We start from the raw sequence: 114,376 nt of genomic DNA, 5'->3' as shown, positions 1-114,376 counted from the left end.
GCAATCCTGTCCACCTCTTCCGGCCTCCTGACTGACAAGCAGGCCGGCAAGAAGGGCGTGGGCGGCGAAGTCCTCGCGTACGTCTGGTAACGGGAAAGGAAGAGAATAATGTCACGTATTGGACGTCTCCCCATCACCGTTCCTGCCGGCGTTGAAGTTAAGGTTGATGGCTCTGTCATCAACGTCAAGGGCACCAAGGGCGAGCTGAGCCACACTGTAGCCAGCCCGATCGAGGTCACCCTGGACGAAAGCACCTTGACTGTCACCCGCCCGAACGACGAGCGCGCTTCGCGTTCCCTCCACGGCCTGACCCGCACCCTGATCGCCAACATGATCGAGGGCGTCACCAAGGGCTACGAAAAGAAGCTTGAAATCGTGGGTACTGGTTACCGCGTTCAGGCCAAGGGTACTGACCTTGAGTTCGCTCTCGGCTTCAGCCACCCGGTCAATGTCTCCGCTCCCGAAGGCATTACCTTCACGGTGGAGGGGCCGACCAAGCTCTCCGTCGCTGGTATCTCCAAGCAGCAGGTCGGCGAGGTTGCTGCCAACATTCGCAAGCTGCGCAAGCCCGACCCCTACAAGGGCAAGGGTGTCCGTTACGCAGGCGAAGTTATCCGCCGCAAGGTCGGAAAGGCTGGTAAGTAAACCATGGCCATCGCAATTAACAAGAAGCGCACGAACAAGAGCAAGTCTGCTGCACGCAGCCGTCGCCAGCTTCGTATCCGCAAGCGCATCAGCGGCACGGCTGTCCGTCCTCGTCTGGTCGTCAACCGCTCCGCACGCCACATCTTCGTCCAGGTTGTCGATGACTCCAAGGGTGTAACCGTGGCTTACGCTTCCACCCTGGAAGCTGACCTTCGTGCACTCGACGGCGACAAGACTGCCAAGGCCAAGCGCGTCGGCGAGCTCGTTGCCGAGCGTGCCAAGGCTGCCGGCATCGAAGCAGTCGTCTTCGACCGCGGTGGTAACAAGTACCACGGCCGCATCGCCGCCGTCGCTGACGGTGCTCGCGAAGGTGGGCTGGCACTGTGACCGTTGAGAATAACGAAAAGGACATTCAGGTGACTGAAGCTGCAGCTGCTGAGGCAACTGAGACCGCTGCTGCCACCGACGACCGCCGCGGCGGCCGTCGTGGCGAGCGTGGTGACCGTGGCCAGGGCCGCGGCGACCGTGGTGGCCGTGGTGGCCGCGACGGCGGTCGCGAGGCCGAGAAGAGCCAGTTCGTAGAGCGCGTTGTGACCATCAACCGTGTTGCCAAGGTCGTCAAGGGTGGTCGTCGCTTCAGCTTCACCGCCCTCGTCGTCGTTGGCGACGGCAACGGCCTGGTTGGCGTCGGCTACGGCAAGGCCAAGGAAGTTCCCGCAGCTATCGCAAAGGGCGTTGAAGAAGCCAAGAAGTCCTTCTTCCGCGTTCCCCGCGTTGGCAGCACCATCCCGCACCGCGTGCAGGGTGAGGCCGCAGCAGGCGTTGTCATGCTGCGTCCGGCTTCGCCGGGTACCGGTGTTATCGCCGGTGGTCCGGTCCGCGCGGTACTGGAATGCGTCGGTATCCACGACGTTCTCTCCAAGTCGCTCGGTTCTTCGAACGCCATCAACATCGTTCACGCGACTGTTGACGCTCTGAAGCGTCTGGAAGAGCCCGCTTCCGTGGCAGCCCGTCGTGGCTTGCCGCTGGACGAGGTCGCTCCGGCTGCTCTGGTGCGCGCACTCCAGAACCAGAAGGCAGGTGTTTAGTCATGGCTAAGAACGTGACTCCCTCCGACGCTCAGTTGGAGATCACCCAGATCAAGGGCGTCATCGGCGCCAAGCAGAACCAGCGCGAAACCCTGCGGTCCCTCGGCCTCAAGCGCATCGGACACACCGTTGTCCGTACCGCTGACGCCGTGACCGTTGGAATGCTCAACACGGTTCCGCACCTCGTGAATGTAGAGGAGGCGAAGTAATGGCTGAGAACAAGACTGCCGATAAGGCACAGAACGAGGCTGCTGACAAGCAGAACGCTCTGAAGGTCCACCACCTGCGTCCCGCCCCGGGTGCCAAGACTGCCAAGACCCGTGTTGGTCGTGGTGAAGGCTCCAAGGGTAAGACCGCCGGTCGCGGTACCAAGGGTACTAAGGCCCGCTACCAGGTCAAGGCTGGCTTTGCCGGCGGCCAACTGCCGCTGCACATGCGCTTGCCGAAGCTCCGCGGCTTCAAGAACCCGTTCCGGGTTGAGTTCCAGGTTGTCAACCTGGACAAGCTCAATGAGCTGTTCCCGGAAGGTGGAGTTGTCACCGTCGAGTCCTTGGTCGAGAAGGGCGCCGTTCGCAAGAACCAGCCCGTCAAGGTGCTGGGCACCGGCGACATCACCGTCAAGGTTGACGTCACGGCCCACGCTTTCTCTTCCAGCGCCGCTGAAAAGATCGCAGCAGCAGGCGGAACCACCACTGCCCTCTAAGGGGCTTTGGGGCGCAGCCCGCTGTAAATAGACTCCCGGTGCGGGGGCTTCGGCCTCTCGCACCGGGAGTTTTTTCATGTGGCGCAGACCCTCGATTGTTCGCATGGCGCATGAAGCCGTTAGACTCGGGTGTTGGGTTTCAATGACCCCTTCGACACCCTTGGACTTTTTAACTCAGGAGGACGCTTGCTAAGCGCATTCAGCCGGGCATTTCGAACGCCTGATCTGCGACGCAAGTTGTTGTTCACGCTGGGAATCATCACAATCTTCCGCTTGGGCGCTTTTATCCCCTCGCCTGGTGTGAGCTACCAAAATGTTCAGCAATGTTTGTCAAGCAATCAGGACCAGGGCGGCCTCTACCAGCTCGTGAACCTGTTCAGCGGTGGTGCACTGCTGCAGGTATCGATCTTTGCCTTGGGGATCATGCCGTACATCACGGCCAGCATCATCGTGCAGTTGCTCCGCGTGGTCATTCCGCGGTTCCAGCAGCTGTATGAGGAAGGCGCCTCGGGCCAGTCGAAGCTGACGCAGTACACGCGCTATCTGACCATCGCGCTGGGTCTTTTGAACGCCACCACCCTGGTGTCCCTGGCACGCTCCGGGCAGCTGCTGCCCAACTGCCAGCTGCCGATCATCCCCGACACCAGCATCATCGCCACGATTCTTGTGATCATTACGCTGACGGCCGGTACGGGCCTCATCATGTGGATGGGTGAACTCGTCACCGAGAAGGGCGTGGGCAACGGCATGTCCCTGCTCATCTTCACTTCCATTGCGGCCGGCTTTCCGACCTCCTTGGGTGCCATCTGGAACTCCAAGGGCCCTGGCACCTTCTTCATGGTGTTGATCATCGGTTTGGTGACCGTTGCACTTGTCGTGTTCGTTGAACAGTCCCAGCGGCGCATTCCGGTCCAGTACGCCAAGCGTATGATCGGCCGTCGCACCGTGGGCGGCACCAGCACATACATTCCCATCAAGGTGAACATGGCCGGCGTCGTGCCCGTTATCTTTGCTTCCTCGATGCTCTACTTGCCCGGGCTGATTGCACAGTTCAACCAGCCGAAGGCTGGAGAGTCCCTGGCCCCATGGGTTGAATGGATCAACAACAACCTCACCAAGGGTGACCACCCCATCTACATGGCGTTGTACTTCGTCATGATCGTGTTCTTCACCTACTTCTATGTCGCGATCACCTTCAATCCTGAAGAGGTCTCCGACAACATGAAGAAGTACGGTGGGTTCATTCCGGGCATCCGGGCGGGTAAACCGACCGCGGACTACCTGCAGTACGTGCTTTCCAGGATCACCCTCCCCGGAGCCTTCTACTTGGGCTTCGTGGCGTTGATTCCGTTGGTTGCACTTGTCCTGATCAGCGCAAACCAGAACTTCCCGTTCGGTGGCACGTCAATTCTGATCATGGTGGGTGTGGGCCTGGAGACCGTCAAGCAGATTGATGCGCAGCTACAACAACGTCACTACGAAGGGCTTTTGCGATGACGAGAATGCTGATCATTGGACCTCCGGGTTCGGGCAAGGGAACCCAAGCTGAGCGGATTTCCGAGCGCTTGGGCGTAGTCGCCATTTCCACGGGCGACATCTTCCGTGCAAACGTCAAAGGCGAAACCCCGCTGGGTATCGAAGCCAAGAAGTACATGGACGCCGGTGATTTCGTTCCGGACAGCGTGACCAACAAGATGGTGCGTGATCGACTGAACGAAAACGACGTCGAAAACGGCTTCCTGCTTGATGGATACCCGCGCACCACCGCCCAGGTGGACTACTTGGACCAAATCCTCGCCGACACGGAAGAGAAGCTCGACGTCGTGCTTCAGCTGACGGCCGACGACGAGGAGCTTGTCTCGCGCCTGCTGGGCCGTGCCAAGGAGACCGGACGCTCGGACGACAACGAAGCTGTCATCCGCCATCGCCTGGACCTCTACCACCAGCAGACGGAAGCAGTGGTGGCCAGGTACGCCGATCGCGGCATCCTGACCAAGGTCGATGGTATTGGCGGCATCGATGAGGTCACTGACCGCGTCTTGTTGGCCATAGAGACAACCAAGGCCGTCTAGTCGCCGCATGATTGTCGAAGAGGGTGTGTCCCGCGCCGGAGTGAAAATGCTCCCGGCCCGGGACGCGCCCTTTTCTTTTCACCGTGCGCGATCACCGAGAATCCGTACCGTCCTGGATCACTGATGGCTCCGGTTTCGGGCAGCGCCGCTGATGCGGGAAAATAGGAGTAGGCAGGGTGATTTGGTCCTGCATCCCATCACAAGCACCCCACCCCAAGAGGAGACCATGGCGTTCGGCCAGCCCCGCATTGAATACAAGACCAATGAGCAAATGCGCAAGATGCAAGAGGCCGGATTGGTCCTCAGCAGAGCGCTCGACGCAACCGTTGCAGCTGCGAAACCGGGCGTCACCACGCGGCAGCTCGATGCCGTCTTTGCGGCTGTCCTGAACGACGCCGGAGCTAAGTCGAATTTCCTCGGTTACCACGGCTTCCCGGCCACCATCTGCACCTCCGTCAATGAGGAAGTGGTCCATGGCATCCCTGGCGACCGCGTGCTTCAGGACGGGGACATCATTTCGATTGATGGCGGAGCGATCGTCGATGGTTGGCACTCCGACTCCGCGCGCACCGTGATAGTCGGCACGGCCGATCCAGAGGACCAGCGGCTATCCGATGTAACCCAGGCCGCGATGTGGCGGGGGATCGCTGCTTTGGCCTTGGGGAAGTTTGTGGGAGATATCGGCAACGCGGTGGACGACTACGTCTCCTCGGTGCCGGGAAAGCCCCTGGGCATCCTGGAAGACTATGTGGGCCACGGCATCGGTTCGGAGATGCACATGGCCCCTGACGTGTTGAACTATCGCACCACCCACCGGGGTCCGAAGATCAGGCCCGGATTGTGCCTTGCCATCGAACCCATGCTGGTTCGTGGCAGCATCGAAACAGCCACCCTCGACGACGACTGGACCGTGGTGACCACCGACGGCAAGCGTTCGTGCCAGTGGGAGCACTCGGTTGCCGTCCACGAAAAGGGTATCTGGGTGCTTTCCGCGCCCGACGGCGGCGCAGAGCAGCTGATGCCGCTCGGCGTCGTACCCGTTCCGATTCCCTGACGACACGCAAAGGCCCCAGCGATACAGAAAATCCCTGGCGACGCCCGTATCCGTATCCGGGTGTCGCCAGAGATTTTGCGTGTCCGAGCGCGATCTCTAGCTCTTGAGCTTCGGCTTCACGTCCTTGGTGTAGATGCCCTCGAGGGTTGTCTTGAGGTCGGTCATGGTGGCCTTCACGTCGCCCTGCTGGGTGAGGATCTTCGCGGCAGCCTTAGCCATCTCCTGATCGGCACCGGGCAGGAAGACCCTGGCGTTGTCCTGCACCTTGGTGACTGCGAGCTGGTCCATCGCGGTCTTTATCTGAGGAGTCTTTGCGAGGACTGCCGTCATGTCCGCCGAAACGCGGGTGGGCATGTAGCCGGTCGCGGCTGAGAAGGCCGCCGTGTTTTCAGGTTCGGTCATGAACTTCAGGAAGGTGGCAGCCGCGAGCTGGACCTCCTTGCTCACACCGCTGGGAATCCCGAGGCCGGCGCCGCCAGTGGGGCAGACGTTGGTCCCGGCCTTGGGACCGCCCGGCAGGAAGCCGACTCCGACGTTGAACTTGGCGGACTTCAGCACACCCAGAAGGTCCCCAGTGGAGGAGATCGTGGTTGAGGTAATGCCTGCGGCGAAATCGTCGGCCGCATTCTTGGAGGAGACGCCGGCCCACTTGTCCTTGTAGATAGAGTCTTGCGCCCACTGCAGGGCAGTGACGGACTCAGCCGAATCGCAGTTGAAGGTCCATCCGTTGGACCAGCTGCCGCCCCAGCCCCACAGGTTGTTCTGCAGCGTCCATCCTGCGTAGCCGGCCAGCGCGGGGTAGATGTAGGCGTACTTGGCGCCCGTGCTTGCCTGGAGTTTGGGAGCCCAGTCAGCGAATTCCTGCCAGGTCTTGGGTGCCCGGTCCGGAAGGCCGGCAGCGTTGAAGTGGTCCTTGTTGTAGTAGAAGAGGGGGGTGGAACGGCCGTAGGGAAGCGCCCACTGCTTGTCGGCGTACTGGTAGTCCGCTACGAGGGACTTCTGGAAGTCATCGATTTTGACGTCAAGCTGCTTGATGAGGCCGTCCAACGGAATGATGTTGCCGTTGGTGTAGTAGCGGAACCACCAGACGTCGGAGAGCACCACAAGGCCGGGAAGGGCGGACTTCGCGGCTTGCGAGGTCTGGAACTTTTGGGCGATTTCCTCGTAGTTGGCGCCTGCCGTCACAAGGTTCACCTTGATGTCCGGGAACTTCGCTTGAAACTTGTCGATGATGGATTGCTCGACGGTTTGGGACTGCCCGGGGTGGCTGGTCCAGAAATCGAACGAGCCGGCCGGTTTGACGCCCGTGAAGTCGATATCCGAAGGGCTGCTGCTTACTGCGCTGCCGGTGGTAGACGGACCGCCGCATGCTGCCAGGGCGGCGGCTCCGACTCCGAGTCCGGCGAGCCCCAGGAAGTTTCTACGGTCAAGGTTCATTGCCATGGTTGGTCCTCTCAAGGATGCAAAGGTGGTGATGGTTGTTTGGACGGCGCGGCCAAGCACGGGTTGGGGCAAGGCCATGGGGGGAGGGTGCGGGTTTGGTGTCGCGTGGTTAGCCGGTGACACTGCCTTGGGTGAGTCCGGCAACGATGTAGCGCTGCAGTGCGGCGAAGACCAGGAGGATGGGGATGATTACCAAGACTGCCCCGGCCATCAGGATCCCCCAGCCGGCACCATTTCCTTCAGAGTTCTGAAGGAGGGTCAGTCCGACCGGGAGAGTCATGGTGTCCGGCCGATCCGTGATGATCAGGGGCCAAATGTAGTCGTTCCATTCGCTGACCACGGTGACGAGGGCTACGGTGGCGATCGAGGGGAGGGATACGGGAGCCACCACTTGCCACAGCCTGCGCCAGTGGCCTGCGCCGTCGATTTCCGCGGCTTCGAGGATGGATGCCGGAAGGGTCTTGAAATGCTGGCGGAGGAGGAAGGTTCCGAAGGCCGTGCCGAGGCCCGGGAGAATGATTCCCCACAGGGTGTTCTTCCCGCCGATTCCCGCAATCAGGATGTAGTTCGGGAGGATCGACACCTGTGGCGGCACCATCAGGGCCACGAGGATCACGACGAAGATGACGTTCTTGAACGGGAAACGGACAAATACCAAGGCGTACGCCGTGAGGATCGCCAGGATCACTTTTACCGTGGAACCCACCGTGGTGACGATCAAGCTGTTCAGGAAAAACCGGGCGAACGGTACGGTGGTCATGGCCGTCTGGTAGTTCTCCAAGTTCAGGCCCTGCGGAAGGATTTTGAGATCCGTGGTGACGATCTCGCCAGGCTGTTTGAAGGAGCTCAGCACCATCCACAAGAGCGGCAGCACCACCACGAGGGTGGCGACGATCAGAGGGATGTAGCCTCCGGCCACCGTCTGGACGAGGTTCGCGCGGGAGAACGGCCGGTCGCGCCGCGCCGGGCGCTCCGGACCGCCGTCGGGCGCTGCCTGGGTTCCGGCGACCGTTGCAGGGCTGGGATTGACGGGGGAGAGGGTGCTCATGAGTAGTGCACCTTCCGTTCGACGAACCGCAGCTGGAGCACGGTAATGATGAGCAGGATGGCGAAGAGCACCACAGAGATAGCGGCCGAGTATCCGGCGCGGTTGTAGGCTCCGAAGGCCTGCAGGTAGGCCTCGTAGATCAGGGTGCTGGTTCCGTTGCCCAGCGGCGTCATGATCCGGATCAGGTCGAAGGCTTGGAGTGAACTGATCATGGTGGTGATCAGCAGGAAGAACGTGGTGGGCGAAAGCAGCGGGACCGAGATGCTTATGAAGCGGCGGACGCCGTTGGCGCCATCCAGGGACGCCGCCTCCATGACGTCTTTCGGGAGCGACTGAAGTCCTGCGAGGTAGACGACCGCGCAATATCCCAGGTTCTTCCAGACATAGACGATGATGACCATCACCAAGGCAAGCTGAGGATCGTTGATCCATTGCGGGCTTTGCTGGCCGATGCCCCGGAGAAGCCAAGACAGGACGCCGTACCCGGGGTCGAAGATGAACAGCCACACAAGGCCCACGCCCACACCGCTGAGGACATAGGGGGCGAAGACTGCCGAACGCGCAAAAGTGGTGCCACGGACCTTGGAGTTCAAAGCCAGGGCGACCAGGAGCCCCAGCACCATGGAACCACCAACGGTGACCACCGTGAAGAGGGCCGTTGTTCCTAGCACTTGGGGAGCGTCGGAGCTGGTGAAGAAGTTGATGTAGTTGTCGAAGCCAACGACCGTGGCAGACGCGGAGCCCAAGGTCCAGTCAAGGGTCGAGTAGTACATGTTGTTGATCAGCGGCAGGTACGTGAATAGCGCTATCAGCGCCAGATTCGGCAGGGCCAATGCCAGGAACACGAAAAAGTCGCGTCGGGTCCGGCCGGACCAACGTACCCGGCGCTGAGCAGCCGGGACAGTCTGCGCGGGGCGCGCGGGCCTGCCAATCAGTTGTCTTGTCATGGGGAGTCTCTAACGGTTTGCAGATATTGGGGCGCGCCGGATTCGGACTGTCGGGTCGAGGGGCGGCTAGCTTTAGCCCACCACACGGAAACACCTGTCAAGTCAGAAAACGGGCGATCGCCGGGATTGTTGGATAAGCCTTCTGCGCTCGTTTACTCGATGTTTCGTGGGGGGTGGGGACTTGTTTACATTCGAGGCAGAACTACCGTTTGTGCCGAAGGAGCAGAATAGGCACATGACTTCCAAGATCACTGACGTGCCAGAAATCCGGGTGGGACATGTCCAGCGAATCGGCGACGGCTGGCTGAGCGGGGTGACGGTGGTCCTTCCGCCCCCGGGGACCGTGGGCTCGGTGGATGTCCGGGGCGGCGGCCCGGGAACGCACGAGACGGACGCGCTTGACCCCACCACCTTGGTACCCACGGTCGATGCAGTAGTGCTCACCGGGGGGAGTGCTTTCGGCCTGATCACGGCCCATGGTGCCCAACGGTGGTGCGAAGAGCAAGGACGTGGGTTCGCCGTGCCTGGGGGAGTGGTCCCGATCGTTCCGGCTGCCGCGATCTTTGACTTGGGTCGCGGAGGCGACATCACCGCCCGCCCCGACGAAGCGATGGGCTACGAAGCGGCCGCTGCGGCTGCGGCAGCGAACGAGCATGCCGACGTCGGGCGCGGAAGCATCGGTGCCGGTACTGGTGCCGTGATTGGCCGCGGTGCGTTCAAGGCGGGAGTGGGAACTTCATCCATCACCCTTGACGGCGGAGTGGTGGTCGGCGCGCTCGCTGTGGTGAACGCGCTCGGGATGCCTTTCGGCGTATCGCTCCGGCAGGCGGAGCCCGGCAGCACCCGTCAGGTGGCGCCCCCGGCGTTGAACACAACCCTTGTGGTCGTCGCTACGAATGCGGTGCTCGACCCCGCAGAATGCAAGCGGACCGCCAGTGCGGCACATGCAGGCCTGGCCCGGGCCTTGAGCCCTTCCCATACCCTCGCCGACGGCGACACCGTGTTCGCGCTGGCGACATGCGCCGTCGGGCTTGACCGCAGTTCGGAACAAGCGAGGCAGGTTTCGCTCATTACCCTGCAAAGCGCAGCGGCAGACGCCGTCCGCCTGGCTGTTCTTGACGGCGTCGCGTCCGCCGATTCGATTACGACGGCGGCAGGTACCTTCCCGGCCTACGGTCCCGTTTAGCGCGATCCAGGGGGTTCCGTGCCCCGAGGGAGGGTGGCACCGCGCCGTCGTCTGCGCTAGCATAGGCGGATTTAACATTCGCGCCGCATTGGAGTAGAGTTGTCTGTTGGTTGTCTGCGCAGCCACGCCCATTTAACAGGTCGCGAGTCCTGCTGGGTGGAGTGGCAGGAGCGGGATGGCTAAACAAACAAAAAACGTCCGCAGATTTTCCGGTGCTTAACCGGAGGGCTGCGGCAAACAACAGTTAGCGGAGGATATGGCCAAGAAGGACGGGGTCATTGAGATCGAGGGCGTTGTGACTGAGGCGCTGCCCAATGCGATGTTTCGCGTTGAGCTCACCAACAAGCACATCGTTCTTGCACACATCTCGGGGAAGATGCGACAGCACTACATCAGGATTCTCCCTGAGGACCGCGTAGTGGTGGAGCTGAGCCCTTACGACCTCACACGTGGTCGCATCGTCTACCGCTACAAGTAATTGCTGGGCGGCAGCCTGGGGAAACCCGGGCAGTGCCGCGACAGCTGACCAACTGCAACACGCAAAGGAACGCCATGAAGGTCAAGCCGAGCGTTAAGCAGATCTGCGACAAGTGCAAAGTGATCCGCCGTAATGGCCGGGTCATGGTGATCTGCGAGAACCCGCGCCACAAGCAGCGCCAGGGCTAATTCCCGCAAGGGAAATAGCGCCCGCGAGGGCAACCTGGGTTGCTAACCCACGCAAGTAAATAAAGGCAGCACAAGCTGAATTGGGACGTACAGAGCCCGGACAGCTAACCCCCGGTCGGAGGCTGGGGCCGCACTGAAAGTGCGGGTGTACTGCCTACGACCTCCGGTTTATTCAAGGAGTACTGCCACTATGGCTCGTCTCGCTGGCGTAGACATTCCCCGCGAAAAGCGGTTGGAAATTGCGCTTACTTACATCTACGGCGTGGGCAAGACCCGTGCACACGAAACCCTCGCTGCCACCGGCATCAGCGCTGACGTTCGCGTCAAGGACCTGACTGACGCCGAGCTGGTTCAGCTGCGTGACTACATTGAAGGCAACTACAAGGTTGAGGGTGACCTTCGCCGCGAAGTAGCAGCAGATATCCGCCGCAAGGTTGAAATCGGCAGCTACGAAGGCCTGCGTCACCGCAAGGGCCTGCCCGTACGCGGTCAGCGTACGAAGACCAACGCCCGTACCCGCAAGGGTCCGAAGCGTACCGTCGCCGGCAAGAAGAAGGCCGGCCGCTAGTCCCCACTTGCCCCCTAAAAGCGCTTCGCGCTTCCAGGGAACCCCGCAAGTGTGGGCCCAATAGCACGGTCACCCGAATAACTTTCTGTAGGAGAAATAATGCCCCCGAAGACTCGTGGCGCGGTTCGCAAGCCGCGTAAGAAGGACAAGAAGAACATCGCGCTTGGCCAGGCGCACATCAAGAGCACTTTTAACAACACCATCGTCTCCATCACGGACCCGAACGGTGCTGTCATCTCCTGGGCTTCTGCCGGTGAGGTTGGATTCAAGGGCTCCCGTAAGTCCACCCCGTTCGCTGCCCAGATGGCTGCCGAGGCAGCTGCAAAGCGCGCCCAGGAGCACGGGCTGCGCAAGGTTGACGTTTTCGTCAAGGGACCGGGATCCGGACGCGAGACCGCAATCCGTTCGCTGCAGGCCGCTGGCCTCGAGGTCGGCTCCATCCAGGACGTCACCCCCAGCGCCCACAACGGTTGCCGCCCGCCGAAGCGCCGCCGCGTCTAATTGGCTTCTTGGCTTTGCCGGCCGGGTCCGTTGCGGAACAGTCTGACTGTTCCGCAACGCCCGGCCGGCAAAGCCGGAACCAAGCCGATTTCCACCACCTGTGTTGCGTCATATAGCGGATGCTCGCCGAAAGGAAACCTAAGTGCTTATTGCACAGCGCCCCACTCTGTCTGAAGAAGTAGTCTCCGAGAACCGCTCGCGTTTCATCATTGAACCGCTGGAACCGGGCTTCGGTTACACCCTCGGAAACTCCCTCCGCCGTACCCTGCTCTCCTCCATCCCCGGTGCCGCTGTAACCAGCATCCGGATCGATGGCGTGCTGCACGAGTTCACCACGGTTCCGGGTGTCAAGGAAGATGTCACTGAGATCATCCTGAACATCAAGAACCTCTCCGTGTCCTCCGAGCACGATGAGCCGGTTGTTGCATACCTGCGTAAGCAGGGCCCCGGAGTCGTCACGGCCGCGGACATTGCCCCGCCGGCCGGCGTCGAATTCCACAACCCGGATCTGCACATTGCCACGCTGAACTCGAAGGGCAAGTTCGAGCTCGAACTGACCATCGAACGCGGCCGCGGCTACGTTTCGGCAGCTCAGAACAAGTCCGGCGACTCCGAGATCGGCCGTATTCCGGTCGACTCGATCTACTCGCCGGTCTTGAAGGTTACCTTCCGCGTGGAAGCTACCCGTGTTGAGCAGCGCACTGACTTCGACAAGCTCATTGTCGACGTCGAGACCAAGCAGGCTATCGCCCCGCGCGACGCCGTTGCCTCGGCAGGCACCACGCTGGTGGAGCTGTTCGGTCTTGCCCGTGAGCTGAACACCGCAGCTGAAGGTATCGAGATTGGCCCGTCGCCGACGGACGCTGCCCTGGCAGCTGACATGGCACTGCCGATCGAGGATCTGGACCTCACAGTCCGTTCCTACAACTGCCTCAAGCGTGAGGGCATCCACACCGTGGGTGAACTCGTTGCCCGCTCCGAGGCTGACCTGATGGACATCCGTAACTTCGGTGCGAAGTCCATCGATGAGGTCAAGGCAAAGCTGGTTGAACTGGGACTGTCCCTCAAGGACTCGCCTCCCGGTTTCGACCTCGCAGCCCGTGCCGCAGCCATCGAAGAGGACGACGCCGCGTTCAGCGACGACGAGCTCTAACAAGCAGATCTTGGCCTTCGAGTCCACGTTCGGACCCTGACGGCCTTCATTACAGGAGAAATTACTATGCCTACCCCCACTAAGGGTCCGCGCCTCGGAGGCGGTCCGGCTCACGAGCGCCTGATGCTCGCGAACCTGGCAGCAGCGCTGTTCGAGCACAAGCGCATCACCACCACGGTCACCAAGGCCAAGCGCCTGAAGCCGTACGCAGAGCGTCTCGTGACGTTCGCCAAGCGCGGCGACCTGTCCTCCCGCCGTCGTGTGCTCGGCCTGATCAGCAACAAGGGCGTTGTCCATGAGCTGTTCACCGACATCGCCGGCGCCGTTGCCAACCGCGATGGTGGCTACACCCGCATCACCAAGATCGGCAACCGCAAGGGCGACAACGCTCCCATGGCTGTCATCGAACTGGTTCTTGAGCCGGTTTCCCCGAAGCAGGCTGTAGTTGCCGAGGCGACTGCCGCTGCCAAGAGGGACGCTGAAAAGGCTGCTCCGGCTGCCGAAGAAGCCGCTCCGGTTGCCGAGGAAGAGGTCGTTGAGGCTGAAGCCCCGGAGACTGAAGCCGTCGAGACTGAGGCTCCTGAAGCTGAAGCTGCTGAAACCGAAGAGGCTCCGGCCGCTGAGGAAACGAAATAATTCACTGAATTCTTCGCAGTAGACTTAAGTCTATGAACGAACGAAAACCCGCTGCCCCCGTTTTGGGGGGCGGCGGGTTTTTGCGTGTCCGGATGGATCTTTCGTACGACGGCGGCCCTTTCAACGGGTGGGCCGTGCAACCTGGTCTCCGCACCGTGCAGGGTTCATTGGAAGAGGCCCTCGCATTGATTGTGAGGCGCCTGGTGCGGGTCACCGTGGCCGGCCGTACCGACGCCGGCGTCCATGCACGCGGACAAGTGGTGCACATTGACTTGACCGGTGCCGAATGGGACGCACTGCCGCGGGGCCACGAGATTGACCCCGCCGCCGCGCTGCTGAGGAGACTACGGGGCGCCTTGAGCCGGGTCCTGCATGATGAGACGGGCGCCATTGAAGTGCACGACGTCGGGCTGGCGCCTGATGGTTTTGACGCTCGCTTCTCAGCGTTGTGGCGCCGTTACAGTTACCGGATTGCCGACGGCCCGGAACGCTGGGACCCGGTGCTGCGCAGGCTGACTCTGTGGCATAAGGCTGTGCTGGACGAAGGTGCGATGAATTCGGGCGCCGCGGCGCTGCTGGGCCTGCAGGACTTCCGTGCGTACTGCAAACCCCGTGAGGGAGCCACCACCATCCGCGAACTTCAGCGGCTTGAGTTCGTCCGTGGTCGGGACGGAGTGCTGGTTGCCAACGTGCAGGCCGACGCCTTTTGCCACAACATGGTGCGGGCCTTGGTCGGCTCGGCATTGCGTGTGGGGGAGAGCCTGGAAGAGCCGGAGTGGCTGCACCAGCGCTTGCTCGCAGGGGTCAGGGACGCCAAATCGGTGTTGGCCGCGCCGCACCCCTTGGTCCTTGAGGAAGTGGCCTACCCCTCCGACGACGAACTGTTTGCCCGGGCTGAGCTGACACGGGCACGGCGGGAGTAGATTTCAGGGCGTCCAGACCGCGCAAAGTGGCCCCCCTCGATTCTGGGTGTCGAGAAGGGGCCGGTCTTTGGGGCTGACGCCCCTTTCAAGGCGCAGGTGTCACTAATTGCCTAAAACGCTCCCGCGAAGCTGTTCATCACGTTGATGACAGCTGGTCCGATGATCACGATGAAGAGCACCGGCAAAATGCAAAACATGAGCGGGAACAAGACTTTGATCGGCAACTTCATTGCCTTCTCTTCGGCCCTTTGGCGCCGTTTGACCCGCATTTGCTTGGCCTGCAATCGGAGTACGTTTGCAATGGCGATCCCGTAGACGTCAGCTTGGACCACCGCCCTTACAAAGCTCTTGAGGTCAGGGACGTCCGCCCGCTCGGCCATAGCGAGATAGGCGTCCTTTCGGCTTCGCCCTGCCTGCATGTCTTGAAGTGTACGGATCAGCTCGGCGGCGAGCGGACCTTTGCCGTTCTGCCCAGCACGAGCCATTGCCGTCTCAAAGCCGAGTCCGGCCTCGACCGAAATCAGCATCTGGTCAAGAGTGTTTGGCAGTTCCAGTTCGATTGCCTTCTGCCTTTCGGCCCCGCGGCCGTGGACAAGAATATCCGGGACGAAATAGGCCAAGATGGTTAGAAATGCCGCAAGTAATACTGTGGTGCTGGTTGGCGTTCTAATTACTAGAACGATCCCCAGAATCCCGATTGTCAGCGCCAGGGCTGGTTTCGCAATCAGCAACCGTTCCAGAGGCCACCCGCTTGGCCGACCTGCTTTTGCGAGCAGTTTGTCCAGCCAGCCGGCGTAGCCTTTTGGCGCAAGCCGAAGCCCCAAGGGCACAGCCCGCTTCACTTGGGGTCCTGTGCCAACTGACGTTCCGTCGGCTGAGACGTCGAGACCTCGGTCGCGTCCCAGATTCATCTGGACGGCTGCGAGGCCACTTCGATCAATGGATACGAACGACCACACGATGTATGAGCAGGGCAGCACGATCATCGCAACGATCAACCACGCCATAGTAGTCATGATGTCCTCCTAGAACTTGATCTTTACAACACGGCTGAGCCAGAACCCGCCGACTGTTAGTAGAACGACAGCGGCGGCTAGCATCAGCCAGCCCAATCCGTGGGTGTAAAGCGTTCCAATGTAGGCGGAGCTGGCAACACTCAGGTAGAGAAACATGCCGATGGGAAGAGCCATCAGAATGTAGGCAGATAGCCGGCCTTCCGCACTGAGCGAGCGAACCTGTCCTTTGATTTGAGATCTTTCCCGAATGGTTTCGCCTACGTGGTCCAGGACGTCGGCGAGATCTCCACCAACTTCGCGGTGAATTTCGATGGCCTGGGCGGTCCAGTCGAAGTCCTCACTGCGGAGTCTACGGGCGGCGTCCAGCATTGAGTCCTTCAAATCGCGTCCCAGGCGGTTCTCATTGACGAGCCGCGCGAATTCTTCAGAGGTCGGAGATTCGGCTTCCTTGGCTACAGCGTCAACTGAACGTAGCAGGCTGTGCCCGGCTCGAAGTCCTCCGGCTAGCATTACCAAGGTGTCGCCGAGTTGGTCCTCGAACTTTCCGCGGCGCCGGCTGGCCAGCAATTTCAGGGCGGCCATTGCGCCCAGGGGCGTTACGAGGACGAACACGATGCCGAGCAATGGCCCGGACAGGATAAACCCGACAACTCCGACGGTCACGGCGATGCAAGCCACCAGCAGAATAAAATCCGCTTGGCGCATCTTAAGGCCCGCTTGTTCCAGTGAGGCGCGGCTGCCGAAGCTCGCGTTCCTGCTGACGTTCCGGTCAAGGAAGGTTGTTGCCTGATCAGTAACGCGAGTGAGCATTGAGGGTTGCTCCATAACGCCCGGCCTACGCCGGGAGATGGCAATTTGCTTGCCGGGTCCGACGGCCACGAACAGCAGCACGGCAAGTGCAGCGACGCACAGTCCAACACCGATTGCGAGAAATATCGGGTCAGTGACGGTCACCGGTATGCACCCCCAATTGGCACGCTGCCAAAGACAGCAGGGGAAAGCGCGATGCCCAAATCGGCGAAATGATCGACGAACCGTGGCCGCACCCCGGTGGGGACAGGGCGTCCCAGGAACTTGCCGTTGGCATCGACGCCAGCACTGTAGTCAAAGGCAAAGGCGTCTTGGAGAGTTACGATGTCGCCTTCCATCCCCTGGACCTCGGTAACGTGAGTGATGCGGCGGGTACCATCCCTGAGCCGGGAGATGTGGACGATCAGGTTTACGGCTGAGGCGATCTGTTCGCGAATGGCACGGAGTGGCAGATCCATCCCGGCCATGAGAACCAGTGTTTCCAGACGTGAGATTGCATCCCGGGGTGAGTTAGCGTGAACCGTGGAAATGGAGCCGTCGTGGCCGGTATTCATGGCCTGCAGCATGTCCAGGGATTCGCCGCCGCGGACTTCACCGATAACGATCCTGTCCGGGCGCATTCGCAAGGAGTTCCGGACGAGCTCCCGGATGCTGATTTCACCCTTACCCTCTATGTTGCGGGGCCGGCTCTCCAGCCGGACAACATGGTCCTGCTGCAGTTGAAGTTCAATGGCATCCTCGATGGTGATGATGCGTTCTTCAGGTGGGAGAAAAGAGGACAGGACATTGAGTAGCGTGGTCTTGCCTGTGCCTGTGCCGCCGGAAACGATGATGTTCAAGCGGCCCTTCACACACGCGTGGAGAAGTTCGGCGATCTCCGGAGACATGGTTCCGAAGGAAATCAAGTTCTCCACAGTGAGCGGGACGTGGCCGAACTTTCGAATGGTGAGTGACGAACCGCCGACGGCCAGAGGCGGAATGATCGCATTCACGCGGGAGCCATCCGATAGCCGAGCATCAACCAGAGGCGACGATTCATCGATCCGTCTGCCCACCTTTGTGACGATGCGCTCAATGATGCGCCTGAGGTGCTCCTCATCGCTGAATTTTGCGCCGGTCAGATATAGCTTTCCGGCCCGTTCCACATAGACCTTGTCAGGTCCGTTGACCATGATTTCGGTGACGGCTTCCTCATCGAGGTACCTTTGCAGTGGGCCTAGCCCCAAGACGTCGTCGATAATTTCCTGAACAAGCCGCTGCCGCTCTAGAACGGTCAGCGGAATCTCGTCCTCGTCGATGATGGCGCGAAGTTCGTCTTTGACATACTGATGTAGTTCCGACTCGTCCACGGAGGAATCAGTGATTCGGCTTCCCATTCGCTCGTAGAGGGCGATGCCGGCGCGTTCCTTTATTGCACTGAGGGCTTCATTGTTTTCGGACGCGTGCCGGTCAGCCGGTGGAGTGGTCGCGTTAGGTGTAGACCCGGACGCACCAGACGCGCTAGGTGCCCACCGGGCTGAGGTTGATTCTGCGGTTGGCGAGGTGATCTGGTCGAGGCCGCGAGCAGCCTCCAGCCGTTTGGCGAGGCTCATTGGACTACAACCCTTCTGTGAAGTTTCTTATGAGGTCTGTCTTCCCAATTCGGCTTGAATCGATCTACCAGCTCCGCGAGTCCTTTGGTAGCAGGATCCTTGGTTCCGTCCTGCAAAAGCGGGACGCCTTTATCTGTGGAGAACGGGACAGCTCGAGAGCGCCGAAGAACCACGTCCACGGGGGAGCCGATGGTCGCCTCCACGTCCTGGAGCGTAAGGCCACTTCGGCGATCGGCGAAATTCAGGACGATGTGGCTGCGCTCGGGAAGAAGGCCCACCTCGTTGAGAATGGTTAACCCGGTCCGAAGTCCGCGAATACTGGGAATGTCCATGCCGCAGACCCACACGACGTCGGTGGCGACTTCCAGCGTGGCGAGCACATGTTCACCCAAACCTGGCGCAGTGTCCACCACAACGAACTGAAACTCATCGGAGAGCTGCTTGATCAGATGCCCCACTTGATCACCGGAAATCCTATCGGCGTCAACAGGGTTGAGCGGAGCACAGAGCGCATAGATGCCTGCGGGATGAACCGACAGGTAGGACTTGAGAACCATGCTGTCCTGAGTCGCGGCTCCGGTTACGGCATCCGCAAGCGTTCGCTCGGGTTCCAGCATGAGCCCGGAGGCAACGTCTCCAAACTGCAGGTCCAAGTCCAGTACGACGACGCCCATGGGCGCCACTTTCCCTAGCCCCACAGCTAGGTTTGTGGTGACCGTCGTCTTGCCGACTCCCCCTTTCGGAGACATGACCGCGATGACGCGTCCGCCGGTAGCTTGGCCCTCGACTGAATTTCCAAGCCCTCGGCGCCGTCCGGCTGCAGCAAGGCTGGCGCGTTCGAACAGCGAACGGATTTCATCAACGTCCGCGTTTGGCGACAGCAGATCCCGCACGCCCGCACGCATGGCCGGCAGGGCTACCTCGGATCTGCTTTCCGTCACGAGAACCACGCTGATTTCCGGGAATTGAAGATCAAAGAGACTGGCGAGCCGGATCGAATCTTCCAGCGGAAGCCCAGGGCCGAAGAGGATAACCTCGGCAAGTTCTCCCGTCAGCACCCGCAGAATGTCGTCCGGGCCCGGAGGCAGATAGTCAGCGGTGATCACGTGGAGGGTGCCGCGGAGCCCCGTAGCAGCATGCCGCGCCCTGCGTTCAAAGTCCGAATCGGACGTGATCACTACAAACCGGCTCATCGGTACAGCTCCGTCTTCTTGATGACCACAGGTGCGCTCTCTGTGGCAGATGCCGGTTCCTTGGTGAGCCACAGCTTTCCGAACTCAGCCGCGAAAGCTAGTTTGGCTGAATCCACATCACTGCGCGCAAAGGTCACTAACAGCTGCCCTGTCGGCAGTTCGGTGTTGGCCTGCTCCTGCGAACTTGAGCTTGAGCTTGAGTTCGATGCCTTGGCCTGGGAACGCTGCACGCTCGTGACCAGAACCTTATGGAAGACCTCCTGGGAAGTTGCTCCGCTCGCGGTATCATTGCCGGCTCCAGCAGCGAAGAGGACGACGATCCCTACCGTGTCTCCGGCCGCGATTCGTCCGCCAACCACGCGTTGTGCCTCCAGCTGTACGGAGATTTCCTGCATGCCGGGAGGAACTGGAACCGAGCCGGGCGCAGCTAAGCTATTGGGGTCAACCAGTCGGGCTCCGAGAAGAGCTTCACCGGGCATCAAATCGGTGGCAGCCACCTTCCCTTGGATCCCGTCCAGGCTCTTGAGTGCTCCGTTGGGGACCGAAGCCGTAGGCAGCGACGTAAGTTTTACCGAGGACCTGATGGTATCCAGCGTCGCGCCAGACGGGATTTGAGTCTGTACAACCAAGACGTCAACAGGTTGAAGATCTTTTTGGGCCCGGGCTTCAGACCCCTGCACGAATGAGACCAGTAGCAGTGTGCCGACGATTGCGAGCACTAGTGCAACGATGCCTCCCAGTAGGCGAGTTTTCACTTTCTTCCCCTTAGCTTGTACCTATTTGCTGAGACCGATGTTTTCGGTTCCGAGGTCCGTTCCACCGCCGCTGCCAGCCGAGTCGATGGTCTGATATTTGACGAATTGGCCGATGACGCAGCGATCTTGTCCGCCGGCGCATGCCAGCGAGCTCGTCATATTGGGGTCCGATGTTTTGTTCCGGAATTCGTAGGGGCTGCCGTTTCCGAATTTCCAGCCCCAGATCTTAAAAGTTGCGTAACCGATGATGTGGAACGTGCCATTTTTGCCCTGGTTGGTGGCATCGTCGAAGACTGGAAAAGTTACCTTGACATCTCCGCCGCTAAGAATGGTGTCTTCCCAGCCTTGAAGAACGTCCTGGCAAAGAAATGGAGGATTGTTCCCAGGATCCGATCCAATGTTGTTACTTCCAAGCTGAGTGCTGGCATAACATGGGGAACTTTGGGCAAGCCAACCCCAACCACCGGGTATTTGCGTTCCTGATGGGCCGGTGCAGGTTCCCCCGGGTTTGTAGGAGATCTTTTGAACTTCAGCGCTTTGACTTGCGGAAGACAGGTTGTAACAGCTGTCCGAAATTGCCAACGGGAATGCGCCGCCGCTGCTCAACGGCCCCCATTTTGCTTGGGCAGAGGCCCGGATATCGGCTGTTTGAATCCCCAAGGCGCGTGCGAAGACGAGTGAGAAGTGATTGCTGGCCGACGGATCCTGGGCCTGGACGGTCACATCGACAGTGCTGCCGGTGACAGTTGCTACGATTGCTTGTCCGTGGCTGTCCAGGGTATTGCCATTGGCAAACTGTGCGGCATATGCCGTCTGGTCAGCAGAGCAGGTCCCCGCCGGTTGATTTGAACAATATTGGGCAATCGCAATAGCTGCGGCATCAGCTCCATTCTGAAGTTGCGCGTGTTCGGAATACATTGAACCGACGTCCACGGCAAATGCTGCCATGCCAAGCAGAAACACCATGAGAAACGCCGTTATGGGAGCAACCACCCCACGCTCCGACTGATCAGTCCTTATCCGCCGCATCGCATAACACCTGTCCCTTTCACGGTCAGACTTGCGGGCATACCGGGAATAAGGGCCGGGAAACCGGTCATCCAGGCGGTCGTGTAGCTCACAGTCGCCACCGCGTTGTTGCCCGAAGCGCATGTGCCAGTGCCCGAATAGCTGATGGCGATGTTCGACGCGAGCAAGGTCACAGATGGTGCCGCAGCAATCCCGGCACTCTGTGCGCTCGAAACGCTATATCCCGACTCAGAACAGTGGATGGCAGCGTAGCGTGAGGCTTCACGTCCCGCTTCGCTGAGGGACACCTGAATGTTGAATGCCCTGCCGAACTCGGCAATTCCCAACACCAGTACAAGAAATATGGGAAGAATAAGGGCGAACTCGACGGCTACGGCACCCGATTCCTTCAAAGAACGTCGATTGATCCCGGTCTCGCGCCGAATGTTCATCACAGGCCAGCCACGACTTGCTGAAATCCGGGTACGAGTTGCAGTCCAAGGATGCCGACGATGGCCACTATGGCGGTGGCGATGAACACGACAAGAATGCTGTATTCGACGGCGCTCGCCCCGGTTTCGGAGTCAACTGCGGCCCCGAGGAATTTTCCCAGGCGCGATGAGAAAGCGCGAACGTGAGACTTGAGACCTTTCACAACCGCTCCTTGACGAGAGTGATTATCGAAACGAAAAGTGTCCAGGGGCGGAGACGGTTCCAGTGCAGCAGACGCTCGAACTGTTCCACTCCGCCCCTGGACGTTTTTCACGGAAGATAGCCTGAAATTGTGGTGAAGGCTGTGTTGACTTGCCCGCCGAGCGTTGCAACTATCCCGACGATCACCGCGGCGATCAGCGCCACGAGCAAGCCGTACTCGACCGCAGTAGCTCCCTTCTCGGATTCGAGGCGGGTCTTGGCCGCTGCGAGAAAGGAGATCGCCTTCAGTTTCACGGCAGCTTGTTTGAGATCGTCGTGAACGCGGTGTTGATTTGCCCGCCGAGGGTTGCAACGATCCCGACGATTACGGCAGCAATCAGTGCGACCAGCAAACCGTATTCAACGGCAGTTGCGCCCTTTTCGGAGGAGAACCGGTCTTTTACGCCGGCGATGAATGCGAGGGTGTGAATCATGAGAGTTGACATTGGAAAACCTTCCCAGATAAGTGAATTTGTCTACGAATTCCCGCCGCTCGCATATCCCGTTTAGCGGATCGGATTTCGATAGGACAAGAATTGCTCCCGGGAGGGTTAACAAACAATGAGTAGTGGTACTCGACTTTTTGGGTGGTAGCAGCAGGGACTACTCGCAGATGGGGACCGGGTACTCGGTTTTTCTTGCTAAGTACTACTTAAACCGCGAGGCAGTAGTGGCTCGTGGGCATGAAGTGGTGCCTTGCGAAGATGCTTCACAACTTCATCCGACGAGAAGTACCACTCCAATGGCCGCAGCGAACATGGCCGGTCCATGAGCGACCTCAGATGGCTTGATTCCGCGCTTCAGGAGCAACAACAACACCGTCATCACCCCGCCCACCACGAATCCCAGCAGTCCCCCATAGAACACGTGGCTCCAGCCCAAGTAGCCCAAGTACATTCCGAGTGGTGCCGCGAGCTTTACATCGCCCATTCCGAGGGCGCCCGGAGAAACTAATCCAAGAATTAAGTACCCAAGGAACAAAATGGCTCCGCCGACGGCCGCGCGAAGCAGCGCCGGCCAGTCGTGAACCAGCGCAGCCGACACAGTTAACAGGGCAAAGCCAGTAGAAAGCAGTGCCAGCACCAAGGGGTTGGGCAACAAATGGTGCGCTACGTCCAAGCGCGACAGCTGAACTGCCAACACTCCCAGGAGCAAGTAGGCCGGAAGCGTTGGGGAGGAACCAAACCGGAGCGCCAGGAGGATAAACAGCGCCGCGGTGGCCACCGCCGTCGTGATCCTGACAAGGCGAGAGGGGAGTCCGCCAAGCCGCGGCAGGAATCGAGCTATTAGAAGCTCTGCTAGAGGGCTCGTGAGCAGCCCTAGGAGCCCGAGGACGGCCACGAGCAAGGGCTGGGCGGCAGTTGCTGTCATGGCATCTCCTAGGAGCTCAGGAAGGGTCTCAGTCGTTCACGCTGGTTTCCAGCCTATTTTGACCCTGAAGCTCCTTGCCGCTATTGTTGATAGTCGTTGTGCGTGTCCTTTCTCGATGACACATGCCCGCTTGGGGATCCAGTTGCAGGATCGTTAACTCGACAGGCATATCGGGACTTCGGGATGACTGGTACATAGAGCCCTCACCTCTGCTCCGGTAACGCATACCTAGTAGGCACACGCTCCAAGCGTGCCGCCTAAAACATGAACGCCAGAACAAGAACGAGGCAAAACCGTGCGTACGTACACCCCGAAGCCCGGCGATATCAACCGCCAGTGGCACGTCATCGATGCCACCGACGTTGTCCTTGGTCGTCTTGCCAGCCAGACCGCAACACTGCTGCGCGGAAAGCACAAGCCGACCTTTGCGTCCCACATGGACATGGGCGACTTCGTCATCATCATCAACGCTGAAAAGGTCGCCCTGACCGGCGCCAAGCTGGAGCAGAAGCGCGCATACCGCCACTCCGGCTACCCGGGCGGCCTGACCTCCGTCAACTACGCGGAGCTGTTGGAATCCAACCCGGTCCGCGCCGTGGAGAAGGCCATCAAGGGCATGCTCCCGAAGAACTCCCTCGCTGCACAGCAGCTGGGCAAGCTCAAGGTCTACCGTGGCGCTGAGCACCCCCACGCTGCACAGCAGCCCAAGACTTTCGAAATCACCCAGGTCGCCCAGTAGTCCTGGCCACCAAGCAACTTTTAAAACAAGGAGAATCGTGGCTCAGAACGAAGAACTGACCACCGAGGCCGTTGTGGCCGAGGAAAACCTGACCAGCTACACCTCGGAGAGCGGTCCTGCGGAAGCAGAAGCGCCGAAGAAGGAGCGCCCGGCACTGACCGTTTCGGGTGCCGCAGTTGGTCGTCGCAAAGAAGCTGTTGCACGTGTTCGCATCGTGCCCGGCACCGGCAAGTGGGTCATCAACGGCCGCGAGCTGGCTAACTACTTCCCGAACAAGCTGCACCAGCAGGATGTCAACGAGCCCTTCAAGATCCTTGATCTTGACGGCGCCTACGACGTCTTCGCACGCATCCACGGTGGTGGCATTTCCGGTCAGGCCGGCGCACTGCGTCTGGGCATCGCCCGTTCACTGAACGAGATCGACACCGAGAACAACCGCGCCACGCTGAAGAAGGCCGGCTTCCTGCGCCGTGACGCCCGCGTCATCGAGCGTAAGAAGGCTGGTCTCAAGAAGGCACGCAAGGCTCAGCAGTACTCCAAGCGCTAAACGCGCTTTCCCGGACTGTGGCCGCTGGCGCGACCGCAGTCCGGGGCCCTCGGCGTTTCTTAGCGCTCGGATCCACAAGCGCTAAATCCGCTTGCATGATAGCCCGGTCCGCCATTCGGCGGGGCGGGCTATCGTCGTTTAAGCGAGCGAAGCTAAGGCCGAAGAGAGTAGTACTGCACTCCATCGATGCTTTCAGCCCTGAAATGGCTACGCACCCAGTCGATTATTCGCGCGGCTTCCCCACGACCTTCCAAAGTCATCGGTGGCAGGTTCTGGATGACCATAGATCCGATGCGGCCATCGCCAACGAGCTCTTGGAACTGTTCAAGCGTTGGCGATGGGTCGGTTCCATCGAAGCCCCCCACTGGTATCACGGCCCTCCCGCTTGCAAGCTGGTAGTTCGCCGCCGATTCAGAACCAACCATGGCTGCGGACCAAGTGACATTTGTGGGGGCTTGCCGTAACCGGTCGACGACGCCGGGACCAGGGGTGTCGCCAAAGGAGAGAATCCAAAGCTCCGGTGGCATGTTTCCGGGCAGTTGTCGCCGGTCGGGGCTGTCAGTGCGTGTATTCAGGATGCTGGGGCCCGCCATCACGGAGGCCCCGACATGCGGGCTGAGGACGGTACTTATTGACCAAAGGAGCGGGCCCGCTAATAGTGCAGGCAGCAGCACCGCAGTCGAGATCCGTTGGACACGGCGGCCCGGGGCAGGGATGAGCAGGACCGCGATGGATACCGACCCCAGGATAAGGAGGGTCTGCGGAAACCAAGGGAAGTCGCTGATTGAACGGGCCGCGATGACATAAGCAAATATGACGCAACCCAGCAGAGCCACGCCGAGGCCGAGACGCGGTTTCCATTGTGTTTTGAGCCGCAGGAGATGAACCAACCCAAAGGCGGCCAGACAACTCAGCGGCGGAACAGCCACGAGCGAGTAATAGGGGTGGACGATGCCAGACATGAAAGCAAGGACTGTGGCCGAGGTAACAAACCAGATGGCACATAGGACCAGAAGAGCACGCTTCTGTATTCCAGCGGCGCGTTTCCACAAGAGCCATGAAACGATGCAGAGTCCGGCCAGGGCCAGTGGAAGGTACCAACCGAACTGGCCCGAAAACTGCGGTTGTAGAAACCGTTGGAAACCAGAGGCGAGATCGTCGGAAGTTTCGGGACTCATAGTTCGAACTGCGGCTTCCCCGGTCAGGCGATCCAGGCCGTTGTATCCTACGGTCAGCTCCACGACGCTATTTGTTCGGGAACCTCCAATGAAGGGCCGCGAGGACGGGTTTGCCAGCTGAACAAGAACGAACCACAAACCGCCTGTGAGGGCCGCCACGAGGAAAGCCGTACATAAATGCACCAGCCTCCTGATGATGGGGAGGCGCGAAAAGGCGAGGTAACTTACTCCCAGGGCCGGCAGAATGAGCAGGATCTGGAGTTGTTTGGCTAGGAACCCGGCCCCAACACAAGCACCGGCGGCTAGAAGCCAACGCAGCTTCCCCCGGTCGACTGCCTCAAGGGCAGCGTAGGCGGCCCCGATCATGAGCAGAGTCAGAAGCGCATCGGGATTGTTATATCGGAACATCACAGTCGCCACAGGGGTCACCGCGAAGAAAAGCCCTGCAAGCAGGCCAGTTGCTGGGTCGGTTCGTTTCGCTACCATCCGATACAGCAAATAGACGCTAAGTACTCCCATCAGAGCTTGCGGAAGGAGGATGCTCCAGGAGCTGAGTCCGAAAATCCGCACCGAAAGGGACATAATCCACAGTGACAGTGGTGGCTTGTCAACGGTTATTGCATTGCCCGGATCCGAAGAACCGTAGAAGAATGCCGTCCAATCTTCTGAACCGGCCATAACGGCAGCCGAGTAGTACGAGTTTGCCCAACCGTTTCGGTCGAGTCCCCACATGTAGAGGACCGACGTCAAAGCAAGAAGACTCAATAGAGCCGGCCGCTGCCATGTAGGACTCAGGAGATTCCCACGAATCCACTTCCGAATGACCTGAGATCGGCCTTCGATGACTGCGTTCAGGGCTGATTGCCCGGCAAATCGGCTGGTTTTGTTACTCAAGTTGCCAGCTGCTTGATGGTCGCCGCGCCGCGCCGTTCCTCCGAGCGACGAACCCGGAAAACCCAGATCCGGAGCAGGACGAAGCGAACAAGAGTGGCGAAGGTGTTCGCGCAAGTCAGGACGATCAGCTCGGTACGGGGTGCCGCATCCGGGTGGATGGCATGCAGCAGGAGCAGGGAGGACGAAGTGATGCCCCAAGCGAGCAAGAAGACTACAAGGCCTTGAAACTGTTGTGTGAACAGCCGCTCGGGTCCGTGGATCCTGAAGGTAAAGCGACGGTTGGCCGCGGTGTTGGCGATGGCCGTGACCAACAGTGCCAGGAAGTTCCCCTGCTGAGCGCCGAAAGGGGCCTGGAATAGCAGATATAGCAAAGCAAACGCGAGAGTGGAGAACGCGCCGACGATTCCGAAACGCACCACTTGGCCGAAGAAACTGGGACGCGTTGGCACGGCAATAGGTCCTCGCCCCAGTTCCGCGTATATCGCTTGCAAAGGGATATTTCCCTTCATCATGGAACCGGCGACGCGCACGAGGCCCCTGATGTCGTCGACGGCGGTTTGGCGGATGTCCACCTTGCTGTCAGGATCGTCGATCCAGTCGACTGGAATCTCGTGGATACGAAGCCCGGCCCGCTCCGCCAAGATCAGCAGCTCGGTGTCGAAGAACCAGCAGTTGTCCTCCACATAAGGAAGCAGCCGATGCGCGACTTCCGCCCTGACGGCCTTAAAGCCGCACTGGGCATCGGAAAACCGTACCTGCATGGTTCGTTTGAGAAGCAGGTTATAGCTCCGGGAAATGAATTCCCGTTTGGGACCCCTGACTACCCTGGAAGTCCGGCCAAGCCGCGTGCCGATGCTGACATCCGAGTGTCCGGAAAGCAGGGGAGCGATAAGCGGCGGCAACGCCGCCAAATCGGTCGAGAGATCTACGTCGACATATGCCAGAACTTCGGCTTTTGATGACGTCCAGGCGTCGCGGAGCGCGAAGCCTCGTCCTTTTGTCTCGAGGCGCCGATAACTGACATTTGGAATCTCAGCAGCAAGTTTTCGCGAAATGGCGCCGGTCGCGTCCGTGCTCGCATTATCGGCAATCGTGATTTTCCAGCTATACAACAATTCCCGGGAAAGATATTCGGCAAGCCGGCGAATGCTTCTTTCGAGTATGGCGGACTCGTTGAAAACGGGGACGATTATTTCGAGCGCCAAGCCCCCAGAGCTAGGTGTCATGCGGTAATCGTAGATACTTGTTAAGAGGCATTACTAGAGTGGAGTAAAAAACGCAAGTCAAGTAGTACCACTCTTGCGGTCTCGCGGCTGAAGGGTTACAAGCCGGCCCCGGCACTCGTTGCCTCGGCCCCTACAGCCGTCGTCTAGACTGGGACGCGATGGCTAGATTATTTGGAACAGATGGCGTGCGTGGTCTCGCCAATGGATTGCTCACTGCGGAGCTTGCTCTCCAGTTGGCCCAAGCGGCTGCGGTGGTCCTTGGCCACGAGCGCGCGGCCAACGGAACGCGGCCACGCGCCGTCGTCGCCCGGGATCCGCGCGCCAGCGGCGAGTTTATCGCTGCCGCGGTGGAAGCCGGGCTCTCGAGCTCCGGCATCGATGTGTACGACGCCGGTGTGCTGCCCACGCCCGCGGCGGCCTACCTCATCGCGGACCTCGATGCCGATTTCGGGGTCATGATCTCGGCCTCGCACAATCCTGCACCGGACAACGGCATCAAGTTTTTTGCCCGCGGCGGCCAGAAGCTCCCGGACGAGGTGGAGGACGCGATTGAGGCCCAGCTCGGCAAGGAACCGTCCCGTCCCGTAGGCGGCGACGTCGGCCGCATCCAACGCTTCTCGGACGCCGAGGACCGCTACATCGTGCATCTGCTCGGTACCCTCCCGCACCGGCTCGACGGCCTCAAGGTTGTGCTGGACTGCGCCCACGGTGCCGCCAGCGGCTGTTCCCCGCAGGTCTTCGCCAGTGCCGGCGCCGAAGTCGTGGTGATTGGTGCGGAGCCTGACGGCCTTAACATCAACGACGGCGTCGGTTCCACCCACCTTGGCCCGCTGAAGGCAGCAGTGGTCAAGCACAGTGCTGACTTCGGCATAGCCCACGACGGTGACGCCGACCGCTGCCTCGCTGTGGACCACGAAGGCAACGAAGTTGACGGCGACCAGATCATGGCGATCCTGGCCCTCGCGCTGAAGGAGTCCGGAAAGCTGAAGGACGACGTCCTGGTCGCTACCGTGATGAGCAACCTCGGGCTCAAGATCGCCTTGCGGAATGCTGGAATCACCATCCGCGAGACCGCAGTCGGGGACCGCTACGTCCTGGAGGAAATGCGTGACGGCGGGTATAGCCTCGGCGGAGAGCAATCGGGCCACGTCATCTTCTCCGACTACGCCACCACTGGCGACGGCGTGCTGACTGGTTTGCAGATCGCCGCCCAGGTGGCTGGCACCGGCAAGTCGCTCAAGGACCTCGCGCGCGTCATGACCAAGCTGCCGCAGCTCATGATCAACGTCAAAGGCGTGGACAAGTCACGGGCAGCATCAGATGAAGGCGTCTCTGCCGCGGTGGCCGCGGCCGAACTCGAACTGGGCGAGACCGGCCGCGTGCTCCTTCGGCCTTCGGGCACGGAAGCCCTGGTGCGGGTGATGGTCGAGGCAGCGGACATGGATACCGCAACCCGCATTTGTACTGAACTCGCCGGCGTCGTCGAAGACCGCCTCACGATTCCGCGGGAGCTGGCCCTCTAGGCCTGAGCCCAGCAAAGAAGTGAAACAAATGTGGCCCGCCTCCCGAGGGAGACGGGCCACATTTGTTGGAGCTACCTTTGGGCCAGGTTGTCGCGGATCTCGGTGAGTAGAGTGACCGCGGGGTCCGCGGCAGGCTCTTCCTCAGCGATACCCAACTTGGCGTTGCGACGCTCGATGAGATGGTTCATGGGAGCTACCACTACGAAATAGATGGCAGCGGCTACCAGGACGAAATTGACGATTGCAGTCAGCAAAACACCGAATTGCAGATCATTTCCGTTGATGGTCACTTTGGCGAAACTGTCAAAGTTGGGGGAGCCAACCAAGGCAGCGATCAGCGGCATGAGGACGTTCTTGACGAGTGCATCAACAACCGCACCGAAGGCGGCACCCATGACGACGGCTACGGCAAGGTCTACGACATTGCCCTTCAGAATGAAATTCTTGAATCCACTCAGCATGGCACCAAACTAGCGCATGCTGATGAATTCCGGGTGAGTTGCGGTTCACCTTTGTTGGAGTGTCGGCAACTTTCCGGGACAATCAGCCGTTAAGAGTAGCTTGGCGCTGCCTCGAGGCCAAAATATTCCTCCAGAGTGGCGATGCCCCGATTGGCCATGTCCGTTGCGGCCTCAACCCCAATAAAGCGCAAGTGCCAAGACTCGTAGTAATAGCCAGTGACTTCTTGGTGCATCCACGGGTACCTGACAACAAATCCGTACTTGTACGCGTTGCCCTTGGTCCAAACAGCGGCCGGCTGCTCTGCGAAGCAGGGCTCGAAGCTACACGCCCCGCCACCGTCGCCGATATCGAACGCCCAGCCGGTCTGGTGTTCCGAGAAACCGGGTCGTGCGGAGACAGTATCCGCCGAAGCTTGGCCGCGCGTGTTCACGTACCCGCTGTATATGGTGGCTTGGGTCTGGAATGAACGGTAGCCCGACGCCAGCGTCATGATCACTCCGGCCGAGGCGGCCGCGGCGAAGAGCCTTTCGGCGGCGCCGGCAGTCGTGCTGTTGAGCAGGGAAGCTTCTCCGCTGACCGCTGGTTGGACGTTCGGCTGAACCAAGTCGGCAGGGACGAACTGCAGGGGTGTCAGCGGCCGGTGCTTGTTGACAATGACCCATTGGCTCGTGGGGTCGCTCAGGGAATGCTTTTGGGACAAAGCCCCCGACGGCGGTGGGCTCGACGGCGGCGCTTCGCTCGCCGTTGGTGCCGGAACCGGTGTTGTGGTCGCCGCCGTCGGACTCGGCGTTGCCGCGGGGGGAGTGGGTGACGCGGTCCGGGTATCCGGGGTGCAGGCAGCCAAAGCAGTTATTCCCACGCCTGCCGCCAGCAGCGAAGTGAACGATCTTCGGCTGGTGCGGCAGTTGTAGCACATGCGTGCTAGACCTTGCGGAGCAGCATGCGGCGGATGGAATGATCCGCATCCTTGGTGAGGACAAGTTGCGCCCGCCCGCGCGTGGGCAGCACGTTTTCCTCAAGGTTGGGCTCGTTGATGCGTTTCCAAATGCCGCGTGCAGTGGCTTCTGCCTCGGCATCGGAGAGCGTCGCGTAACGGTGAAAGTAGGATTCGGGCTGGGCGAAAGCCGTACTCCGAAGCTTGCGGAACCGGTCCACGTACCAATCTTCGATGTACGAAGTTTTGGCGTCGACGTAGATCGAGAAATCAAAGAAATCGCTCAGCGCCAAGCCCTGCCGGCCGTCCTGCCGAGGACGGGCGGGCGCCAATACGTTGAGACCCTCGACGATAAGGACGTCGGGCCGGCGGACCACCACTTCCTTGTCCGGGACGATGTCGTACGTGACGTGCGAGTACCAGGGGGCGCGGACCTCTTCGGCGCCACCCTTGATCGTGCTGACGAAACGTAACAGTGCCCGCCGGTCGTAGGACTCCGGGAAGCCCTTGCGTTCAAGCAGATGCCGACGCTTCAGCTCAGCGAGGGGATAGAGGAATCCGTCCGTCGTGATGAGTTCCACGTTCGGAGTGCCCGGCCAGCGTCGGAGCATTTCGCGCAGCACGCGGGCAATCGTGGACTTGCCCACGGCCACCGAGCCTGCGACACCGATCACGAAGGGCGTGCGCTGGGTTTGCTCACCCAGGAATGTGGTGGTGGCCGCATGAAGCTGCTGTGACGCTTGGACGTAGAGATGCAGCAAACGGGAGAGTGGAAGGTAGACCTCGCGGATTTCCTTCATGTCCAGGGGATCGCCGAGGCCGCGAAGCCGGACGATGTCCTCTTCGTTAAGCGGCTGCTCCATTTGTGCAGCCAGCCTGGACCACGTCTGTCTGTCCAGCTCCACGAACGGAGAGGAGCCGTCGCCGTTCGCTTCATTGCGTTGCAAAGTCACCCTAGAGATTCTGCCCTTCCGTGGGCGGATCCGGAAATACGGCGTGAACGCCGGGAAGAATCTATGTGAGCATGCTCTCCGTAAAAGCGTACGATCCGCCGAATTCCGGACGACGGCGGGACATTGGGGCTGGATATCCTACCTCCGTTTCGCAGGGCACCCGCTACTCTTGTAGGCATGTGTGGAATCGTTGGTTACGTTGGCAATTCATCCCGCCGGGCAGACGCCGGGCACTCGGCTCTCGACGTCGTGCTTGAAGGGCTTCGTCGTCTTGAATACCGGGGCTATGACTCGGCCGGAGTCGCCGTGGTGGCTGATGGAACCATCACCAGCCGGAAGAAGTCGGGCAAGCTCAGCAATCTGCTGAACGAGCTCGAAGAAAATCCGCTCCCGGAGTCCCTGACCGGCATCGGCCACACCCGTTGGGCTACCCACGGCGGGCCGACGGATCAGAACGCCCACCCGCATCTGGCCGATGGCGGACGGCTCGCGATGATCCACAACGGAATCATTGAAAACTTCGCCGAGCTCAAGCAGGAGCTTGTCGCCAAGGGCGTCACTTTCGTGTCGGAGACGGACACAGAGGTTGCAGCAGCACTTCTGGGGGATATCTTCCGCAACCAGCTCAATGGGGACTCGTCCAACGGCAAGCTCACCAAAGCGATGCAGCTTGCCTGCCAGCGGCTCGAAGGCGCATTCACGCTCCTCGCCGTGCACGCTGAGCGTCCCGACGTCGTCGTGGCCGCCCGCCGCAACTCTCCCCTCGTGGTGGGACTCGGCGAGGGGGAGAACTTCCTTGGTTCGGACGTTTCCGGCTTCATCGACCACACGCGCCGCGCCGTCGAGCTTGGCCAGGACCAGATCGTTACCATCACGGCCGACTCCGTGGAGATCACGGACTTCTTCGGCGCTCCCGCCGAAGGCAAGGAATACCACGTTGACTGGGATCCGGCCTCCGCGGAAAAGGGTGGCTTCAGCTCCTTCATGGAGAAGGAAATCCATGACCAGCCCGACGCCGTCACCCAGACCCTGCTCGGCCGCTCGGACATCAACGGCCAACTGACCCTCAGTGAGCTCCGGATCGACCCCGAGTTGCTGAAGCAGGTCAACAAGATCATCGTGCTTGCTTGCGGCACGGCAGCCTACGCCGGAATGGTGGCCAAGTACGCCATCGAGAACTGGTGCCGTATCCCCACCGAGGTGGAACTCGCGCACGAGTTCCGTTACCGGGACCCGATCGTTGACGCCAACACCTTGGTGGTGTCCATCAGCCAGTCCGGCGAAACCATGGACACTTTGATGGCCGTACGCTACGCCCGTGAGCAGGGTGCCAAGACGATCTCCATCTGCAACACCAACGGCTCCACCATCCCGCGCGAATCCGACGCCGTGCTGTATACACATGCCGGTCCCGAGATCGCGGTCGCTTCGACCAAGGCATTCCTCGCCCAGATCACCGCTGCCTACCTGCTTGGCCTCTATTTGGCCCAGTTGCGCGGGAACATCTTCTCCGGTCAGATCAAGGATGTCCTTGCGGACCTTGGAAAGATCCCTGCCCACATCCAGAAGATCCTCGACAATGCCGGCCCCCTCCGCGAACTCGCCCGCAGCATGAAGGACGAGAAATCCGTACTGTTCCTTGGCCGCCACGTCGGCTTCCCGGTGGCCCTTGAAGGCGCGTTGAAGCTCAAGGAAATCGCTTACATCCACGCCGAAGGGTTCGCTGCAGGCGAGCTCAAGCACGGACCGATCGCCCTGATCGAGGAAGGACAACCTGTCTTCGTGGTGGTCCCGTCGCCCCGTGGCCGCGACTCCCTTCACGCGAAGGTTGTGAGCAACATCCAGGAAATCCGCGCCCGAGGTGCGCGCACCCTGGTGATCGCCGAAGAGGGCGATGAAGCCGTGCGGGCCTACGCCGAGTACGTCTTCTACGTACCGCAGACCCCTACGCTCCTGATGCCGCTGCTCACCACGGTCCCCCTGCAGATTTTTGCGGCGGAGCTGGCCAAGGCCAAGGGGTACGACGTGGACCAGCCGCGCAACCTCGCCAAGAGCGTCACCGTAGAATAGCCGCATGATTGTTGGCATAGGCGTAGACGTCGTAGACATTGAGCGCTTCGGGCGCCAGCTCGAGCGGACCCCGGGCCTCCGTGACCGCTTGTTCGTTCCCGCGGAACGCGAGCTCAACACGCGGTCCTTGGCTGCGCGCTTCGCCGCCAAGGAAGCTGTGGCCAAGGTATTGGGAGCTCCCGCGGGCATGAACTGGCAGGACTGCTGGATCGGCTTGGACCAGTACGGCCCCACGATCAAGGTCAAGGGCACCGTCCTCGCGGTGGCCGACTCCAAGGGCGTGAAACGCTGGCATGTTTCGATGAGCCACGACGGCGGAATCGCCACTGCCATGGTCATCGCCGAAGCTTAGCTGCGTCAGCAACCATGATCAGCGCCTTCACCGGAACACAGATCAGGGCAGCGGAACAACCGCTTCTCGATGCCGGAGAAGGCGCTGTTCTCATGCAGCGAGCGGCCCACGGACTGGCGAACGCCGTCGTAAATGAGCTCCGCTCGGAGGGCCGCCGCCTTTACGGATCGAGCGTTACCGTGCTGGCGGGCAAAGGCAACAACGGCGGGGACGGTCTTTTCGCCGCGGCAATCCTCGCACGCCGCGGAATGCGCACGACGGCGGTGCTCACCGCCGGTTCTGCCCATCCTGGCGCCCTGGGGGCCTTTGGCGCGGCCGGTGGACGTATCCACGTTTTGGACGAGAATAATGCCGAAGAGCTCGCCGTTCTCATCGCCGGAGACGACGTGGTCATCGATGCCATCCTTGGCACCGGCGCCCGCGGCGGCCTTGGCGGTCCGGCTGCTGAATTGATTGTGGCCTTGCAGGAGTTAAGGCCGAACGTAGTTGTAGCCTGCGATGTCCCTAGCGGAGTGGACGCAGACACCGGCGAGGTCCACTGGCCCGTGCTGACGGCGCGGCTCACCGTGGCATTCGGGGCAGTCAAAGCGGGCCTCATGGCCGATCCTGGCGAGGGCTGTGCCGGCCGTGTCCTCCCGGTGCCCATCGGCATGGAGGATTCGCTTCCACCACCTGCCCTTCGCCGCTTCTCTGTCCGCGACGTGGCTGCTGTGCTGCCGAACCCCGGACGCCGGGCCCACAAATACACCAGGGGAGTCCTGGGCATTGTGGCCGGTTCCGAGCGATACACAGGGGCAGCGGCTCTTTCGGTCGAGGCGGCCTCCGTCGCCGGTGCGGGAATGGTGCGGTACCTCGGCCCGGAGACTGTTGCACGCCAGGTCCTGGAGCGGACCCCTGAAGCGATCTGGGAGCCGGGCGAGCCCGGCCGGGTCCAAGCCTGGCTGCTTGGGCCTGGATTGAACGGGACCGAGCAACTACAACGTGCCCGGGACGTACTTGCCGCAGCGTCCGACGCCGGCCAGCCCGCCGTCGTCGACGCCGGCGCCCTGGAGCTCCTGCCCGAACGCTGCCCGCCGCACTGGATCCTGACCCCGCACGCGGGGGAACTCGCTGCCCTTCTTGGCCGGGGCGAAGTGCGCGTGACGCGTGAGGATGTGGAATCACGGACCTTGCATTTCGTGAGGCTCGCTGCCGAACACACCGGTGCCGTGGTCCTCCTCAAAGGTGCGACAACGTTGATTGCTTCCCCTTCCGGAGCGGTCTTCAGCCAGTCGGAGGGGTGCCCGTGGATGTCCACTGCAGGCAGTGGAGATGTGCTCGGCGGGATACTTGGCGCCTTGGCGGCAACATATGCGGAGTCCGGCATGGACGACGACGGACGTTTCGCAGCTCAGGGGATCGGGCCCGAGGAACGTTGGGCAGCAGTGGCGGCCGTCGGTGCGAGCATCCATGGAATGGCTGGCAGTGCCGCCTCGGCGGGTGGGCCACTGGCCGCTTCCGACATCGTCCGGGCGGTCCCTGGCGTCTACCGAGCTCTCATGGAACATCGCACCAGATAATCGCCGATGTGCTTTAAATGTCCCATAGTGTGGCTAGGCTTGCAGGAAGTTATCCGGCACGTGAAGGAGGACACATGGACGTTTGGCCAGGATCCGCGTATCCGTTGGGTGCTACTTTCGATGGCACGGGGACGAATTTCGCGTTGTTCAGCGAAAAAGCGGAGAAGGTGGAGTTGTGTCTCTTTGACGAGGACGGGGGCGAGGTCAGCTATACCGTCAGCGAGGTGGATGGTTATGTGTGGCATTGCTATCTTCCGCATGTTCAGCCGGGGCAGAAGTACGGGTACCGGGTGCATGGTGTGTATGACCCGTCTGCGGGTCAGCGTTTCAATCCGAACAAGCTGCTGCTGGATCCTTATGCCAAGGCGGTGCACCGGCAGATCGATTGGGATCCGGCTCTTTTTTCGTACAACATGGGGGATCCGGATTCCCGGAATGATAAGGATTCCGCGCCCCACATGATGATGGGTGTGGTGATCAATCCGTTTTTTGATTGGGCGGGGGATCAGCAGCTTCGGATCCCGTATCACCGTTCCGTGATCTATGAGGCGCACGTGAAGGGCCTGACCCAGCTCCACCCGGAGGTTCCCGAGGAGCAGCGCGGTACGTATGCCGGTGTTGCGCATCCGGCGGTGGTTGCGCATTTGAAGAAGCTGGGGGTGACGGCCATCGAGCTGATGCCGGTCCATCAGTTCACGAACGACGGCATTCTGCAGGACAGGGGGTTGAATAATTACTGGGGGTATAACACGATCGGGTTCTTCGCTCCGCATAACGGTTATAGCTCCAAGGGTGATACGGGCCAGCAGGTTCAGGACTTCAAGGCGATGGTCAGGGCTTTGCATACGGCGGGTATCGAGGTCATTCTCGATGTGGTGTATAACCACACGGCCGAGGGTAATCATCTGGGGCCTACCTTGTCGTTCAAGGGGATCGATAATTCCGCGTATTACCGGCTGGTGGAGGGTGATCTCAAGCATTACATGGACTACACGGGGACGGGCAACTCGTTGAATGTGCGCAGCCCGCATTCCCTGCAGTTGCTCATGGATTCCCTGCGTTATTGGGTCACCGAAATGCATGTCGATGGTTTCCGTTTTGATCTTGCCTCCACGTTGGCGCGGGAGTTTTATGATGTGGACAAGCTCTCGACGTTCTTTGAATTGATCCAGCAGGATCCGGTGGTCTCGCAGGTGAAGTTGATCGCGGAGCCGTGGGACGTGGGTCCGGGCGGCTACCAGGTGGGAAACTTCCCGCCGCAGTGGACGGAGTGGAACGGCCAGTACCGGGACACGGTCCGCGATTTCTGGCGTGGCGAGCCGTCCACGCTGGGTGAGTTCGCCTCGCGGTTGACCGGTTCGGCGGACCTTTACGAGCATTCCGGGCGGCGTCCGGTGGCTTCGATCAATTTCGTCACGGCCCATGACGGGTTCACCCTGGCTGATCTTGTTTCGTATAACGAGAAGCACAACGAGGCCAACGGTGAGGGTAACAATGACGGGGAGTCTCATAACCGTTCGTGGAATTGCGGGGTGGAGGGGCCCACGGAGGATCCCAAGGTCCTGGGTCTGCGGGCCCGTCAGCAGCGGAACTTCATCGCGTCCATGCTGCTTTCCCAGGGTGTTCCGATGCTGTTGCATGGTGATGAGCTGGGCCGGTCGCAGCGGGGGAATAACAATGGTTATTGCCAGGACTCGGAGTTGACCTGGATCAATTGGGAGAGCGTGGATCAGCCGTTGGTGGAGTTCACGGCGGCGGTCAGTGCGTTGCGGGCCAAGCACCCCACGTTCCGGCGGAGCCGGTTCTTTGATGGCCGTCCGGTGCTTCGGGGGGAAGGCGAGAGGCTTCCGGATATCGTGTGGCTGGACGTGGACGGGACCACGATGACGCCCTCGGACTGGGACAGCGGTTTTGGTCGTTCCGTGGGGGTGTTCCTCAACGGTGACGGGATCCGTGGCCGGGATAACCAGGGGCGCCGGATCAAGGACGTCAATTTCCTGCTGTACTTCAACGCCCACGACGATGAAGTCGGTTTCAAGGTTCCCTCGGACGAATACGCGCCCGCGTGGGACATCATCATCGATACCGCTGGCGGCGGAGCGGACACCGAACCCGTACTGGCCGAAACCGTCCTCGGTGTCGGGGCCAAATCGCTCGTGGTCTTGCGGGCACACAGCGTGCCGGACACGGACCCGGACCACTCCGTCGCAGCGTCCCTGGCCGCCTTGTCGCAGACAACCACGCCCGAAACGGCTTCCTTGACGGCACCAGCCACGCCGGCACCGACTGAGCCTGCCTCCGGAAGCAAGACTGCCGCCGATGCCAAGCCCCCTGCCGCGCCGAAGAAGCCCAGAAAGCCACGCGTCTCCAAGAACGGGAAATCATGAGGACGCCGGCCTCCACGTACCGGCTCCAGATCCGTTCCTCGTTCACGCTCCAGGACGCGGCAGCTCTCACGGACTATCTACGCGACCTCGGGGTCGACTGGGTGTACTTGTCGCCCATCCTGACGGCGGAGGAAGGCTCGGACCACGGTTACGACGTGACCGACCCCTCCGCCGTTGATGCTTCGCGTGGCGGGGCGGAAGGGCTCGCCGCAGTCTCCAAGGCGGCACGGGAAGCCGGACTCGGGGTCCTGGTGGACATTGTTCCCAACCACATGGGCGTTGCGTCGCCTCCGCAAAACGCCTGGTGGTGGTCGCTCCTCAAAGAAGGCAAGGCTTCCCGTTACGCGGAAGCATTCGACGTCGATTGGGACTTCGGCGGCGGAAAGCTACGGCTCCCGGTTCTCGGCAGCGACGACGACCTCGACAAACTGGAAGTGGTCGACGGCGAAATGCGCTACTTCGGCCACCGGTTCCCGCTGGCCGACGGCAGCTACGCTCCCGGTGACACCGCCCGGGACATCCATGCACGTCAGCATTACGAACTGATCGGCTGGCGGCGGGCCGACGACGAACTGAATTACCGCCGATTCTTCGCGGTCAACACTTTGGCCGGGATCCGCGTGGAAATCCCCTGGGTTTTCGAGGAATCCCACGCCGAGGTCTCCCGCTGGTTCCGCGACGGACTCGTGGACGGGCTGAGGATCGACCACCCTGACGGGCTCGCGGACCCGGCCGGATACTTGGCCCGCCTGAAGGAGACCACAGCCGGGTCCTATGTGCTCATAGAGAAGATCCTGGAGCCGGGGGAGGAACTTCCGGAGAATTTCGATTGCGAAGGGACCACCGGCTATGACGCACTCGCCGACGTCGACCGCCTTTTCGTTGATCCCGACGCCGAGGCACCGCTGGACGCCCTGGACGCAAGGCTCCGGGGCACCCGGTCACCGGCTGATTACCAGGCCATGATCCACGGGACCAAGCGGCGCATCACCGACGGCATCCTGCACTCGGAAATTCTGCGGCTTGCGCGGCTCGTCCCGGAGTCGCCGGAGCTTCCCCGCCGTGAAGTGGCCGATGCGCTGGCCGAGGTCATTGCCTCCTTCCCCGTCTACCGAAGCTACCTACCGTTCGGCAAAGACATCGTGGTGGAGGCCGTTGAGCGTTCCGCCCAGGCCAGGCCGGAGCTCGGAAGAGTCCTCGATGCGCTGCTTCCGCTGCTGCTCGACGCTACCGGTGAACTGGGCTGCCGGTTCCAACAAACCTCAGGCATGGTAATGGCAAAAGGCGTGGAAGACACCGCGTTCTTCCGCTACACGCGTCTTGGAACGCTGACCGAGGTTGGAGCGGACCCCACGGAATTCGCCCTGTCCCCGGCTGGATTCCATGACCGGATGGTGCGCCGCCAGGAACGGCTCCCGCGGTCCATGACCACGCTGACCACGCACGACACGAAGCGCAGCGAAGACACCCGGGCCAGGATCTCCGCTATCTCAGAGGCAATCCCCGAGTGGGAAGCATTCGTGGACAGGATGCAAGAACTTGCTCCGATTCCCGACGGACCCCTCGCAGCCCTCGTGTGGCAATCCGTGACGGGCGCCTGGCCAGCCAGTCGCGAACGCCTTCACGGCTACGTCGTCAAGGCGGCACGCGAGGCCGGCAATTCCACCAGCTGGACGGAGCCGGACGAAGGATTCGAAGCGAGCCTCACCTCTGCCGTCGACGCAGTCTTCGATGTTCCGGAGGCCTCGGCCGCGCTGGAAGGGTTCGTGGCCCTTTTGGAACCGTACGGGACGTCCAACTCGTTGTCGGCCAAGATTGTCCAGCTGACCATGCCGGGCGTACCGGACGTCTACCAAGGGACTGAGTTGTGGGACCGTTCGCTCACCGATCCGGACAACCGCCGCCCGGTCGATTTCGAACGGCGCAGGGCGGCGCTTGCAGCCCTTGACGCCGGTGCCCCAACTGAGGTGCGGGACGAACTGGCTAAGCTGCTGCTGACTTCCCGGGCGCTGCGCCTGCGTCGCGACCGGCCTGAGCTTTTCGGTGGTTACAGTCCTGTCAATGCCGACGGGCCCGCGGCCGAACATCTGATCGCCTTCGACCGTGGTGCGGCCGGCTCCGGCGCCATCACTCTAGCCACCAGGCTCCCGCGGAAGCTTGAGCTCAGTGGCGGATGGCAGGACACCTCCATCAAGCTGAAACACGCGGTCCATGACACGCTCACGGGCAACAGCTACCCAGCAGGCGAGACGCAGCTCGCACGCCTTCTGTCGAGGTTCCCGGTGGCCCTGCTCATACCGGTCAGCTAGCCAAGCCACTAACAACTGCGGACAAGCGATGTCCGAACAAGACGACGAGGGGGAACCATGCCTGAGACGAGCAGCACGGGGAAAAGATTCGACGTGTGGGCCCCGTTTGCAGAGTCCGTCACTCTGCTCGCAGCGGGCCAGCACCACGAAATGAGATCGCTCGACGACGGCGTCACTGGCTGGTGGACGGCGGGCGTAGCCAGGGAGGGCGGGACTGACTACGGTTATCTGGTTGACGGAAAGGGGCCCTTTCCCGATCCGAGATCGCAGAGACAGCCAAACAGCGTCCATGGCTTGTCCCGTACGTTCGACGCCTCGTCCTACGCCTGGAACGACGCGGAATGGGCCGGGCGCGGGCTTGGCGGCGCCGTCATCTACGAGCTTCACCTGGGAACATTCACACCGGCGGGCACCTTGGACGCGGCAGCCGAAAAGCTCGATTACCTGGCTGAGCTGGGAATCGACTTCGTGGAACTCCTGCCCGTCAACGCCTTCAACGGCCACCACAACTGGGGCTACGACGGCGTCCTGTGGTTCGCCGTCCACGAAGCCTACGGGGGACCGGAGGCTTATCAGCGGTTTGTTGATGCCGCGCATGGTGCCGGACTTGGCGTCATCCAGGACGTGGTCTACAACCATCTTGGGCCCAGCGGGAACTACCTGCCCAAGTTCGGCCCTTACCTGAAGTCCGGTGAAGGCAACACCTGGGGCGATTCAGTGAATCTGGACGGCCCCGGCTCGGACGAAGTCCGCCAATACATTCTGGACAATGCCGCCATGTGGTTGAACGATTTCCACGTGGACGGGCTGCGCCTGGACGCCGTGCACGCCCTCCGTGACGAAAGGGCCGTCCATATCCTGGAGGACCTTGCCGGGCTTGCGGACGGCATCGAAGCCGAAACCGGCATCCCCAAGACCTTGATAGCTGAATCAGACCTCAACAACCCGCGCCTGATCTACCGCAGGGACACCAACGGTTACGGCCTGGAGGGGCAGTGGAGCGACGACTTCCACCACGCCGTCCATGTGAACCTCACAGGTGAGACCGCCGGCTATTACGCCGATTTTGATTCTTTGGCCGCCTTGGCCAAAGTCCTCGAACACGGATATTTCCACGATGGCAGCTACTCGAGCTTCCGCGGCAGGCATCATGGCCGGCCCATCCGCGCAGGTCTGGCGCATCCTGCGGCGCTCGTGGTGTGCAGTCAGAACCACGATCAAATCGGTAACCGTGCCGCGGGTGACCGCCTCAGCGCAAGCTTGTCCTACGGCAGGCTCGCACTGGCCGCCGTGTTGACCATGACCTCTCCGTTCACCCCGATGTTGTTCATGGGCGAAGAGTTCGGCGCTTCCACCCCCTGGCAGTTCTTCACCTCGCATCCCGAAGAATGGCTCGCTGAAGCTACCGCAAACGGCCGCCTCAAGGAATTCGAACGGATGGGCTGGGACCCGGCCTTGGTGCCCAACCCCCAGGACCCGGAGACCTTCACGCGTTCGAAGCTCAAGTGGGAGGAAGTCCACGACGGCGATCACGCCCGGCTGTTGGAGCTTTACCGGGCCTTGGCGAACCTCAGGCGCTCGACGCCGGAGATCGCCGGCGGCGGATTCACCGACACCCACGTTGCCTTCAGCGAAGAGGACCACTGGCTGGTTCTCAGCCGGGGCGCCGTGAGGGTCGCATGCAACTTCGGGGACCGGGCCGTGACGAAGGCGATCGACGGTGAACTCTTGCTCGCCACGGACCTTTCGGCCGCCGTCGGGGACGGAACGCTGACGATCCCGGCGGAGAGCGCCGCCGTCGTACGCCTTCCCGCACGGGAGCTGGTGGCAGGATAGTGCATATGACTTATTCGGCTGCGGAAAACCGCTATGAAACCATGCCCTACCGCCGCGTCGGACGCAGCGGTCTCAAACTTCCCGCCATTTCGTTGGGACTGTGGCACAACTTCGGTGACGACAAACGATTCGAGGAGCAGCGTGCCATCCTGCGCCGTGCCTTCGACCTTGGGGTGAATCACTTCGACCTCGCCAACAACTATGGTCCGCCGGACGGTTCTGCGGAAACGAACTTTGGACGCCACCTGAAGGACGACTTCAAGCCATACCGCGATGAACTCGTCATTTCCACCAAGGCCGGTTACTACATGTGGCCCGGCCCCTACGGGGAATGGGGCTCCCGTAAGTACCTCCTCTCCAGCCTGGACCAGTCTCTGCAACGCATGGGCCTGGACTACGTGGACATCTTCTACAGCCACAGGCCGGATCCTGAAACACCCCTTGAAGAAACCATGGGGGCACTGGACTATGCCGTCCGTTCCGGCAAGGCGCTGTACGCCGGTATCTCCTCCTACACTCCGGAACAGACCCTCGAAGCCGCCCGGATCCTCAAGGAGATGGGCACGCCGCTGCTCATCCACCAGCCCAGCTATTCCATGCTCAACCGCTGGACCGAGAATGGCTCGCCGAACCTCTACGAAACTCTTGACCAGGTGGGTGCCGGATCCATCGCTTTCTCCCCGCTGGCGCAGGGGATGCTGAGCAACCGGTACTTGAACGGCATCCCGGCAGATTCGCGAGCGGCCAAGGAACGGTTCCTGTCCGAATCGGCGCTCAGCGAGGAAAAGCTGGACCGGGTACGGGGATTGAACGCGATCGCCGAAGGACGCGGGCAGACCCTCGCGCAGATGGCTATCGCCTGGATCCTGCGCGAACAGCCCAAGGGCTCATCCGTGACCTCGGCCTTGGTGGGTGCGTCAAGTGTCGCGCAGCTGGAGGACACGCTGTCCGCCATCGACAACCTCGAATTCTCGTCAGAGGAACTGACCGCCATTGACGAGTTCGCCGTCGAATCCGACATCAATCTGTGGGCGCAGAAGTAGATTCGGAAACTTAACACAAGTGCGGGGTCGGCTGGGAACAAAGACGGCCCCGTTCGTGTTGGTTACAATGCAAAGAGCGCCGAATGGCGCTGTGCCTTTAAGTCGCCGTCATACACTCATGTACTGACGCGCCAGGCACCTGAGGTTAGTTCTCAAAGGAGTTCCGTGTCTTCACATCCGATTCGTGTCGCCATTGTCGGTGTAGGTAACTGCGCCGCTTCGCTGGTCCAAGGTGTCCACTACTATCGCGATGCCGACCCCCAGGCCACGATCCCAGGTCTGATGCACGTCGAGTTCGGCAAGTACCACGTCAACGACGTCCAGTTCGTCGCTGCTTTCGATGTCGATAGCAAGAAGGTCGGCCTGGACCTCGCAGACGCCATTGGCGCGAGTGAAAACAACACCATCAAGATCGCCGATGTCCCCGAGCTCGGGGTAAAAGTCCAGCGTGGCCACACCTTGGACGGCCTGGGCAAGTACTACCGCGAGACCATTGTCGAGGCCCCGGAGGAGACTGTGGACATCGTGGCCGCGCTGCGCGAGGCCAAGGCCGACGTCATGGTCTGCTACTTGCCGGTTGGCTCCGAGGAAGCCGCGCACTTCTACGCGCAGTGCGCCATCGACGCCGGTGTGGCTTTCGTCAACGCGTTGCCGGTCTTCATTGCCGGCACCAAGGAATGGGCCGACAAGTTCACGGCAGCCGGCGTGCCGATCGTCGGTGACGACATCAAGAGCCAGATCGGCGCCACCATCACGCACCGCGTCATGGCCAAGCTCTTCGAAGACCGTGGCGTCACATTGGACCGCACGTACCAGCTGAACGTCGGCGGCAACATGGACTTCAAGAACATGCTGGAGCGCGACCGCCTGGAGTCCAAGAAGATCTCCAAGACCCGGGCCGTGACCTCCAACGTCGAAGCCAAGCTCCACGCAGACGACGTCCACATCGGCCCGTCCGATTATGTTGCCTGGCTCGATGACCGCAAGTGGGCGTTCGTCCGTCTTGAAGGCCGTAACTTCGGCGATGCCCCGGTTTCGCTTGAGTACAAGCTCGAGGTCTGGGACTCCCCGAACTCCGCAGGTGTCATCATCGATGCCATCCGCGCCGCCAAAATCGGCCTGGACCGTGGCATCGGCGGCCCGCTGCTTTCCGCGTCCAGCTACTTCATGAAGTCTCCGCCGGAGCAGTTCAACGACGATCTCGCCCGCGAAAAGGTCGAAGCCTTCATCCGCGGAGACGTCGAACGCTAACCATCGTCCCGGACGCTCACTCACTTATGCGGCGTTTTTGACGGACGCTCACTCACTTATATGTGAGTGAGCGTCCGTCGTTTAAGCGCTGCCGTTGCAGCGGCACGTCGAGCCGACGCTCGCTCATTTTTTGTGGGTTTTCGACGGACGCTCGCTCACTACACCGCGTCTGCGAAGCCGGATGCGACGGCGGGATCCACCCACGCTGATCGCAGTGCCTTCTTGATTTTCCTGGTTGCCAGATCGAAACAATCTGCTAAATCGTCTTTGCGGAACACAAGAACAGTCCATCCAGCTGCTTCGAACGCTTTGTCCCGGCGTCGATCGCTCAGTGACTGGGCGTCCGCAAGGTGATGGCCGCCGTCGTACTGGATGGCGAGGCGCCGTTGGCGGAATCCCAGATCCGCCGACGGCGAGAGCGGGTCGCAGTCCCGCAACCTGAGTTGAAGTTCGGGTTCGGGGATTCCCGCGTCCAGCATGGCCAGGCGAAGCAGGGACTCTGGCGCGGAGTCCGCCCCAACCCGCATCAGATCCAGCGCCTCGCGGGCGCGCACGACGCCTTGCAAATTCGGATGCCGCCCCACCAAGGCACGCAGGCCTTCAAGGGTCGCGAACGGAGTGTCCCGCCCTTCGAAGGCCTGCCGCGGAACCCGGATCAGCTCGTCGCCCATACAGACGAGGTAGTTCAAAGGAAGCAGCTTAGCCATGTCCAGCCACGTGCGCGATCGGGTGCTGATCCGTATTCCATCAACGGATTCGACCTCGTCCTCGGCTGCGATCACGGTATGCCCGACCACGCCTTTACGGCGGACTCCGGGCAATGAGCGCGGCTTGCTGAGGTGCAGCTCGCTCGAGTCTGACAGCCAGGGCGGAAGACACGAGCAGCGAAGGCGTGCTGCTGTCACATGGGAAATCCAGGCGCCCGGCGTCGCCGCAGACAAGGCACGCGCCGCCGACTCGAGATCGAAGTCCCAGTCTGCCGGACGGTAGAGCCCGCGGCTGACGCGTTCGACGTCGGCGCGAAGCAAGAGTGCACGCGGGACCCCTTGTGCTTGGGCTTGCTCGAGCGTAAACGGTCCTGATAGCAAGTCAGCGGGAAGGTCGAACTGTTTTTGCATACCCGCATTGTTACCCGAATCGGCTGGTTCCTGCAGGAGTTATCCACAGGCCAGGTGCGGCTCGCTCGAGAAGGCCCTCTCATGGGCCATATGTGAGCGAGCGTTCCTAGGATGGGGGCGATACGTGAGCGAGGGTCAGAAGAGGCCCACCGGATTGCCGTGCTCATCGACGTCCATGCGCATCGCGGCCGGCTCCTTGGGCAACCCTGGCATGGTCATGACGGCACCTGTCAACGCGACGATGAATCCCGCACCGGTTTTGGGAATGAGCTCGCGCACATGCACCGTGAAGCCCTTGGGGGCTCCCAGCTGGGAGGCATCGTCGGTGAAGGAATATTGCGTCTTGGCCATGCAAACAGGCATCCCGCCCCAGCCGTTTTTCCGGATGTCCGCGAGGCGCCTGAGGGCGGGGACCGAGAACTCGACGCCGTCGGCACCATAAATTTCCTGCACAATCGTGCGGATCTTGTCTTCGACAGAGAGACTTAGGGGATACAAGTGCCGGAAGTCCGACGGCGCCGCTGCCGCCACCACCGCCGCGACCTTCGCCGCGAGTTCGTCGCCGCCGTCGCCCCCTCCGCCCCGGCCCCAGACGTCGGCCACCGCGGCCTGTACTCCCTCCTGGGCGCACCAGGCAAGGAGCCATTCGAGCTCCTCGGGCGTGTCAGTGGCGAACTTGTTGATCGCAACGACCGGAGTGACCCCGAATTTCTCAATATTGTGCACATGCCGCCTCAGGTTCTCGACGCCGGCGGCGAGAGCCTCCACGTTTGGGTCCTTGAGGAGCTCCTTCGGGACGCCGCCCTGCATCTTTAGCGCCCTGATAGTTGCCACCACTACGACGGCGGAGGGCGCCACGTCAGCGATGCGCGACTTGATGTCCATGTACTTTTCGGCACCAAGATCAGCGCCGAACCCGGCTTCCGTGACCACAATGTCTGCGAGCTGCTGGGCCGTTCGGGTGGCGATAAGCGAGTTGCAGCCGTGCGCGATATTGGCGAAGGGGCCGCCGTGCACCAAGGCGGGGGTTCCTGCGATTGTCTGCACGAGGTTCGGTTTGATGGCGTCCTTCAGCAGCATGGTCAGGGCACCTTGAACCCCGAGATCGGCCACAGTGACCGGCACTCGCTCGTAGCTGTATCCGAAAGTGATGCGGCCAAGGCGCTCGCGGAGGTCGTCCAAGTCCGCGGCAAGGCAGAAGACGGCCATGATCTCGGATGCCACGGTGATATCGAAACCGTCCTGCCGCGGAACGCCTTGAGCAGGGCCGCCCAAGCCGATGATGATCTCCCTTAAGGACCGGTCGTTCATATCAAGAACCCGTTTGAACGTCATGCGGCGGGGATCAATGTTGTGTTCGTTGCCTTGGAAGATGTGATTGTCCACGAGGGCCATCAGGGCATTGTTGGCTGAGGTGATCGCGTGGAAGTCGCCTGTGAAATGAAGATTGATCTCGTCCATGGGGAGAACCTGGGAATACCCGCCGCCCGTGGCGCCTCCCTTCATGCCCAGGATGGGCCCAAGGGACGGTTCGCGCAGCGCGATCATCACCCGGTGACCTGCCCGGGCCAAAGAGTCCGCGAGGCCTACCGTGGTGGTGGACTTTCCCTCACCCGCCGGTGTCGGGGACATCGCCGAGACGAGGACTATCTTGCCGACGCGCTCGGCGTCCGTGAATCGGAGCTTGGCGGGATCGATTTTCGCCTTGTACCGACCGTATAGTTCCAGGGCATCGGCGTTGATCCCGGCACGCTCGGCGATCTCCTCGATAGGACGTATGGCGGCACTATGGGCAATTTCAAGGTCGCTCAGGATCTTGTTTTCAGGCATCCTTGTCCTCAACTCCGTGCGGAACACTGTGCGCGACAATCTATCAGCCGTGGGCGTATTGGTGAGTGAGGGTCGTCGCGAGGGGGCGTATTGGTGAGTGAGGGTTTAGCTCGGACGGACGAGGACCGCACCGATGGCCGCGTGGTAGCTCTCCAGCGCGATGGTTGCCGTCCTTTGCCAGCCGAAGGCTTCCGCGTGCACGGCGGCGGCGCGGCCCATGTCTTCGCGGGTACGGGAATCGTCGTACAGGGCTTCGATGGCGTCGGCCCAGCGCGAGGGATTGTGACCGTCAACCAAAATACCGGTCCGCCCGTCGGCCACGGCCCGGGACAGCCCGCCCACGTTGGTAGCGACCACCGGAGTACCGCAGGCCTGGGCCTCAAGGGCAACCAGCCCGAAGGATTCGCTGAAGGACGGCATCACTACGACGTCGGCAGAACGGAACCAGCCTGCCAGCTTCGGCGCCTTGACCGGCGCACGGTGTGTCAAAACGTCGTCGAGCCCGGCGGCCGTAATGAAGGACTGCAGGTTGAAGTCCTTGGCACCACTCAAAGCGCCCAGAATGGTCAGTTCCAGATCGATGTCGGGCCGCCGCCGCCGAAGGACGCCGGCAGCTTCGATGAAGACCTGCGGACCCTTGAGCCGCTGGATGCGTCCGGCAAAGAGAAGATGGAAGCTGTCCGGTCGCACTCCGAGTTCGGCGCGGGACCGTGCACGGAACGCTGGAGTGAACACCGCGAGGTTGACGCCCGGGGGAGCGACGTCGATGCGGTCAAAATCGGCGTCGTAATGCGAGACAAGCTCTTGGGCCTCGGCGGGAGTGTTGGCTACGAGCCGGGCGGCTCCATCCACGATCCGCTGTTCGCCGTCTTCACGCAGCCGCGGTTCGGGCCGCTCTCCGGATTCGAGCACCAGGTTCTTGACCTTCGCCATGGTGTGCATCGTGTGGACCAGGGGCACGTCCCACAGCGCGGAAAGCTCCAGTCCGGCCACACCCGATACCCAATAGTGCGAATGGATGGCGTCGTAACGGCCATGCGGTTGACGTTGCCGGATCCTCTCGATTTCGGCAACCATGGCGTGGAGGAGTCCGGGAAGTTCCTCCTTGGGCAGCTTCCGGGCCGGGCCCGCCAGGACGTTGTGGACGCACACGCCCGGGCCGGGATGTTCGACGGCGGGTTGTTCGGGGGAGGTTGACCGCGTGAAGATTTCCACTTCCACGCCGAGCTCTGCCAGAGCCATTGCCAGCTCCCGGACGTAAACGTTCATTCCCCCGGCGTCGCCCGAACCCGGCTGTTCCATGGGAGAGGTGTGGAGGGACAGGAACGCCACGCGACGGATTAACGACACGGCTTACCTCCTGTATCCAACGCATTCAACAATCAATTCAGCAGCCCGCACGGCGCAACTTCCCCGGCGTCTCAGCGAAAACACTACTCCTGAGACGAGTGGCGGCGCAGCCGGCCAACGCTATGTGAATCGCTGCTACCGTAGCGAGCGTGAGCCAATCAAACATCGAAGCAGCAACGCCACCTGCCGCCTACGAGATCCGGCCCGCACGGGAAAGCGACTGGCCGGGGATATGGGCCGTCCTTGAACCTGTGATCCGAGCAGGCGAGACCTTCACCTGGGACCGCGGCACGTCCGAGGAAGCCGCACGCAGCAAATGGTTCAAGGAAGCGCCCGGCCAGACCTTTGTTGCAGTGCGCGACGGCGAAGTGCTGGGTACCGGGGAACTGCACCCCAACCAGGGCGGCGGGGGAAGCCATGTGGCCAACGCCGGCTACATGGTCCACGCCGATCATCGCGGGCAGGGACTTGCGCGGGCGCTCTGTGCATATTCTCTGGCTGCCGCGCGGGAAGCCGGGTTCAAGGCAATGCAGTTCAACGCCGTTGTCGAAAGCAACGTCCGTGCGGTGGGCCTGTGGCAGTCCATGGGCTTCCGTATTCTGGCAACCATTCCCGGAGCCTTCCACCATCCCGCCCTGGGCTACGTGGGGCTGCACGTCATGTACCAGGAGCTCTAGGAAGGTTTGCCGTGCCCCGCGGCGCCACCGCAAACCCGAAGGCTATGCACGCGGGTGGCCGCGGCGTAGTCTGCCGTGCATGGACGCAACGCCCAGGTCCGGATTCGATCCCCTCGCCGCTCTCCGCGGGGATGCGACGGGTGGGGGAGCCGATTGGGGCTGTGATCTCCTGCTGGCTGGCACTGTGTTTCAAGACATCATCTTTACCGGGTTGGACCGCAGTCCGGAACCGGGTACCGAGGTGTGGAGCCAAGGCATGGGTACGTGCCCTGGCGGCGTGGCAAACCAAGCCATCGCCGCCGCCCGGCTTGGGCTGCGGACGAGCTTGGCGGCAGCCTTTGGTGATGACGGGTATGGAGACTTCAACTGGCGGATCCTGGAGAGCCAGGAGCATGTGGATCTCTCCCTGTCCAGGCGGTTCGAAGGCTGGCATTCCCCGGTTACCGTTTCCCTGTGTGTCGATCACGATCGTTCCATGGTCACCCACGGACACCCCGCGCCCATGAGCGCATCGGAATTGATTGGCGAGCCTCCCAAGGCGCTCGCAGCCGTCGCCGATCTTGGCGAGGAGCCAGAGCCTTGGATGCTGGCGGCGAAGAAGGCCGGGATCAAGCTCTTTGGCGACGCCGGATGGGATCCTTCGGGAGAATGGTCGTCGAGACGGCTGGAGCAGCTCGGCAATTTTCACGCTTTCATGCCGAACCAGCGGGAGGCGATGGCCTTTACGGGCATGGACAATCCGTGGTCCGCGCTTTATGCGCTCGCCGATCGTGTTCCCGTGGCCGTCGTAACCCTCGGGGCACAAGGCGCCATGGCCGTCGATTCTGAAACCGGGGAGGAGGAATGGGTACCGTCCCTTCCTGTCACCGCGTATGACCCCACGGGCGCGGGCGATTGTTTCGGCGCGGCGTTTGTTGTGGGCTGCCTCGCCGCGTGGCCTTTGGGAGATCGGCTCCGTTTTGCCAACCTTTGTGCTTCGCTCGCAGTGCAGCAAGTGGGGGGCTCCCTGGCTGCGCCCGGTTGGGGTGACATCGCGGATTGGTGGAAGCGGGCCAACGCCCGGCGGGAGCGGCAGTCCAGCCAGTGGCTCAAAAGGTTCGCTTTCCTCAAGGACATTGTGCGGGACGTCCCGCCCGCCGCGCAGCGCCGGGCGACAGCCACTATTGCCCACAACTCCGACGTCTGAGCGGTGGAATGCCGGCCACGGCACCGCCCCCCAGTCAAACAGCACGTCACCGCGGCACTAGAATCGTGAGGGTGACTTACGAAGCAGCTGCCAGGTTCGAGCCCACGACGAAATCTGCTTCGGCAACGGTTCTCGAACGATCAGCCGTCATCGACTTGGACGCCGTCCGGCACAACGTGCGTCAGTTCGTGGCTGTCGCTTCGCCTGCCGGCGTGATGGCGGTGGTCAAGGCGGATGCCTACGGACACGGCGCGATTCAGGTGGCGCGCGCGGCCCTTGGCGCCGGCGCACGATGGCTCGGCGTCGCGCACATTTCAGAGGCTCTGGTATTGCGCGCAGCCGGAATTGACGCTCCGATGCTTGCTTGGTTGCACACCACCGAAAGCAACTTCCAAGCGGCAGTTGCCGCCGGCGTCGACGTCGGGATTTCCGGCTGGGAGCTGGACGCCGTGGTCGCCGCTGCACGCGAGCAGGAACGTCCGGCCCGGATCCACCTGAAAGTGGATACCGGCTTGGGCCGCAACGGCTCCACCATCACCCAATGGGACCAACTGGTGGGCCAGGCCATGGAATACCAGGACGAGGGACTCCTGCGCGTAGTGGGCATCTTCTCGCACTTGGCCGTGGCGGATGAACCCCACCGACCCGAAACCGATGAACAATTGGCAGTCTTCCGGGAAGCGATTGCCGTGGCGGAGGACGCAGGGGTGGACACCGAAGTGCGGCACCTCGCGAACACACCGGCCACTCTGTCCCGCCCTGATGCACATTTCGACCTTGTCCGCGTGGGGCTCGGACTCTACGGGCTGTCACCTTTCGAAGGACAAAGCTCCGCCGAACTGGGCCTCCGGCCCGCCATGACGGTACGCACCCTTGTGTCCAACTGCAAACGGGTACCCGAGGGACAGGGCGTGTCCTACGGACTCAACTACCGGACTTCCGGCGAGAGCACCCTGGGCCTCATCCCGCTCGGTTATGCCGACGGCGTCCCGCGCATCGCGACAGGCGGACCCGTACGCGTCAACGGGGTCAACTATCCCGTGGTGGGGCGGATTGCCATGGACCAGATGGTCATTGACTTCGGGAACGTGGGGGCTGACGAAGCCAGCTTGCTGGGGGCTGAAGCCGTCATGTTCGGCGATGGCGCCGACGGCGGTCCGACGGCGGACGACTGGGCAGCCGCCGCGGGCACCAACAACTACGAAATTGTCACCCGTATCAGCCCCCGGGTGCCGCGCATCTACGTCAACGAGACGCCGGAAGCAGATGCCCGATGAGCGAGGCCTTGTGGGAACGCACCGTTGGGGTCACGACGGCGGAGGCGACGCACGCTTTGGGCTCGGCCCTGGCCGGGGTCCTTGAGCCAGGAGACCTGCTGGTTCTGACGGGCGAACTCGGCGCCGGAAAGACCACGTTCACCCAGGGACTCGGGGAAGGCTTGGGAGTCCGTGCTGGAGTTATCTCGCCGACCTTTGTCCTGGTGCGCATCCATCCCAACCTCCCGGATGGTCCGCGTCCTGGCGGTCCCGATCTGGTCCACGTCGATGCCTACCGCCTGGCCTCTGCCGCCGAGATCGACGACATCGACCTCGAGAACACCATGGACAACTCCGTGACGGTGGTCGAATGGGGGCGCGAGCGCGTGGAACACCTTTCGGACAGCCGCCTGGACATCGAACTGCACCGGACCGTAGGCGGCACGGATTCGGCGGTCGCCAGTGCGGAAACAGTTCCGGGCGCCGTGCTGGACTTCGACCCCGAGGACGACGACGAACCACGCACCATTGTTTTCCGCGGCTTTGGCCCGCGCTGGAGCGCTGTCCCCGCAATACTGGAAGAGAACGCCTGATGCTGATCCTGGCCATTGATACCTCGGCCGTGGCGAGCGCCGCACTCGTCTCGGACGGTGCCATGGAGCGCGTGGTGGAGTCCTTCGCTACCGAAGACACCCGCAGCCACGCTGAAGTCCTGGCGCCCGGCATCGAGAAACTCCTGGATGATGCCGGTGTGCGCGGAGCGGACATCGACCTTATTGTCACCGGCGTCGGCCCCGGGCCGTTCACGGGGCTTCGTTCGGGGATTGCCACCGCCCGCACTTTGGCGTTCGCCTGGAACAAGCCCCTTTTCGGGCTCATGAGCCTTGACGCGATTGCCTTGGAAGTGGCCGAGTCCACCGAGGCGCAAGCCGAATTCCTCGTGGCTACGGATGCCCGTCGCAAGGAGGTCTACTGGGCGCGCTACACGCTCAGCGAAGGCAAGCTTCCGCAGCTCGAGGACGGCCCGCATGTGGGCTTCGCCTCGGAGCTGCCCGATCTCCCCGTGTTCGGGGCCGGCGCCGGCATCTACGCGGACGTCGTCAACGCGAACAAGGAATTCAGCACCACCCAACCCGATGCTGCTTCCCTGGGCAAGTTCGCGATGGCACTCCTGATGGCCGGGGTGGAACTGCCGGACTCCACTCCGCTGTACCTGCGGGAATCCGACGCGCAAGTACCCGGCCCCAGGAAGCGTGCACTGTGAACATGTCGAATAGTTTCACGCTCGACGGCGTGACCTTGCGGGATATGACCGCCGAGGATGTCACCGCCGTCGAGGCCCTCGAACGTCGCCTCTTCCCGGTGGACGCTTGGCCGGTGCAAATGTTCTTCGACGAACTCGCCCAGGTCGATACCCGCCGCTATGTGGTGGCCGAAGCCGGTGGACAGATTGTGGCCTACGCCGGGCTCATGTGCATAGAGCCGATCGCGGATGTCCAGACGATCGCCGTCGTGCCCGAATTCGAAGGCAAGGGAATTGGCTCCGCCATCCTCACCGAACTTATCGCCGAAGCCCGGCGGCGCGGCGCGGCGGACGTGCTCCTGGAAGTCCGAGCGGACAATCCCCGCGCCCAAGCCCTGTACGTGCGGTTCGGCTTCGAACAAATCCATGTCCGGCCCCGGTACTACCGAGACGGCACCGACGCCCTCATCATGAGGCTGCCATTGACTGAAGGAAACCCTGCGTGAACCAGGCCAGCGACGTGAACAACTTCGGCACTGTGCAGACCGGCGGTGCCGGGCCACTCGTGCTGGGGATCGAGTCCTCCTGCGACGAAACCGGGGTCGGGATTGTCCGAGGCACCACCTTGCTGAGCAACACAGTGTCGTCCTCGATGGATGAGCATGTCCGTTTCGGCGGCGTCATTCCGGAGATCGCTTCCCGAGCGCACCTGGACGCTTTTGTCCCTACGTTGCAGGAGGCCTTGCACGAGGCAGGCGTAGCGCTGGAGGACATCGACGCGATTGCCGTGACCTCCGGGCCCGGGCTGGCCGGGGCGCTCATGGTGGGAGTCTGCGCGGCCAAGGCACTCTCTGTTGCCACGGGCAAGCCGCTCTATGCGATCAACCATTTGGTGGCCCACGTCGGCGTCGGCCTGCTTGACGGACGCACAGGAGGCACTAGCGGTCCCGGCACTGCCAATCTCGGCGCGAGCGGTCTCGGTGCGGGCGGCCGGCTGCCGGAATACCTCGGTGCGTTGCTGGTCTCGGGCGGACACACGGAAATCCTCCGCATCCGCAGCATCACCGACGACGTCGAGATGCTCGGCTCCACGATTGACGACGCCGCGGGGGAAGCCTATGACAAAGTGGCGAGGCTCCTGGGCTTGGGCTACCCGGGCGGACCGGCCATCGACAAACTGGCCAAGCAAGGCAGTGCCAAGGCCATTCGCTTCCCGCGCGGCTTGACGCAACCCAAGTACATGGGAAGCGTCGAGCAGCCGGGGCCCCATCGCTACGATTGGTCGTTCAGCGGCCTCAAGACCGCCGTTGCGCGCTGCGTGGAGCAGTTTGAAGCGCGCGGTGAGGACGTCCCCGTGGCTGACATCGCGGCAGCATTCCAGGAGGCAGTGGTGGACGTCATTACGTCCAAGGCGGTGTTGGCCTGCAAGGAAAACGGCATCACGGACCTTCTCTTGGGTGGCGGAGTGGCCGCCAACTCCCGCCTTCGTGAGCTGACAGGGCAGCGCTGCAGCTCGGCGGGAATCACCCTGCATGTGCCGCCACTGGCCCTGTGCACCGACAATGGCGCCATGGTCGCGGCCCTGGGATCACAGCTCATCATGGCGGGAGTCGAACGCAGCGGTATCTCTTTCGCCCCGGACTCTTCCCTGCCGGTAACCACAGTTTCGGTTTAGCCGGGAACCCGGCCGGAGGCTATGGGTTCGGAACGGCCCGCATTTGCTGCACCAGATCAAGCACCACGGCCTGAAGATCGCCGTCGTGCTGGGCAGCGACGCGGCGCTGGCGTTGGTAGCCGGCTCCCCGTGCGATGATCTTTTCGACGTCGGCCAGTTCGGCCGAACACCCAAGCTTTTCCGCGACAGGAGCCAGCCGCACCAGCGTCTCCTTCAGGTGGTCCGTGACTAGCTGCTCGTTGCCTTCGGCATCGAGAATGATGATCGCTTCCATGCCATAGCGGGCGGCGCGCCATTTATTTTCCTGGACATGCCATGGCGGCATCGTGGGAATGCTGCCGCCGTTGTCCAGGATGGTGGAGAACTCGTCCACGAGGCATTGGGTAAGGGCCGCGATGGCACCGACTTCTTCGAGGCTGGCCAAACCGTCGCAAATGCGCATCTCGATGGTGCCCAGATTCGGCACGGGACGGATATCCCAGCGAATCTCGGACAGCGTGTCGATCACCCCGGTGGTGAACATGTCCTGGACGTAGGACTCGTATTCAGCCCAGCTGCGAAATTGGAAGGGCAAACCGGCCGTAGGCAGCTGCTGGAACATGAGGGCGCGCTGTGATGCATAGCCTGTGTCTTCGCCGCCCCAGAAGGGGCTCGAAGCGGACAACGCCTGGAAGTGGGGGAAGTAGTTGACCAGCCCATCGAGGATGGGGAGTGCCTTGTCCCTCCGGTCCAGGCCGACATGGACGTGGACGCCGTAGATGACCATTTGGCGCCCCCACCATTGAGTGCGGTCGATCAATTTGGCATAACGCTCTTTGTCGGTCACCTGCTGAAGCTGCGGCGGGCTGAAAGGGTGGCTTCCGGCACAAAACAGCTCTACGCCCATGGGGTCGGTAACTTCCCTGACCGCCTGCAGAGATCGGGCCAGGTCTTCCTTGGCCTCCTTGACGGTTTCGCACACGCCGGTGACCAGTTCCACGGTATTCAAGAGCAGTTCGCGTTTGATGTGCGGGTGTTCGTCGTCTTCGTTCAGGTCCGGATGCCGGGACGCCACGCCGCGCAGGACTTCATTCGCGACCGAGACCAACTCGCCGGTTCGTGCGTTGACGAGCGCGAGCTCCCATTCCACCCCCAGCGTCGACTGCCTGGATGGAGCGAAATCAATCTGCACGTAGGTCCCCTCGGTGATATGCCATGAGCGCTCTGTGTAACGCCCGCTGTGGGGCCGTCAGCGGTTGGGTCAAGTCTAATGCAGGGGGGATACCGTACGGCTTGACCGGAAAGAGGACGAAATCGCCGGCTTTTGCGAATGAGAGTGATTTGCATCTAGACTGTCGGCATGCATTTTTCCGTTGTTAGTTCCCTCGACAGTCAGTGCCGCGAAGCAGCCGCGGCGAAACTTGGCAGGACGCACCGTGATTCGGCGGTGGTCCTGCACGATCTCCTGCATGGCGGAATCGTTCTGCGGCGGGTCTTCCGCAATGGCGAGATCGTGGAGCAGGTACAAACCCTCTTGGAGCACGGCTGCCTTAGCTGCACCATCCGCCTGGACGTGGTCCCGACGGCGGAGCGCCTGGCTGCGTCCGGCCATGACCATGCCGTGCTGGGCCTACCGCCGGGTGTTTCCGTGGACATGGCGGTGACCGAACTCAAGCGCAGCCTTGAAGGGGACGCGATCATTGACAACGCAGTGGTTGCGATCGATCCTTCAGGATTGGAAGACCATATCTGGGACAAACACACGCTGTACGAATCCGGCTTCACGGCCATGCCGGAGGACGACCGCACCAGTGGGGAGTTTCTCATCGGCGAATTGGGTCTGGTGGACACCGTCATGGTGCACGCGGGCCTCGGCGCGGAGCTCACCCAATCGCGTCCCGAGTTGAGCAAAGCCTGGGCCCAAGGGTTGGACCTTCTCGGGCAACTTGCGCCACATGCTGCGGTTCCCGCCCGCGACGACGACTTCCGGCCCGGCTGCTACGACGGCGCGGAAGCCCTTGCCCGGGTCCGCCGCGGTTCCGTGAGGGTCCCCCTCGAGGAGGAGACGGGCAGCTTCCGGACGGTGCTGCACAAAGTCGAGCGCCCCCTTCACCCCCGGCGCTTCCAGGAGGCACTTCCCAAGCTCGCGGAGGGCTGCCACTGGATGCGGGGCCGCCTGTGGATTGCGTCGGCAGCCAAAGTGCGGATCGCAGTGCAGGGAATCGGGCCGCGCGTCTGGCTCGAAAGCACGGGGGAGTGGCTCGCGGACTCCGGTGCCCGCCACGGCGACGCCGAGACCGCCCTCGACTGGCACCCCAGCTTCGGCGATCGCGGCACGGTGTTGGCCGTAACGGGGCGGGGAGACGACGTCGACGCTTCCGAAATCCGGGCGCTGCTGGACGGATGTGCCTTGAGCGAAGCGGAGATGCAGCTCGACTTCGCTGGACTTGACGACCCGTTTGGACTCGAATCGACAATCACAAACCCCAAAAGGAGAACCCCATGAAAGTCAGGAATTCGTTGCATGCCCTCAAGAAGATCCCGGGTGCGCAGGTGGTCCGCCGCCGCGGCCGCACCTTTGTCATCAACAAGCTGAATCCTCGCTTCAAGGCGCGCCAAGGATAGCTCCCCGTCTAGGCTGGGCAGAGAACCCGCTACGCGAAGGAAGTCCCGTTATGCCGATCCTCAATAAAGACATGACGCTCTGTATTTCCCTCTCTGCCCGGCCCAGCAACAACGGAACGCGTTTCCACAACTTCCTTTACGAAGCGCTCGGCCTGAACTGGATCTACAAGGCCTTCGCTCCCACTGACTTGGCGAACGCGATCGCCGGCGTGCGCGGCCTTGGCATCCGCGGCTGCGCCGTCTCCATGCCGTACAAGGAAGAAGTCATCTCCCTCGTGGACCGCATGGACGCTTCGGCGGCCGCCATCGACTCGGTCAATACGATCGTCAACGATGCCGGCGTACTGTCGGCCTACAACACCGACTACACGGCCATCGCCCAACTGATCGAGCGCAACGCGATCGATCCGGCGTCGTCCGTGCTGCTCCGTGGCTCGGGAGGCATGGCCAAGGCCACCGCGGCTGCCTTCCGCGACTCCGGATTCTCGCGCGTCACCGTCGTTGCCCGGAACGAAAAGCTCGGGCAATCCCTCGCGGGGCTCTATGGCTTCGCTTGGCAACCCGATTCTGAAGCCGTGCTACGAGATTCGACGGCGGACGTGATCGTCAACGTCACCCCGATCGGCATGGCCGGCGGACCCGGGTCCGGCTCGCTGTCCTTCCCCGAGGAAGCGGTAGCGGCCGCGCATGTGGTGTTCGACGTCGTCGCCCTTCCGGCAGAGACGCCGCTCATCAAGGCCGGACGTGCTGCAGGCAAGACCGTGATCAGCGGCGCCGAAGTAGCCACCATCCAGGCCCTCGAACAATTCGTCCTCTACACGGGAATAACTCCGACGCCGGAACAAGTGGCGGCTGCCGAGGAGTTCACGCGAGCCCAGTAGGGCCACCTCAGGCAGCAGCCACCGGCTCCACTACAACAGCCACCCGTTCTTCGCCGATCCTGGTCAACACCAGAGTTGCTGTCTTGTCGCCGTGGGCTTTCGCCGAGCCTTTTCCTACCGGAAGCAACTGTTTCCGCAGTTCCTCGGGAGTGACGGAGATGCCTCGCTTCTTGATGTCCAGGACGCCGATTCCGTTGGCCTTCACCCATGCCTTGAGCCCTTTGACGTTGAGCGGCATGACCTCCAGGACTTTGTAGGCGCGGGCGAACGGGGTCTCCACCAGCCCCGGGGCGCAGATGTAGGCAATGTGCTTGTCCACCAAATGGCCGCCGAGCCGGAGGGCGACATCAGCGACCAGTCCCGCGCGAATAACGGCGCCGTCGGGCTCGTAGAGGTATCCCTCCACCGGCCCGACGTCGGGCACCGGGCCGGCGTCGAAACCCTCGCCGCTGGTGATCTCGGCTGCGCCCCGGGGGCCGAGGAGCAGCGCGGCGCGGCGGATACCCGGGCGGGCCACGTCGTTGAACCACAGCGTCACCTCGGTGACGTCCCCGCCGACTGAAACCCACTGTGCCTCGCAGCCGGCAGGCACCGATTCGTGCGGCATCCCGGGGCCCATCTTGACACCGACCGACTTGCCGGAAGCAGCCAGTGATTCCACGAAGGACAACGGCGGCGAGAATGCCTCCGGGTCCCAGATCCGTTTGGTGCCCGACGTCGACGTCGTACGGCGCGCCGGATCGAGCCAGACGCCGTCGAAGCCGTCGAGTGGCACGGACGTGGCGTCGGAGTGCACCACGGAGGCGTGGGGAAATGGCATGAGGTTGATCGTGGCGCAGGCCGCGGTGGTCTCGTCCAGCTCCACGGCAGTGACCTTGATATCCATGGAGGCCAGCGCCATGGCATCGGCCCCCAGCCCGCAGCCAAGGTCGGCCACATGCTGCGTGCCTGCCTTGGCGAAGCGCTCGGCGTGCCGTGCTGCCACATTGAGCCGGGTGGCTTGTTCCAGTCCGGCCTGGGTGAAGAGCATCTGCCGGGCGAATTCACCGAACTTGGATTCGGCCCGGGTTCGGAGCCTGGATTGGGTGAGGACGGCAGCCACCAGAGCGGGGGAGTGGCCGTCTTTGCGCAAGCGTGCATTGAGGGCGAACGCTTCGCTTTCCCGGTACGGTCCCAAGGAAGCCAGCAATTCCCAACCCTCCGTCGTCAGCAGCGGCGCAATGTGGTCCTGGGGTGTGTCAGCCATGGGAACTAGCCTACTGGCCGCCCGTCACACAGCTCGGAGCGGGATTCAGCATCACTTGGGCCGATAGTGTTGATGGCATGCAAGACAACCCAGTACGCCAGCCTGACGACGCCAATGGTTCACCCTCTATCCCCAATAGACGTCCCTTCGCCGGGAGTCTGTCCAAGTATGCCCGTCCGGCGCTCATCGTGGGTGCTTCGATTGCCGTTGTCTGTATCGCGCTCTTGATCATTATTTTCTTCCTCGACTCCTTCAATGCGGCCACCTACTCCATGACCGGAAAGAGCGTCCAGGACGCCACGGACGAAGCCCGCGAGATCCGGGACACCTACGCCGGCGCCCGCATAGGAGCGATCGTGGGTCTGGTGGTGTTCGGCGTCATCGCGCTCGCCAGCGGCGCAGTGCTCTACCGGAACCGCGGAACAGCGCCGGAGGAAGAGTACGACGACGGCGAGGACGTGGACTTCGACGACCTCGCCGGACAATGAGCGCATTTCGCCGGACACTGGGCGCATGCGGGAGCCTGTTGGGCCGGAAACAGGCCTTTCTCCCGTTCACCCGTGACGGAATTCTGGCACTCGCCTTGACCGAGTGCTAATGCTTACATAGAGTCTTGATTAGCACTCTCCCTAGGCGGGTGCTAATCATGCCGCCAGGCACTTACCGGCACCGCGACGACGGTAGGCACGCCACGGCACCCCTGGTTTGATAGTCCATGTACTACCTCACGTAAAGGAGAGATCCGAGTGTCGGTCTCCATTAAGCCTCTCGAGGATCGCATTGTTGTCCGCCCGCTCGAAGCAGAGCAGACCACGGCTTCCGGCCTGGTTATCCCGGACACTGCACAGGAAAAGCCGCAGGAAGGCGAAGTTGTTGCAGTTGGCCCAGGCCGCTTCGATGACAACGGCAACCGCGTACCCGTCGACGTAACCGTTGGTGACGTCGTCATCTACTCCAAGTACGGCGGAACCGAAGTCAAGACCGGTGGCAACGAATACCTCGTTCTGTCCGCCCGCGACGTTCTGGCGATCGTCGTTAAGTAATTCCCTGGATCCCGCACCGCAGATCGAGTCGGACTTTCCGACTGAATCGGCGGTGCGGGTTTTCCGTCTTGAAAGGACACAACCATGGCAAAGCAGCTTGCGTTTAACGACGCTGCACGTCGCTCGCTCGAAGCAGGCATTGACAAGCTCGCCAACACGGTCAAGGTCACCCTTGGCCCGCGTGGCCGCAACGTCGTCCTGGACAAGAAGTGGGGAGCGCCCACCATCACCAACGATGGCGTGACCATCGCCCGTGAAGTTGAGCTTGACGACCCGTACGAGAACCTTGGTGCACAGTTGGCCAAGGAAGTCGCCACCAAGACCAACGACGTCGCGGGCGACGGCACCACCACGGCCACTGTGCTGGCACAGGCACTCGTCAAGGAAGGCCTGCGCAACGTTGCCGCAGGCGCCGCCCCTGGTGAGATCAAGCGCGGCATCGAGGTCTCGGTCCAGGCCGTGGCTGCCCGCCTCCTGGAGAACGCCAGCGAAGTAGAAGGCACCCAGGTTGCCAGCGTGGCCGCGATCTCCGCCCAAAGCGACGAGATCGGCGAACTGCTGGCCGAGGCTTTCGACAAGGTCGGCAAAGATGGTGTCATCACCATCGAAGAGTCCTCCACCACCCAGACCGAATTGGTCCTCACCGAGGGCATGCAGTTCGACAAGGGCTACCTGTCTCCGTACTTCGTCACCGACGCCGAACGCCAGGAAGCTGTCCTGGAAGACGCGCTCATCCTGATCAACCAGGGCAAGATCTCTTCGCTGCAGGAATTCCTGCCGCTCCTTGAAAAGGCCCTCCAGGCAGCCAAGCCGCTCTTCATCATCGCTGAGGACATCGACGGCGAGGCACTGTCCACGCTGATCGTGAACCGCATCCGTGGCACCCTGAATGTCGTCGCCGTCAAGGCTCCGGGCTTCGGTGACCGCCGCAAGGCCATGCTGCAGGACATCGCCACGCTGACCGGTGCTCAGGTTGTCTCCCAGGAGCTCGGCCTGTCCCTGGACCAGGTCGGCCTCGAGGTGCTCGGTACCGCCCGCCGCATCACCGTCACCAAGGACAACACCACCATCGTTGACGGTGCCGGTACGGCCGAGGACGTCGCGGCACGCGTTGCCCAGCTCCGCGCCGAGCTGAGCCGCACGGACTCCGACTGGGACCGCGAGAAGCTCCAGGAGCGGCTCGCCAAGCTGGCCGGTGGCATCGGCGTCATCAAGGTCGGTGCAGCAACCGAGGTTGAACTCAAGGAAAAGAAGCACCGCATCGAGGACGCAGTCTCCTCCACGCGTGCTGCCCTTGAAGAAGGCATCGTTTCCGGCGGTGGCTCTGCCCTCATTCACGCCCTCAAGGCACTGGACGAGGACTCTGCCGTCAAGGCCTTGGAAGGTGACGCGGCTGCTGCCGTCGGCATCGTCCGCCGCGCCCTGACCCAGCCGCTTCGCTGGATCGCCCAGAACGCCGGCTTCGACGGCTACGTCGTGGTCGCCAAGGTTGCCGAGCTCGAAGCCAACCATGGCTTCAACGCCAAGTCCGGTGTCTACGAGGACCTGATCGCCGCTGGCGTGATCGACCCCGTCAAGGTCACCCGCTCGGCCCTTCAAAACGCCGCGTCCATCGCAGCCCTGGTTCTCACTACCGAAACCCTGGTTGTCGAGAAGCCGGCCGAGGAAGACGAGCACGCTGGCCACAGCCACTAGTCCTGGCTGCTAAAAGCGAGGCCCGGTCCCCTTCGTGGGGGCCGGGCCTTCTGCGTGTGCTGTGGTGCAGGACCACCGCCTAACACTGCCAAAACGGCACGGAGGATCGACCCAGACAACGTTCCGGAAGCTCTCAGCCGCCTGTGTCTTAATGGATTGTAAGAAGTTGGTTGAACGCAGTCTCAATTGACGAAGAACATTTTGAATCAGTAGGGTTGACGGTTTGAGCAGCACCCTGGAGGCAAGACTTTGACAACCATGCGCCCAATCGCGCCAAGGCGAACTCACGGCGAGCCGCAGAATCCGGCACCTAAATCGACATTCCGTCCTGAAATCCAAGGGCTTCGATCCGTTGCTGTCCTCATGGTTGTCACCTACCACATTTGGTTTGGCCGGGTGTCCGGTGGAGTGGATGTCTTCCTCCTTGTCTCCGCGTTCCTGATGACCTTGCAGTTCACACGGCGGCACGCGAATGGCCAGGCGACTGCGCTTATCAAGCACTACCTCCACCATTTCCGGCGACTCGTTCCAGCCGCCGTGATCGTGATCGTCGGAACTTTGGCCGCAACCTACCTCTTCCTTCCCGGCACACGCTGGGTGGACACGATCCAGCAGGGCTGGGCCTCGCTCTTTTACGGAGAGAATTTCCTGTTGCAGTCCCTGGCCGTCAATTACTACGCCTCGGACCACAGTGCGGCCAGCCCGTTGCAGCATTTCTGGTCGCTGTCCATCCAGGGGCAGGTCTTCATTATCTGGCCGCTTATTTTTGTCGGTGCCGGCCTCTTGGCGAGGCGGTTCAAGCTCTCATATGTACCCCTTCTTCGCTACATTTTCGGCGCAATCTTCCTCGCTTCGCTCATTTACTCGGTGGAGTTCACCGGAGTCAACCAGTCACAGGCGTACTTCTCCACCCTGGCAAGGCTGTGGGAGTTCGCGCTCGGCACGCTCCTGGCTCTGTACTTGCCGTCGTTGAAACTCCCGAAGGCGCTGCAGGTCGTCCTTAGCTGGGTCGGCATCATCGCCATGCTCAGTTGCGGCCTAATCCTCAACGTCGAGACGGCGTTCCCCGGATGGGTGGCGTTATGGCCCACGCTGGCCGCAGCTTGCATTCTCGCGGCGGGCAACACGGGAAGCCGTTTCGGTGCGGACCGCATCCTTAGTTCCAAACCGCTCGTCCGCATGGGAAGCAACTCCTACGCGCTGTATCTATGGCACTGGCCGATCCTGGTCATTTACTTGGCCTGGTCGAACAAGACCCACGCCGGCTGGTTGTCCGGAAGCGTGATCATTATCGCCGCTTTCGTCCTGGCAGTCCTGACCACGAGGTTTGTCGAGAAGCCATGGCGGGAATGGCGCTGGCCGGAGGTGAACCGGCGACGAAGCGCGATTGCGCTTGTGGCCGCCGCGACGGTGGCGATCGTTCCGCTTGCGGGATGGCGCTTCCAAATCGACCAGAGCAACCAGGCCCTCCTTGCCAACATGGATGCCCGCAACCCTGGTGCGGCTGCCGTTGGCGGGGCCTTCGTCTACACTCCGGATCCGGGCATTCCCCTCGTTCCGGCCATGACCGCCATCGACGCTGACTGGCCCGTATTCCCGAAGGCGTGTACCGGCGGGAGCGACCCGAACGACTTCGTGAACCGATGCACCAACGGGATTAAGAATGGAACCAAGTCAGTTGTGGTCATCGGCAATTCCCATGCCCACGTGTTGAACACGCCGTTGCTCACTATGGCCCAGAAGAACAACTGGAGCCTCACCTCAATCACCAAGGGCTATTGCCCGCTGACCGAGAACACCTCGGACGATGTCACGCAGTCGTGTGTTGACTTCAACACGGCCACGCTGGCGGAGGTCCTCAAGATGAAGCCCGACGTCGTCGTGACCACCAGTACCCGCACGAACGTGGATCCCAACGTGACTGAGCGGGTCGATCCCGGCTTTGTGTCGGAGGTCAAGACTCTCAACGATGCCGGCATCGAAGTTGTTGCCCTCAGGGATACGCCACGTCCGGCCCAGCCGGTCCCGGCGTGCCTCGAGAAAAACCGGACGGCGTACGTGGCCTGCGGTTCGCAGCGGGACCAGATCTATGCCCAGGATTCGCCGACGGCAGCAGTGGCTGCGCAGCTGCCGGACACCAAGTTCCTTGATCTCACGAAGTACTTCTGTCCAGACGCGAATTGCCCTGCTGTGATCGGCAACGTGATCGTCTACAAGGACGACAACCATGTGTCGGCCACCTACATGAAGACTTTGGAGCCATACTTCGAGAAGGCGTTTATGGCGGCCACCGGGTGGAGCTAGCGGCGAGACCGCGCGACGCCGGTGGCCCTGGGGGGTGCCGTTACTCACATTGTCCTCGCGGAATATGGGGATCGGCGGCGAGGTTCTACTATTTATTCAGAACCTTTGTGCACAGGCCAGTCCCGTAATGACGGGCTGGTCATCAGTTGCAACCCCTACCAGAGCAACCCCCAAGAACCAAGGTAAGAGGCGCACTCATGACCCAGCCCGAACACGATCCTTTTGGCTTCATCGGCCTGACCTACGACGACGTCCTGCTGCTGCCGGGTCACACCAACGTCATTCCGTCCGAAGCCGATACCTCTTCCAGGATTTCCAAGCGAATTTCGGTTCAAACCCCGCTACTGTCCGCCGCCATGGACACCGTCACGGAGTCCCGCATGGCGATTGCCATGGCCCGCCAGGGTGGCCTGGGCGTCATTCACCGCAACTTGTCGATTGAGGACCAGGCCGATCACGTCGATCGCGTCAAGCGCTCCGAGTCGGGAATGATCACCAACCCCCTGACCATCCACCCGGAAGCCACCCTCCAGGAACTCGACGAACTGTGTTCGCGTTACCGGGTTTCCGGTCTCCCCGTCGTCGACCCTGATGGCCGCCTGCTGGGCATCGTCACCAATCGGGATACCCGCTTTATTCCGGAGTCTGACTTCCCGTTGAGGCTCGTCAGCGACGTCATGACGAAGATGCCGCTCATCACGGGCCACGTTGGCATCAGCCGCGAAGAAGCTTCGCATAAATTGGCCACTAACAAGATCGAGAAGCTCCCGCTCGTTGACGAGCAAGGACGCCTCCAGGGCCTCATCACTACCAAGGACTTCACCAAGGCCGAGCAGTACCCGCTCGCGACGAAGGACGAAGAGGGCCGGCTCCGCGTCGGCGCTGCCATCGGGTTCTTCGGCGATGGCTGGGAGCGGGCCATGACGTTGATCGACGCGGGCGTCGACGCGTTGTTCGTCGATACCGCAAATGGTCACTCGCAAGGTGTCTTGGACTTGATTACGCGCCTGAAGTCCGATCCCGTTGCCGCGCATGTTGACATCATCGGTGGCCAGGCAGCTACCCGTGAAGGCGCCCAGGCCCTGATCGACGCCGGTGCCGATGGCATTAAGGTGGGCGTTGGACCCGGCTCCATTTGCACCACGCGCGTTGTTGCCGGTGTGGGCGTCCCACAGATCACGGCCGTTTACGAGTCCTCCAAGGCCGCCATCCCCGCAGGTGTGCCGCTGATCGCCGACGGCGGCCTGCAGTACTCGGGCGATATCGGCAAGGCCCTCGTGGCCGGTGCCGACACCGTCATGCTCGGCTCTTTGCTGGCCGGCTGCGATGAATCGCCGGGAGAGCTGATCTTTGTCAACGGCAAGCAGTTCAAGAGTTACCGCGGCATGGGTTCCCTGGGTGCCATGCAGTCCCGTGGCAAGAACACGTCCTACTCGAAGGACCGGTACTTCCAGGCGGACGTCTCCGGCGATGACAAACTCATCCCCGAGGGCATAGAAGGCCGGGTCGCATACCGTGGCCCGCTCTCCTCGGTTGCATACCAGCTGGTCGGAGGCCTGCGCCAGACAATGTTCTACACGGGTGCTCCCACCATCCCCGAGCTCAAAGCGCGTGGGAAGTTCGTGCGGATCACCGCGGCCGGGCTGAAGGAGTCCCACCCGCATGACATTCAAATGACAGTCGAGGCTCCGAACTACGGTTCGCGCTAGGCCCAACCAGTACCCGGACCGGTTTTCGAGCGAGCCCGCCCCTTCATCATGAAGGGGCGGGCTCCTTCTTTTCCCTGCCCGTACATGGCGCCGCACTGGGATAACCTAGAGCAGTGACTTATGAGATTGAGATTGGCCGTGGCAAGCGTGGGCGTCGTGCCTACTCCCTGGATGACATTGCGATCGTCCCCAACCGCCGGACGCGTGACCCCAAGGACGTCTCCGTCTCATGGCAGATTGATGCCTACCAGTTTGAGATGCCTGTCATCGCGGCACCCATGGACTCTGCGATGTCGCCGGAAACGGCCATCGCCCTTGGCAAGCTCGGAGGTCTGGGCGTTCTGGACCTGGAGGGCTTGTGGACGCGCTACGAGGACCCTCAGTCCGTACTGGATGAGATCTCTGCCCTTGAGGATGAAACGGCCAGCCCCGCGGTGACGCGTCGCATGCAGGACCTTTATAAGGCTCCCATCCAGCCCGAACTGATCACCAGCAGACTCGCGGAAATCCGCGCTTCCGGCGTGACCGTGGCGGGTTCGTTGACGCCGCAGCGCACCCAGGAGCACTACAAGACCGTAGTTGCTGCCGGCGTCGACATTTTTGTTATTCGGGGCACCACGGTCTCGGCTGAACACGTTTCCAAGAACCACGAGCCATTGAACCTCAAGCAGTTCATTTACGAGCTCGACGTCCCGGTGATCGTTGGCGGAGCCGCCGGCTACACCCCGGCCCTGCACCTGATGCGTACCGGCGCGGCCGGCGTCCTCGTGGGCTTCGGCGGCGGGGCAACGACCACCACGCGCCGTGCACTCGGCATCCATTCGCCCATGGCTTCGGCCATCTCCGACGTCGCCGCCGCCCGCCGCGACTACATGGATGAGTCCGGAGGACGTTATGTGCACGTCATCGCCGACGGCGGAATGGGCTCGTCGGGGGACATCGTCAAAGCCATCGCGATGGGCGCCGACGCCGTCATGCTCGGCAGCGCCCTGGCCCGTGCCGAAGAAGCACCGGGCAAGGGCTGGCACTGGGGCCAGGAAGCCCATCACCTCGAGCTTCCCCGCGGCGACAGGGTCAACGTCGGCACCGTCGGTCCGCTCGAGGAAGTGCTCTTCGGACCGGGCCATCACACCAACGGCACCTCCAACCTGATTGGCGCGTTGCGCCGTTCCATGGCAACCACGGGTTATTCGGACCTGAAGGAATTCCAGCGGGTCGACGTCGTCGTCTCGCCTTACGAAGGCCAGTAGCTCCTGCCGGGGCCGCTGCAGCAGCCCTTGCGCAGCCCCTGCCCAAGCCCGCGGACAAGAAGTAGTGTGGGGAACTACGGGCTTTGTGCGATGGGAGGCGTCCGATGAGCAGTGTTGCAGATGGTTCGCAGAGGAATGATGCCGGAGCGTTGAGTCCGCAGGCACGGGCCAGATCCCTTGAAGTGCTCAAGGGCACTACGGAGCCCGGCAAGGAACTGGACATCCTGATTGTCGGCGGCGGCGTGGTTGGGGCCGGGGCTGCCTTGGACGCAATCACGCGGGGATTGTCCGTGGGTATTGTCGAAGCGCGGGACTGGGCTTCCGGCACGTCGTCGCGGTCCTCGAAGCTGATTCACGGCGGCCTGCGTTACCTCGAAATGCTTGACTTCGCGCTGGTACAGGAAGCTCTCCAGGAACGCGGATTGCTGATCCAGCAAATCGCGCCGCACCTTGTCCGGCCGGTCCCGTTCCTCTATCCGCTTACGCGGCGTTTTTGGGAGCGGCCCTACGTGGGTGCGGGCATCCTTCTCTACGACACCCTTGGCCTCACTTCAGGCCACAGCCGCGGTGTCCCCATGCACAAACACCTCTTCCGGCGGGGAACGCTGAGGGCTGCCCCGAGCCTCAAGAGCGATGCGTTCGTGGGGTCCATCCGCTACTACGATGCCCAGGTTGACGACGCCAGGCTCGTCGTCAATGTCGTCCGCACTGCGGCGCACTATGGAGCGCATGCCGTGAACAGGATGCGCGTGGTGTCTTTCGTGCGCGAAGGCGAACGCGTGGTGGGCGCGAAGGTTGAGAACCAGGAAGACGGCAGCATCATCGAAGTCCGCGCCAAGCAAGTGGTCAATGCGACCGGCGTCTGGACCGACGAGACCCAGGCCATGGTGACGGATCGTGGCCAACTCAAGGTCCGCGCTTCCAAAGGGATCCACCTTGTGGTCCCGCGCGACCGCTTCCAGTCGACGGTGGGATTGATCCTGAGGACCGAGAAATCCGTGCTGTTCGTCATCCCGTGGGGGAGGCACTGGATCATCGGTACCACAGACACCGACTGGAAGCTCGACAAGGCCCACCCCGCAGCGTCCACCAAGGACATCGACTATGTTCTCGAACACGTCAATCGTGTCCTGAAACGGCCTTTGACCCGTGAGGATGTTGAAGGTGTGTATGCGGGCCTCCGGCCGCTGCTGGCAGGGGAGAGCGACTCAACTGCCAAGCTTTCGCGCGAACATGTTGTGGCGCACCCCGTTCCAGGGCTGGTGGTGGTTGCCGGGGGCAAGTTCACCACGTACAGGGTCATGGCGAAGGACGCCGTTGACGAAGCGACCCGCGCCATGGATGAGCGCGTTCCCGCGAGTTGCACTGAAACCATCCCGCTTTTGGGCGCTGAAGGATTCAAGGCTGCATGGAATCGCCGCGGAAGGACCGCAGACGAGGCCGGGGTCCACGTCGCCAGGGTGGAGCATTTGCTCAACCGATACGGCTCCATGACGCCGGAAGTCCTCGCGATCATCAAAGACAATCCGGCGATGGCCGAGCCACTCCCGGGCGCCGACGACTATCTTGCGGCCGAGGTTGTTTATGCCGCAACCCATGAGGGTGCCCGCCACGTCCACGATGTCCTGACGCGCCGCACCCGGATATCGATCGAGTCGTGGGACAGAGGTGTTTCCGCTGTCCCCGTTGTCGCTAAGCTGATGGGAGAAATTCTTGGCTGGAGCGACGCGCAGCGGGAAAGCGAAATCAAGCACTACCTCGCCCGGGTGGAAGCTGAACGGCTCAGCCAACAGCAGCCCGACGACGAATCGGCCGATGCCGCGCGCATGGGAGTCGATGACATCGTTCCCTTGCGCTGAGCGGCCTGGGCCGGCTGGGCACACTGGAGGGAAAACGACGTGGCGGAACCACTGGACCCGTACGATGCCGAACTGACGACGCCGGAGACCGTCATCTTGGAGATGGAAGCGACGGACAAGACCGATGCCGCGGGCCAGCTCGCCGAGCGGCTCTACGCAGCCGGACGCATTACGGACCTGGGGGGTTTCCTCGAAGTCGTCAATTCCCGCGAGCACCAGCTAGCGACCGGACTGCCGGGCGGCATTGGATTGCCGCATGCCCGCAGCGAGTTTGTCTCGCGTGTCTCCATCGCTGTTGGCATCACGAAATTCGGGCACTCCCTGGACTTCGGCGCGAGCGACGGGCCGGCCACGGTGGTACTGCTCATCGCGACACCGGCAAGTTCCTTTTCGGACCACCTCGAAGTACTTGCCACCTTGGCGCGGTCGCTCTCCAAGGAGTCATTCCGGGAATCCCTCCGGCGGGCCCATGATCCGGAAGTCATTGCCGAACTGATCAACTCCAGCCTGGTGTTCTTCGACCACTGAGACTCGGACCTCCAGGGCTGCCCACGCTAGGGCAGCCCCACTCTCGTTTAGCTGTTCTACAGCTTGACGAAGTACGGTTAAGGGGTGTTGAAAACTGCTCTGAAGCCTCGCTGGATCGCAGGACTTGTCTTTGCTCTCCTGCTCTCCGGGGTGTTTGTGCTGCTCAGCCAGTGGCAGTTCGGCAGATCCACGCAAAGCGACGTCCCCGCTGACGACCCCGCGGTGGAGCAAGTCAAGCCGCTCACCGGAACCCTGCAGCCGGGAACGTTCTTCCCGAGTACCGCATCGGATCAAATGGTCAGCGCCAAAGGCAGTTATGATCCCGCCAAGCAGGTCCTTGTCGAGGGCAGGCTGCTCGCCGGACAAAAAGGGTACTGGGTGGTCAACGCGTTTGCCGTCGACGGCGCCCCCGTCCTCCAGGGCGCAGGCGCTTCCCCGAAGACCTGGATCCCCGTGGCACGCGGCTGGGTCGCCGATCCCGCCCAAGCCGGACCGCCGCCGTCGGGCAGCATTGAATTGACCGGACGGCTCCTGCCGTCCGAAGCGCCAGTGCCAAACGTCGACGCCGGAGCGGGCCGCGCCTCCGCGGTTTCGGTCGCCGAACTCATCAACACCTGGGATGTCTCAAGCTATCCGGGCTTCGTCGCCGCGACTTCGGAAATGTCGGCGGGCAAGGTGCTTGCACTTCCGGCGCAACTGAAGCCCCTGAATATCCCCGCCCAGCCGCCCAACCAACAGATCAACTGGCTCAACCTTTTCTACTCGGTGGAATGGGTGGTCTTTGCAGGATTTGCCCTGTATATCTGGTGGCGCATGGTGGCCGACGACTACCGGCGCACCCTCGAAGAGGACGAGCCGGACGACGAATTCCCATCCGACGATTTGCCAGAAATGACCAAGCCAGAACAGGTACAGCCATGATTGAGCCCAAACCGGCCATCCAACCCGAACAGTCCGGAGAATCTGCCTCGAAGCCAGCCCTGGCCAAGAAGAAGCGCCGCTTCGGCGGAACCACGGCCCAGATCCGATCGGCCTTGAAGTTCTACAAAGTCATGGCATACCTCACCGGCACCATGCTGCTTCTCCTGTGCGCCGAGCTGGTGGCACGCTACGTGTTCGGTGTGTATCTCTTTGCCGGTGGCACGAACGCAATCACAGGCCAGCCGTTCGGTTTTGGATTTACCGACGCCGAGTCCAAGTCTGTCCTCGGGGGCGTGAACGTCTCGATCACGGTGCTGATCGTCCACGGCTGGATGTACGTGATCTACCTCATCTCGAACTTCCGTTTGTGGTCGCTCATGCGCTGGCCGTTCCTGAAGCTCGTCCTGCTTGCCCTCGGTGGCGTTGTCCCGCTGATGTCGTTCATTGTGGAGAAGAAGTTCCACTCGGAGGTCGAGATGGAACTCGCCGCTCATCCCCAGGCGTCCAAGCGCTACTAGTTCCTAAGGGGCCGGTTGACGCTCCGGTCCCTGCGGGCATTGTGAGATCGCTAACGTCGGGTTGTCTTCCGGCTGTTTCCGGGGCTTCACGACTAGCTCCAAGGTGCACCGGGGCATCCCGGCAAAGTAGGCTGTTACGGTGACTACTCCCACCGCACCCTTCAGTTCTGAAGCTCAGACTTCCCAGAAGCCGGTGCTGGTTGTTGACTACGGTGCCCAGTACGCGCAGCTGATTGCCCGCCGCGTCCGTGAAGCGAATGTGTACTCGGAGATTGTTCCGCACACTTTCACCACCGAGCAGCTTCTGGCCAAGAATCCGGCAGCGATCATCCTTTCGGGCGGCCCTTCCAGCGTTTACGCCGAGGGTGCGCCGAGCGTTGGTCCGGACCTTTTCGAGGCGGGCGTGCCGGTCTTCGGTATCTGCTACGGCTTCCAGGCCATGGCCAACGCGCTCGGCGGCAAGGTCGCTCAGACCGGTTTGCGGGAGTACGGCGCTACCGAGGCCACCACTGTTGGTGAGGCCCGATCGATCCTTGCGGGTATCCCGGACTCCCAGAACACCTGGATGAGTCACGGAGACTCCGTTCATGAGGCCCCGGCAGGCTTTGAAGTCCTGGCGACTACGGCGGGCGCACCCGTCGCGGCTTTCGCGAACGAAGCGAAGCACCTTTACGGCGTCCAGTGGCACCCGGAGGTTAAGCACTCGGCTCACGGACAGCAGGTCCTGGAGAACTTCCTGTTCAACGGAGCGGGCCTGAAGCCGAATTGGACCACTGGCAACATCCTCGAAGAACAGGTGGACCGGATTCGCCAGCAGATCGGCGATGCCAAGGTTATCTGCGGACTCTCCGGCGGCGTCGACTCGGCTGTGGCCGCAGCCCTCGTGCAGCGCGCCGTAGGCGATCAGCTCACCTGCGTATTCGTGGACCATGGCTTGCTGCGCGAAGGTGAAGCCGAACAGGTCGAGCGCGATTTCGTAGCCGCTACCGGTGTGAACCTTTACGTGGCAAACGAGCAGGAGCGCTTCTTGTCCGCTCTGGCCGGTGTCAGTGATCCGGAGACCAAACGCAAGATCATCGGCCGCGAGTTCATTCGTGCGTTCGAGCAAGCAGAGAGGGCAATTATTGCCCAGGCTGCGTCCGAAGGCGAGAGCATCAAGTTCCTCGTCCAGGGCACCCTGTACCCGGACGTCGTCGAATCCGGCGGCGGCGAAGGTGCTGCAAACATCAAGAGCCACCACAACGTGGGCGGGCTGCCCGAGGACCTGCAGTTCGAACTCGTTGAACCCCTGCGTGCGCTGTTCAAGGACGAAGTTCGTGCCGTGGGCGCACAGCTCGGCTTGCCGCAGGAAATCGTTGGACGCCAGCCGTTCCCTGGTCCCGGACTGGGTATCCGCATTGTGGGCGAGGTGAACAAGGAAAGACTCGATCTGCTGCGTAAGGCAGACGCCATCGCGCGTGCCGAACTCACTGCGGCCGGGCTCGACAATGACGTCTGGCAGATGCCGGTAGTGCTGTTGGCTGATGTCCGGAGCGTTGGCGTACAGGGCGACGGGCGTACCTATGGACACCCGATCGTGCTGCGTCCCGTTTCTTCCGAGGACGCCATGACTGCCGACTGGTCCAGGCTCCCTTATGATCTCCTCGCCAGGATCTCCAACAGGATCACCAACGAGGTAGACGGGGTCAACCGCGTGGTGCTGGATGTCACCAGTAAGCCGCCGGGAACCATCGAGTGGGAATAGCTTTCTGAGTGACCGGCCTCTGTTTCAGAGGCCGGTCACTCTGCATTTCCCCTGAAGTCAGGGGCAATTTCCGTTTCCACCAGTGTTGCGGTGCGGACTGCAGGTCTCTTCCCGCTACCCTCGAAAGTATGCCGATTTGGTCCAAGTCGTCTCGAGCCAGAACAGAAAAGAAGGCAGCAGTGTCAGTAAGTCAAAGCCACGAAGAGAGCTCCGCGGAGCTTCGGAAATGGCTGTCCGGGCTCAAGCCCGTGACCGGCGCGGACACGATGCTTCGCTTCGTCAAGACGCCGGAAGGATCGATTGACCTCAGTAACGGCCATCCGTCAGGCCTCGCACAGCTCCTCGTCGGCCGTCGAACCCGTCTTTCCACTCTGATCCGGGATCGCCAGCAGTACCTTGTTGCCGCGCGTGCCGCAAGGAACCTTCGCTCGAAGATCTTCGAACTGGGCCATGACCGGGGAATCGACGCAGGTTACCTCTCGTGTGGCACGGTCGTGTGGACGTCGGCGGTCGGAGGAAAGCCCCAGCGTGTTTCTGCCCCCGTCATGTTGGCAGCCATTTCGCTCACCGCGCGGCCGGGCGAAGATGACTACGAGCTGCAGCTTACCGAGCAAGCCAGCATCAACCCCGCCTTGGTACGGCATTTGAAGACCGTCCACGGAATTGTGTTCGACGTCAACGCAGTGGGCCGCATGGCGTACAACACCGCTCGCCTTGACCCCCTGCCGGTCCTTGACCGTTTGGCCACGCTGGTGCAGCCGATCCCCGGTGCGGAGGTAACTCCCAATCTCCTCGTAACGACGTTGGCGGATCTGTCCGGTAACTTGGACGACCCCTGGATCAACGAGAACAACCGCATCGTTTCCTCTCTGTTTGAAGCCGCCAACGGCGGGGAGGTCGAACCCGAACCCATCCAGTCCGGGCGGTTCCCAAGCCTTGACGAGCGCGATCCCGTCGAGGAGTCGCTGCTCCTGGACGCGGACACGGACCAGCAATTCGTCGTGGATGCCGTCCGGGCAGGCGATTCGCTGGTGGTCAGCACGCCGCCAGGCACCGGCCAGACCCAAACCGCCATCAATGCCATCGGTGCGCTCGTCAACGAGGGCAAATCGGTGCTTGTCGTTGGCGACCGGCGAGCGAGCCTCAATGGCCTCGCCGCGCATTTCGAATCCCTTGGGCTCGAATCGATATTGTTCAGGCCAGGGAACGGCGCTAAGGCACAGCAGCTCAAGGGACAGTTGGTCAGTGCGATCATCCGCAACGAGAAATCGTTGGAACCGCAGCTTGCGAATCTCCACAAGACCCTGACCGAGCACCGCCATGCCCTGATGGACCATGTCGCGTCTTTGCACAACGTGCGCGAGCGTTGGGGGTGCTCGCCCTATCAGGCCATGCAGTCGCTCGCGGAACTAACCTCCATCCACCCGGCCCCCGCCACGACGGTGCGCTTGAAACGAAGTGTGCTGGACAATATCAAAGACCGCGCTGAGTTGGCCGAGAGGCTTCGCCGCGCTGCCGAGCTTGGCAGCTTCAGCCGCGCTTCGACGTCGAGCCCCTGGTACGGGGCGCGTTTGGTCACGCGCAAGGAGACCGAGGAAGCCCAGCAACTGGCCCATGCGGCCGCGGAACACCTTCCCCGGATGCGGGAACGGATGAACCAGGTTGCGGAGCACTCCGAAATCCGGCTCGGGACCAACTTCGCCGAATGGGGCTCGCAACTGGGGCTGTTGATGGCGGTGCGGGAAAGTCTGGACAAATTTACTCCCGATATTTTTGACCGGCCAGTCCACGATCTGATCTCGGCTACGGCGACCTCCGCCTGGCGTCGTGAGCAGGGCCTCGAGATGCCTTCGATGCAGCGCTCTCGTCTGCGTCGCGTGGCCAAGGAATACGTCCGCCCTGGTGTCCACATTGCCGATCTTCACAGTTCCTTGGTCCTCGTCCAGTCACAGCGGGCACTCTGGGCGGAATACGCGACCACTCAGCGCCATCCAGCAGTCCCCTCCGGACTCGCGGACTTGGGTGCGAGCTACCGTGAACTGGACCGGGATCTCCGCCGTCTGGGCGACTGCCTCAAGCATACGGCGGGCGGCGGCGACCTCCACGCGACCCGTTACGAAGACCTCATGGAGCGGCTTGAACGCCTGGTCGCGGATACGGGAACCTTGGAGACCCTCCCGGAACGCACGCTTTTGGTCGAGAACATGCGCGAGCATGGACTCGGCGAGCTTCTTGCGGATTTGGCGGAGCGCGAAGTGCCTGCCGAATCCGTTGCTGCCGAACTGGATCTCGCTTGGTGGCAATCCGCGCTCGAAGCGATGATCAGCGGCGATGACTACCTTGCCATGTCCGACGGCGATTCCCTCCGCCGCCTCGAAGCCGAGTACCGTCTCGCGGACCATGCGCACATCGCCAGCGGTGCCGCCCGTTTGCGGTGGAAGCTCTCCGAAATGTGGAGGACTGGAATCGCGGAACATCCCCGGCAGGCAGAATTGTTGCGGAACCTGATCAAGGATGGTCGCGTTACCCTGTCGGCGCTCAGCGCCCAAGCGCCAGACCTTGTCACGCGGCTGGTTCCCGTGTGGTCCATCAGCCCGTACCTGCTGACGAGCCTTTTGCCGGCCGAGCAGAAATTCGACGCGGTGGTGATTCTTGATGCCGAGGGCACGTCCCTGCACGCTGTGCTGCCTGCCATAGCCCGAGCCCAGCAAGTGGTTGCCTTCGGCGACGCGAACGTCGCCAATGCCCGGACGTTCAGTGTGGCGGTGGAGCCTCCCACGGCGGGTGGCATGAGCCAGGACATAGTCGACAGCGCTTTCAGTGCCCTGGCCCGGGTCCTGCCCACGCGGCAGTTGAACTGGGTGTATCGCGCAGTGGATGAAGATCTTGTGCTGCAACTGAGCAAGAACTACTACGATGGTGGCTTGCGTCGGCTTCCGGATGGCCAATCGGTCACAGGGCTGGACCGCTCGGTGGTAGTTGAGTACATTCCGGACGGCACCGGCTTGCCAGGTTCGGACCACGAAGGCGTTGAATCCGTTGCTGCCGAGGTGAACCGCGTGGTTGATCTGGTTTTTGAACACGCCAGGCTCCGGCCCCGGACCTCGCTGGCAGTGGTCACGGCCAGCCTGAGGCATGCCGCAAGGATCGGCGAGGCCATTAGGCTGCAGTTGCCCAACTATCCGCTGTTGTCGGGTTTCTTCAACGCCGGTTCGGAATCCTTCCGGGTGGTTGATTTGGAACGTGCCCAAGGGCTGGTCCGCGACCACGTCATCTTCTCCCTGGGCTTTGGCCGGACTCCGCATGGCCGGGCGCTGCACAGTTTCGGCCCCCTGTCCGTTGAAGGCGGCCGCAACAAGTTTGCCTTGGCAATGACCCGCTCGCGGAGATCGCTGCACGTTCTGAGCTGCTTCCGTCCGGAGGATCTGGACCTGGACAGATTGGCTCATGGAGCCGTCGAATTCCATGAACTCCTTGACCGTGAATTGTCAGGGAACTCGGATCTGGGGACACCTGCCACCAGGGCTGCTGCCAGCGAGCAAGCCCTCGGTGAGGATCCGTTGGTGGCAGATCTGGGCGAGCGGCTCCGTGCCCGTGGGGCTCGTGTGTGGCACCACTATGACGGGGTCCTGGACATCGCTGCCGCGGCCGATCCCGTGCACGCTATTGGGCGTGACGACAGCGAAGTGCCCACCCCGGTGGCCATCGAATCGGACGGCACGGAGCGATACCGCCGCATGAGTGTCAGGGAACGCAGCAGGCTCCGGCCCCAGCTCCTGGAACGCCTCGGTTGGCGGTACATGTCTCTGTGGACCATCGAGGTCTTCACGGACCCCTCGTCCTGCGCGGACCGCATCGGGGCATACCTTGGGCTGGAGAAGCCGGTGGCGCCCCCGTACCCTGATGTTCAGGATGGCTTCCTGGACATGGATGTTGAACAATTGGAACTGGATCATCAGGCGGAGCCGGCCCCGGCCAGGCTTGGCGAAACGCACGGCCCCGATTCGGGACCGGCTGCCCCTTAGGAAATCGCAATGCCGGAAAGCAAAGACACTCCAGCTAGGCAATCGGCGGAGACCGGTGCGGATGCGGCGGAATCCGACACGGCGTTGGACAAGCGGGAGAAAACAGAATTGGAAGCCACAACGGAGCGGAAACCGGCGGCAGAAGGCATTCTGCCGAAGAAGGCCGCCGAGGATGATCCACGCCGCTGGGGTGATGATCCTGGATATGATCATGACGCCTGGCTGAAGGAGCAAAGGCCTCCACACTGGGGCTGACGTTCCCGCGATGATCTTGGCAATCCTAAGGTGGTCGCCCTAGTGGTGGCCATCACGATTGACCAACACGAAGAAGAGTTTCCCGCGGGTGGAGGCTCCGGCGAGGATTTCCGCCTGTTGCGGGTTCGCTGCGACAACCACGAGGCCGTCCGACTCCTTGGTGCCTAGCCACTGACTGGCCTTGCCTCCCTGTGCGGAGGTCCACAAGACCGGGACGGCTGCAGCCAGGAGCTCGGATTTCTTGCCGGGGCCGCCGAGTCCGTCCGTGGCGGTGAGTACAACGTTGACCAACTGTCCGGGCGAGACCAGCTGAATTGAAGCGGGATCGGCCATGCGTAGTGGAACAGCCGCGGTCGCCGGATCGGTGCCGGTCAGCAGGCCCGGACCTAGGATTTGGGCGTCAGTGGGGATCTGCCCCTTCTGGAGGGGTGAGGCCAGCTGTTTTCCCGTATATCCAGTACTGGAAGTGAGCGCACCGGACGGAGCTCCACCGGGAAGAACTTCGAGGGGGACGAGGTCGGAATCGGCCAAACTGGATCCGGCCGGAAGATCCCGGGCGGCGGCTAGGACTGTGACCCGCTCTTCCGTGGCAGGAGTGAGTTGATGGACTGTCATTCCCGTGGCGATGCACAGCAGGAGGGCCACTATGAGACGTCGGTTGCGGTTCAGCCAGCTGCCAAGCCGGCGGGAGATGGAATGTCCCGGGGGAGCGCCCCGATGCCAGACCGGCCCGAAGGGAACAGCCGGAACACCACGAGGAGGGCGGCGTTTCGCAGTGCGGGCGAACGGTCTATTGCTTGGAACCGAAGTAGATCCCGTAGAACGGGGGTCTTGGGTCACGAACGTCTTTGCTGGCATGCCGCCACGCTAACCGCAGCCATGCTCCCGTGGCAGAGCCTAGTTGAGCTATGTGGAAAACCGGCGGCCCGGGGTCAGCTCGCGGCCGCAGCAGGGGCCGACGCCGGAGCCGTGGATGCCGCTGGTGCGGCCGGCGCAGCAGAAACCGTGCTTCCCTTGGAGTCCCGGGAGTCCGTGCGGTAGAAGCCCGAGCCCTTGAAGACGACGCCCACGCTGTTGAATTTCTTGCGCAGCGGTCCTTGGCATTCGGGGCAGTCAGACAGGGAACTGTCCGTGAAAGCCTGAACGATGTCAAAGGCATGGCCGCAGTCTTTGCAGGCATAAGCATATGTGGGCACTGGTGATCCTCCTCCGGGACGAACTACAGGTCCTGCGCTGCCAAGGTGGATTGCTCCGTCCATTAGCAGTCCCAGGGCCTGAGTGCTAATTCTATCATCCGGCGGAGGGGTCTCTACCAGAACCAGAGAATGTGGGGGAGCAGCCAAATCGCCGAAGCACGATCAGTCGGCTGGAGATAGCTGGACGACTCCCCGGGGGGTAAGCGCCGCTGTCACGGGCTTATCGAACGATTCTGCCGGGATGGCGCCCGCGGCTAGGACTTCGTGGTCATAGACGACGGCGACAGCCGGCGGACGCTGCCCGTCGGCGTCGAGCTTGTCCAGGAGCCGGTCGTAGTATCCGCCGCCTTGGCCGATGCGGTTGCCACCCTCGTCAATCGCAGTGGCCGGGAGGAAGATTCCGTTCACATCCTTGACGACGTCACTACCGAATCGTTCGCCCACCGGCTCATCAATGGGGGCATACCTTGAACGAACAAAAACCGTCTCCGGTGTCCAATACACCCAGCTCAGGCGTCGTTCCGGTTCACAGACAGGAAGCAGGACCCGGTGGCCGGCGGCATGGAGTGCCGCAAGCAAGGGCATTGTTGGGGGTTCTGCGGCTACCCCGACATAGGCCGCAAAAGTCGCGCGTTCACCGTGGGCGACGGCATCCGCCCACGATAGGCCATAGCGGGCGATCCCGGCTCCTGCGTCAGCACGTTGTTGGCCCGTCAGGGTTAGCCGCCGGTTGCGGTTTTCCCTGCGGATGTCATCTTTCAAAGTCACCTTTTTGCTCCAGTTCTTCCTGCTGTCCGGCTCCTAGGATGCTGAAGGTACGTCCGGTGCTCTTCGTCCAACAGTGCATCCTTCTGCCCAATGTCCGGTTCCTTCCGTTAGATTAGTCCGGTGACTTCCAAAAACTGCGCCGTCCGCAAGGCTGTTATTCCCGTTGCCGGGCTCGGCACCAGGTTTCTGCCTGCCACAAAAGCCATGCCCAAGGAGATGCTCCCGGTAGTCGACAAGCCGGCCATCCAATATGTTGTCGAAGAAGCCGTGAGCGTGGGCCTAAATGACGTCCTCATGATCACGGGCCGCAACAAGCGTGCGTTGGAGGATCACTTCGACCGTGTGCCGGCGTTGGAGGCGACCTTGGAGGCCAAGGGCGACACCACCAAGCTGGACTCGGTGCAGGCTACCAGCAACCTCGGTGACATTCACTATCTCCGCCAGGGCGATCCCAAAGGTCTGGGGCACGCGGTGTTGCGTGCAAAGCAGCACGTTGGATATGAACCTTTTGCGGTTCTTCTCGGTGACGACCTCATCGACGCCAGGGACACGCTCCTCAGCGACATGATCGAAGTCCAGCACAAGACCGGGGGATCAGTCGTCGCCCTCATTGAAGTCGAGCCCTCCCAGATCAGCGCCTATGGCTGCGCGGACATCGAGGATATCGGCGAGGATGGCTACGTCCGCATCAAGCAACTTGTCGAAAAGCCGGCCGCAGATGAAGCTCCGTCGAACCTGGCCGTGATTGGTCGCTACGTGCTCCACCCCTCGGTATTCGACGTTCTTGAGAAGACCGAGCCGGGCCGTGGGGGAGAGATTCAACTGACCGACGCCCTCCAGGTCCTGGCGGCCGGAGACGGCGAAGGTAGCGGCGTCTATGGAGTCGTCTTCCGTGGCCGCCGGTACGATACCGGAGACAAGCTCAGCTACCTCAAAGCCTGCGTCCAACTTGCGTGCGACAGCGAAGACCTCGGACCCGGCCTGCGTGAGTGGCTGCCGGGCTTTGCCGCCGGCCTCAGCAAGTAGCTCACTGTGTGGGGGGCGGCCATCTGGCCGGTGACGCTTGAGTGTGGCGACCTCATCTTGCGTCCCATTCATTACCGGGACAAGAAGGAATGGACCGAGGTCCGCTCGCGCAACAGTGACTGGCTTGCCCCTTGGGAAGCGTCAAACCCGGCCCCCGGCGGCCGTCTGCCGAATTATCGGCAGATGGTGGCGTCCCTTAACGCCCAAGCGCGGCAGGCAAGTGCCCTTCCGTTCGTGATCGCGGAGCGCACTCCAGGATTCCGCGAGCCCAGGATCGTAGGGCAGTTGACGGTCTCCTCGATCATGTGGGGATCGGCCATGACGGCCACCCTTGGGTATTGGGTAGATCAAGCCCGCGCCGGCCATGGGATCGCTCCCACCGCAGTTGCCATGGCGACTGACCATTGCTTCGAAGCTCTTGGCTTGCATCGGATGGAGATCAACATCAGGCCGGAAAACGGGCCGAGCCTCCGCGTTGTCGAAAAGCTTGGATTCCGTGACGAGGGCCGTCGTGAGCGTTTCCTCCACATCAATGGGGCATGGGCTGACCATCGAAGTTTTGCGCTGACCTCCGAGGAAATCCCGGGTGGCTTGCTCGCTGCGTGGCTTGGACGAGCAAGCAACTAGTCCATCTGACTGAATAGCGGTCATAAGTCTATTGATTTGCCGACTCTCCGACGACACACCGCGCGCAATGCGGTGGCGCCCGCGTATTTGCTTCTACGGTTTTGAATGTGGACTTCCCTCTCAGCAGCTCGGTGATATTGGTGGTTGCTGTTGCGCTGTGGATCGTTTGGGTTGCGCCATACATACTGCGAAATCGCCGCCAGCACATCCAGCTAGCTGCCGACGTTCCCGCAGATGACAGTGAAAAAGTCGCTCACGAACCGCAAGCCGGGGTGGTTCTGTCAATCGCCCCTCGGCAGGAGAAAGCAATGGAAACCATGCAGAGCATCGCCACCGCATTGCCCAAGAAATCGGCCGGCTCCGGTGAACGGCGTGATGCTGCAACGGACGCCGTGGTTTTCAAAATTAGATACGGGCGCTGCGCACTTGCCCTCGGCGGTCTTCTCCTGCTGCTCACGGCGGCCGTTTCGGGCGTGCTGCGCCTTCTTGGTTTCGTTTCGGGTTGGGTGCCGTTGGTCTCCATAGTCGGCACCGTTTGCGCCGTCTTCCTGCTTCGCCGTCTGGCCATCAGGGACCGCAGGGCGAAGATGAACACAGCTTTCCGCAACGCAATGGGTCCGGTGGTAGAGGCTCCCCGCGTCAGCGCAAAGGCAGCGGATCTCCCGCAGACCAAGATTTTCGACGCGGAAGCCGACGCTGGCGACGCGAAGCGATTGACCGCCGTCGAGCTCCGTCAGGCAGCGCTCAACGTTGCCGTCGCCGCTGGCGACCACACTGTCCGGTTTACCGAAGAGTCCAAGGAATCCGAATGGCAGCCGGTCGATGTTCCCAAGCCAACTTACGTTGACGCCGCCAAGGCGACGCGGCCGGCACCGGAACCGCTCGACTTGCCTGAGGCTCCCAAGCCGTTGGGCAAGCCGACGTTGAAGCAGGCCGGCGCGCCGTCCGCGAAGCCCTCGATCCAGGTCCAGCAGGGCAAGCCTCAGAGCGCCCTCAGCAATCTTGACGACGTACTGCAGCGCCGCCGGGCATAGCTTCCTGTGACCACTGTGTGCGTAGCCGGTGGCACGGGACAGGTGGGCCGTGAAGTCGTCCGTTTGGCGCTCGACGCCGGACTTGACGTGACGGTGCTGAGTCGCCGCCCGCCGTCGGGCACGTCGCCAGCCCATCACGACGGCGCCCGCTACTTTCAGGCGGACGTCACCACAAGCACCGGGCTGGCGGAAGCTCTCCAGGGGGCCGACGTCGTGATTGATTGCCTCGAGGGGCAGACCGGCAAGGCGCGCAAGAATTTCGCCGACGGCGGCGCGCAGCTGCTCGCCGCGGCCACCCGCGCCGGGGTGCGCAAGGCGGTCCTCCTCTCGATCATCAACTGCGACAAGAGCAACGCAGCCTTCTATGTCTCCAAAGCTGACAAGGAGCGGGTATACGAACGGTCGGCGCTCGAGACGGTGGTTGTGCGGGCCACCCAGTTCCACAGCCTCGTGACGGCCGTCTTCGAGGCGGGAGCGAAAATTCGCCTGATCCCGGTCTTCAAGGGCGCGCGCTTCCAATCAATTTCGCCGAGTGATGTGGCCGCCGAGTTGCTGGCAGAGGCACTGGGGGAGACCTCCGCAGAGCGGCACCGGACGCGAACCATCGGCGGGCCGGACATTCGGACCATGCGCGAACTCGCCGAAACCTGGCAGAAGCTGACGGGGCATCCTGGATGGATCGTGGAGCTTCCGTTACCTGGGGAGATGGGCAAATATCTTCGGAACGGGCTCAATTTGGCCTCGAGCCAACGGACGGGGACCGACACGTTCGAGTCTTGGTTTGGCAAAGCGGGAAGATAGTTTGTAGCCTAGGGGCACTGGTAACAAACGATTGACCAGGGGCTATAGCTCAGTTGGTAGAGCGCTTCGTTCGCATCGAAGAGGTCAGGAGTTCGAATCTCCTTAGCTCCACAGTGAAGGCCCTCCCACCTGCGGAAACGTGGGGTGGGAGGGCCTTTCTTGTGGCCAGTTCCGAACCCACCCCACGTTTTGGGATGGAAATGCATTCCAGATCAAGGCCATCGTCTATTTGTTGTCCGGGCCGTTGCGGGTCCAGCGCATCATGTCCATCGCCGCCGCGGGGCAGCCGCGCGGGCGACGGCCGTCGTCAGCCGCTCTTGAGCCGGTTCCGCAGCGGATCCATCGCGGTGGTCCGGTCCGCCGGGTCTAGCATTTGCCAGGACCGGTGGCCCGGGTCGGCGAGTTTCTTATGCAGGCTCAGGATGCGGGACTTGTCGCTGCCATTCATGTGGCCTGCTGTAACAAGAGGATTCCTGATGGTTGCACACAAGACGACGGCGTCGTCCAGATGCCGCTCCTTGTCTCCGGAATCTTCCCGGTAGGCGGCGCCTTGAGCACGAGTGCGCCTAGGGTGTTGGGGATGCTGATGAACACCGGCCCGGCGTCGTCGACGATCATGCGGCAATTGACTGCCCGCTGCAGGGCCTGGTGCCGCCGGTGGCCTGGAAGGGTCGACGTCCCCCGTCGGGCGCGTGACGGCGAGCTCCGCGGCGGCATGTGCAGCCGGTGTCCTTGTCCTGCATGGCTGCCGCCCCACGGACGATCAGATGGTCGATAAGTACGGTTAGACCGTCGGGACTGATCCTGAAGCGGAGTGTCTTGTCTTTGTTGCGGGCCAGGATGCACACGGTGTCTGCGTCCATGTCATTCAGCCTGCTTTTTAGCCGGGACCTTTAATAGATGGCGTATGGAGACATGCTCACGAAGCGGTCGACGGTGATTTCAGTGATTCCTTCGTGGGGAAGGCCCATCTCAGGTACCCCACGGGCAGGCCGGTGGTTTCCTCAATTGCCTCGTAGGTCAGTTCTCGCTTTTACGGGTAATCTCTGCCGCAGCGCGGGCCACTGCGACCTGTCGGACCCTCCAGCGTTCAGCTGGCTCCTTCTGTAGGGAGGAGCGGTCGGGTGACTTCCGCATTGTGGGGCCCCACCGTCCTCGGCGTGGCGCTGCCTTCGCTCGGGGCGAATCTGCCGCAGATACCGGACTCTTAGTGTTCTTTTTCACTCGGATGGTTCGTCGAGTTCACGCAGGCGGCGGTACTTGCCCTTGAAGTAGAGGAGGGGCGCTGCCGTGTGCCAGGAGGCGGGACTCATTTCGTTGACACGTCCGATGACGATGTAGTGGTCGCCTGCCGCGTGCTCAGCCCAAATGTCGCAATCAAGCCACATCAGGGTGTCGGCGATGACGGGGTTGCCCGCGACAGTCTGCGACCATTCGATACCGGCCCATTTGTCGGTGCCTTTGCGGGCGAACTGGTTCGATATTGTGTGCTGGTCCTGAGCGAGCACGTTCACCACGAACTTTCCAGTCTCACGCAGCCGCGGGTAGGTGGTCGAGTTCGTCATCACGCTGAACGAGACTAGCGGCGGCTCGGTAGATACCGAATAGAAAGACTGGCAGGTGAACCCGATCGGGCCCTCCTCATCGATCCCACTGATGATGGTGATACCCGAGGCATAGTGCCCCAGAGTGTCACGAAAAACCCGAGGATCAAACACCCGCTCATGGACGAGCGGCTTGTGAAGTGCAATGGTCATGGTCTTCAGCTCCTACTAAGGTGTGGCTACCGGTTGAGGGAGAAGCACGATCGTCGCCATCGGCATCGCTTGCTTTTCACCTCGGTTCGGTGACATTCCTATTCTTCGTCGAAGCGAAGTGGCACACATCACCCGGTCGGTGTGCCAAAGGAATGTACTTTTCTTAGCCAAAAGAATGATGTCTGCCCAGCGTCATGCATACTAAAATCCCATCTCTTCACGCGGGATAACGCGCCTCCTGCCCGCATTCACGGTTGCAATAGGCCGAAGCTCGGTGTTCTAGGGGCGGTAGCTTCGGCACCAGGCGTTGACGCTGGTCTTGAGAAACGGAGGACTTGTTCGTGCTGGTATCTCAACGAAGGAAGCCACGGCGAATCGCCTGGGCTACCGCGGAAGCGCGGTCGGAGACATCTAGTTTGTCGTAGATGTGCTGTAGATGCGTTTTGACGGTCGCGAGGGAGACATGGAGTTCGCTTGCGATCTTTTGGCCGGAGTACCCATCGGCTGCCAATCGAACAATTTCGAGTTCACGGGGGGTCAGGGTTGGTTTTTCCGTTGTCTCGCGGCGAGTACGGAGTTCCCGGGCAAGAACGTCCTGGGCAAAGGGGGCGATGATGGTGGCACCGGCGCCAATCTGAAGGACGGCGTCCGTAATTTCACTAAACGATGCTGCCTTCTCAAGAAATCCCCTGGCTCCGTGGGCGAAGGCCCGGTAGACGCTTGTGCTGTCCATGTAGGCAGTGAGTACGAGAACGCGGGTGGGGGATTCCTCCGCGAAAAGCGATTCCAAGACCTGCATTCCATCGAGCTCGGGCAGGTTTATGTCCATCACGGCCACGTCCGGTTTCAGCTTTCGAATAGCTGCGAGTGCATTCTTGCCGTCCCCTGCTGATCCTATGACGTTGATCTGCGGCACACTCTCCCAATTTCGGGCGAGACCTTCCCTGTAGACGGGATGGTCGTCTGCAATGAATACGGTGATGGTCTTCACGGCTGCGCCAAAGCACTGCGGATCGTGCGCGTGAATTGGTCGATTTCAAAAGGCTTTGTGACGTAATCCAGGATCCCGGTCCCGCGCAGTTCTGCGATGCGGGCCGGAGTGGCATCTGCGGAGAGAATAATGACCGGAACGTGCATTGTGCGCTCATCTTGCTGCAACTGTTTTACTACCTCGGCCCCTGACAAGTCGGAGAGGTTCAAGTCAAGGAGGATCAGTCGGGGTGACGCCGTTTTTGCCAGCGCGATTCCTGATTTACCGGTGGTTGCGGAGATCAGATTCAGCCTGTCCATCCCGGCGATGATGTTCTCTACCAAGCGGATATTTGCGTGAGTGTCTTCAATATAGAGTATTGTCGCGTCGGCTTCATCTGGAGTTGTTAGCGCTTCCTGGTCTGGAACGGTTGCTTTGGCATCTTCGTCTGGCGTCGCCGCGAGCGGCATGTCGACAAAGAACGTTGAGCCCTCGCCTGGGGCGGTGTGTTCTATGCCCAGAACACCGCCCATCTCTTGAACAAGCTTCCTGGATAGGGCCAGCCCCAGGCCAGACCCTTCGACGTCAGCAGCGTGGGATAGCCGCACGAATGGCGTAAACAATCGTTGGATGTCGGCTTCAGCCATTCCGGGGCCCGTGTCCATGATGAGGAAACGCAGGAAACCATCTCCGGGTTCGCACCAAACGCGTATCGCGCCCCGTGGGGTGTTGAACTTGACGGCGTTTCCGAGCAGGTTAAGGAAGACCTGTCGAAGGCGTTGCGTGTCGGCCAGGATGTGGCGGTGGAGGGCACCATGGAGGTCACTGGCGATCTCGATGTCACTCGCAGCCGCGAGCGGGCGAATGAGCTGGAGAGCCTGGTGCAGAGGTTCGATAGCTGGGACGGGTACGGTGGCGATGCCAGGAGCTCCAGCTTCTATCCAGGTAATGTCAAGGACATCGTTTACGAGAGATAACAGATGCTTGCCGGCGTCAAGAATATGACCGACACTTTCTGCGCCCCCAGGACTGAGCGGAAGGTCTCGAAGCAGCTGCGCGAAGCCAAGAATGGCGTTCAGTGGCGTCCGCAGCTCATGGCTCATCCTGGACAGAAATTCGTCCTTTGACCGGTTGGCACGTTCTGCCTCATGCATCGCGTCGCGGGCTGCTCTCTCAGCGCGCTTGCGGTCGGTGATGTCGGTGGAGATCGCGCCAAGAGCGTAAGGATTGCCAGTATCGTCCTTGAGTGGGAACTTGATGGAGAGCCAGCGACTGTCCTCGTCCGGGTCAGCCTTGTCACCGATGGCTAGGGGTTCTTCTACCTCGATGGACTGGGCAGTCCTGATTACCATGTCGTCGTTCTTGGTGTAGGCATCAGCAATCGGTTTCGCGAACAGGTCGTAGTCGGTGTGACCGATGATTGATTCCGCGCTGAGCCCGAGGAGGTTGGCGTAGTAGCTATTGGCGATGAGGTAGCGCCCTTCAAGGTCCTTGACATACATCAGCGCCGTTGAGTTATCCAAGAGGTCCTTGAGATGCCGGATGGTGGAGTACAGATCGTGTTCCGCAGAATCCTGCTCGGTGAGCGCGGTCAGTTGGACCAGCAAGTAATCATTCGGGTCCTCAGGCACGTTGAACGGCTTGATTCGCGGACGGAAAGCTTCCAGACGTTCGCCAAGGTGGACTGCTACGGTGGGGGCGTCGGACGTAGCGGAAAGGGGTGCGGTCACAAGCCGGGTCAAGGCCGCGGGGAGATCGTTTTCAGTTCCTCGCCCCGGAACAGCGTTGCCATTGACGAGCGCAACAAATTCGCTGTTTCCGGCAAGGAACACCAGACGTTCGGGGGTCTCCCTGCGAAAGATGGCGGTTGCCAGCGGCGCCGCGTCGAAAGCGCCTTGTTTCAGTCGCATGATGGCTTCTGCCCAACTCACGGCAACAGTCTTCCACAACGGCACCGCAGATCTACAGGCGCAGCCAACTCATACCGTTCGCAAAGAATCCCGGATCCCTTCCAATTTATACCCGACAAAGTGGCACCTGTGCTTTCTGTTATACGGGACTCACCGACGCGCGGAGTCCGGATGTTTAGTGACATCAACCTCCGGCTTATGATCCCCTAGCCGGTCGACGTGGCCGTGCTGGCCTATCGAATCACGAGCAGTAGGGACAATCCAGGAAATCGGGAGCGGAACGGCAGACCGGGCAGCCCTCGTGAATCACGTCCCTTTCCTTTCGAATTGCCCGCGGACTCTCGGTGGGCGGCTGACGGTTCCACCTGCTGTTTCTAAAGCCATCCGCTTCGTGACAAGCCTCCGAGGGCTTTGAAACCTGGTGACCCGCCAGTCGCGTCCTCCTATTCCCGATTTTCCGGCTAGCCCAATCGCCGACAAGTGCAATTTGGAGTTCAACAGCCTGATCTTCCTGAAGAACCGGCGCTCCGAAGGCGCCGGCTCTGCTTACTCGACGATGTCGAGGAAAGCGCGGATGGCCGGGCTGGGGTTGAAATCATCCCAAGCGAGGTATTCAATTCGGGAGGGCCCGTCAGTGATCGGAAGGCTGACCAGATCGGGGTAGCGGAGCGCGTACCGAGACGGCAGGAGCGTAACGGCGAGGTTCTGTCGAATCAGGTTGATCGTGAAGTCGGTGGCCATCGTCTCGCATATCACCTCTCGGTGGATTCCCGCAGCGGCGAAGGCGAGGTCGCTTTCGGCACGCGCCTGTGTCCCGGTGGGGAAGTCGGCGAAGGTCTCCTGGGCCAGGTCGCTTAGCTGTATCTCATGTTGACCGGCAAGCGAATGTTCGTAGCTGACGACGGCGACCAGTCGATCAGTGCTCAAGTGCCGCCAGGCTACGCCCTGCGGTGCCCGGTTCCGGGGAAGTCCGAGCAGGCCGACGTCGATGTCGCCTCGGGTGATCGCTGATTCCAGCTCATCGCTGCCTGCGACCTGGAGGGTGATATGAACCTTTGGGTGCATGTGGAGAAAGACCTTCAATGCTGCCGCCACATCGATGGCGGTCACAGTGGGAATGAGTCCTATTCTTAGACGTCCCCGGATCTGGCCTGTTACCGCTGCGGCATCGACGGCGGCTTGTTCGGCAGATTTCAGGCTGGCACGTGCCGCCTTCAGGAACGCCTCGCCTGCAGCGGTGATCTCGACGCGTCTGCTGGTGCGGCGAAAAAGCTCCACTTCCAGTTCGTTCTCCAGGTTCTTAATCTGGTGGCTCAGCGCCGACTGCACCACGAAACACTTGGCTGCGGCACGGGTAAAAGTCCCCTCCTCCGCCAAGGCGACCACATAACGAAATTGTTGGAGCTCCATTCATCTATGATGCTTGTTGATAGGTGCAATAACAAGTATGTGTTAGACAGATGGCTCGTTCGCTCACATCATGTATATGGAAGCGCAAAACGATGACAAGCGCATCTCGCTTAATGCCGGTTTCCAACCGACGCCGTGTTGGTCTAACGGACAGGAGCCCAGTTTTGATCAGGCGCGAATTCATTGGCCAGGCAGCAGAAACGGCTGGCAAGTCGGCGTTCCTCGACTTTCTAACCCAGCCTTGCCCCAGAGGGTCACGGAAAAACCTGGGGATCCAACGCGGGCCCATGAAGAATTTTGTGGGCAACAATTGCCATTTCCCTGGCTCCTCTGATGGTGCCGTTACGCAACCGGTTCGGGAAAATGGACCGTTGTTGACGCGACTTTAGCGAGGCAGGCGAGGTTGGCTGCATACTCCGCGGCAGCTTGTCCGGCGATTTCTTCCAAGCGGTCCATTTGCTTGGACACGAAGTAGAAGCCCCGGCCCGGAACGACCGCCCCCAGTTCGACCAGAAGAGGTGCGAGGTTGACCGTAGGACTCATGGCATGGGTGAGATCCCCTCCCATATGAACCGGAATTGCTGTTACCCCAGAAAGACCATTTGTCGGATACCTGTCAAGGAAGGCCTTGAGAAGTCCCGTGTAACTGGCCTTATATGTGGGGGAAGCAAACACCACTAGGTCACTCTCTGCGACCCGGGCATTCAGCGCCGCCATTTCGTCAGAGGGCCATGCGAAAATCTCATCTGTGTGGTCGGCCAAATCAATGATCTCCAGCACGTGATGACCGGGATCGAGGAGCTTCTCAACTAAGGTCTTCGCGACCGTAAGCGTGTGTGACATCGGTTTGGGATTTCCCACAACGATCGTTGCTTTCAGTCTCATCGTTCGTTTCTCACTTGGTATCAGTTGATAGGGAAGGCTCGGCGGACACCTGGAAGTGGCGGGCGTTGGCCAGCACCGGAATTTTGGTGCGCACGTCGTTCACCAGCGAAGGATCGATATCTACTACGACCAGCTCAGGTTTTCCCTCAAGCTTCGCCAAAGTGGAGCCCAGTGGAGAGATCACTGCGCTGCGGCCGATCCCGGTCGGAGCAACGCCCGCGGGTTCCACCCCCATGGTTTCGGGATCCCCTTGACCGCAGGCCACCACAAAGGTGGTGCTGTCTAGGGCCCGGGCACGGACTAGCAGGTCCCACTGCTCTGCCTTTCCCTCGCCGGCACCCCAAGATGCACAAACAATGTTGACTTGGGCGCCCGCTCTGGCGTTGGCCGAGAAGAGGGCGGGGAAGCGGACGTCGTAGCAGGTTGCTAATCCGAAGACGGTGCCATGGAGCTCAAAAGTTACGGGTCTTTCGCCCGCGTCAACGGTTTCCGATTCGGTGAAGCCGAAGGCGTCGAAGAGGTGGACCTTGTCATAGGAGGCGTCAACGCCCGGTCCTGTGACCAGCAGAGTGTTCCGTACCCGGCTGCCCTGTCCGGGAGTGAACATTCCTACGACGATCGCAATGTTTAGTTCCTTGGCTATGCGGCGTACTTCCTCCGCCCACGGGCCCTCGAGGGGCTCGGCGACGTCGGCAAGCGAGTGCCCGAAGGCGCGCATAACTGCCTCAGGGAAGACGACAAGTGCGGCGCCCGCCGTTTTGGCCTGAGCGGCGTATTCCCTCACCAAGTCGAGGTTGGCCGTTGGGTCAGCACCACTGATGATTTGAGCGACTGCAAGACGCATGGAAGAACTCCCATTTGTTGTGTATGTTCGGGGGGCTTTTCGTGGACAGAAGTTCCGACAGTCAGGTTCGGAGCGGGAGTCACAGCAAGGTGTTCATCGATAGCCTTCTGCGTCTGAATAACATCACCTGCAACCAAAGGCATCCATGATTTCCTGGCGTTCGGCGCCACGCGCAGCGTGGCGCCGTCGATGAGCTGCTGGTGGAAAAGAATGCCCATCCTGATGAAGGTGCGGGCGGAGGTCTGTCTCATTGAGGGACCGGCGGCCGGTTCGACCCTTTCCAGGCGGCTGGAGCATGAGCTCCAGACCGCCTGGCGGGGATGCGACCCACTTATGCTAGCTGGAGAGCGGCGTACTTCTCGCGAACGAGGGGCAGGACCTTTTCTCCGAAGATCTTGAGGTCGGGGACGTAGTCGACGAACGTCATGAGCAGACCGCTGACGTTGGTGTCACGCTCCAGCGTGGCAATCTGCTCGGCCACGCTTTCGTACGATCCGTGCAGCACGGGGAAGCTCATGAAAGTGAGGTTGCCTTCTTCGATGGGGGCGGTGAGGCCGTTAACGAAGTGCTCGCTCGTGCCGCCCTTTTGCGGGTCCTTAGACGCGCTGCCGACGACGTTTGCAAGCGCTTCCTTGTCCTGGCCATCGACGATGGCCTGGGCCTTGGCTCGTGCCTTTTCGTCTGTCTCGTCAGCGATGATTGTAAAGAGAGCCAGCGTGCCCACATCGCGTCCGACCTTGGCCGCCTCGTCGAGAACGGGCTGTGCAATCTTGGGCAGCAGTTCGCGGTCGCCGAACACAAAGTTGTAGTCGGAATGATGCGCGGTGTACATCTGACCACGCGGCGACTGTCCCGCGGTGACGATCGGAAGCTCACGCTCGGGAGCGGGATAGCATGTCGCGTCGTCGAGCTTGAAGAATTCGCCGTCGAATGTAGCCCGCCCATCACGCCACAGCGTCCTCATGATCTCGACGTATTCAGCGGCGTAATCGTAACGGCGGTCGTAGTAGTCATCGCCGGGCCACAACCCCATGGGCTCGTATTCCGGCCGGTTCCAGCCGGTGACGAGGTTCACGCCCGCCCGGCCCTTGGCGATGTCATTGAAAGTTGCCAGCTGACGGGCCGCGATAGCAGGATGAATTCCCAAAATCGGGACGGTGGCATAAACGTCGATCTTGCTCGTCTGTGCCGCCAACCCGCACGCCAAGGCGATGGAGTCGAGGCAGCTATCCCAATAGCCGGTCGTACCCCCGAATCCGCGGTACTTGATCATCGAAAGAATGAAGTCGAGCCCGATACGTTCTGCCTCCTGGGTGATCTCCAGGCAGTGGTCGTAGCTGGGGATGTACTGGGGACTCGAGTCCGAGATGATATATCCGTTTTGACCGTTCGGAAGGAACACTCCAAGTTTCATTGCTACTTCTCCAATTTCTCTCTTGATGGATTGCATGTGCGTGTTTGGTTTTCATTTGATGAACCGACATTGGTTTGGTCTTGCATGGGGGTCGCACGGGGCGGGCCGGGACTAGTGATCGTTTGCCTTTGATCAGTTATCACCGCTTGCATCTGTGGCTAGGCCGGCTTGGGTCCGGTTTCGGTGGGGGCATGCAACGCGCTGTGCTCCCTGAATGCGCCCCGAAGCCCGGCGTACAAGCCGCTGGCGACGATCACTGTTGCGATCGGGCCCCATGTCGCGCCCCAAGGGAAGGCGCTGGTGAGGAAAATACCCACGATGGTAGCCACCGTCCATGCGATCAGGCCCGGGTAGTGGATCTGCCGGTAGTGCTCGTCTCCGAGCAGGCCGTGTTCATCTTTGCGTGTCCGGTTGAGAAGAATGTGCGTGAGAGCGATTGCGACCCATCCGCTGACCAGGACTCCCTGCCATGCCAAGGCGAGGAGCAGGTACTGGATGATCGGCAGCAGCATCAGCAGGTAGATGATCGCCGAGGAGACAATCACCCAGAATGCTGCTGGAAGCTTTACTCGGAACAGCCGTTCGCCGAATTCCTGCAGGTTGGCTGCGCCGATGAAATAGTTGGCGGTATTGATTCGGGTTTGGAAGACGAGGACAAGGACAAGGCCGATCGGTCCCATCAAAGCCACCAGCCCGCCGGAGAGGCCTGATTCCGAAACTTGCAGGCCGGGAATCGTGAATGTCAGGAAGATGCCCACCAAGGCGTTCACGCCGTAGGTGAGTGTCCAGAACGGCCAAGTGAAGGTGTATTTGGTGTGGAACCCCGTGTCCTGGCGCTTGCCCAGCGCCGCGTAATCCATGGTGTACATCATCAGCACCCAAACGCCCAGGTAGGCTGCGAAGGTGGCAAGCCATCCGGGGCCTCCGGCCGCGAGGGGAAGCTCGGCTCCCGGAGTGTGGGTCAGCCAGGCATCGGTGAACCCGAACCTCACCCCGGCCCATACCACCATTACGACCAACCCCAGCAGGTACAGCGGCAGCAGCCAGCCGTTGAGCTTGTCCAGGAAACGTCGGACTCCGCCGAGAATGAGGGGGGTGGAGTAGGCTACGACCACGAGGCTCCAGATCCAATGTTCGCCACCGAAGGCCGCCTGGAAGGCATACACCACGATTGAGCCCTCGAACACGGCGTAGTAGATGGCCGTCAACGCCAGGATCACACTGGCGATAATCGTGCCGGCCTTCCCCAAGATGGTCCGGGAGAACCGCGCGACAGTGGTGCGGTTGTTGATCGAATGCTTCGCCAACACACGATTGATCAGGCTGTAAGTGATAATGGTTAGCACGAGTCCAATGATCGCGTTCACCGTCCCGTACGCGACCGCCATCGCCGCACCGATATAGAGCATGAACATGGCACTGGCGATGCCGTAGAACGCCATGAACAGCGACCATTTGCCCATCTGGTCCCCGTCGGAACCAGCCCGGTACAAAGCGTCAGTGACCTCGACCGTGTTGTTTGTGCCCTTGAGATCCATCAGTTCCTCCTTTGAAACTTGGAACAATAGCCCGAGGCTCTCGCCCGTGGACTCTCCCGTGGTTATTTGGATTGTCGTTCAGGTCATCAGGGACCCGGACGAGTGAACTTCTTCCAGCTTGGACAGAATCAGTTGAGTTTCAGAGCCACCGGGCGAATGGGGGCGCCCGTCGCGCCTTTGAGTCGAATCGGTGCTGCGATCACGCAGAACTCGTTGACGTCGTCAGCTGAAAGCTCTTCAAGGTTCAAGAGCTCGATCATGGGTACACCCGCCTCTGCGAGGAAGTGGCAATGCCCTGGAAGCCAGTTGTCAATGTGCTGGCTGGGGCCAACTTCCACGCACTCCTGATCGGCGCCAATAACACTGATTCCTTGAGCGGTCAGCCAGCGAGCAGCATCCAAGCTGAGGCCGGGAGGGTTCCCGAGGGCCTTGCTACCGTCGGGCCAGTAGGCCATCCGCCCCGTTCGGACGAAGACAACGTCGCCCTCTGCAATGGTGAGGCCCGTTCGCTCAAGCTCCTCTTCAACATCCGCGACCGTGATGGCGTAGGAGTCGTCGAGGCATTGCACGCCCTTTAACTTGGCGATGTCCAGCAGCACTGTTCGGGCAATGATCGGAGGGATGGTGTCCGCGCCACCCTTGGTCCAGTTGCGACTTCCCAAGTGTTCCTTCGCGGTGAAGCCGTTGTAGATGGCGCCGTCGACACCGAAATGGTTCAGAGCATCGATATGCGTGCCCGTGTGGGTGTAGAGGAAAACCACGTCACCCGAGTAACATACGTGGCGGTTAATTTGGTCGCCGGCGCCGTTCAGATTGTCCACAATAGTGCCTTCAGGCGTGTGGCTCATGAAAATCTGATATGAGGGGTCTCCGGCCGCCTGGAAGCTGGGCATACCGACGAAGTAGTCAACGCTGAGGTCATAGACCTTCGACGTATCCACTCGGCCGAGGGCCTTTGCCTGTGCAGTGAGCGCAAGAGCGTTCAGGGCTCCAAGCTCGTCGTCCGCACCGTAAGGGCTCGTCGCGACCTTGATGGCGGACTTCACGCCTGCGATGTTGGTCGTCACAGTTACTCAGCCTCTCGAACGAAGTCGACAACCGCGCGACTGCGGACTATGGGAAGCAATTGCTGCACGATCTCTTCGTGGAACGGGTCCGACGAATATGCTTCAAGGTCGGCCCAGGAGTCGAAATCCGTGATGAGGACGCCATCCCACGGGTCGCCGTTCTCGTTGGGCTCTCCCACGTGGCTTCCCAATTCCCAGCTGCGGATCATCGTCAACTTGTCCGAAAGCTGGGTTAGAAGGTCGAGGATGGTCGACTTGTCAGTCGTTTCTGCTGCCTGCCAAATGAATACATGCCTGATCAAAACTGGGCTCCTGTCGATACGTAAAGACCGCCGCACCGTAGTTTTCAGATTGCTGAACGCTCCTGTACTTGCGGTCTTTTTGGTGTACTGCCATATTCCGCTCTCACTCACCTATGAGTCCAACACATGCTTGTCATTGCACCTATCTATATGGATCATGAATCGAGCCGAGATCACCGCTGCAGATACGGCACGAAAGAGTCAGTGACTGCGAGCTTGTCGCGGTAGAAGAATGCGAGTTGATCGGATGGATTTCCGGAAAGGCGATGTTGTCGAATAGGTCGCCCCCTAATGTGCCGCACCCGACCGCCGACAAGTCCTTTGACCTACGCCATGCATGGACATTGGGCGGCGTCGAAACCGACCATGCATTCACCGACCTCGTCCGGGACCGCAAGGGAACAGTTCGGATCACAGTGGATCCGGTGTCGGAATCGGCTGGGATGGGTCTCGTGACCGGGCCGGGGTTCAGACGCCGATAACGCCGTCGCTGAACGCCACCCGCCCGGATTCGCCGTCGAACCCGATGAGCTGCACCAGACGTATTCAAGGCCGGGCACGACGTTGTCCATCTCGCACCCGACACTGCCCACATCTCAAAGGTCCGTGACAAAATCGGCTTTCGACGAGGTGCTGGCGCCAACGATCGTTGAGGCAACTCGTGGATCAAGCTTTCGAGAACTGCAGGGCAGCTGCCGCTAGGGGGATGCCATACGCCGCACAGATCAACCGCATCTTATCGCTGCGTTCCAGACGTGCCGGACCCCTCTCCCAGTTCATGCCCTGGGTAGACCTTCCCTCCCTATCCAAAAGTAATCTGCCGGTGAATGGCGCGCCATTGACGAATGCCACCTCCCGGGAGACGGCATTCTCGATCAGCGGCTCGGCCGCCCGATCCAGCAGGTTATACGGAACGTGGCTAATCAGGGCGTCGAACGCATCAGTTTGCAGGCACTTCAGTTGGAGATCTATCGGACCGCTTGCAATGCCGAGATGATTGATCATGCCGTGATCCCGCAACCCAACGAGCGTTGCAAGAGGACCGCTACGCGCCGTTGCTGATTCAAAGCTGAACTCTTCGGGTTTACGCAGCAAGACGAGCGGGAAGGTCGAGGCCAAGGCGCTGAAGGCTCCCTTCCCCGGCGCGCACAATGCCGTCCCCCGAGAAGCTGGCTAGTGCACACATCCATCGTGCTAATGTCGATGCCCACTGATGACGCCGACAGGCCCGCACGGCCAAGCATTCGTCTTCTCATCTTTACCCTCGTGCAACCCTTCATACGTTTTTGTGACCTTCTTTAGCCCGGCTGGGCGGTCGCGGTCGATTCCCCGACGCAGGGCAAGGCATACCGTCAGTTGTTGCAGCGGGTTGAGGATCTTGTGTCCGAATGCTCGGCCTGGCCGTCAGTTGTTTTCACCTCGAGGAGGACGCTAGTCTCGGTCATTCCGAGACAGTCTCAGTCGAAGCGAGACATTCCGCGGGGTTCCAGTCCGATGGCTTTGTAGCATTGGTCGATTAGTTCCATGGTTTGGACGGCATCGCCGCTGTCTGTGGGCATGGGGATTCCGTGCCGGATCAGGGCGGTGAAAGCGTCCAGCTGGTAGGTGTAGGAGGATCTGGTGTCCGTGCGCTCGATCCGTCGGCCGTCATTCGTTTTCACCTCGAGGCTGTCATCGGTATGAGGGAGGATGAAATTTGCCACGGTGGCTTCTCCTTTACTTCCGATGGCGCGGTAGGTCATTTCAGCCCGGGTCCCGTTCATGTTGCATCGGGCCGTTGCGGTAACGCCGGAGGGATAGACCAAGTCAGCGTCAACCCATTCGTCCACCCCAGGCAATCCGTGCCGTTCGGCGCCCCGGGCATCGATGAGGGTGGGATTCCCTCCTGCCAGATGGGCCATGGCCCGGATGGCATGGAGGCTGTAGCAGCCAAGGTCCATGAGGGCTCCGCCCGCCAGGGGCAGCGACCACCGGGGGTCTTCGGGTGGTGGGGGCGGAATCATAACCATGGTTTCCACGCGCCGGAGCTCGCCGAGTTCCCCGGAGGCGACCAGTTCGTGGAGTCTCTTCGTGACGGGGTGGTAGAGATAGTGGAAGCCATCGACGACCTTGACGCCCGCGCGTTTGCCTGCGTCGCGCACATCCCTGGCTTCTGCCGCGTTTGCGGCGAACGGTTTCTCTGACAGGACGTGCTTTCCCGCGGCGATGGCCTCCAGGTTCCATCGTGCGTGCAGCGAGTTGGCGAGCGGGTTGTAGACCGCTTCGACCTCGGGATCATTGACTAGCTCTTCGTAGGAACCGAGTGCCCGTTCCACGCCGTACCGGTCGGCAAAGTCCTTTGCACGGTCCCGGTCGCGGGCTGCGACGGCCACGAGCCGAGCACCTGTCAGCCCGGCAGGTTCAACGATGGATGTCGGGCTGACGCGGGACGCTCCCAGGATGCCGATGCGCAGCGGTGCTTCTTCTGGATCCATTTGTGGAGTCCTTTCTGGTTTCTGATGTCGCCTTCGCCCCCCGCCGAATTGGTCACAGCGCGTCATGCCCCGCGGCTGGCTACTGGCTGAAGGCGGCGTCGAAGGAGGTTTGTGAGGGCGGGAAGTCGTATTTTTTGAGGGCGGCGAGGGCTTCGGGGGCGCCGTGGAGGCGGTCCATGCCGGCGTCTTCCCATTCGACGGAGATCGGGCCGGTGTAGCCGATCGCGGTGAGGGCCCGGAAACTCGATTCCCAGGGCACGTCGCCGCGTCCGGCTGAGACGAAGTCCCAGCCGCGGCGCGGGTCGCCCCAGGGCAGGTGGGAGCCCAGGACCGTGTTGCGGCCGGTGGGGCGGAGCTTGGTGTCCTTGCAGTCCACGTGGTAGATGCGGTCCTTGAAGTCCCAGATGAAGGAGACGGGGTCGATGCCTTGCCACATGAAGTGCGAGGGGTCCCAGTTCAGTCCGAACGCTTCCCGGTGCCCGATCGCTTCCAGGGTGCGGACGGTGGTCCAGTAGTCGTAGGCGATCTCGGAGGGGTGGACTTCGTGGGCGAAGCGGACGCCGCATTCGTCGAAGACGTCAAGGATGGGGTTCCAGCGGTCCGCGAAGTCCTGGTAGCCGGCGTCGATGACTTTCTCGGGGACGGGCGGGAACATGGCGAGGTATTGCCAGATGGAGGAGCCGGTGAACCCGACGACGGTATCCACACCGAGAGCTTGGGCGAGGCGGGCGGTGTGCTTCATTTCTTCGGCGGCGCGCTGCCGCACGCCTTCGGGTTCGCCATCACCCCACACGCGCGCCCCGACGATGGCCTCGTGGCGGAAGTCGATGGGGTCATCGCACACGGCCTGGCCCTTGAGGTGGTTGGAGATGGCCCAGACCTTGAGGTTGTACTTCTCCAACACCGCGAGTTTGTTCTCGACGTAGCCGGGTTCGTCCCAGCGCCAGGCGTCCAGGTGGTCTCCGGAGACGGCGATTTCCAGGCCGTCGTAGCCCCATCCGGAGGCGAGGCGGGCGACTTCCTCGAAGGGCAGATCGGCCCACTGGCCGGTGAACAAGGTATACGGGCGGGACATTGGTTCTCCTTGGCTCTACTGGATTGTCCGGCTTGCGGGGGGTCGGCGCGTCGGGATCAAAAGGTTGTCTCGTCGGCTGTGGCAGCGTTTGCTGCCATGTCGAATTCCGTTCTTGATGTCCGGGGACTGCAGATCGGGTACGGCCAGGAAAATACCGGCGCCGCTGCAGACCCCGGACCGTGGGGTGAGTCCGGGATTGTCAGAGGGCTTGGGATTTTTTCATGCAGTCCCTGACGTAGGCGTCGGACGCGCGAAGGTGTTCACCGATTTTTTCGAAGCTCCATCCCTGCGTTCCGTGGCATTTGAGGCTGGCCACGCCTTCGTACCCGACGCGGCGCAGTGTTCCCAGCATCACGGAGTGGTCAAGTGTCCCGTCGGGGCGGGGAAGTTGCTGGTCGGCGTGACCGAAGTTCAGCCCGTCGGTGCCGTGGCGGTAGGCGCGGTCGATGTCCCAGATGTAGTAGTAGAAGAGCCTCTTGCGTTCGGCGAGGAACGTGATCGCTTCGCTGATGGTGTCCTGCATCACCCACAGGTGCGGGGGAGCGATGCAGACGCCGAGGTAGGGGTCGTCAATGTCTCGGATGAGCCGTTTCATCTGCGCGAGCGTGTCAACGCCTTCGTCCCATCGCTGGTCTTCGTTGGCGCCGGATTCGAAGTCGGCGGCGAAAGGGACGGTGAGATGGTTTTCGACCGCGATCCGGACTCCGCGGCGCGCTCCCGCTTCGACGATGGGTGGCAGGAAGGTGGAGACGAAGTCGGGGTAGTTGGCTTCGCAGTCGAAGACGAGGGTGTCGATTCCGAGGTCCGCGGCGAAATCGACGCGTTCAAGGATCTCGTCCTGGGTCTTTCCATACACGGTGAGGCCGCAGGGCTTGACCCCGTATTTGTCCAGCACTCCGAGGATTTTTCCGGGGTCATCTCCCGGATTGACGTGGTGTGCCAACGGAGCGGCGGAGGACCAGAGGTTGACTTCCTTGAAGCCAATGTCGGCAAGGTCGCGGATCGAGTCTTCGAAGCCGTGGTCGTGGTAGGGGACGAGCTCGGCGGCATATCTGAACATGGGTTCTCTCCTTGGGGGTCTGACCGGGGTTACCAGACGAAGACGGCTTTTTCGGTTTCGCGTTGATCGAAGGCGCGGAAGGCTTCCTCGGCCTGGTCGATGGAAAAGTCGTGGCTGATGAGTTTTTCGACCGGGATTTTCTGGTCGATGACCAGGCGGACGATTTCTTCCCATTCGCTGATGGGGAAGTACCAGCCACCGACGACGGTGAGCAGCTTTCTGAGCATCTGGTCGCTGGGGTTGATCTGCGTGGCGCGCGACTCACCGACGAAAGCGACGGCGCCGAGCTTGGCGGCGGCGTCAAGGGCCGAGTTCTGCCCGGCGGGGTTGCCGGAACAATCGATGCAGACGTCGGCTCCGCGGCCCTGGGTTAGGTCCCGGATCTGCCGGACGGCGTCGGCTGTCGTGCTGTTGATGACGGCGTCCGCGCCAAGGGAGCTGGCCTGTTCGAGACGGTGGTCGATGACGTCGACGGCGATGACACGGGCGCCAAGGGCCTTGCCGATGAGTACCGCGGCGGATCCCATCGGTCCCATGCCGAAGACAGCTACGGTTTTACCGCCGGCCACGCCGAGCTGCTTCTGCACGTGGTACTGGCTGCCGACCATGTCGGTCATCACCGCCCCGGCGCGGAAGCTGAGTTCGTCGGGGAGCTGGAGACAGTTGCGTTCGGGAAGGACGAAGTAGTCGGCGTCACCGCCGTGGACGTCGAAACCAAAGCATTTCCACTGGTTGCACAGCATCATGTAACCGCTGAGGCAGTACTCGCAGAATCCGCAACCCAGAGCGAGGTAGCCGGCAACGCGGTCGCCTTCCTTGACATGGGTCACGGCGTTTCCGACCTTGACGACTTCGCCTGCTGCCTCGTGCCCGGGGATCACCGAACCCTGGCCTGCGCCTTCGCCGCCGACAATCGGGGTGCCGTAGTAGATGCTCATGTCGCTGCGGCAAATCGCGGAGGCACGGGTCCGCACCAGCACCTCATGCGGTCCCGGCTTCGGGAGCTCGCGTTCCACGACGGTGACTCTTTTGTCACCGGGGAGAATGACTGCTTTCATTTTTTCTTCTCCAATACTCATTTACTTGACCGCACCGAAGGTCAGGCCTGCGACCATCTGGCGGCGCAACACGACCATGAGCACCAGGATGGGCGCGACGATCAGGGTCGCGGCGGCGGTGATGTTGCCCCAGTCCGTGCCGTACATGCCGGTGAACTGCTGCAGACCCACTGGAGCAGTCTTGGCTCCGCTGCGGGTCAGAGACAGCGCGAACAGGAATTCGTTCCAGGACAGGACGATGGTCAGTACGGCAGCCGTGGCGACGGAGGGCACGAGCAGGGGCCAGATGATCCGGCGGAGGACCTCCCAGGTCGAGGCCCCGTCAACCATGGCTGCTTCCTGGATCTCGTAGGGCAACTGCAGGATCGAGCTGCGCAGGATCCAGACCACGATGGGCAGGTTGAAGGCAGCGTACGGGATTATCAGGGCCGGATAGGTGTCCATGAGCCCGAGCTTGCCGGCGAAGACAAAGATAGGGATGACGGCGACGATGGGAGGGAACATGTAGGTCGACAGGATCCAGGATGAGAGTCCCTTGCGGGCCCGGAAATCCCTCATGGTCAGGGCGTAGGCGGCAGGGACCCCCACGAGGATGGCCAGGGCGGTGGCGCCGAGACTGACGATCGCACTGTTGGTGAGCAGCTGACCGAAGCTTTCGGATTTCCCGCCGCCGGCTGACAGCACGGAGGCGTAGTTGTCCAGGGTGGGCTGGAAGATCCAGGCCGGGGGGATTTGGTTGGCGATCCCGGCCGGCTTGATGGAGGTGATGAGCATGAACAGCAGCGGCACGAGGCCGATCAGGAGCCATGCCCATAGGAAGGTACGTCCGATGATGACGCGTGCCACGGCACCGCCGCGGCTGGTTGATGATGTCGTTGTCATTACATTTCCTCAGGGTCTGCTCGGCGACCGATGATGCGCAGCATGAAGGGGATAAGGAGCGAGAGGATGATCAGGAAGACCACGCCCAGGGCGCAGGCGAGACCGACGTTGAAGCTTTGAAGGCCGACGCGGAATATGCCGAGGTTGATGATTTCGGTGGACTCACCGGGACCGCCGCCGGTAAGGATCTTGAACGAATCGAAGGTTTTGAAGGCCTGGATGGTCCGCAGTACGGCTGCGATCGCGATGAACGGCACCATGGCCGGAAAGGTGATGTGCCGGAACATCTGCCATGGGGTCGCTCCGTCTACCATGGCTGCTTCCCGGGGCTCGCCCGGCAGGGACTGAAGGCCGGCCATCAGGATCAGGGCGATGAACGGGGTCCATTGCCACATGTCGAGAATGACCAGGACGATCCATGCTGATGTCGGATCACCGAGCAGGTCGATGCCTTTGGGGAATCCGAAGACGCCGAGGTAGTAGCCTACCCAACCGTAGTTTGGGTTCAGCAGCTGCTTGAAGACCATTGCCGCGACCGCCGGGGTGACGGCGAACGGAAGCAGCATGAGGGCGGCCCCGACTTTATTGGCGCGGGTCTGGGCGGCCAGCGGGAGTGCCAGGGCGAAGCCCAGGATCATCTCCAGAATCACCGCGACCGCGACGAAGCCGAACGTGATCAGGAATGCGTGCTGGACCGAGGCGTTGGTGACCGCCTCGATGAAGTTATCCAGTCCAACGAATTTGCCCACACCCCCGAGGATCTTGTCGTTGCGGAAGGCTGAGTAGAAGATAAACATGGCGGGTGCCACCGTCATCAGCAGCAGGACAACCATGGCCGGGGCCATGTACACCCACGGGGTCGAACGCTTTTTCCAGGTCAGCGGCTTCCTGCCGCGCGCACCGATCGTGGTACGGCCGGCCGCGCGGCGGGAAGCGTCAACCGTCAAGGTCGCATCCAATGGTGCGGCGGTTGCTTTCATAATCGATACTCCTTGGGCGACCTTGAACGGTCTGATGGGTTAGTAGCCGGCCGATTTAAGGAGGGCCGAAACCTTGTCTGACGCGGACTTGAGGGCATCCGATGGCGAGGAAGCGCCGGTTGCTGCGTTGTTCACTGCGACGGCCACCTCGTGGCTGACTTCGGTGTAGTTGGTCAACCGTGCGCGGCCGACGCCTTCTGCGAGGGATTTTCCGAGGGTGTCGTAGAAGGGTGCGAGGGGGTTATCGCTCTTGATACCGGCAAAGACGGAGGCCCGGCTGGGGTGCAGGGACTTGGCGGTCATCGTCGTTTGCTGCTCGGCGGCAGTTAGCCAGCTGATCGCCTGGTAGGCCCATTCCTTGTTCTTGGAATTCTTGTTCAAGCTCAGCATCCAGGTACCGAAGTGGGGGCCGGCAGCCTTGCCGGTGGGGACGGGGGCGTAGCCGATGGTGCCGCCCTTGACGTTGTCAGCGAGCTTAAGGTCGTGGTAGTTGATCGTCATGGCGGTCAGCCCGCTGCCGAACGATTCGGCTGTCGTGCCCCAATCCGCTGACGTGCTGCCCGGGGGGACATGTCCGCTTTGCGCCAGCTTGGCGTAGTAATCCAGCGCCTCGACTCCTTCGGGGGTGTTGAACGCAGGCTTGCCGCTCTCGTCCGCGAGTGTTCCGTCTCCGCCGTATGATGCCAGCAGGGTCTTGAAGTCGTCCGTGGCCCAGTCGCCGACGCCGGCCATGACCGTCGTGCCGTAAAGCTTCTTGTCCGGCTGGGTAAAGAACCCTGCCACCTGGGCATAGTCATCCCAGGTCTTCGGGACCGTGAGGTCCTTACCGTACTTGGCTTTGAAGTTCGCCTTTTGGGTCGGGTCGTTGAACAGGTCGCTCCGGTAGGCCATGACGGCCACGTTCGACTGGATCGGCATCCCGTAGACGTCGAATCCTGCGTTCTTTATCGCGGACACGTCCGGCTTCGCAGTGGGATCCGGGTAGCGTTTGATCGGTGAATCAGCGTTGTAGACGGCTGTGTCGTAGAACACCTTGGGGATGAAATCGCCCACGTTGGATTGGGGGGTGCCAGGGTTCAGGGCGTCGTTCTGGATGTACTGGCTCAGGGGTTCGAGGTTCTGCACCAGGGCCGGCGCCCACGGAGTGTCGACGACGACAATGTCGTAGTAGCTGCTGCTGGAAGCGAACTCCGAGAAGACCTTCTGCTGCAACGCGTCGTACGGCTGGTTGTCGATCTTCAGATCGATGCCGAACTTTTCCTTGAACTGCGGCACCAGCGACGCGACGGCGGCGCTGTTGGCTTCATCAGTGGTGTAGAGCATCCGCAGCTCTGTCGGTTTGGCCGCTGCGGTGTTAGGTGCTGATGACCCGCCCGTGCATGCGGTCGCCAACAGGGTCACGGTGAGCGCGGCCCCCAGGCCCGCTACGACGCGGGACCGCTTGATGCGTTCGAGAGATCGAATCATCTCACTGCCTTTCCTTATGCCTCGGGCACCCCATGCGCCGAGGCCTACCTGGATGATTTTCATTGATGGACTCCTTGCAGTTGTTTCACGGCTGGGACGTCGACCCACTGGCCGCTGTTGCTGGATTCGATGATGCTTTCGGTAAGGACGGCTGCCCTGAGTCCGTCGCGGAATGTGGGCAGGCCCTCAGGGGCTTGCCCACCGATGGCGGTGTAGGTGTCGGCCACGAAGGCGTTGAATGCGTCCTGATAGCCCTGCGGGTGCCCCGCAGGGAGAACTGATAGCCTCGCCGCGTCAGCCGACAGCGCGTCGCGGTCGCGGACAAGCAGCTCGGAACCGGCCCGTTTGCCCAGCCACAGAGTCTCCGGTGCTTCCTGGTCGAACTGGACCGTGTTTTCAGAGCCGGAGATTTCGATCATCAGCCGGTTCTTGCGACCGGGCGCGACTTGGCTCACCAGGAGGTTTCCGACGGCGCCGGTATCAGTTGCGAATACAGCGGCAACGAGGTCCTCGGTCTGGACGTCGCTATGGTTTGCCCGGCCGGAAAACAGCGTGCGGCTCACTGCGCCGACCCTGGTGATCCGGTCATTGGTCACGAATTCGATCAGGTCGCACAGATGGGACCCGATGTCGGCAAAAGCACGCGACGGACCCCCCAACCCGGCATCCACCCGCCAGTTGTCGTCATCCCGGGACAGCAGCCAGTCCTGAAGATAGGAGCCCTGGATCGTCGAGATCCGTCCCGTCTGGCCGGACGCAATACGGTCCCGGGCTTCCCGGACCATTGGGTGGAACCGGTAGACGAACGGAACGGTCGCGACCGTCCCGGCCGCAGCGGCCAGCTCCACAAGATGGGTGGCATCCTGTGCGGTGGTCGCTAGAGGCTTCTCGCAGACAACGTGCTTGCCTGCTTTCAGCGCTGCCTCGGCCAGTGCGACGTGGGTGGCGTTCGGGGTGCAGACGTGGACGACGTCGATCCTGTCGTCCTGGACGAGGTCCTGGACGGAGGCGTAAGCCTGCTCGACGCCCAGGCGGTCTTTGGCGCGGGCAGCGCTGGCACGGCTCGAGGACGCGATGCCCGCGATTTCCGCCCCTGCGGCACGGGCGGCTCTGCTATGCACCTCAGCCATGAACCCGGCGCCGACGAACCCGGCCCGTAACCGGGAGGGGGCTGTCGTGGTTCTGTCGTTTTCCATGCCGAAACAGTGACACGCACCAAGCGGCTTTGGTCGTTAGTCAGCAAAAGTCTGCACCTTTTGACGCTGTTGGCGGTGGAATGCGCACAGAAGTTGCACTCTTTGATGTTCTTGGCGTTGACGAGTGGACGGGAAGGTACAGGCACCCGACACTGGGTGGAGCTGAGGACCCCGCTCAGGGGAAATGTCACACGATGTGTCCAGACGTCAGCTCACCCCTCACCTCTTGTGTGAGCCCACGAAACGGAGAGAGATGGATAACGGCGGTGCCGGCGAACTTTTGCGTATCCTGCGGGACGGACGCCCGCGAACCAGGGCTGACTTGGCTGGGATAACGGGCTTGGGGCGAGCTGCCATCAGCTCTCGCCTTGAGTCGCTCTTGGAACTCGGGCTGGTTGTACCGGTGTCGGATGCGGCTTCCACGGGGGGCCGGCCTTCGGCCCGACTGGCCTTCAACCCCGGTGCAAGGCTGGTCGTTGCCGCCGACGTCGGCGCCACACACGCGACCGTGGCGCTCACGGACCTGTCGGGAAGGATTCTCCTGGAAACCACTGAACGACTTGAGATTTCCTGCGGACCGGAGGCTGTTCTGGATTGGCTCGCGATGACGCTGCAGGGTCATTTGAAAGCGGTGAAGCGTCCGGCAACGGATATCATCGCTGTTGGCATCGGACTTCCCGGTCCCGTTGAACACTCCACCGGAAAACCGACCAGCCCTCCGATCATGCCGGGATGGGACGGATTCGATGTCCCCGCTTACGTTCAGCAGACCTTCGCCGTTCCCGTGCTGGTCGACAACGATGTCAACATCATGGCCCTCGGCGAGCGGGCGGCACGCTGGCCCAACGAGGACAACATGATCTTTCTTAAAGTCGCTACCGGTATCGGCTCCGGGGTTATTAGTGGAGGGACACTGCAGCGAGGCGCGGCGGGTGTCGCAGGAGACGTCGGCCATATTGCCGTTTCCAATGCGGCAGGCATCCAATGCCGCTGCGGCAAGATTGCCTGTCTGGAAGCCATCGCAGGCGCTCCGGCCGTCGCCGCCCATCTCCGCGAAAACGGACTCGAAGCAACCACCGCAAACGACGTCGTCTCGCTCGTCCGTTCCGGTGATTTGGCTGCCATTCAAGCCGTTCGGCAGGCTGGCCGGGACATCGGAGAAATGCTCAACATGTGTGTGAGCCTCGTCAACCCTTCCCTGATTGTCGTCGGTGGATCGCTTGCACAATCCGGAGAACATCTGATCGCCGGCATCCGCGAAATGGTCTATTCACGCTCCACGCCCTTGGCGACCCAGCACTTGAACATCACGCAATCCGAAACCGGCCCGGAAGCTGGAGTCGTTGGGGCCAGCATCTTGGCCATCGAATATGCCCTCGCGCCTCAGCGAGTCAGCGATCTCGCAGCCACGCTGCATCCCGGCGGACGCCAAAATACCGATCGGCAGAAGGTGGAACGCGTCGTCCCGGCCTCCCAGCCTTCACTCCGTGACTCCGTGGCCAGTTAATTGCACCGCGCATTTCCTTGGCCAAGCCAGGGCGGCGGCAAAACCGGTCATGTGGGGATGCCGGAACTGAGACCATCAACGTGCTAAATAGAGATGCACGCAGCTAAAATAGGCCTAACAGCTAAGGTCTTTTCTGGCCGAGCTTGTGTGCCACCGCGACCGCTGCCCCAAGACGTCGCGGCCATTCCAAGGGACGGTCCGGAAGGTCAGGCTGGCCAAAAAGGAGGATGGCATGCCTCAATCTGCTACTGAGAACAGCGGTCAGCTGCGACGATATGCAGTGCCGGAGGGGCTCAGTCCAGCACAAAGGTTCGAACATTGGCGAACGTGGTACAGCAGCGCTGTCGAAACTCCGATGCGGTTGGAGAAGTCCAAAGATGCTGCGCCCCTGCCTTTCAATCCTTCAGCGATCAGTCTTGCCGGGCCAGGCTTCAGCCTCATAGAAATGTACAACGCCCCCGCAGTGGGCTCGTGGGCGCCTAATCCCGATACCAGGGATCTGCGTCTGGCCTACTTCAGGAAAGCGCCGACCCTGACCCTCGCTGTCAATGGCTTGCCTGAGCCGGTATTGCCGGGCTCCGTCAGGTTCATCGATACCTCGCTGGGCGGAAGTTTCGATGCGCCGGAGGGCTTTCACGCCTTGCAGATCAACGTCGACCGCAGCAGCATGGATTTGAACGAGGCCGCACTACGCTCCCTGCTCCTCCTTCCTGACCTTGCAAAGCATCCAATTGTCGGCACTTTCGTGATTCCTGCGCTGTTGAGTTGGAAGAGACCGGGCATCAACCGGGAGGTGTCGGGAACCGGCGACATCTTCCGATCCGTGATGGCGACCCTGGTGGGCTCCCTGCTTGAAACGGCGGTCGACATAGAGGCCCGGAAACCGGCCCTCAGCCGAGCGGTAAAGCAATACCTTGATGCCAGCTATGACAACCCCGATCTGGACGTCGCAATGATCGCTGAAAGGTTCAATCTCTCCCGTCGCTCTCTGTTCTACTTCTTCGAGAATGAAGAGCTCCACTTGGGTGAGCGTATACGCGCCTTGAGAACTCGCAGAGCGCTGGAACTCCTTCTTCATGCCGACGCCCAAAGGATCACGTATTCAGAAATTGCGGCATCCTGCGGATTCACCAACGTGCAAAGCATGCGCCGTGCGGTGAAAGAGTTCACCGGGATGAACGTGAGGGAGATCCACCGATCCGAGACCGTAGTTCGTGTTGCGCTGCAACAGCTGCGGGAGGCGCTGTCCCCGAGCACCTGACGGAACTTGGGGAGACTGCGAGGACGTTCTAAGGCCTGAATTCACAGACGGGACCAAGGCGGAATCCGCCTGTTACGGTAGTGTTGCACGCACGGCCGAAAGTCTCCGGCCCATACTCTCTCCACCCCGATTGTCTTCAATGACAGGGCTGGACTTGTGCGCATTGTGGCGCGCAGAAGAGTCGCTCACCAGCTCTCGCGCGAGAGCCAAGCCCCTGGAGTCGCTCCTTGGCCACCGCCGTACGCCCTCGCCTGATCCGGCAACCGATCACCGTCCTGAGCGTCCTGCGCTCTCGGCGGCAGCTTTCCCGCGAGATCCTCGCCGGCATGGTCACTACCCTTGCCCTGGTCCCGGAAGTCATTTCCTTCTCCATCGTCGCGGGGGTCGATCCAATGGTCAGCCTCGTCGCATCCATCGTCCTGGCCTTGACGATGTCGATTCTCGGCGGACGGCCAGGGATGATAACTGCCGCGGCCGGGTCCGTTGCCCTCGTTATTGCCCCGCTCGTCCATGACCACGGTGTCCAGTATGTCCTGCCGACCGTGATCCTTGCCGGTGTCATCCAAATCGTCTTTGGTCTTACCGGTCTTGCACGGCTCATGCGATTCATCCCCCGCTCTGTGATGATCGGGTTCGTCAACGCCCTGGGTGTGCTCATTTTCACGGCGCAGGTGCCTCATGTCCTGAACGTTCCCTGGCTGGCGTACGTCCTGTTCGCTCTGACGTTCGCCATCATCTTCATCCTTCCGCGTTTCACCAAGGCCGTCCCGTCACCGCTGCTTGCGATAGTCGTCGTCACAGCGATCGTCATCGTCGCCCGGCTCGTCGTTCCGAACGTCGCCGGCGAGGGCTCCCTCACCGGGAAGATGCCAGGGATCACCCCGTTGCTCGTTCCGCTGGATTTAGTGACCTTGCAGCTGATTTTGCCGACTGCGCTGAGCGTGGCGTTCGTCGGTCTCATGGAAACCCTCCTGACCGCGAAACTCGTCGACGACATCACCGAAACCCCCTCACACAAGGGCCGTGAATCGTGGGCTCTAGGCGTCTCGAACATCCTTGCCGGGTTCTACGGCGGCATCGCCGGCTGCGCAATGATCGGCCAAACCGTCCTTAACGTGAAGACCGGCCGTGCCCGCACCCGCATTTCAACCTTCGTCGCCGGGTTGTTCCTTCTGGCCCTGGTGACCGGGCTCAGCTCGATTATGGGACAGATCCCGATGGTCGCACTCGCCGCGGTCATGATGGTCGTCGCTGTCACCACCGTCGACTGGCACAGCGTAAAACCGTCCACCCTGAAAAGGATGCCGGTTCCGGAGACGATCGTCATGGCAGCCACTGTCGCCGTCGTCGTCATCACCGGGAACCTCGCCTACGGCGTCCTCGTCGGTGTCATCCTCGCGATGGTGCTCTTCGCACGCCGAGTGGCCCACGTCATCACCGTGGACCGGACCGTGGCAAGCGATGGTGCGAGTGTCCGTTATGAGGTGGTGGGGCCGCTGTTCTTCGGGAGCAGCAATGATCTCGTCGAGCAGTTCTCTTACGCCAACGACCCGGCCTCCGTGACCATCGATCTCAAGCAGGCTCAAATCTGGGACGCATCAACAGTTGCCGCCCTCGACTCCATCGAAACGAAATATGGCGCCCACGGCGCAACGGTGACGATCGAAGGTCTCGATGAGCGCAGCACCGGCTTCCACCGTCGCCTTACCGGTCACTTGGGCGTCTGACCGGGCCCAGCCGCGGAACCCGCCGTCGGCACTACCGTGAAGGCCAGGGCCTGCATCCCTTTGAGAAGAGGTCAGGGATTCGAATCCACCGGGCTGTCTGGCGGGCGTTCGACGGCGTCTCCCGCACCGGCGCCCGCCGCGGGGCGCCGGTGGTTGGCGAACTATGGTTGAAGCGCGGCCACCGCAGGCGTTTCAGCGGTCAGCGGGGAATCGGAGACGGTCTGCACGAAGCGCTTAATACGCGGGTCGGCGTTGGCTCCAAACACAGATTCCGGTGGCCCCTGCTGGCCCACGACACCGTCTTCCATGAATACAACCCAGTCCGCAACGTCGCGGGCCAGCTTCATTTCGTGGGTGACGATTACCATGGTGATGCCCTCATGCGCCAGATCGGCGATGACGGAGAGCACCTCTTGGACCAGCTCCGGGTCCAATGCCGAGGTGGGCTCGTCGAAGAGCATCACGGACGGCTTCATGGCCAAAGCGCGGGCGATGGCCACGCGCTGCTGTTGGCCGCCGGAAAGCTGGTGCGGGTACTTCTTGGCATGGGCGGACATGCCCACCTTCCCCAGCAGTTCCATGCCGAAGGCCTCGGCCTCGGCGCCGGACATCTGCCGCAACTGGACAGGGGCGAGGGTCACGTTTTCCAAGACTGTCTTGTGGGGGAAGAGATTGAAACGCTGGAACACCATACCCACGTTGCGCCGCTGGAGCGAGATGTCCTTATCGGACAGGGCCAAAATTCGCCCCTGCGGGCCGTGCTTGCTGCCTAGCAGCTGGCCGTTGACCTCGATCAGTCCGCCGTCGGCCGGTTCCAAGTGGTTCAGCGTGCGCACCAGCGTGGTCTTGCCGGAACCGGATGGGCCGATCACCACCACGACCTCGCCGGCGTGGACATCGACGTCGACGCCTTTGAGCACTTGGTTGCCGTGGAAGGACTTTGTCACGCCTTGGGCGTGGACCAGCCTCTCCCCGTTGTGCAGCCGGCGCTCGCGGCCCCGGACCACCCGCCGGTCCTCGATGCAGTCCGGCTCTGTCTGGAGCGCCGGCCGGCGCCGGTTGACGTCCAGCTTGCGCTCCAAAAGGGCCCGGAGCTGATCGAAGACCGTCACCAGAAGGATGTAGAAGACGGCGACGGCGAGCAGGGTTTCCAGCACCAGGAAGTTCTGCGTGTACAGGCGCTGTCCCACCAGCAGGATCTCCTGCAGAGAGATCACGCTGGCCAGCGAAGTCAGCTTGAGGATGGAGACAAACTCGTTACCCAGCGCGGGGAGCGCGATCCGGAAGGCCTGCGGAATCACCACGTGGCGCTGGACATGCCCGTACGGCAAGCCCAGCGCGCGGGCAGCTTCGCGCTGGTCGATGGAGACGGCGAGCAGCCCCCCGCGATGAATCTCTGCCATGTAGGCGGCCTCACTGAGGACGAGCGCAATGAGGGCCGCGTTGAAGGAAGAGCCCAGCACCACCTGGGTGGCCGGGAAGACCTGCGGCACGTTGTAGGCGAAAACCAGCAGCACCAGCAGGGGGAGCGAGCGGAACAGCCAGACGTAGACACCAGCGACCCTGGAGAGCAGTTTCGACCGCGATTCCTTCATCAACGCCAGGAGGATGCCCGCGATGTTCGCAATGAACCAGGCGAGCACGCTCAGTACGACGACGACGCCGGCAGCCTTCCAGAGTTCTGGATCGCCAAAAAGGGAGAAGGTGTAAGCCCAGTCGAAAGTCATGGCTAACCCTGCTTCAGGGATTCGGCCAGTACCGCCGGGTCAACAGGCTCCAAGTTGTACTCTTTCAAGATCTTGGCAAAGGAGCCGGAAGTCTTCAGGTTCTCCACGCTCTTGGTCAGGGCATCCTGCAGCGCAGTGTTGCCCTTGCGCACGGCCAGGCCGACGGCGACCGGATAGATGAGGGCACCGGAGCTGATCTTCAGGCGGGAGTTGGACTTTTCGATGACCGTCTTGGCAACTGCAGCGTCCGTCATCTGGGCGTCCACCTGCCCGGACAGCAGGGCCTGGGTGGCCTCCGGATCGGTGGGGAATTCCTGGACAGTGATGGCTTCCTTGCCAGCAGCCTTGCATTTGTCGCTTTCCGTTGTCGGCATGATTTTTGCGATCACGGTGGCGGTGACGACGGATACTTTCTTGCCGCAGAGCGACTGGGCGTCGGTCAGGGCGGCGGCGTCCTTCGGGACCACTATCGAGTTGCCGGTCTGGAAGTACGGCACGAAGTCCACTTCTTTGCTTCGGGCCGAGGAGACGTACAGGGTGGAGGCAATAACGTCATAGCGATCGGCCTTGATGCCGGCGACGATCTGGGCAAACCGCGTGTCGGAGTACTGGGGTTTGAGCCCCAAGTCGGCCGAGATGGCGTTCATGACCTCCACATCGAAACCGGCAGGTTTGCCATCGGTGAGCATGTCGTAGGGCGGGTAGGTGAGGTCGATGCCGACATTCAAGATGCCGGAGGTCTTGGTGGCCACCGAGGGGGCCTTGGTTCCGTCGGCTGCCGGGGCGGCGCCGCCGCAACCGGAGAGAGCGAGGGTGGCGGCAACGGCCGCGCCGGTGAGGCTTGCGTATCGATTGGGGGTTTTCATGGGAGCAAAGTTCCTTTCGCTGTTGGAGCGCTTACTTGCACCAGAGGGTGACGGCGTTGGCATAGATGTCGATGACTTGCCGGTACTTGGCCAGTTCGACCCATTCGTCGGCCCAGCTGTACGGCGGGGTGCCGGGGCCGATGTTGACGGCGGGGATGCCGAACTGCTTCAGGGGCACCATATCCGTCCAGAACTGAATGCCTTGGTAGACGGGGTCCGAGCCCGTGGCGGCGACTGCGTCGGCCACGGTGGTAGAGATATCTGAGGAACGGTCGATTTCATAAGGCAGGCGCGGGCCGCTGAGCCAGTGATCGCTGAAGTCGACAGTGGCCTCGATGCGCGGATCGGCAGCCTTCAGGCCACTGATCATTTGCTCGACCTGTAGTTTGACGTCGTAGGGGTCCTGTGACGGAAGCAGCCGGATGTCGCAGGTCATTTCGCAGCGGTCGGGCACCTGGTTGTGCTTGGTGCCACCGCGGATTGTGCCGATGTTCAGGTTGGGGCCTCCCGGGAGATCCGGATGCGGGGTATAGGGCATGAGACCTTCCAGCTCCCGCATCGCCGCCAGGATGGGTTCCATGGTTTCGATGGCGTTCAGGCCCATCTCCTTGGCGGAAGTGTGCGCCTGCTTACCGAAGGTGGTGATTTTCAGGTAGGCGGCACCGCGGTGCACGGTGCCGATCGTGTTGTCGGTTGGTTCGCCGCAGATGGCCGCATCGGCAGTGAAACCGGCTTCCAGCAGCGAGCGGGTGCCCACGCCGCCCTCAAAATGACACGAGACACCCTGGAATATGACGTCGCCACGCGGGCGCTCGCCGGACGTGGCGATTCGCCGAATGACGGCGAGGGCCGCCGTCGTCGCCGCCTTCATGTCCGCAATTCCGGCTCCGTAGACCCGGCCGTTTTCGAGCTCGGGGCCGAACGGATCTCTGGTCCAGTCAGGTGATGTCTCGTAGATGTCCAGGTGCCCGTTGAGGATCAGTGACTTTCCGCCGCCTGAGCCGCGAATCCGCCCGCCAACACTGGGCCTGCCGGGCATGGATTCAACGAGTTCGACGTCGTCCACCCCCCAGGAGCGCATCTGCTCGGCCATGAACTCGGCTAGCTCCCGCTCCCGTCCCCACGTGGAATCGATAGCGAGGGTGTCAAACAAAAGCTGAAGATCGGGATCGATCATGGACTCCTCCTTGGGTTATGCGACTGCGATGGCGCTGAGAACGACTATGCAGTGGATCACACACCGTGTAAAACAGATGTATTCGAAGAAGGGTTTCGGTTAAATCGATGTCAAACGTCAGCTTGCGCCAACTGGAGTACCTCATCGCCGCCGCGGACACGGGGAGCGTCACGGCTGCCGCGGCACGCGTCTATCTTTCCCAGTCGGCGGTTTCGACGGCCCTGGCGGATCTGGAAGAGGCCCTCGGTGTGCAGATCTTCATCCGCCATCCGCGCGGACTGTCCCTGACCAACGTGGGCCAACAGGTCCTGACGGATGCCCGCAGGCTGGTATCCGGGATGGAGGACCTGCGCAACTCCGCGCGGGAATCCAGCGAATCGCTCTCCGGAAAGTTGGTGGTGGGCTGCTACAGCACGCTGGCGCCCATCCTGCTGCCGCGCATCATCGCCGACTTCACCAAGAACCATCCCGGCGTGGACCTGAGCTTCATCGAGGGATCGCATACCCAGATGGAGGAGCAGCTCCGCAATGGTTCGCTGGATCTGGCGATCCTGTACGACTACGACTACGACTTCGGCAAGGGCGGGCCGTCCAAGGACCTGGCGATCAATGTGGTGGTCTCCACGCCGCCCTACGTCATCCTGCCCGAGCGCCATGAACTGGCCAGCCGCGAAGCGCTCTCGCTCAAGGAATTGGCGCCGCTGCCGTTGATTCTGTTCGATCTGCCGCCTGGCGGCGACTACTTCCTGTCCTTCTTCACCGAGGAGAATCTCACCCCCAACATCCGCTACCGCACCACCAGCTTCGAAATGGTCAGGGCCTTGGTGGCCCGCGGCCTGGGTTACTCCATCCTGAGCCAGCGAACCAACATCAACATGAGCTACGAGGGACTCGGTTTCGTGACCAGGCCGCTGACCGGTGCACTTCCTGGACTGAATGTGGGTGCGATGCACCTCCATGGCGTCCGACTCACCCGGCGGGCCGTTGCCTTCATCGACCAATGCAGGACCTCTGTGGGCATCCGGACCTAGCCGGCCTGAGCCGGGTACGTCACCAACTCCGCAGCTTCTTGCTCGTCACCAGGTATCGAAAAAATCGAAGGCTGCGGTCTGAAAGTTA

The 114,376-nt window shown here is 61.7% G+C and carries 111 protein-coding genes and 1 tRNA gene (1 of these 112 cut by a window edge); 61 read left to right on the top strand and 51 right to left on the bottom strand.

The annotated features are described in order from the left end of the window. The 9 genes from rpsH to map form a co-directional block, all read left to right on the top strand. Window positions 1–90, top strand: partial view of a 30S ribosomal protein S8 gene (gene rpsH / locus A3M3_RS0103010; protein ID WP_028265096.1) — the final stretch only. 309 nt of this gene lie to the left of the window's left edge; the window shows 90 of its 399 coding nt (coding positions 310–399); its start codon lies beyond the left edge, outside the window; the stop codon is at window positions 88–90. A gap of 18 nt (window positions 91–108) precedes the next feature. Beyond that, window positions 109–645, top strand: coding sequence for a 50S ribosomal protein L6 (gene rplF, locus A3M3_RS0103005; protein ID WP_028265095.1), 537 nt, complete (start codon window positions 109–111; stop codon window positions 643–645). 3 nt (window positions 646–648) lie between these two features. Further along, complete coding sequence (rplR, locus tag A3M3_RS0103000; RefSeq protein ID WP_028265094.1) at window positions 649–1,032, top strand: 50S ribosomal protein L18; 384 nt, start codon at window positions 649–651, stop codon at window positions 1,030–1,032. Between the two features lie 29 nt (window positions 1,033–1,061). After that, complete coding sequence (rpsE, locus tag A3M3_RS0102995) at window positions 1,062–1,733, top strand: 30S ribosomal protein S5 (protein WP_028265093.1); 672 nt, start codon at window positions 1,062–1,064, stop codon at window positions 1,731–1,733. A gap of 2 nt (window positions 1,734–1,735) precedes the next feature. Beyond that, a complete protein-coding gene (rpmD, locus tag A3M3_RS0102990; protein ID WP_028265092.1) occupies window positions 1,736–1,942 on the top strand; it encodes a 50S ribosomal protein L30 in 207 nt (68 codons plus the stop codon). Next, complete coding sequence (rplO, locus tag A3M3_RS0102985; RefSeq protein ID WP_051422906.1) at window positions 1,942–2,436, top strand: 50S ribosomal protein L15; 495 nt, start codon at window positions 1,942–1,944, stop codon at window positions 2,434–2,436. The genes rpmD and rplO overlap by 1 nt, the downstream gene beginning before the upstream one ends. Before the next feature lie 186 nt (window positions 2,437–2,622). Continuing rightward, window positions 2,623–3,933: a preprotein translocase subunit SecY gene (gene secY / locus A3M3_RS0102980; RefSeq protein WP_028265090.1), complete on the top strand. Its 1,311-nt coding sequence runs from the start codon at window positions 2,623–2,625 to the stop codon at window positions 3,931–3,933. 5 nt (window positions 3,934–3,938) lie between these two features. Continuing rightward, window positions 3,939–4,508 (top strand): adenylate kinase, encoded by a 570-nt coding sequence (locus A3M3_RS0102975; RefSeq protein ID WP_197023294.1) that lies wholly within the window; start codon window positions 3,939–3,941, stop codon window positions 4,506–4,508. A 226-nt stretch (window positions 4,509–4,734) separates the two neighbouring features. Continuing rightward, on the top strand, window positions 4,735–5,562 hold the full coding sequence (map, locus tag A3M3_RS0102970; protein ID WP_028265088.1) for a type I methionyl aminopeptidase: 828 nt from the start codon (window positions 4,735–4,737) through the stop codon (window positions 5,560–5,562). A 96-nt stretch (window positions 5,563–5,658) separates the two neighbouring features. Here map and A3M3_RS0102965 read toward each other — a convergent pair whose 3' ends face one another. The 3 genes from A3M3_RS0102965 to A3M3_RS0102955 form a co-directional block, all read right to left on the bottom strand. Further along, entirely contained in the window at window positions 5,659–7,005 is a 1,347-nt protein-coding gene (locus A3M3_RS0102965; RefSeq protein ID WP_028265087.1) for an ABC transporter substrate-binding protein, read from the bottom strand. 109 nt (window positions 7,006–7,114) lie between these two features. Further along, on the bottom strand, window positions 7,115–8,053 hold the full coding sequence (locus A3M3_RS0102960) for a carbohydrate ABC transporter permease (RefSeq protein ID WP_028265086.1): 939 nt from the start codon (window positions 8,051–8,053) through the stop codon (window positions 7,115–7,117). Continuing rightward, window positions 8,050–9,000, bottom strand: a complete 951-nt coding sequence (locus A3M3_RS0102955) for a carbohydrate ABC transporter permease (protein ID WP_028265085.1) — start codon at window positions 8,998–9,000, stop codon at window positions 8,050–8,052. The genes A3M3_RS0102960 and A3M3_RS0102955 overlap by 4 nt, the downstream gene beginning before the upstream one ends. A 235-nt stretch (window positions 9,001–9,235) precedes the next feature. On the opposite strand from A3M3_RS0102955, the gene A3M3_RS0102950 reads away from it, so the two are divergent. The 8 genes from A3M3_RS0102950 (at window position 9,236) to A3M3_RS0102915 (ending at window position 14,633) form a co-directional block, all read left to right on the top strand. After that, a complete protein-coding gene (locus tag A3M3_RS0102950) occupies window positions 9,236–10,186 on the top strand; it encodes a P1 family peptidase (protein ID WP_028265084.1) in 951 nt (316 codons plus the stop codon). Between the two features lie 256 nt (window positions 10,187–10,442). Continuing rightward, a complete protein-coding gene (gene infA / locus A3M3_RS0102945) occupies window positions 10,443–10,664 on the top strand; it encodes a translation initiation factor IF-1 (protein WP_009358723.1) in 222 nt (73 codons plus the stop codon). A 74-nt stretch (window positions 10,665–10,738) separates the two neighbouring features. Beyond that, complete coding sequence (gene rpmJ, locus A3M3_RS0102940) at window positions 10,739–10,852, top strand: 50S ribosomal protein L36 (protein ID WP_011775570.1); 114 nt, start codon at window positions 10,739–10,741, stop codon at window positions 10,850–10,852. 190 nt (window positions 10,853–11,042) lie between these two features. Then, entirely contained in the window at window positions 11,043–11,420 is a 378-nt protein-coding gene (rpsM, locus tag A3M3_RS0102935; protein ID WP_011775569.1) for a 30S ribosomal protein S13, read from the top strand. 99 nt (window positions 11,421–11,519) lie between these two features. Beyond that, window positions 11,520–11,921: a 30S ribosomal protein S11 gene (gene rpsK / locus A3M3_RS0102930; RefSeq protein ID WP_028265083.1), complete on the top strand. Its 402-nt coding sequence runs from the start codon at window positions 11,520–11,522 to the stop codon at window positions 11,919–11,921. Window positions 11,922–12,063: 142 nt separating this feature from the next. Beyond that, a complete protein-coding gene (locus A3M3_RS0102925; protein WP_011692778.1) occupies window positions 12,064–13,074 on the top strand; it encodes a DNA-directed RNA polymerase subunit alpha in 1,011 nt (336 codons plus the stop codon). A gap of 66 nt (window positions 13,075–13,140) precedes the next feature. Next, window positions 13,141–13,710, top strand: a complete 570-nt coding sequence (gene rplQ / locus A3M3_RS0102920) for a 50S ribosomal protein L17 (protein ID WP_028265082.1) — start codon at window positions 13,141–13,143, stop codon at window positions 13,708–13,710. A 32-nt stretch (window positions 13,711–13,742) separates the two neighbouring features. Then, complete coding sequence (locus tag A3M3_RS0102915) at window positions 13,743–14,633, top strand: tRNA pseudouridine synthase A (protein WP_197023104.1); 891 nt, start codon at window positions 13,743–13,745, stop codon at window positions 14,631–14,633. Between the two features lie 110 nt (window positions 14,634–14,743). Here the strand turns inward: A3M3_RS0102915 and A3M3_RS0102910 are convergent, their stop codons facing one another. The 11 genes from A3M3_RS0102910 to A3M3_RS0102860 form a co-directional block, all read right to left on the bottom strand. Beyond that, complete coding sequence (locus tag A3M3_RS0102910) at window positions 14,744–15,475, bottom strand: type II secretion system F family protein (protein ID WP_231497170.1); 732 nt, start codon at window positions 15,473–15,475, stop codon at window positions 14,744–14,746. A gap of 183 nt (window positions 15,476–15,658) precedes the next feature. Next, on the bottom strand, window positions 15,659–16,603 hold the full coding sequence (locus A3M3_RS0102905) for a type II secretion system F family protein (RefSeq protein ID WP_028265079.1): 945 nt from the start codon (window positions 16,601–16,603) through the stop codon (window positions 15,659–15,661). Beyond that, complete coding sequence (locus A3M3_RS0102900) at window positions 16,600–18,051, bottom strand: CpaF family protein (protein ID WP_028265078.1); 1,452 nt, start codon at window positions 18,049–18,051, stop codon at window positions 16,600–16,602. Before A3M3_RS0102900 ends, A3M3_RS0102905 begins: the two co-directional genes overlap by 4 nt. Further along, window positions 18,048–19,244, bottom strand: coding sequence for an AAA family ATPase (locus A3M3_RS0102895; protein ID WP_028265077.1), 1,197 nt, complete (start codon window positions 19,242–19,244; stop codon window positions 18,048–18,050). Before A3M3_RS0102895 ends, A3M3_RS0102900 begins: the two co-directional genes overlap by 4 nt. Beyond that, window positions 19,241–19,999 (bottom strand): Flp pilus assembly protein CpaB, encoded by a 759-nt coding sequence (cpaB, locus tag A3M3_RS0102890; RefSeq protein ID WP_028265076.1) that lies wholly within the window; start codon window positions 19,997–19,999, stop codon window positions 19,241–19,243. The genes A3M3_RS0102895 and cpaB overlap by 4 nt, the downstream gene beginning before the upstream one ends. 21 nt (window positions 20,000–20,020) lie before the next feature. Continuing rightward, on the bottom strand, window positions 20,021–21,028 hold the full coding sequence (locus A3M3_RS0102885; protein WP_028265075.1) for a pilus assembly protein TadG-related protein: 1,008 nt from the start codon (window positions 21,026–21,028) through the stop codon (window positions 20,021–20,023). Then, entirely contained in the window at window positions 21,016–21,459 is a 444-nt protein-coding gene (locus A3M3_RS0102880) for a TadE/TadG family type IV pilus assembly protein (RefSeq protein ID WP_035741274.1), read from the bottom strand. The genes A3M3_RS0102885 and A3M3_RS0102880 overlap by 13 nt, the downstream gene beginning before the upstream one ends. Then, the gene (locus tag A3M3_RS0102875; protein WP_028265073.1) at window positions 21,459–21,662 is read right to left on the bottom strand and encodes a Flp family type IVb pilin; all 204 of its coding nucleotides are present in this window, start codon (window positions 21,660–21,662) and stop codon (window positions 21,459–21,461) included. Before A3M3_RS0102875 ends, A3M3_RS0102880 begins: the two co-directional genes overlap by 1 nt. 107 nt (window positions 21,663–21,769) lie before the next feature. Continuing rightward, the gene (locus A3M3_RS23620; RefSeq protein ID WP_035741271.1) at window positions 21,770–21,955 is read right to left on the bottom strand and encodes a Flp family type IVb pilin; all 186 of its coding nucleotides are present in this window, start codon (window positions 21,953–21,955) and stop codon (window positions 21,770–21,772) included. Continuing rightward, complete coding sequence (locus A3M3_RS0102865) at window positions 21,952–22,146, bottom strand: Flp family type IVb pilin (RefSeq protein ID WP_028265072.1); 195 nt, start codon at window positions 22,144–22,146, stop codon at window positions 21,952–21,954. Before A3M3_RS0102865 ends, A3M3_RS23620 begins: the two co-directional genes overlap by 4 nt. Window positions 22,147–22,417: 271 nt before the next feature. Continuing rightward, window positions 22,418–23,071, bottom strand: a complete 654-nt coding sequence (locus A3M3_RS0102860) for a prepilin peptidase (RefSeq protein ID WP_028265071.1) — start codon at window positions 23,069–23,071, stop codon at window positions 22,418–22,420. 295 nt (window positions 23,072–23,366) lie between these two features. On the opposite strand from A3M3_RS0102860, the gene rplM reads away from it, so the two are divergent. Then, complete coding sequence (gene rplM, locus A3M3_RS0102855; RefSeq protein ID WP_024817563.1) at window positions 23,367–23,810, top strand: 50S ribosomal protein L13; 444 nt, start codon at window positions 23,367–23,369, stop codon at window positions 23,808–23,810. Between the two features lie 37 nt (window positions 23,811–23,847). After that, the gene (rpsI, locus tag A3M3_RS0102850; RefSeq protein WP_035741263.1) at window positions 23,848–24,357 is read left to right on the top strand and encodes a 30S ribosomal protein S9; all 510 of its coding nucleotides are present in this window, start codon (window positions 23,848–23,850) and stop codon (window positions 24,355–24,357) included. A 152-nt stretch (window positions 24,358–24,509) separates the two neighbouring features. Here the strand turns inward: rpsI and A3M3_RS0102845 are convergent, their stop codons facing one another. Together A3M3_RS0102845 and A3M3_RS23615 are read right to left on the bottom strand one after the other, a co-directional pair. After that, a complete protein-coding gene (locus tag A3M3_RS0102845; RefSeq protein ID WP_197023103.1) occupies window positions 24,510–26,213 on the bottom strand; it encodes an ArnT family glycosyltransferase in 1,704 nt (567 codons plus the stop codon). A 212-nt stretch (window positions 26,214–26,425) separates the two neighbouring features. Beyond that, on the bottom strand, window positions 26,426–27,655 hold the full coding sequence (locus A3M3_RS23615) for a bifunctional glycosyltransferase family 2/GtrA family protein (RefSeq protein ID WP_051422904.1): 1,230 nt from the start codon (window positions 27,653–27,655) through the stop codon (window positions 26,426–26,428). Between the two features lie 158 nt (window positions 27,656–27,813). Here A3M3_RS23615 and glmM point away from each other — a divergent pair, with 158 nt between their 5' ends. Beyond that, window positions 27,814–29,178: a phosphoglucosamine mutase gene (gene glmM / locus A3M3_RS0102835; protein ID WP_028265068.1), complete on the top strand. Its 1,365-nt coding sequence runs from the start codon at window positions 27,814–27,816 to the stop codon at window positions 29,176–29,178. 71 nt (window positions 29,179–29,249) lie between these two features. Here glmM and mscL read toward each other — a convergent pair whose 3' ends face one another. Together mscL and A3M3_RS29440 are read right to left on the bottom strand one after the other, a co-directional pair. After that, window positions 29,250–29,639: a large conductance mechanosensitive channel protein MscL gene (mscL, locus tag A3M3_RS0102830; protein ID WP_028265067.1), complete on the bottom strand. Its 390-nt coding sequence runs from the start codon at window positions 29,637–29,639 to the stop codon at window positions 29,250–29,252. An 89-nt stretch (window positions 29,640–29,728) separates the two neighbouring features. After that, window positions 29,729–30,244 carry a M15 family metallopeptidase gene (locus tag A3M3_RS29440; RefSeq protein ID WP_442853093.1) on the bottom strand — a complete coding sequence of 172 codons (516 nt, stop codon included), beginning with the start codon at window positions 30,242–30,244 and terminating at the stop codon, window positions 29,729–29,731. A gap of 49 nt (window positions 30,245–30,293) precedes the next feature. Here A3M3_RS29440 and A3M3_RS29435 point away from each other — a divergent pair, with 49 nt between their 5' ends. After that, entirely contained in the window at window positions 30,294–30,551 is a 258-nt protein-coding gene (locus tag A3M3_RS29435) for a hypothetical protein (protein WP_442853092.1), read from the top strand. Window positions 30,552–30,561: 10 nt separating this feature from the next. On the opposite strand, the gene coaA is transcribed toward A3M3_RS29435, so the two are convergent. Further along, complete coding sequence (gene coaA / locus A3M3_RS0102820; RefSeq protein ID WP_028265065.1) at window positions 30,562–31,527, bottom strand: type I pantothenate kinase; 966 nt, start codon at window positions 31,525–31,527, stop codon at window positions 30,562–30,564. Between the two features lie 177 nt (window positions 31,528–31,704). On the opposite strand from coaA, the gene glmS reads away from it, so the two are divergent. The 8 genes from glmS to A3M3_RS0102780 all read left to right on the top strand — a co-directional run bounded on the left by glmS (window position 31,705) and on the right by A3M3_RS0102780 (window position 44,334). Next, entirely contained in the window at window positions 31,705–33,597 is a 1,893-nt protein-coding gene (glmS, locus tag A3M3_RS0102815) for a glutamine--fructose-6-phosphate transaminase (isomerizing) (protein WP_028265064.1), read from the top strand. 4 nt (window positions 33,598–33,601) lie between these two features. Then, window positions 33,602–33,949: a holo-ACP synthase gene (locus A3M3_RS0102810; RefSeq protein ID WP_028265063.1), complete on the top strand. Its 348-nt coding sequence runs from the start codon at window positions 33,602–33,604 to the stop codon at window positions 33,947–33,949. Between the two features lie 14 nt (window positions 33,950–33,963). After that, on the top strand, window positions 33,964–35,508 hold the full coding sequence (locus A3M3_RS0102805; protein WP_028265062.1) for a bifunctional ADP-dependent NAD(P)H-hydrate dehydratase/NAD(P)H-hydrate epimerase: 1,545 nt from the start codon (window positions 33,964–33,966) through the stop codon (window positions 35,506–35,508). Between the two features lie 74 nt (window positions 35,509–35,582). Continuing rightward, complete coding sequence (gene glgX / locus A3M3_RS23610) at window positions 35,583–37,895, top strand: glycogen debranching protein GlgX (protein ID WP_051422903.1); 2,313 nt, start codon at window positions 35,583–35,585, stop codon at window positions 37,893–37,895. Next, the gene (gene treY / locus A3M3_RS0102795; protein ID WP_028265061.1) at window positions 37,892–40,204 is read left to right on the top strand and encodes a malto-oligosyltrehalose synthase; all 2,313 of its coding nucleotides are present in this window, start codon (window positions 37,892–37,894) and stop codon (window positions 40,202–40,204) included. The genes glgX and treY overlap by 4 nt, the downstream gene beginning before the upstream one ends. Before the next feature lie 57 nt (window positions 40,205–40,261). Then, window positions 40,262–42,040 (top strand): malto-oligosyltrehalose trehalohydrolase, encoded by a 1,779-nt coding sequence (gene treZ, locus A3M3_RS0102790; RefSeq protein ID WP_028265060.1) that lies wholly within the window; start codon window positions 40,262–40,264, stop codon window positions 42,038–42,040. A 5-nt stretch (window positions 42,041–42,045) separates the two neighbouring features. Further along, window positions 42,046–43,083 (top strand): L-glyceraldehyde 3-phosphate reductase, encoded by a 1,038-nt coding sequence (gene mgrA / locus A3M3_RS0102785; protein ID WP_028265059.1) that lies wholly within the window; start codon window positions 42,046–42,048, stop codon window positions 43,081–43,083. A gap of 165 nt (window positions 43,084–43,248) precedes the next feature. Further along, complete coding sequence (locus tag A3M3_RS0102780; RefSeq protein WP_028265058.1) at window positions 43,249–44,334, top strand: inositol-3-phosphate synthase; 1,086 nt, start codon at window positions 43,249–43,251, stop codon at window positions 44,332–44,334. Window positions 44,335–44,492: 158 nt separating this feature from the next. Here the strand turns inward: A3M3_RS0102780 and A3M3_RS0102775 are convergent, their stop codons facing one another. The 3 genes from A3M3_RS0102775 to mshA form a co-directional block, all read right to left on the bottom strand. Further along, window positions 44,493–45,452, bottom strand: a complete 960-nt coding sequence (locus tag A3M3_RS0102775; protein WP_028265057.1) for a type IV toxin-antitoxin system AbiEi family antitoxin domain-containing protein — start codon at window positions 45,450–45,452, stop codon at window positions 44,493–44,495. A 135-nt stretch (window positions 45,453–45,587) separates the two neighbouring features. Beyond that, window positions 45,588–47,282 carry a formate--tetrahydrofolate ligase gene (locus tag A3M3_RS0102770; protein WP_028265056.1) on the bottom strand — a complete coding sequence of 565 codons (1,695 nt, stop codon included), beginning with the start codon at window positions 47,280–47,282 and terminating at the stop codon, window positions 45,588–45,590. 105 nt (window positions 47,283–47,387) lie between these two features. Beyond that, the gene (gene mshA / locus A3M3_RS0102765; RefSeq protein ID WP_028265055.1) at window positions 47,388–48,632 is read right to left on the bottom strand and encodes a D-inositol-3-phosphate glycosyltransferase; all 1,245 of its coding nucleotides are present in this window, start codon (window positions 48,630–48,632) and stop codon (window positions 47,388–47,390) included. 149 nt (window positions 48,633–48,781) lie between these two features. Between mshA and A3M3_RS0102760 the strand changes: the two genes are divergently transcribed. From A3M3_RS0102760 to tsaD, 7 genes are all read left to right on the top strand, one after another. Then, window positions 48,782–49,309, top strand: a complete 528-nt coding sequence (locus tag A3M3_RS0102760; RefSeq protein ID WP_442853091.1) for a GNAT family N-acetyltransferase — start codon at window positions 48,782–48,784, stop codon at window positions 49,307–49,309. Between the two features lie 79 nt (window positions 49,310–49,388). Further along, the gene (locus A3M3_RS0102755) at window positions 49,389–50,495 is read left to right on the top strand and encodes a carbohydrate kinase family protein (RefSeq protein WP_028265053.1); all 1,107 of its coding nucleotides are present in this window, start codon (window positions 49,389–49,391) and stop codon (window positions 50,493–50,495) included. Between the two features lie 71 nt (window positions 50,496–50,566). Then, entirely contained in the window at window positions 50,567–51,772 is a 1,206-nt protein-coding gene (alr, locus tag A3M3_RS0102750; RefSeq protein ID WP_028265052.1) for an alanine racemase, read from the top strand. Continuing rightward, window positions 51,769–52,344 (top strand): tRNA (adenosine(37)-N6)-threonylcarbamoyltransferase complex ATPase subunit type 1 TsaE, encoded by a 576-nt coding sequence (tsaE, locus tag A3M3_RS0102745; protein WP_028265051.1) that lies wholly within the window; start codon window positions 51,769–51,771, stop codon window positions 52,342–52,344. Before alr ends, tsaE begins: the two co-directional genes overlap by 4 nt. Further along, the gene (gene tsaB / locus A3M3_RS0102740) at window positions 52,344–53,015 is read left to right on the top strand and encodes a tRNA (adenosine(37)-N6)-threonylcarbamoyltransferase complex dimerization subunit type 1 TsaB (RefSeq protein ID WP_028265050.1); all 672 of its coding nucleotides are present in this window, start codon (window positions 52,344–52,346) and stop codon (window positions 53,013–53,015) included. The genes tsaE and tsaB overlap by 1 nt, the downstream gene beginning before the upstream one ends. Window positions 53,016–53,017: 2 nt before the next feature. Then, complete coding sequence (gene rimI, locus A3M3_RS0102735; protein ID WP_035741258.1) at window positions 53,018–53,500, top strand: ribosomal protein S18-alanine N-acetyltransferase; 483 nt, start codon at window positions 53,018–53,020, stop codon at window positions 53,498–53,500. A gap of 59 nt (window positions 53,501–53,559) precedes the next feature. Further along, window positions 53,560–54,669, top strand: a complete 1,110-nt coding sequence (gene tsaD / locus A3M3_RS0102730) for a tRNA (adenosine(37)-N6)-threonylcarbamoyltransferase complex transferase subunit TsaD (protein ID WP_028265048.1) — start codon at window positions 53,560–53,562, stop codon at window positions 54,667–54,669. Between the two features lie 19 nt (window positions 54,670–54,688). Here tsaD and A3M3_RS0102725 read toward each other — a convergent pair whose 3' ends face one another. Then, window positions 54,689–55,840, bottom strand: a complete 1,152-nt coding sequence (locus A3M3_RS0102725; protein WP_028265047.1) for a glutamate--cysteine ligase — start codon at window positions 55,838–55,840, stop codon at window positions 54,689–54,691. A 168-nt stretch (window positions 55,841–56,008) separates the two neighbouring features. Between A3M3_RS0102725 and A3M3_RS0102720 the strand changes: the two genes are divergently transcribed. The 3 genes from A3M3_RS0102720 to A3M3_RS0102710 are packed head-to-tail and all read left to right on the top strand — an operon-like array spanning window position 56,009 to window position 58,154. Next, window positions 56,009–57,154 carry a GTP-binding protein gene (locus A3M3_RS0102720; protein WP_028265046.1) on the top strand — a complete coding sequence of 382 codons (1,146 nt, stop codon included), beginning with the start codon at window positions 56,009–56,011 and terminating at the stop codon, window positions 57,152–57,154. After that, window positions 57,151–57,273, top strand: coding sequence for a type B 50S ribosomal protein L36 (ykgO, locus tag A3M3_RS0102715; RefSeq protein ID WP_028265045.1), 123 nt, complete (start codon window positions 57,151–57,153; stop codon window positions 57,271–57,273). Before A3M3_RS0102720 ends, ykgO begins: the two co-directional genes overlap by 4 nt. A gap of 50 nt (window positions 57,274–57,323) precedes the next feature. Continuing rightward, window positions 57,324–58,154 (top strand): shikimate 5-dehydrogenase, encoded by an 831-nt coding sequence (locus tag A3M3_RS0102710; RefSeq protein ID WP_028265044.1) that lies wholly within the window; start codon window positions 57,324–57,326, stop codon window positions 58,152–58,154. Between the two features lie 7 nt (window positions 58,155–58,161). Here the strand turns inward: A3M3_RS0102710 and A3M3_RS0102705 are convergent, their stop codons facing one another. Next, the gene (locus A3M3_RS0102705) at window positions 58,162–59,400 is read right to left on the bottom strand and encodes a class I SAM-dependent methyltransferase (RefSeq protein ID WP_028265043.1); all 1,239 of its coding nucleotides are present in this window, start codon (window positions 59,398–59,400) and stop codon (window positions 58,162–58,164) included. A 77-nt stretch (window positions 59,401–59,477) separates the two neighbouring features. Here A3M3_RS0102705 and A3M3_RS0102700 point away from each other — a divergent pair, with 77 nt between their 5' ends. From A3M3_RS0102700 to A3M3_RS29430, 13 genes are all read left to right on the top strand, one after another. Beyond that, on the top strand, window positions 59,478–59,888 hold the full coding sequence (locus A3M3_RS0102700) for a hypothetical protein (protein WP_231497168.1): 411 nt from the start codon (window positions 59,478–59,480) through the stop codon (window positions 59,886–59,888). A 258-nt stretch (window positions 59,889–60,146) separates the two neighbouring features. Next, window positions 60,147–60,443 carry a co-chaperone GroES gene (groES, locus tag A3M3_RS0102695; RefSeq protein ID WP_028265041.1) on the top strand — a complete coding sequence of 99 codons (297 nt, stop codon included), beginning with the start codon at window positions 60,147–60,149 and terminating at the stop codon, window positions 60,441–60,443. Between the two features lie 84 nt (window positions 60,444–60,527). Beyond that, entirely contained in the window at window positions 60,528–62,138 is a 1,611-nt protein-coding gene (gene groL / locus A3M3_RS0102690) for a chaperonin GroEL (protein ID WP_028265040.1), read from the top strand. A gap of 258 nt (window positions 62,139–62,396) precedes the next feature. Then, window positions 62,397–64,442: an acyltransferase family protein gene (locus A3M3_RS0102685; protein ID WP_051422902.1), complete on the top strand. Its 2,046-nt coding sequence runs from the start codon at window positions 62,397–62,399 to the stop codon at window positions 64,440–64,442. A 197-nt stretch (window positions 64,443–64,639) separates the two neighbouring features. After that, a complete protein-coding gene (gene guaB / locus A3M3_RS0102680) occupies window positions 64,640–66,151 on the top strand; it encodes an IMP dehydrogenase (protein ID WP_028265038.1) in 1,512 nt (503 codons plus the stop codon). Between the two features lie 113 nt (window positions 66,152–66,264). Next, window positions 66,265–67,401: a GuaB3 family IMP dehydrogenase-related protein gene (locus A3M3_RS0102675; RefSeq protein WP_028265037.1), complete on the top strand. Its 1,137-nt coding sequence runs from the start codon at window positions 66,265–66,267 to the stop codon at window positions 67,399–67,401. Between the two features lie 104 nt (window positions 67,402–67,505). Continuing rightward, entirely contained in the window at window positions 67,506–69,260 is a 1,755-nt protein-coding gene (locus A3M3_RS0102670; protein ID WP_028265036.1) for a glycerol-3-phosphate dehydrogenase/oxidase, read from the top strand. Between the two features lie 39 nt (window positions 69,261–69,299). Beyond that, on the top strand, window positions 69,300–69,788 hold the full coding sequence (locus A3M3_RS0102665) for a PTS sugar transporter subunit IIA (protein ID WP_028265035.1): 489 nt from the start codon (window positions 69,300–69,302) through the stop codon (window positions 69,786–69,788). Between the two features lie 84 nt (window positions 69,789–69,872). Next, window positions 69,873–70,709 (top strand): SURF1 family protein, encoded by an 837-nt coding sequence (locus A3M3_RS0102660; RefSeq protein WP_028265034.1) that lies wholly within the window; start codon window positions 69,873–69,875, stop codon window positions 70,707–70,709. Continuing rightward, window positions 70,706–71,227 carry a DUF3817 domain-containing protein gene (locus A3M3_RS0102655; protein ID WP_028265033.1) on the top strand — a complete coding sequence of 174 codons (522 nt, stop codon included), beginning with the start codon at window positions 70,706–70,708 and terminating at the stop codon, window positions 71,225–71,227. Before A3M3_RS0102660 ends, A3M3_RS0102655 begins: the two co-directional genes overlap by 4 nt. Window positions 71,228–71,366: 139 nt before the next feature. Further along, window positions 71,367–72,971, top strand: a complete 1,605-nt coding sequence (gene guaA / locus A3M3_RS0102650) for a glutamine-hydrolyzing GMP synthase (protein WP_028265032.1) — start codon at window positions 71,367–71,369, stop codon at window positions 72,969–72,971. Window positions 72,972–73,099: 128 nt separating this feature from the next. Then, window positions 73,100–76,996 carry an AAA family ATPase gene (locus tag A3M3_RS23605; protein WP_442853090.1) on the top strand — a complete coding sequence of 1,299 codons (3,897 nt, stop codon included), beginning with the start codon at window positions 73,100–73,102 and terminating at the stop codon, window positions 76,994–76,996. Between the two features lie 9 nt (window positions 76,997–77,005). Next, the gene (locus A3M3_RS29430; RefSeq protein ID WP_442853123.1) at window positions 77,006–77,251 is read left to right on the top strand and encodes a hypothetical protein; all 246 of its coding nucleotides are present in this window, start codon (window positions 77,006–77,008) and stop codon (window positions 77,249–77,251) included. Window positions 77,252–77,290: 39 nt separating this feature from the next. Here A3M3_RS29430 and A3M3_RS23600 read toward each other — a convergent pair whose 3' ends face one another. The 3 genes from A3M3_RS23600 to A3M3_RS0102630 form a co-directional block, all read right to left on the bottom strand. Continuing rightward, window positions 77,291–77,866 (bottom strand): RcpC/CpaB family pilus assembly protein, encoded by a 576-nt coding sequence (locus A3M3_RS23600; protein ID WP_035742148.1) that lies wholly within the window; start codon window positions 77,864–77,866, stop codon window positions 77,291–77,293. 317 nt (window positions 77,867–78,183) lie between these two features. Then, window positions 78,184–78,447 (bottom strand): FmdB family zinc ribbon protein, encoded by a 264-nt coding sequence (locus tag A3M3_RS0102635; RefSeq protein ID WP_028265031.1) that lies wholly within the window; start codon window positions 78,445–78,447, stop codon window positions 78,184–78,186. A 162-nt stretch (window positions 78,448–78,609) separates the two neighbouring features. Further along, window positions 78,610–79,215, bottom strand: coding sequence for a 5-formyltetrahydrofolate cyclo-ligase (locus A3M3_RS0102630; protein ID WP_028265030.1), 606 nt, complete (start codon window positions 79,213–79,215; stop codon window positions 78,610–78,612). Between the two features lie 120 nt (window positions 79,216–79,335). Here A3M3_RS0102630 and galU point away from each other — a divergent pair, with 120 nt between their 5' ends. From galU to A3M3_RS0102605, 5 genes are all read left to right on the top strand, one after another. Next, window positions 79,336–80,241, top strand: a complete 906-nt coding sequence (galU, locus tag A3M3_RS0102625) for a UTP--glucose-1-phosphate uridylyltransferase GalU (RefSeq protein ID WP_028265029.1) — start codon at window positions 79,336–79,338, stop codon at window positions 80,239–80,241. Between the two features lie 6 nt (window positions 80,242–80,247). Then, complete coding sequence (locus A3M3_RS0102620) at window positions 80,248–80,868, top strand: GNAT family N-acetyltransferase (RefSeq protein WP_028265028.1); 621 nt, start codon at window positions 80,248–80,250, stop codon at window positions 80,866–80,868. A 308-nt stretch (window positions 80,869–81,176) separates the two neighbouring features. After that, complete coding sequence (locus tag A3M3_RS0102615) at window positions 81,177–81,902, top strand: hypothetical protein (RefSeq protein WP_331280352.1); 726 nt, start codon at window positions 81,177–81,179, stop codon at window positions 81,900–81,902. A 6-nt stretch (window positions 81,903–81,908) separates the two neighbouring features. Continuing rightward, complete coding sequence (locus tag A3M3_RS0102610) at window positions 81,909–82,703, top strand: SDR family oxidoreductase (protein ID WP_028265026.1); 795 nt, start codon at window positions 81,909–81,911, stop codon at window positions 82,701–82,703. A 38-nt stretch (window positions 82,704–82,741) separates the two neighbouring features. Continuing rightward, a tRNA-Ala gene (locus A3M3_RS0102605) sits at window positions 82,742–82,814 on the top strand. 196 nt (window positions 82,815–83,010) lie between these two features. On the opposite strand, the gene A3M3_RS28685 is transcribed toward A3M3_RS0102605, so the two are convergent. The 21 genes from A3M3_RS28685 to A3M3_RS0102495 all read right to left on the bottom strand — a co-directional run bounded on the left by A3M3_RS28685 (window position 83,011) and on the right by A3M3_RS0102495 (window position 104,992). Then, window positions 83,011–83,151 carry a hypothetical protein gene (locus tag A3M3_RS28685; RefSeq protein ID WP_231497166.1) on the bottom strand — a complete coding sequence of 47 codons (141 nt, stop codon included), beginning with the start codon at window positions 83,149–83,151 and terminating at the stop codon, window positions 83,011–83,013. A 166-nt stretch (window positions 83,152–83,317) separates the two neighbouring features. Further along, window positions 83,318–83,566 (bottom strand): hypothetical protein, encoded by a 249-nt coding sequence (locus tag A3M3_RS28680; protein ID WP_028265025.1) that lies wholly within the window; start codon window positions 83,564–83,566, stop codon window positions 83,318–83,320. Window positions 83,567–83,923: 357 nt separating this feature from the next. Next, window positions 83,924–84,460 carry a flavin reductase family protein gene (locus tag A3M3_RS23590; protein WP_051422901.1) on the bottom strand — a complete coding sequence of 179 codons (537 nt, stop codon included), beginning with the start codon at window positions 84,458–84,460 and terminating at the stop codon, window positions 83,924–83,926. Window positions 84,461–84,812: 352 nt separating this feature from the next. Then, a complete protein-coding gene (locus A3M3_RS0102585) occupies window positions 84,813–85,451 on the bottom strand; it encodes a response regulator (protein WP_028265024.1) in 639 nt (212 codons plus the stop codon). Continuing rightward, a complete protein-coding gene (locus A3M3_RS26815) occupies window positions 85,448–87,361 on the bottom strand; it encodes a hybrid sensor histidine kinase/response regulator (RefSeq protein WP_155854263.1) in 1,914 nt (637 codons plus the stop codon). Before A3M3_RS26815 ends, A3M3_RS0102585 begins: the two co-directional genes overlap by 4 nt. A gap of 525 nt (window positions 87,362–87,886) precedes the next feature. Continuing rightward, on the bottom strand, window positions 87,887–88,750 hold the full coding sequence (locus A3M3_RS0102575) for a LysR family transcriptional regulator (RefSeq protein ID WP_028265023.1): 864 nt from the start codon (window positions 88,748–88,750) through the stop codon (window positions 87,887–87,889). Window positions 88,751–89,092: 342 nt separating this feature from the next. Next, window positions 89,093–89,635 carry an NADPH-dependent FMN reductase gene (locus A3M3_RS23580; RefSeq protein ID WP_197023101.1) on the bottom strand — a complete coding sequence of 181 codons (543 nt, stop codon included), beginning with the start codon at window positions 89,633–89,635 and terminating at the stop codon, window positions 89,093–89,095. A 10-nt stretch (window positions 89,636–89,645) separates the two neighbouring features. Beyond that, window positions 89,646–90,479, bottom strand: a complete 834-nt coding sequence (locus tag A3M3_RS23575; RefSeq protein WP_051422899.1) for a carbon-nitrogen hydrolase family protein — start codon at window positions 90,477–90,479, stop codon at window positions 89,646–89,648. A gap of 331 nt (window positions 90,480–90,810) precedes the next feature. Continuing rightward, complete coding sequence (locus A3M3_RS0102560) at window positions 90,811–91,893, bottom strand: LLM class flavin-dependent oxidoreductase (protein WP_028265022.1); 1,083 nt, start codon at window positions 91,891–91,893, stop codon at window positions 90,811–90,813. A gap of 158 nt (window positions 91,894–92,051) precedes the next feature. Beyond that, window positions 92,052–93,431, bottom strand: coding sequence for a purine-cytosine permease family protein (locus A3M3_RS23570; RefSeq protein WP_197023100.1), 1,380 nt, complete (start codon window positions 93,429–93,431; stop codon window positions 92,052–92,054). A gap of 128 nt (window positions 93,432–93,559) precedes the next feature. Then, a complete protein-coding gene (locus A3M3_RS0102550) occupies window positions 93,560–94,498 on the bottom strand; it encodes a cyclase family protein (RefSeq protein ID WP_231497165.1) in 939 nt (312 codons plus the stop codon). Between the two features lie 2 nt (window positions 94,499–94,500). Continuing rightward, window positions 94,501–94,800, bottom strand: a complete 300-nt coding sequence (locus A3M3_RS0102545) for a Dabb family protein (RefSeq protein ID WP_028265020.1) — start codon at window positions 94,798–94,800, stop codon at window positions 94,501–94,503. A 666-nt stretch (window positions 94,801–95,466) separates the two neighbouring features. Then, the gene (locus tag A3M3_RS23565) at window positions 95,467–95,919 is read right to left on the bottom strand and encodes an aldo/keto reductase (RefSeq protein ID WP_155854262.1); all 453 of its coding nucleotides are present in this window, start codon (window positions 95,917–95,919) and stop codon (window positions 95,467–95,469) included. Between the two features lie 338 nt (window positions 95,920–96,257). Next, window positions 96,258–97,274 (bottom strand): Gfo/Idh/MocA family protein, encoded by a 1,017-nt coding sequence (locus tag A3M3_RS0102530; protein ID WP_028265018.1) that lies wholly within the window; start codon window positions 97,272–97,274, stop codon window positions 96,258–96,260. A 79-nt stretch (window positions 97,275–97,353) separates the two neighbouring features. Then, entirely contained in the window at window positions 97,354–98,349 is a 996-nt protein-coding gene (locus A3M3_RS0102525; RefSeq protein WP_028265017.1) for a sugar phosphate isomerase/epimerase family protein, read from the bottom strand. A 199-nt stretch (window positions 98,350–98,548) separates the two neighbouring features. Then, a complete protein-coding gene (locus A3M3_RS0102520; RefSeq protein ID WP_028265016.1) occupies window positions 98,549–99,409 on the bottom strand; it encodes a sugar phosphate isomerase/epimerase family protein in 861 nt (286 codons plus the stop codon). Window positions 99,410–99,438: 29 nt separating this feature from the next. After that, entirely contained in the window at window positions 99,439–100,467 is a 1,029-nt protein-coding gene (locus A3M3_RS0102515; protein WP_028265015.1) for a zinc-binding dehydrogenase, read from the bottom strand. Between the two features lie 21 nt (window positions 100,468–100,488). Further along, window positions 100,489–101,349, bottom strand: a complete 861-nt coding sequence (locus tag A3M3_RS0102510) for a carbohydrate ABC transporter permease (protein ID WP_051422896.1) — start codon at window positions 101,347–101,349, stop codon at window positions 100,489–100,491. Beyond that, window positions 101,349–102,329: a carbohydrate ABC transporter permease gene (locus A3M3_RS23560; protein ID WP_051422895.1), complete on the bottom strand. Its 981-nt coding sequence runs from the start codon at window positions 102,327–102,329 to the stop codon at window positions 101,349–101,351. The genes A3M3_RS0102510 and A3M3_RS23560 overlap by 1 nt, the downstream gene beginning before the upstream one ends. 39 nt (window positions 102,330–102,368) lie before the next feature. Then, window positions 102,369–103,859, bottom strand: a complete 1,491-nt coding sequence (locus A3M3_RS0102500; protein WP_028265013.1) for an ABC transporter substrate-binding protein — start codon at window positions 103,857–103,859, stop codon at window positions 102,369–102,371. Next, window positions 103,856–104,992: a Gfo/Idh/MocA family protein gene (locus A3M3_RS0102495; RefSeq protein ID WP_028265012.1), complete on the bottom strand. Its 1,137-nt coding sequence runs from the start codon at window positions 104,990–104,992 to the stop codon at window positions 103,856–103,858. Before A3M3_RS0102495 ends, A3M3_RS0102500 begins: the two co-directional genes overlap by 4 nt. Window positions 104,993–105,245: 253 nt before the next feature. Here A3M3_RS0102495 and A3M3_RS0102490 point away from each other — a divergent pair, with 253 nt between their 5' ends. From A3M3_RS0102490 to A3M3_RS0102480, 3 genes are all read left to right on the top strand, one after another. Continuing rightward, window positions 105,246–106,499, top strand: coding sequence for an ROK family transcriptional regulator (locus A3M3_RS0102490; protein ID WP_028265011.1), 1,254 nt, complete (start codon window positions 105,246–105,248; stop codon window positions 106,497–106,499). A gap of 445 nt (window positions 106,500–106,944) precedes the next feature. Continuing rightward, a complete protein-coding gene (locus A3M3_RS0102485; RefSeq protein WP_231497164.1) occupies window positions 106,945–107,760 on the top strand; it encodes a helix-turn-helix domain-containing protein in 816 nt (271 codons plus the stop codon). Window positions 107,761–107,987: 227 nt separating this feature from the next. After that, the gene (locus tag A3M3_RS0102480) at window positions 107,988–109,487 is read left to right on the top strand and encodes a SulP family inorganic anion transporter (protein WP_051422894.1); all 1,500 of its coding nucleotides are present in this window, start codon (window positions 107,988–107,990) and stop codon (window positions 109,485–109,487) included. A 161-nt stretch (window positions 109,488–109,648) separates the two neighbouring features. Here the strand turns inward: A3M3_RS0102480 and A3M3_RS29215 are convergent, their stop codons facing one another. From A3M3_RS29215 to A3M3_RS26810, 3 genes are read right to left on the bottom strand one after another with little or no spacing between them, the layout of a single operon-like run. Next, window positions 109,649–111,214 carry an amino acid ABC transporter permease/ATP-binding protein gene (locus A3M3_RS29215; RefSeq protein ID WP_051422893.1) on the bottom strand — a complete coding sequence of 522 codons (1,566 nt, stop codon included), beginning with the start codon at window positions 111,212–111,214 and terminating at the stop codon, window positions 109,649–109,651. 2 nt (window positions 111,215–111,216) lie between these two features. After that, window positions 111,217–112,080, bottom strand: a complete 864-nt coding sequence (locus A3M3_RS23550) for an ABC transporter substrate-binding protein (RefSeq protein ID WP_051422892.1) — start codon at window positions 112,078–112,080, stop codon at window positions 111,217–111,219. A 31-nt stretch (window positions 112,081–112,111) separates the two neighbouring features. After that, window positions 112,112–113,257, bottom strand: coding sequence for a M20 family metallopeptidase (locus A3M3_RS26810; protein ID WP_051422891.1), 1,146 nt, complete (start codon window positions 113,255–113,257; stop codon window positions 112,112–112,114). A 107-nt stretch (window positions 113,258–113,364) separates the two neighbouring features. Between A3M3_RS26810 and A3M3_RS0102460 the strand changes: the two genes are divergently transcribed. Beyond that, entirely contained in the window at window positions 113,365–114,288 is a 924-nt protein-coding gene (locus tag A3M3_RS0102460) for a LysR family transcriptional regulator (protein ID WP_028265008.1), read from the top strand. Window positions 114,289–114,376: the final 88 nt, after the last annotated feature.

The sequence above is a fragment of the Arthrobacter sp. MA-N2 genome (assembly GCF_000517125.1).
Taxonomy (GTDB): Bacteria; Actinomycetota; Actinomycetes; order Actinomycetales; family Micrococcaceae; genus Arthrobacter; species Arthrobacter methylotrophus.
The sequence above is the reverse complement of the archived record's forward strand: the minus strand, read 5'-3'. Positions and strand labels throughout refer to the sequence as shown.

Excerpts from the sequence above, each read along its gene's own strand:
- map (WP_028265088.1), top strand. The coding sequence starts at position 4,735 with ATGGCGTTCGGCCAGCCCCGCATTGAATACAAGACCAATGAGCAAATG.
- A3M3_RS0102490 (WP_028265011.1), top strand. The coding sequence starts at position 105,246 with ATGGATAACGGCGGTGCCGGCGAACTTTTGCGTATCCTGCGGGACGGA.
- A3M3_RS23615 (WP_051422904.1), bottom strand. The coding sequence starts at position 27,655 with ATGACACCTAGCTCTGGGGGCTTGGCGCTCGAAATAATCGTCCCCGTT.
- A3M3_RS0102950 (WP_028265084.1), top strand. The coding sequence starts at position 9,236 with ATGACTTCCAAGATCACTGACGTGCCAGAAATCCGGGTGGGACATGTC.
- A3M3_RS23580 (WP_197023101.1), bottom strand. The coding sequence starts at position 89,635 with ATGAGACTGAAAGCAACGATCGTTGTGGGAAATCCCAAACCGATGTCA.
- tsaB (WP_028265050.1), top strand. The coding sequence starts at position 52,344 with ATGCTGATCCTGGCCATTGATACCTCGGCCGTGGCGAGCGCCGCACTC.
- A3M3_RS0102975 (WP_197023294.1), top strand. The coding sequence starts at position 3,939 with ATGCTGATCATTGGACCTCCGGGTTCGGGCAAGGGAACCCAAGCTGAG.
- A3M3_RS0102560 (WP_028265022.1), bottom strand. The coding sequence starts at position 91,893 with ATGAAACTTGGAGTGTTCCTTCCGAACGGTCAAAACGGATATATCATC.
- A3M3_RS0102530 (WP_028265018.1), bottom strand. The coding sequence starts at position 97,274 with ATGGATCCAGAAGAAGCACCGCTGCGCATCGGCATCCTGGGAGCGTCC.
- A3M3_RS0102805 (WP_028265062.1), top strand. The coding sequence starts at position 33,964 with ATGATCAGCGCCTTCACCGGAACACAGATCAGGGCAGCGGAACAACCG.
- A3M3_RS0102895 (WP_028265077.1), bottom strand. The coding sequence starts at position 19,244 with ATGAGCCGGTTTGTAGTGATCACGTCCGATTCGGACTTTGAACGCAGG.
- rplQ (WP_028265082.1), top strand. The coding sequence starts at position 13,141 with ATGCCTACCCCCACTAAGGGTCCGCGCCTCGGAGGCGGTCCGGCTCAC.
- A3M3_RS0102770 (WP_028265056.1), bottom strand. The coding sequence starts at position 47,282 with ATGCCTGAAAACAAGATCCTGAGCGACCTTGAAATTGCCCATAGTGCC.
- rplR (WP_028265094.1), top strand. The coding sequence starts at position 649 with ATGGCCATCGCAATTAACAAGAAGCGCACGAACAAGAGCAAGTCTGCT.
- A3M3_RS0102720 (WP_028265046.1), top strand. The coding sequence starts at position 56,009 with ATGCATTTTTCCGTTGTTAGTTCCCTCGACAGTCAGTGCCGCGAAGCA.
- A3M3_RS0102900 (WP_028265078.1), bottom strand. The coding sequence starts at position 18,051 with ATGAGCCTCGCCAAACGGCTGGAGGCTGCTCGCGGCCTCGACCAGATC.
- A3M3_RS0102955 (WP_028265085.1), bottom strand. The coding sequence starts at position 9,000 with ATGACAAGACAACTGATTGGCAGGCCCGCGCGCCCCGCGCAGACTGTC.
- A3M3_RS0102655 (WP_028265033.1), top strand. The coding sequence starts at position 70,706 with ATGATTGAGCCCAAACCGGCCATCCAACCCGAACAGTCCGGAGAATCT.
- A3M3_RS0102885 (WP_028265075.1), bottom strand. The coding sequence starts at position 21,028 with ATGCGGCGGATAAGGACTGATCAGTCGGAGCGTGGGGTGGTTGCTCCC.
- A3M3_RS0102710 (WP_028265044.1), top strand. The coding sequence starts at position 57,324 with ATGCCGATCCTCAATAAAGACATGACGCTCTGTATTTCCCTCTCTGCC.
- A3M3_RS0102510 (WP_051422896.1), bottom strand. The coding sequence starts at position 101,349 with ATGACAACGACATCATCAACCAGCCGCGGCGGTGCCGTGGCACGCGTC.
- glmS (WP_028265064.1), top strand. The coding sequence starts at position 31,705 with ATGTGTGGAATCGTTGGTTACGTTGGCAATTCATCCCGCCGGGCAGAC.
- A3M3_RS0102960 (WP_028265086.1), bottom strand. The coding sequence starts at position 8,053 with ATGAGCACCCTCTCCCCCGTCAATCCCAGCCCTGCAACGGTCGCCGGA.
- rpsK (WP_028265083.1), top strand. The coding sequence starts at position 11,520 with ATGCCCCCGAAGACTCGTGGCGCGGTTCGCAAGCCGCGTAAGAAGGAC.
- A3M3_RS29215 (WP_051422893.1), bottom strand. The coding sequence starts at position 111,214 with ATGACTTTCGACTGGGCTTACACCTTCTCCCTTTTTGGCGATCCAGAA.
- A3M3_RS23600 (WP_035742148.1), bottom strand. The coding sequence starts at position 77,866 with ATGACAGTCCATCAACTCACTCCTGCCACGGAAGAGCGGGTCACAGTC.
- A3M3_RS0102965 (WP_028265087.1), bottom strand. The coding sequence starts at position 7,005 with ATGGCAATGAACCTTGACCGTAGAAACTTCCTGGGGCTCGCCGGACTC.
- A3M3_RS0102670 (WP_028265036.1), top strand. The coding sequence starts at position 67,506 with ATGAGCAGTGTTGCAGATGGTTCGCAGAGGAATGATGCCGGAGCGTTG.
- A3M3_RS0102575 (WP_028265023.1), bottom strand. The coding sequence starts at position 88,750 with ATGGAGCTCCAACAATTTCGTTATGTGGTCGCCTTGGCGGAGGAGGGG.
- rimI (WP_035741258.1), top strand. The coding sequence starts at position 53,018 with ATGTCGAATAGTTTCACGCTCGACGGCGTGACCTTGCGGGATATGACC.
- infA (WP_009358723.1), top strand. The coding sequence starts at position 10,443 with ATGGCCAAGAAGGACGGGGTCATTGAGATCGAGGGCGTTGTGACTGAG.
- A3M3_RS0102880 (WP_035741274.1), bottom strand. The coding sequence starts at position 21,459 with ATGAACATTCGGCGCGAGACCGGGATCAATCGACGTTCTTTGAAGGAA.
- A3M3_RS23550 (WP_051422892.1), bottom strand. The coding sequence starts at position 112,080 with ATGAAAACCCCCAATCGATACGCAAGCCTCACCGGCGCGGCCGTTGCC.
- A3M3_RS0102525 (WP_028265017.1), bottom strand. The coding sequence starts at position 98,349 with ATGTCCCGCCCGTATACCTTGTTCACCGGCCAGTGGGCCGATCTGCCC.
- A3M3_RS0102775 (WP_028265057.1), bottom strand. The coding sequence starts at position 45,452 with ATGCAAAAACAGTTCGACCTTCCCGCTGACTTGCTATCAGGACCGTTT.
- A3M3_RS0102810 (WP_028265063.1), top strand. The coding sequence starts at position 33,602 with ATGATTGTTGGCATAGGCGTAGACGTCGTAGACATTGAGCGCTTCGGG.
- ykgO (WP_028265045.1), top strand. The coding sequence starts at position 57,151 with ATGAAAGTCAGGAATTCGTTGCATGCCCTCAAGAAGATCCCGGGTGCG.
- A3M3_RS0102515 (WP_028265015.1), bottom strand. The coding sequence starts at position 100,467 with ATGAAAGCAGTCATTCTCCCCGGTGACAAAAGAGTCACCGTCGTGGAA.
- A3M3_RS0102755 (WP_028265053.1), top strand. The coding sequence starts at position 49,389 with ATGGACGCAACGCCCAGGTCCGGATTCGATCCCCTCGCCGCTCTCCGC.
- A3M3_RS0102500 (WP_028265013.1), bottom strand. The coding sequence starts at position 103,859 with ATGAAAATCATCCAGGTAGGCCTCGGCGCATGGGGTGCCCGAGGCATA.
- A3M3_RS0102865 (WP_028265072.1), bottom strand. The coding sequence starts at position 22,146 with ATGTCAACTCTCATGATTCACACCCTCGCATTCATCGCCGGCGTAAAA.
- A3M3_RS23605 (WP_442853090.1), top strand. The coding sequence starts at position 73,100 with ATGCCGATTTGGTCCAAGTCGTCTCGAGCCAGAACAGAAAAGAAGGCA.
- glgX (WP_051422903.1), top strand. The coding sequence starts at position 35,583 with ATGGACGTTTGGCCAGGATCCGCGTATCCGTTGGGTGCTACTTTCGAT.
- rpmD (WP_028265092.1), top strand. The coding sequence starts at position 1,736 with ATGGCTAAGAACGTGACTCCCTCCGACGCTCAGTTGGAGATCACCCAG.
- A3M3_RS0102485 (WP_231497164.1), top strand. The coding sequence starts at position 106,945 with ATGTACAACGCCCCCGCAGTGGGCTCGTGGGCGCCTAATCCCGATACC.
- A3M3_RS23560 (WP_051422895.1), bottom strand. The coding sequence starts at position 102,329 with ATGAAAGCAACCGCCGCACCATTGGATGCGACCTTGACGGTTGACGCT.
- A3M3_RS0102460 (WP_028265008.1), top strand. The coding sequence starts at position 113,365 with ATGTCAAACGTCAGCTTGCGCCAACTGGAGTACCTCATCGCCGCCGCG.
- rpmJ (WP_011775570.1), top strand. The coding sequence starts at position 10,739 with ATGAAGGTCAAGCCGAGCGTTAAGCAGATCTGCGACAAGTGCAAAGTG.
- A3M3_RS0102495 (WP_028265012.1), bottom strand. The coding sequence starts at position 104,992 with ATGGAAAACGACAGAACCACGACAGCCCCCTCCCGGTTACGGGCCGGG.
- mscL (WP_028265067.1), bottom strand. The coding sequence starts at position 29,639 with ATGCTGAGTGGATTCAAGAATTTCATTCTGAAGGGCAATGTCGTAGAC.
- A3M3_RS0102845 (WP_197023103.1), bottom strand. The coding sequence starts at position 26,213 with ATGGCCGGTTCAGAAGATTGGACGGCATTCTTCTACGGTTCTTCGGAT.
- A3M3_RS0102685 (WP_051422902.1), top strand. The coding sequence starts at position 62,397 with ATGCGCCCAATCGCGCCAAGGCGAACTCACGGCGAGCCGCAGAATCCG.
- A3M3_RS28685 (WP_231497166.1), bottom strand. The coding sequence starts at position 83,151 with ATGAATGGCAGCGACAAGTCCCGCATCCTGAGCCTGCATAAGAAACTC.
- groL (WP_028265040.1), top strand. The coding sequence starts at position 60,528 with ATGGCAAAGCAGCTTGCGTTTAACGACGCTGCACGTCGCTCGCTCGAA.
- rplF (WP_028265095.1), top strand. The coding sequence starts at position 109 with ATGTCACGTATTGGACGTCTCCCCATCACCGTTCCTGCCGGCGTTGAA.
- A3M3_RS23570 (WP_197023100.1), bottom strand. The coding sequence starts at position 93,431 with ATGGATCTCAAGGGCACAAACAACACGGTCGAGGTCACTGACGCTTTG.
- A3M3_RS0102860 (WP_028265071.1), bottom strand. The coding sequence starts at position 23,071 with ATGACAGCAACTGCCGCCCAGCCCTTGCTCGTGGCCGTCCTCGGGCTC.
- A3M3_RS28680 (WP_028265025.1), bottom strand. The coding sequence starts at position 83,566 with ATGGACGCAGACACCGTGTGCATCCTGGCCCGCAACAAAGACAAGACA.
- A3M3_RS29435 (WP_442853092.1), top strand. The coding sequence starts at position 30,294 with ATGACCCATTGGCTCGTGGGGTCGCTCAGGGAATGCTTTTGGGACAAA.
- rpsM (WP_011775569.1), top strand. The coding sequence starts at position 11,043 with ATGGCTCGTCTCGCTGGCGTAGACATTCCCCGCGAAAAGCGGTTGGAA.
- A3M3_RS0102705 (WP_028265043.1), bottom strand. The coding sequence starts at position 59,400 with ATGGCTGACACACCCCAGGACCACATTGCGCCGCTGCTGACGACGGAG.
- A3M3_RS29430 (WP_442853123.1), top strand. The coding sequence starts at position 77,006 with ATGCCGGAAAGCAAAGACACTCCAGCTAGGCAATCGGCGGAGACCGGT.
- A3M3_RS0102615 (WP_331280352.1), top strand. The coding sequence starts at position 81,177 with ATGGAAACCATGCAGAGCATCGCCACCGCATTGCCCAAGAAATCGGCC.
- A3M3_RS26810 (WP_051422891.1), bottom strand. The coding sequence starts at position 113,257 with ATGATCGATCCCGATCTTCAGCTTTTGTTTGACACCCTCGCTATCGAT.
- A3M3_RS23575 (WP_051422899.1), bottom strand. The coding sequence starts at position 90,479 with ATGCGTCTTGCAGTCGCTCAAATCATCAGTGGTGCTGACCCAACGGCC.
- rplO (WP_051422906.1), top strand. The coding sequence starts at position 1,942 with ATGGCTGAGAACAAGACTGCCGATAAGGCACAGAACGAGGCTGCTGAC.
- A3M3_RS23590 (WP_051422901.1), bottom strand. The coding sequence starts at position 84,460 with ATGACCATTGCACTTCACAAGCCGCTCGTCCATGAGCGGGTGTTTGAT.
- treZ (WP_028265060.1), top strand. The coding sequence starts at position 40,262 with ATGCCTGAGACGAGCAGCACGGGGAAAAGATTCGACGTGTGGGCCCCG.
- treY (WP_028265061.1), top strand. The coding sequence starts at position 37,892 with ATGAGGACGCCGGCCTCCACGTACCGGCTCCAGATCCGTTCCTCGTTC.
- guaB (WP_028265038.1), top strand. The coding sequence starts at position 64,640 with ATGACCCAGCCCGAACACGATCCTTTTGGCTTCATCGGCCTGACCTAC.
- glmM (WP_028265068.1), top strand. The coding sequence starts at position 27,814 with ATGGCTAGATTATTTGGAACAGATGGCGTGCGTGGTCTCGCCAATGGA.
- A3M3_RS0102915 (WP_197023104.1), top strand. The coding sequence starts at position 13,743 with ATGAACGAACGAAAACCCGCTGCCCCCGTTTTGGGGGGCGGCGGGTTT.
- tsaE (WP_028265051.1), top strand. The coding sequence starts at position 51,769 with ATGAGCGAGGCCTTGTGGGAACGCACCGTTGGGGTCACGACGGCGGAG.
- A3M3_RS0102700 (WP_231497168.1), top strand. The coding sequence starts at position 59,478 with ATGCAAGACAACCCAGTACGCCAGCCTGACGACGCCAATGGTTCACCC.
- A3M3_RS0102520 (WP_028265016.1), bottom strand. The coding sequence starts at position 99,409 with ATGTTCAGATATGCCGCCGAGCTCGTCCCCTACCACGACCACGGCTTC.
- mgrA (WP_028265059.1), top strand. The coding sequence starts at position 42,046 with ATGACTTATTCGGCTGCGGAAAACCGCTATGAAACCATGCCCTACCGC.